Origin of the sequence: Pseudoalteromonas sp. NZS11_1, assembly GCF_015864275.1 — a bacterium.
GTDB classification, from domain to species: Bacteria; Pseudomonadota; Gammaproteobacteria; order Enterobacterales; family Alteromonadaceae; genus Pseudoalteromonas; species Pseudoalteromonas arctica.
Genome location: NZ_JADYXK010000006.1, coordinates 57,672 through 172,128, shown reverse-complemented (window position 1 = coordinate 172,128; position 114,457 = coordinate 57,672). Strand labels below are relative to the sequence as shown.

Below are 114,457 nucleotides of genomic sequence, written 5' to 3'. Positions count from 1 at the left end.
GAACGAGTGAAACGTTATATTCTTCCAGAAAAAAGAAAACGGCCCAAAAGTAGGACCGTTCGAATTTCAAAAACTCGGTACACCATTAAGTCAAAGCATGCTTAACTGAATGGTGTTAGCTAATTAGCGGCTCTTTTTGTATTTTAAATTAATCTGAACTCAAGTTAATTAGTAGCTTGCGCTGTTGGTTGCTGTTTATTTAGTTGTAAGTAACTTAGTAGCCACATACCCAAACCACCTAAAAATAATGCAGCTGCTACGTAACCTGTTTGATTAGGTGCAGCACCCTGTGCTATTGCAATTCCACCGACCCAAGGGCCTATAGCATTGGCAGTATTAAATGCGCACTGTACTAAGGCACCAATCATAGCGTGGCCTTCGGGTGCAACGTCCATTAAAAGCGTTTGAATCAGCGTAGCCAAGCCCACACTGCAACCAATAAAGAAGATCACTGCATAAAGAGCCCAAATATTATGGCTTGCCGTTACATAAGCAAAGGCAAATACAATGGTACATACAAGCGCAAGGCCAGTCGTTTTAATTGCTGATTTATCGGCAGCTTTACCCAGTACATAGTTACCGAGCGTACAACCAATACCAAACATTACCATTGCGATAGAAATAGTATATGGGGCTGTTTTTGTTACCACTAAGATGGTGTCGGCAATGTAAGTATAAATACAAAATACCCCGCCAAAGCCAATAATTACAATACCCAAAATAGACCAAACCAGTTTGTTTTTAAGTACGCCAAACTCGTTTAGTAAGTTAGAAGGCTTAGCGTTATCTATATTTGGAACTACTTTATAAACAAAAATAAAAGCAATAAATGCAAGCACTGCAGCGCCGGCTAAACAATACCGCCAACTAAGGTTTTGACCCACAAGTGTTACAACAGGCACACCAACAATAGTAGCCACAGTTAAACCCATAAACACCTTAGACATAAAGCTAGCACGCTTACCTTTTGGGGCAATATCCGATGCTAATAAAATAGCCGCGCCAAAATATGCACCATGAGGTAAACCACTTAAAAATCTAAATATTACAAGCTGCTCAAGCGACGTTGCCATCGCGCTTAATCCGTTTGAGACAAACATTAAGCTTATAAATATGAGCAATGCTTTGCGCTTTCTCATATTAGCAGTGGTAAGCATTAAAATAGGGGCGCCCACTACAACACCAATGGCGTAAGCACTAATTGCATAGCCACTTTGTGATGGCGTTGAGCCAAATGTTTCGCTAATTAGTGGCAGCATAGGCATCATCGAAAACTCAGATAATCCTAAAATAAATGTGCCTAGCGCTAATACGAGTAAAATAGCGGTTCTGTTAAGTTGACTAGATGCCGACGTTACATCTGATGTCATAGATGATCCCTTAAGGTTTAATTTTAAAAATGAAACTGCACAATAGATCTTGAATAGGACATATTATGTGTATGCTTAAATTTTGGTGTGAGAGGGTAGTCTGTGAGGGCGCTATTTTAAGTTAAAAAAAGTACAGAGTCATGCATAAATTAGTGGTTTTATTAGGTTTTTAAAATGTTAATTAGAAGAAAATACTACTTAACATTTATAAAATAAAAAAACTATTTATAAAGCATATATATATAAGATATTAAATATTAGCCGAAAGGTTATTTAAAGCTTATATTTACAGTACAGCTACATATTGATATCACATTAATTTGCTAATTTTTGTACTAATTTACTCCTTAAGGTTTTTATATGTTTGGTATTTCTAAAAGAAACGCAAAAATTGAAGAAATGGAGCTTCAATTAATTCAAAAACAATCTATTTTATCGGCAATTAATAAGCACGTTGCTTATATAGAGTTTACACCTGATGGAATAATATTAGACGCAAACCAGTTGTTTTTAAAAACGATTGGGTATAGCAAAGAGAAAATAATTGGTAAGCATCATCGTATGTTTTGCGAACCTGAATATGCAAAGTCAAGCGAATATAGTCAATTTTGGCAAGCATTAAAAACAGGGAATTCTAAAGCAGGCTCGTTTTTAAGGTACAAAGCTAATGGCGATAAGCTTTGGCTTGAGGCAACTTACTTTCCTGTAGAAGAGCGCGGCGTAGTCACCAAAGTTATTAAAATAGCCTCTGATATTACGACCAGTTACATACAAAGAAAAGCGCAAGAAGCTATTGCAAATGCACTCGACAAAGCCTTGGCTACAATAGAGTTTACCCCAGAGGGTAATATTTTAAAGGCGAACCAAAACTTTTTAGCAACAATAGGTTATAGCTTAAAAGACATTGTAGGCAAGCATCATAAAATGTTTTGTACTAAATTGTTTTATGAGAAAAACCCACGCTTTTGGAGTGAATTAGCGCAGGGGCAGTTTAAGTCAGGAAAATTTAAACGTATTGCCGCCGACGGTTCAGAAATTTGGTTAGAAGCAACTTATAACCCAATTTTAGATAGCAAAGGTAATGTAATTAAAATAATTAAGTTTGCATCAAATATTACCGATCGAATTAACAATAACAGTGCAGTGACAGAAGCCGCTGCAATAGCACATGAATCGGCGGTAGCTACTGCTACAACCGCTAAAAAAGGCTCTGAAATACTACAAAGCTCTATAGCGAACTCCGACGCCATTGTAAGCCAAGTACTTAAATCGGTAGATTTAATAAAAAATCTTAATGAACAGTCTGCGGTCATAGGCTCCATTGTTTCGACAATTAGCAGCATTGCGGATCAAACTAATTTACTGGCACTTAATGCCGCAATAGAAGCAGCGCGTGCTGGTGATTATGGTCGAGGTTTTGCTGTAGTAGCTGATGAAGTAAGGCAGCTTGCAGCCAGCACGAGTCGCTCTACTAATGAAATAGCAAGTGTTGTTAAAAATAACCAAGAGCTCACTAATGATATATCAAAGCAAATAACGTCAGTTTCAGACTCATCAAAACAAGGAAGAGAGCTTATTGCTAATGTGTCTGAGGTTATTAAAGAGATTGAACGTGGAGCCGATATTGTTTCTCAAACGGTAGCTAAGTTAAATGTTTAATTTATTATATGACCTTTTAGATTAAACACACCTAACAACATTCTAAATTGATAAAGTGCGACAATATGTCGCGCTTTTGCTTTTGCAACTCACACTATAATTACGCCAATTATTACAGTGGCATAAATTAACAATGGTTTATAAAAGCAAAACTCAAAAAACATATTTACTAACTCCTGTCGCACTTTTTATTAGCGGTGTGCTATCTCCTTTTGCATTTGCCGACGATACGCCTTTAGAAGTGATTGAAGTACACGGACATGCTCAAAATAAGCATTTAGCACTTGGTTCGTCAGAATCGTTATTAAGTGATTTAGGTGTCGATTTTTCAGCAGCGGGCGGCGTATCTAACTTACCTATTTTAAATGGTTTAATGGGCGACAGAGTTAAAGTGTTAGTTGATGGTGCAGATGTAACCGTTGCATGCGCTAATCATATGAACCCGCCACTTTCGTATATCTCGGCTAATCAAATTACGTCTTACAATGTGGTTGCAGGCGTGTCGCCAGTAAGCGCGGGCGGCGATAATATTGCCGGTGTAATAAGCGTTAATTCTATTTCACCACAATATAGCGATAGCAATGAATTAGGTTGGCACTCAGGTTATGTGTCAGCAAAGTACAGTAGCGTTGATAACGGACGTAAACTTGGCGTTGGTGCACGTTTAGCAAGTGACACGTTTAGCCTTAATTATCAGGGTTCGTTTAGTGACGCAGATAGTTATGAAGACGGTAACGGCGATGTAGTATTAGATACATTGTATCGAGCACAAAATCATAGTTTAACCGCAGCTATGCGCGATGATAAACAGCAATTAGTTATAAAGCTAACGCATCAAAAAATCCCGTATCAGGGATTTGCAAATCAGTATATGGATATGACCGATAATACCAGCTACGGTGCAATAGCTCAATACAAACGCTCCTTTGAAAACAGCGAGCTTGAAGGGCAAGTTAACTGGCATAGCGTAAAGCACGAAATGGGTTTTTTCAGTGAAGAAAAAACAGGCATGATGCGAATGAAAACCGATGCACAAGATATAAGTACGCAGCTTAAATGGCGTATTGCGCTTGATAAAAACAGCAGTATTTTACTCGGTCAAGAATATTACAATTACAGTATTGATGATTGGTGGCCAGGTATTGAAGGCTCAACCATGATGGGACCAGACGATTACGTAAATGTAAATAACGGTAAACGAGAGCGCATAGCGGCATTTGCAGAATTTGAGAGCCAAATAAATACAAAATTATGGTTAAACGCAGGCGTACGTATTGAAAGTATTAATACCCACGTTGGAGAGGTTCAATCTTACAACGATGACATGAGTATGATGGATATGGACGATATGAGCGACATGGGTAGTATGGAAAGTATGACCATGAGCGATACGTCTACAGATAATACCATCGCTGCACAGAACTTTAATGCTGGCGACAGAGATAACACCGACACCATAGTTGATGCTAACTTATTAATTAACTACCAAATAACAAATTATGATGAGCTGCAATTTGGTCTTGCCCGTAAAAACCGAGCGCCTAATTTATACGAGCGATACAGTTGGGGTGTAAGCACCATGGCAACCACCATGATTGGTTGGTATGGCGATGGTAATGGTTATATTGGTAACCCTGATTTAGACGTTGAAACAGCGCATACAATAAGTGCTACTTATATTAAGCAGGCTAAAGATGATGGTTGGCGGTTAAGCACCAATGTTTGGTATACAGATGTGAGTGACTATATTGATGCTGATATTGTAAGAAGCTTCAATAGTTATGACTTGGACAACACTGCGCGTAACATTTTTCAGTTTACTAATGTAGATGCTATTTTGTATGGTGCAAAAATAGATTTAACAGCCAACATTTATGAATCTAAGCAATTAGGTAATTGGCAGTTACACGCTAATGTTACTAATACGAGAGGTAAGCGCGACGATACTAACCAGCCGCTTTATCAAATTAAACCACTGCAAACCCAGCTAGGTATTAGCCAGCAAATAGGTCGATTTGAAAACGCGTTATCTTGGCAGTGGGTCGATACTAAAAGCCGTGTAGATAATAATCGTTTTGAAAACCAAACAGACAGCTACAGCCTGGTTAATTTAAGCTCTAAAGCCACATGGGATTCATTAACGCTAAGTGCTGAAGTGAGTAACGTGTTTGATGAGTACTACCAACTTCCGCTAGGGGGTGTAAGTATTGCGGCACTTAAACAAGATAGCAGCAACGGGTTTGAACAACTTGCTGGGCAGGGTCGTTCATTTAATGTAAGCGTTAGTTACGCGTTCTAACTAAACTAAATTATTAAAAATAAAGCAAAAGCCATAACTGTGTTATGGCTTTTTTTGCGTTTTAATATGTAAGCCGTAAACTTATTTTAATGAAATGTTTGTATGCAAAAAGCGTTCTATTAAGCACGCTTGTATTAATTTTACAGCGTTATTTTAAGGCAATGCAGTAAAAAGCAGTAACTTGTTCATCACCCAATGATTAGGAAATACAGTGTTTAAGCAATTTAAAAATAAAGTGATGGGTGCGCCAACAGCTATGGCCGGTTTAGCTTTGGGTATTGCTAGTATGGGATGGGCATGGGGAAACGTTTTTAATTTAAACTCCCAAGGGCAATTTTTGGGAGCTGTACTAGCTGGCGTATTAGTTTTACTTTTGGCTGCTAAGTTTTTACTACACCCTCATTTATTAAAAGCCGATTTAGCACACCCAGTTGCAGGAAGTGTGATCCCTACATTTGCAATGGCTAATCTTGTTATTTCAAACTCAGTTGGGCAATTTAATTCATTAGCTGGCGACATTATGTGGGTTTTAGCTTTTGTGCTGCATCTCACATTTTTGGTGAGTTTTTTATACCAGCGAGCAAAAAAGTTTAACTTTGAGGATATGGCGCCCAGCTGGTTTGTGCCGCCAGTGGGGATAATTATTGCAGATGTTACTTTTTCGGGAAATCCGACATTAGCGTGGTTAGCTTATAGCGCACTGGTGATTGGTATATCAACGTACAGTATTATGCTGCCAATTATGTTTTATCGCTTTTTATTAGCATTAAAAAGTGACTACGAAATACAGCCAACACTTGCCATTTTAGCAGCGCCTGCCAGTTTAACATTAGCGGGGTATTTTCATATTGTAGCTAATCCATCACTCTTTATAGTGGGGGCATTATTTATATTAGCGATAATAAAAACACTGATTGTTTATGTGTTATTTATAAAGTTATTACGCAGGCCTTTTACGCCGAGCTACGCTGCTTTTACATTTCCAATGGTTATTGGGGCAACTGCATTATTTAAAATGAAAGACTGGATGCAAAGTATAAACCTCGCAATGCCATATGTAGATACAGTTAATTACTTAGCTACGTTTGAACTTATAGTTGCCACGGCAGTAGTTGGTTATGTAAGTGCTCGGTACTTTTGCCACTTTAAATTATCAAAGCAACGGGTAGCGTAAAGTTACTCTTGGATTACCTCTGGCTCATTACTTTCTTGTTCAGCTAGTTTTTCGCGCTCAGCTTTTGACACATAACCAGGTTTGTTGCTTTTATGTAGTTTAGCGTTAGTGCGTTTATCTTTCTTTTGAAATTTAGTGACGATTTTTTTACGACGGTTCACAATTAAATACCCTGTTAATTTTAAGTCGCGCATTATACAGTCATCCTCATAAAAGCTGCTATATAAATATTCAGCTTAAGTTACCTGTGTGTTTAGTGTAAAGAGCTATAAGTAAGCGCTTCATAGCGTTATAATTAGCGCTCTTAGTTATTAATTAAATGGGAATTGTTTTGAAAAAGTTAGCTTTAGCCAGTATTGCTTTATTTGCGTTTGGTGCTCATGCACAGTTAAATAAAAATATTGATAGCGTTGCCGATTACGCAGTAAATACCTACCAAAATGCTCAAATACACACACTTACTAACTTAGTGGCTTTTCCGACCGTTAATAAGAGCGATATTGCCGCTCCTCAAAATCCCGATTTTATTGGCTTTAAAGCACTTTTAAAAATGAAAGCCGCAGAGCTTGGTTTTGACTATCAAGATTTAGGTTACACCGTATTAATAGGTATGGGCGAGCAAAGCGAAAAAGTAACGGTAGTAACCCACGGCGACGTGCAACCTGCTAATGCTAGTAAATGGAAACAAAGTCCTTTTATTATTGATACATCTGAACCGGGAAAATTAGTTGGTCGTGGTACGGAAGACGATAAAGGTGCAATAGCAACAGCGCTTTACGCCATGAAAGCAATTAAAGATAAAGGCATAACGCTTAATAACCGTATTGAGCTGATGATTTATCTTGCTGAGGAGTCTGATTGGGGTCCGCTTACTCAATTTATGAAAACGTATGAGCAACCAAAATATGCAGTAACGATTGATGCATCATACCCTGTAGTGGTTGCCGAGAAAGGCTGGAGCTTAATTGCACCTACTTTTAATGCAACATCACCACAGACGGGTTTATATGTAAAGGATGTAACTGGCGGTGCGTTTAGAAGCCAAATTCCAGAAGATGCAAGTTTAGTACTTCACAATGCAGACGCTGCACTTATTAATACATTAAAAGCAAAAGCTAAAACATTAAATAAAGTTGAATTTAACTTTAGTGAAAAAAGTAATGGCTTAGCAATAAGCGTTAAAGGTATGTCGGCGCATTCATCTGAGCCGGAGTCGGGTATAAATGCCATTGCTTATTTAGCTGAGTTATTTAAAGGCGTGGAGCTTGAAAATAACAGTGACGGCGAGCTAATCGACTTTGTGAATCAGTTAATTGGTTTAGACATTCACGGTAAACAGTTTGGCGGAATAGCTTATAAGCACGACTTTATGGGTCCGATGACAGTGGCACCAACCGTTATTGAGCGCGATGGTAATGCGCTAACACTTGCTGTAAATGCACGTCGCCCTATGGGTAAAGACGAAGCTGTATTACAAAAGCAAATTGATGATGCGCTAGCTAATTGGCAAGCCACTAACAATGTAACGCTTGCCAACATAGAAACAATTATTGGCACACCTATGCTGCTTGATAGCGCGCCGCATGCGCAAAAGCTGCTTGATATTTTTAAGCATTTTACGGGCGACGAAAAAGCTGACTTTGTATCAATAGGTGGTGGCACTAACGCCAAGCTGTTTGATAACGCGGTATCGTTTGGTCCTTCAATGCCAGGTAAACGCTACACAGGTCATTCAGAGCATGAATTTATGACCATTGAGCAACTTGAGCTTAATTTGCGTATGTACACAGCGATGATGATAGAGCTAGGTAATATGTAATTTATATTTAGATGCAATAGAACTAAAAATAGGTGTTGGTTATTAGTCAGCACCTATTATTTCAAAATTCACGTCTGGCAAGCTTTCAAAACTAGGTTTTGCAAATAAATACCCTTGCATAAGCTCAACACCTGCGTTTTTAAGCCATGTATATTCTTCTACTGTTTCAATCCCTTCAGCCAGTGCGATAATATTTAAATCGCGAAACATATTTAAGCAATGAGTTACTATTAATTGGCGTTTTTTGTCGTTGCTTATATCGCGTATTAGCGCCATATCCAGCTTGATAATATCTGTTTGAAAGTCAGCCAGTAGATTTAAACCAGAATAACCTGCACCAAAGTCATCAGTGGCGGTTTTAAATCCGAGAGACTGATAGTAATCAACAACGCGTTTAATGTGTGCGGTGTCTTCTATTTTTTCTACTTCAGTAAATTCAAACATAATATTTTGAATTGGGAAGTTATACTTTTTTGCAGCTTCTAGTGTGGTGCGTATACATCGCTCTGGTTTATAAATAGCATTAGGTAAAAAGTTAATGCTTAGCATTGATGTTATGCCCAGCTTTGAGGCAAGTTTAATGGCTTTAATACGACAAAGTTGATCAAATGTATAACGGTTGTCTTCATTCACCTTTGAAATAATAGAATAAGCAGACTCCTCATTTAAACCTCTAACCAGTGCCTCATAGCCATAAATAAGGTTAGTTTTACAGTTTATAATCGGTTGAAAAGCCATTGAAAAATCAAATTCGAGTTCGTTTGCGTCAGCACAGTTGTTACATGTCACTTTTTCGCAATTTTTTGATTTTTCGCTCATTTAGCTCATCCTGTTATGTTTATTTGTTTAGGTTAGTCGAGATTAGATTCTAACACAAATAGATTAAAGTATTGTTTTTTATGTTTTTATACATAATAAATAACTATGTAATTAAATGAAAAGTGATGACTAATGTCAGACCACTTAGTGACATTTAGCAGGTGTGTACGTTGCTTATTAAAACAATAATAGCGACATACATTACTTGGAGAATATAAATGAGCAATACAGTGACATTAGGCAAAAAAATTAAAGGATATTTACTTATTTTAACTTTGCTAAGCGTTATAAATTTACTAACTTCGCCTAGTTATATATGGGTAGTATGGCCAGCAATTGGGATGGGAATAGGGCTTGTAGTAAGTACTTTGAGTAGGAATAAACCTAAAAATAATTCTTTATAATAAGCAAGCCAAGTAATTACTTACTTGGCTTTTTTAGTAAGGAACTGTCTAAATAGTTAAAATGCTGATTGAAGTGTCGCATCTAGTGATATTTCGGTATTTAAGAGCTTGGAAATAGGGCAGTTCTTTTTGGTTTGTTCACATAATGCTTGAAACTGCTCATTTTGAATATCATCAATACGCGCTTTTACCTCCAGGGCAATATGCGTTACTGAAAAACCATCATCTACTTCATCAAGGCTTACAGTGGCTTTAGTATCAATTTTATCTGCGGTAAAGCCTGCATCACCTAATGCAAGCGAAAGTGCCATACTAAAACATGCACTGTGAGCTGCACCTACTAATTCTTCAGGATTTGAGCCTGCCTTATCTTCAAAGCGGGTATTAAAACCATAAGGTTGTTTGTTAAGCGCGCCACTTTGAGTTGATATGCTACCTTTGCCTGTTTTAATATCGCCAGACCATGTTGAACTTGCCGTTTTTTTAATCGTCATCATCTTCTCCTTGCTTGAGTGTAAGCTTTTCAGGTTAGCTAAGCGTTATTTACAAAATAAACTTATATAAAGCCTTAAAAGCATTAATTACTGATGATGTTGCAAAATAGACGCCAGTTAATTGTTATCCCTGTTTATTTCGCTTACAGCGCTCTGAACAATAAATAACGTTATCCCAGTCGCGCTGCCATTTTTTACGCCACGTAAAAGGTTTATTACAAATAGGGCATATTTTCTGAGGTAAGTTTAGTTTTTTGTGCGCCATGCTTACTTAACCTTGCTGTTACTTTTAGTATCCGTTTTACTTTTTGTTCGAGTAACTTTTTGAGTACCCCCAACGTGCTTTTTAAGAATCCTCCCTATGGCGCGTTTAACATCGGCTCGCTCACGGTATTGCCATAAGCGCTCGCGTGCTTCTTTTGAGGCTGCTGTTAAATCAAGCATCGGTTCGGGATAATCCTCCCCTAACTTAAAGTCGTTAAAGAGTGCCTCCATCGGAGTTTGCTCCCAAGGCTGATGTAAATATTCAATAGGGAGTTTTTCAAGCTCGGGGCACCACTTTTTAATAAACGAACCTGTTGGGTCTTGATCTTCTGATTGTTTAATTGGGTTGTAGTGCCTGATGGTGTTAATGCCTGTTACCGAGGCTTGCATTTGAATTTGCGGATAGTGAATTCCGGGCTCAAAATCTAAAAAGTAATTAGCGAGAGGAAAGCTTGCTTGCTGCCAGCTTATATTTAAATGATGCGTTACAAAGCTTACAAGCATGGCGCGCATTCTAAAGTTTATATAGCCGGTGGCTTTTAAGCAGCGCATGCAAGCGTCAATAATGGGAATACCTGTTTGACCTTGCGCCCAGCGTTCAATATCGTTTTTAACATGTTCATCATCGCGATACGGAAATACATGATAACCCGGATTAAGGGCTAAAAACTCCATAGAACATTCGCTCTCAAACTTTTGCATAAAGTGGCAGTGCCAATGCAAGCGCGATACAAACGCAGCAAGCGGGCGCTTCCAGCCTCTTTTGTCAGGGTGTTTTGAATGATATTCATCAATGGCCATTTGATACACTTGCCTAAGGCTAATATTCCCCCACGCTAAATACGGGGAAAGCCGAGAGCAATGAGTTTGGCTTAAACTTGGGCTCGATATTCCTTTTTGATAACCTTTACCGCGCTCGGCAAAAAAGCTCTGCATTACAGTTCGCGCATGCAACGGGCCACCTTGTTGAAAGCTGTCGTGATCTTGCGTGTAGGTAGTTGGTAATGTTGGTGCTTGGTAGTTATTGAGAGTAATTGTTTTTATACTCTTCCAATTAGGAACAGCAATAGGTGCTTGCATTGTTTGCTGCCAGCGTTCGTTCCAATTATTACGATTTTTTTTGCCGCGAATAACCGCGCCTGTTTGCGACTCTTGCCAGTTAATATAGTTATGCTGGCACCATGCTTTTATTGCTTTATCGCGCTCAAAGGTGTTGTTTAGGCCTATTTCTTGATGGCTAAAAATATTTACTATTTCAAACTGTGCCTTTAATGATTCAAGTAAATCGTTCATATTTAAATTAAAGATATAAACACAGGCATTAAAGCGCGCTAGTTGCTTGTTTAACTCAACGACAGATTGATATACAAAGCGCCAGTGCCGCTCATTGTAGTGTGCATCTTCGAGCAGCAATGGCTCAAAGTTATAAAGTAATAGGGTAGGTAAGCCATTACTGAATGCATTTTTTAATGGTTGATGATCGCTAAGACGCAAATCACGTTTAAACCACACGATGTTTATTTTCATATAATTTGTTTATTGCTTTAAATAGAGATAAAAATTAGCTTGTTATTTAACTGAGTCAGCCAAACCTATACGTAACTAACTTGAATTAAGATTTAGTTTTAATGTATTAAAAGGAAAAGTATGTTTTTAGATTTAACTGTAAATAAAGAGCTTAATGTTTATTCGTATTTAGTTGGCGGGATCAGCCCTCGTCCAATTGCATGGATAAGTACATTAAGTAGCGACGGTGTGGCTAATATTGCTCCTTACTCATTTTTTACAGTAGCGAGTTGTAACCCACCAGTATTGAGTGTGACGCAAGTAAATCCACGCGATAAACCAAGTAAAGATACATTAATTAACTTATTAGCGACTAAAGAATGTGTGATTAACATTGTGAGTCATGAGCAGGTTGAAAAAATGAATCAAAGCTGTGCTAATTACCCTAGTGATGTTAGTGAGTTTGATGCTGCAAATATAACTAAAATTGATAGCCAAATGGTCGCAGTGCCGAGTGTTGCTGATTCAAAAGTACGCTATGAGTGTAAGCTACGTGAAGTTATTACTATTTCAAGCGAGCCTGGCGGCGGACAAATGATGTTGTTAGACATAGTGGGTATTTGTATAGACGATGAAGTGATGAGTGGTGGCTATATTGACCCTGAATTATTAAATGCAGTGGGCAAAATGGGCGGCGATTACTTTAGTACAACCAAAGATAAGTTTTTGCTTAAAAGGCCACAGTTGTGAAATAATAGTTTACTTAGGAATATAATAATAATAAAAGGATTTACGAATGTTTAAGTTCATTTTCACTTTGTTAATTGCTTTGCAAAGTTTTGGCTCTTTTGCCACACAAGATAAAAAACTATCTATAGAAGTTTTTGCAGGCTTAAAAGATTTTAGCCAAGTTAAGCTATCTCCCAATGGTAAGAACCTCGCTTTTGTAAGAAACCATCAAGGGACTTTAATCTTAATGGTTAAAAACTTGGAGACAGGGGTTACTACACCAATTATAAACTCAAATAACCATACAGTGTTTTTTGATTGGTATAACTGGGCAAATGATGACGTATTATTGCTTGGTGCTCGTTATATAAAGTATCAGTTTGGCGGAGTTAAATATACATCAACTCTTATGTATGCGTATAACTTTAAAAATGATAAAGGTCTTAAATTAGCTTTTAAAGCCAACACAGTAAGAGATGAAATCCAGCCACAATATTCAGACCGAATTGTTAGTTTTTTACCTGAAAAAGAAAATAAAATTTTAGTTGAGGGGGATTTTAAAATAGCAAATACCCCAGCTGTTTATGAGTTGGATTTAACTACATTACGTAAGACTCAAATACAAAGGCCACGCAGTAATGTAGTTACTTGGTTTGCCGACCGGCAAGGTAAAGTTCGTATTGCAAAAAAAATGGACGATACGCAATTTACTTACGATTATTTTGATGAGAATAGACAGTCGTGGGATACTTTATTTGATTATGAGGTTTTTAGTGAGCAAAGTATTTCTATATTAGGGTTTGATAAAGACTCTAATTTTTTATACATCACTGCGTTACATGAAGGGCGCGATGCATTATTTAAACTCAATTTAACGACTAAAGCTCGCGAGCTAATTTACAGTAATACTAAATATGATTTTGATGGGTCTATTTTTTATTCACAACAAACCGGAGAAGTTGCTGGTTTTACTGATTCCCATTTAGATGATGGTATTAAATATTGGGATAAAGACTTAGACAAATTACATCGTTCTTTGCGTGTATCGCTCCCTAAAGATGAATATAAATTAAACATTGTAAGTACCAGTAAAGATCAGCAAAAATATATACTTTATATCAGTTCAGACAAAACGTCTGGCAGTTATCTATTTGGGGATAGAGTTAAAAAGCAGGTGAGTGCAATTGCTGATGTTTATCCGAAAATAGATGCCTCGGTATACAGAGGCAAAAAGCGCATTAGCTATAAGGCAAGAGATGGCTTGAAAATAGAAGGCTATTTAACTCTACCAGTAGAATATAAAGAAGGTGATAAGTTACCAACAATTATATTTCCACATGGCGGCCCTATGGCAAGAGATTATGCTAACTTTGATTACTGGACTGCTTTATTAGCCTATAACGGATATGCTGTTTTACAGCCTAACTTCCGTGGTTCAAGTGGCTATGGGTACGACTTTTTAATGCAGTCAATTCAAGGTTTCGGTTTAGCTATGCAAGATGACTTGCAAGACGGTGCAAACTGGTTAATTGATCAAGGAATAGCGCATGCTGATAACATTTGTATAGGTGGTGCTAGCTATGGTGGCTATGCAGCGTTAATGGCTGTAATTAAGCACCCAGAAACGTTTAAATGTGCGGCTAGTTTTGCTGGAGTAAGTGATTTAGAGTATTTAGTGAGTAAAGCACGATACTTTACAAACAAAAATATTGTTAGAAAGCAGTTTGGAACTGATGATGATTTGCTAGAAGCTAATTCTCCGGTGAATTTTGCTAAAAAAATAACTAGACCAATATTACTTGTACACGGAACTGATGACAGTGTTGTACCTGTTTACCATAGTAGAGAAATGCAGGATGAACTTGATGATGAAGGAAAAGATGTTACTTATATTGAGCTTGAAGATGGTGACCATTACTTATCTTATCAAGAGCACAGAGTTAAAACTCTTCAGGCATTTTTAGACTTTTTTGATAAACATTTGAAAAATAATAAATAGCCAGACTCCAGTTAAATAGCAAAAAGACAACTTGGGTTGTCTTTTTTGATCACAATCTTCCTTAGTTTGTGCACATTGTTTGCACTTTTACTTGTTAACATTGTTTTATTAAACGTTAAAGTAAAGGTTCAAACATTGAAAACACTTCTTAAAACAAAAGCCTCTAATGTAACTAAGTTATTCGCGTTAAGTGCGCTTTGTATCGCTTTAAGCGCATGTAATAGCGATTCTACAAGTACTACAACAGACGGCGAAACGGTCAGTAATAGTGCTCCAACTGTTGACGCCGGTATTGACCAAACTGTTAATGCGGGCGATACCGTTTATTTAATTTCAACAGTTGAAGATGATGGCGAAGTATCTGTTAGCTGGTCACAAACATCAGGCACTACCGTTAGCTTATCTTCAAGTACTGCAACGTCTACTGAGTTTGTTGCACCTGAGGTATTAACCGATGAAGCACTTGTATTTGAAATCAGTGCAGATGACGGCACAAACGATGTCGTTGTAGATACCGTTATAGTTAATGTTATTGCTTCATCCGACTCAGGCTCAGATACTGGTGCAGTTGATAATAGTGCAAAACTTACCAGCTGGTTAATTAACAACGATACAACCTCCACTTATATACAAAACAATGGCGCAGTGGTTGAAGATGTTCAATCAGTTGAGGTTGTTACTGTTTCTGAGGAAGATGCTGACGTTGAATACATGTACGTGCAAACAACTGACATTCCTAAATATGATGTAACGCTTACACAAGACCAAGTAGACGCGTTAAATAACCGCCCGCGTGCAGCTACCGATTTTTATAACGGTGTAACCTCAGCAGCAGTAGGGCAAACCATTTCGTTTGGTGAAGATATTGGCTATAACAGCAGCACTGAAAACTGTGATGACACAGGCGGTGCAGGCTATTGGCCTCCAGGACCAGGTTGCCCAACAGAACAAACAGTTGAGGCGTATTTTCCGATAACACCTACCGACTTATCTGACACTGAAACTTGTGAAACAGGTTTAGGTACAGTTGGCTTAATGGTTAATGGCACCAGTATATTTAACTGGGGCGATGGTATGAGCTACGGTAATAATATTTGGTATACATTAGCGCCCATTGCTGAGCAATACGATGTTGACGTGTGTGGCGGACATGCTGCTAACGGTGAATATCATCACCATTTTTACACTAGTTGCTTAGCTGATTTACTTGAAGATGATGGCGATGCGCATTCACCTATTTATGGGTTTGCAGCTGATGGCTATCCGCTTTATGGTCCTTATGAAAGTAACGGTCAACTTGCATTAAGCGGCTGGGAAATGCGTGATTATGGCGCGTCAGAAAGTGAAGGTGGTTGTGGTACTGAAGGTGAGCGAAGCTGTACCTTAGTTGATCAATACGATGTTAGCCAAGGCACACAAACAAGTGATGCAGGTCCTGCTATTGGCGCAGAAGTAACGACGCTCTCTGGTAATACATTAAATGCCGACGATGGTTATTATTTTGAAGATTTCTACTATGCACAAAAAACAGTAACCGGTGCTCAATTAGATGAGCATAACGGCCACGATACTAATGATGGCAAGGGTTATCACTACCATATAACACTAACGTTAGACAGCGATGGTAAATTACAGCCTTCTTTCCCTTATCAAATAGGGCCTCGTTTTAAAGGTCAATTAGCCGATAATTCAATTGGTCGCTGTGATACGGGCGAAACAATGGGTCCACCACCGGGAATGTAAGGAGTAACTATGCGTTATTTTAAATACGCATTGATCCTAACTACTGCTGCGCTATTGAGCTTTAAGCTCTTTGCGCAGCAGGAAATTATGGATCATAGCCATATGCCTATAGCAGTGCCAAGTGATACGCCAATCCCGGCATTAAGCCTTAAGTTATTAAAAGATAGTATATCGGGTTATAACTTAATTTTAGATACGCAGCGCTATGATTTATCTGTACCCCCTGAGGGCGCAATGAACATGCAGCAAATGATGAGCGTTACTACAAACGATGACACGGGCTTTTTACAAGGTCATGCTCATTTATATATAAATGGGGTTAAAATACAGCGAATTTACGGACATGCATTGCATTTACCTGCTAACTTATTTAAAAGTGGTATAAATACCGTATCGGTTACTTTAAATAATCATGGTCATATGTATTGGACCGCTCAGGGCAAAAAAATAGTTGCTACGCTGTATGTTAACGATCAAACCAAAGAGTTTATAACATACCGATTTGAAAGCTTTCCTAGCAAGGTTGAAAACACGCATTAATGAAAATTCATAATAAACTTTTTTTAATACTATTTAGTTTTACCTTTAGTGTTATTGCAGGGCTAGTAGTACTTATACAATGGAGTATAGGGCAAGGCGTAATTGATTTTGTTAATGCAAAAGAAGTAAAAGCGCTTGAACCACTTGTTGTGCAACTTGCAAAGCAATACGAACAAAACCCCTCATGGGAACGTGTTGTCGGCAATGGCGAAAATTTTAGAAAACTTGTTGAATCTCAGCTAGAAAATAGCCAGTTTTTACCTAGGCCACCAGAAGGTCCAGGCCCCAGAGGGGAAATGATGCGACGGCCGCCACCCGATCATATTCGTTTAGGGGGAGAGCGCCGCCTACCACCTGAAAATATTGCTCACTACGCTTTGCTTGACGAAAATAAGCAGCGAGTAGTGGGTAGATACCTCAGCGATTTAAAATATATAACAACCCCAATTACAGTGGGCGATAAAACAGTGGGTTACTTAGCTGTATCTAAAAGAGATAGCTTGGTTGATGGTTATGAGCTTGATTTTTTACAGCAGCAAACTAACTACTTATGGTTTATTGCTTTAGCCGCTGTATTGCTTACATTGCTAGTTACCTTTTTATTGTCTCGTCACTTAGTTAGCCCAGTAAAACAAATTGCTAATGGTATGCATCGCTTAACGCAAGGTAATTACGAGACCAAACTTACGCTTGAGCGAAAAGACGAATTAGGCCAATTAAGCGAAGATTTTAATATCCTTGCATTTACACTCGCTAAAGACGAGCAAGTGCGCAAACGCTGGCTTGCCAATATTTCTCACGAGCTTAGAACGCCAATGAGTATTTTGCTCGGTGAACTTGAAGCTATGCTACTTGGAATACGTGAGCCTAATGCAAAAAATATTAACTCGGCTAACGACGAGGCATTGCATTTAAAACGCTTAATAGATGATTTGCATATGCTCAATAGCGCAGAGTTAGGGGGTATGCATTACACTATGCAACCCACTAACATGGCGTTATTATTAAATACTATTGAGCAAAAATATCAGGTTATACTTGAGCAGCACAATATAAAAATTTACTTACTCAATAGCGCTAAACACATAACGGTACAAGCAGATAAAACACGCCTTTTGCAGCTGCTCGATAATATTTTAATGAACGCCGTGCACTATGCACAATGCACCACTATTTCATTAACAGCTAATAATATAAGCATTAAAGGGCAAACCTACTTAGAGCTTATAATTGAAGATAATGGCGTAGGTGTAGAGCAGTCGCATTTATCGCATTTGTTTGAGTATTTATATCGAGTAGATAGTTCGCGTAATCGCCAAGAGGGAGGTTCGGGCTTGGGCTTATCTATTTGCCAGCATATAGTTAAAGGCCATAATGGTGAAATAGCTGCTGAAAAAGCCACTCTAGGCGGTCTTGCTATTATTATTAGGCTACCAACTATTTAGCTTTAGTTGATTCATATAAAAAGTACGTAACTTGAACTTTGTTTGATATGGTATTTTTATCCTAAGTTTGGATTACTAATAACAGAGAACTCTATGAGCGAACAAATACTGATTGTGGAAGATGAGGTAAAGCTAGCTAACTTAATGAGTGACTTTTTAAGCAGCCATCACTTTATTACTCATCAAATACATCACGGGAATGAAGTATTACCTTGGCTTGAAATTAACAGGCCGAGCCTAATTTTGCTCGACATAATGCTACCTGGTCAAAGTGGTATAGAACTATGTAAAGCAATCAGGCGCTTTTCAAATGTGCCTATTATTATGGTATCGGCAAAAGTAGAAGAAATAGATAGGCTGCTTGGACTTGAGTTAGGTGCAGATGATTATATTTGTAAGCCGTTTAGTTATGCTGAGCTGGTGGCGCGAGTTAAAGCTATATTAAGGCGATTAATTAGCGCAAGTGATGTTACAGAGTCAACAATGAAGCTTGACGAGAGCACTTACAGCGTAAAATACAAATCAAGCAGCATAGAGCTAACGAACTTTGAATTTCAGCTATTTAAACCTTTGTTTAACAACCCAAATCGTATTTATTCGCGCGATAGTTTAATGGACACTATGTACGCCGATCAGCGTATTGTGAGCCATCGTACTATTGATAGCCATATTAAAAAGTTGCGTAAAAAACTAGATGAAGTGACACAAACTGAAAGTGTTATTCAGTCTGTTTATGGGGTTGGCTACCGATTTGTGCACCCGCAGTAAGAGGTATTAGTAAGCTATGACGATGAGCTACTCATCATCGTCAGCATTTTTAATTCGCTCTAAGCGGTCAAACTCTTCGTATTCGGCAGCTTGAATTTCATCAAGAATAGAATCTACATCGGCAAGTTCGTCACTGTCTTCAAATTCACCAGTAAGCGTTGAATTAGGCGTTAAATTTGCCTCTTCAAATAATGCCCACATTTCTTTAGCGTATTGAGTTTTTAGTATGCTTGGCGCAAATTCACCATAGTAGCGGCGTATGTTATTTACATCGCGTGCAAACATAGCTTGTGCACTGTTATTTGCTGAAGCGTTAACTGCTTGCGGTAAATCTATAATTACAGGGCCGTTATTATCTACAAGTACATTAAATTCAGATAAATCGCCGTGTATTATACCTGCGCAAAGCATAAGCTTAATGTAATGCATCATGAGTTTATGCTGCTCAATCGCTTGCTCTTCACTAAAAACGACATGTCCAAGTTGAGGGGCTACGTTACCATTCTCGTCCGACACGAGTTCCATAAGCAGCACGCCATCAATACAAAAGTAAGTATCAGGAACACGTACACCCACGCCAGCTAAACGAGATAACGCATCAACTTCGGCATTTTGCCAAATCTCTTCTTCTAATTGACGGCCATAGCTAGAACGTTTACCCATAGCACGCGCTTGGCGTCCACCACGTACTTTTCGGCCTTCTTGGTATTGTGCCGCTTTTTTAAAGCTACGTTTAACCGCGTCTTTATACACTTTCGCACAGCGAATGTGCTCACCACAGCGGACAATAAATACATCGGCTTCTTTACCGCTCATTAGTCGGCTTATAACTTCGTCAATAAGGCCATCATCAACAAGGGGTTGTAGGCGTTTAGGTATTTTCACAGATTGCCTGCTAAGTAGGGTTGGTTATTAATCATTATTTATGAAAGTGCTCTGTATTTGTTTGTTTAATTGGCTCAAGCAGTATATCAGCTTTGAGAATTAAGGGCAGTAACACTACTGCCTGAGAGTAATTAATCGTATTATTTTATTAGCTTATATATTGATTGCAAAGCAATCAACCAGAACTTTTTAAATAAGTATTTAGATTACTATTTTTTATTAAAATAATTTATTACTTCCTCATTATTTGCACATTGTTTGCGTTTTTAAAGCGTAAGCTTAGTTTAATTCTTAAATACGAGGTTATTACTATGAAGCATTTTTCAACTCTTGCCACTGTGGCAATATTATCTATTGCTTTTTCAGCTAATGTAGCTGCTCGAGGCGGTGACAATCCTCCTGAAAAACCTGACTTTTCAACTATTGATACTGATGGTGATGGCGTAATTAGCTTTGAAGAGTTTAGTGCTAAAAAACCGCCACACGGCGATGCACAAACAATTTTTGATTCTATAGATGCCGATGGTAATGGCGAAATTAGTGAACAAGAACTTAGCGATCATAAACCACCTCGTCGTGAACGCTGAAAGGATACTAAAATGATTAATAGTATTAACAGTAGTTCTGCGAGTTTTATGCCGCAACAAAGTAGTCAGGCTGCAAAACTAACAACAGAGCAAAGCGATTTTGTTAAAGAAACGCTTGCAGAGTTTGACGCTGAAAACTTAACCGAAGAAAACGCGCAAAGTATTCAAGCGGCATTTAAAGAACAAGGTATTGAACCAACAAAAGAGCTTGCTGATTTAATGAGCGAACTTGAGTTTGATGCTAAAAGCATTGGTGATGCAGGACGAGTGGAAGGCCAAAGACCGCCACCGCCGCCACAGAACTCATTAGAATCAGTAGATACAGACGAAGTAGTCAGCTACTTAGATGAGCTATTAACTGAGTATTCAAGCCAGTTGTCTGATGAAGATAAAGAATCAATCCTTGCATCAGTGCAAGAGAAGTTTGGTTTAAGTGAAGGCGATTCACTGCTAAATGTAACTGCTTAGGTGTTATAACTTAGAGTAAAGCTGACTGTTACTCGAAAGTCTTAAGTCCAAAGCCCAACGGTTAACTCTGTTGGGCTTTTTTATTGGCTTAATTTAACCGTGTTTCTATTTTGCTGGTGCCATCTTCTTCGGTAAATTTAAATACAAAATCTTTTTTACCGTCTTGGTTTATGTCTACCAGAAGAATATCTTTATTATTTTTAGGCAGCGTTAGTTTTAATTTTGTACGTTTATCATTTAGGAGTGAGTCTTGCTCTCCGTAATAAATATAGAGCGTTTTTTTACTGTATTTGTATACTGCGTCAATATAGCTGTCGCCGTTAATATCACCTAAATATAGGGCTGGCTCGGAATCATCGCCGTTCATTCCCACTTCCATTTCTAAATCAAGTTCTATACTCGATTTATTGGCAAATGAGCCGTCGGGTTGCTGCTTATAAATGTTCATTTCTACATCTACATCAGTACTGCCACCGCCCAATGCCATAGACGCAATAGTACCTAAGCCAATATCTAAATCCATTTTTTGTAAATCAATTAAGCCATCATTATTAAAATCAGTTTTGAGCAATAACTCACTAGGGCCTTGTGTTTCAAATAAGGTAATGGGCGTATTACTAAAGCCTTTAGCACTTCCTAAGTACAAAGTATGTGCTATTTTTATATCTAACGAATCCATACCTTGCGTTGGCTTAAACTGTCTAGTTGTAAAATCTAGAAATCCGTCGTTATTAATATCAATAATTTGCTTTATTTTGCGAGTTTCGCCATTGCTTAGCTCGCCTAATTCGATGTTAAAATCAATTGAGGTGAGCTTTTGCTCAAAGCCTTCTGGATTAGCAAGTAGTACATCTGCTCCAAAGTCATTTGAAAAAACCAAGTCGCTTAACCCGTCGTGGTTAAAATCAATAACGACGGGTTTATTGTTAATATTAACTTCTAGAGAAAGCCCTTTTCCTGAAAAGCTGCCTTCATACATAGGTGTTTGTTTAAATTTGTTAGGCTTAAAGCTGCCATCTTTATTTTGAATGTATAAAGTGCTGCTTGCTAACCCAGGGATAAAAATATCGCTTAGACCGTCGTTGTTGGCATCGAAGACAAAGTCTACTTTTTCAAATTTATCTATTTTTAATTGATTTAGAACCGACTCATAATTAAACAATAGTGTTGGTTTACCAGCATGGGCTTTGTATACGCCATCACTTGTTAGTACGAGTGCTTGTTTATCGGTAATGTTAGCAAGTGTAGCCACATCAAACCCGATGGCATTTTTTGGTAAAGCAAGTTCACTACTTAGTGATGTGAGTAAATTGATGGCTTCTAATTGTTTTGATTCTTTATTATATGCAAATAAAATCTCTGAATCGGTTGATACTAATTCATCCGTTGTTTTTATTGCCATTGTTTGAGCTATAGCGCTAATGGGGGTAAGTAAAGTGATGAGTGAATAGCAAAGTGGTTTTATCATGCAAATCCCTTTTTTATATTTAGTTGTATCGTTACATTTTTATTATTCACTTATATAAGCAACATCAGCGCATAACTTAACGTAGGGTCCAGCACTGGCGGTTTGCTAATTAGCGTAAATTTAAACGTAATACACTTATGTAAGTTGGTTTATATTTAGCCTACGCTAATAACTATGTACTGGGTGTAAGTAATTGTAAGATTATGTTTTAAGGAGGGCTTGTTGACCTTTCAGGATTGAACTTTGTTCAACCCAAGGAAGATTTAATCGCGGCGCGAGGTTTGTAACCTAGTAACAAAGAGTCAATCTCCCCTAGGCAGAACCCTTCGGGCAGCGAATGTTTGGTATTTATGCTGCGTTATCGCCTATTTATGGGGAATAACCACACTACATAGGCTCTGCATTGCCTAAATACCAAACAGTCTGCTGCAAATTTGACCTCGAAAGATAAACAAGCCCTAATAAAAAAGGTAGTGCAAAACTCATATGGCAGTTAAGCGCTTTTAGCGGGTTTTAGTTATCAACGGCACAGCTTATTTTGCTCATTTAAATAAGCATCTACAAAATCTACTTCCATCGGTTTTGAAAAGTAATAACCTTGCAGGTGAGATACACCAATATTAGTAAGCGTGTTTGCTTGTTCAATAGTTTCAACGCCTTCAGCAACAACAGTAAAATCTAAAGATGAGGCCATTTGTACAATTGCATGAATAATACTTAACCCTCTTTTATCCATATTTTGAATAAAACTTCTGTCTATTTTTACTATATCTACACCAATATCAAGCATGCTTGATAGTGATGAGTAGCCAGTTCCAAAATCATCAATTGAAATACAAAAGCCTTGTTTTTGTAGTGCTTTCACGGCTGTCAAAAATGTGAGTTTATCTTCGGCAAATACTGATTCGGTAATTTCTATATGCAGATCTTTAGGCTCTACTTGGTGATTGTTTACTATTTTTAATACCTTAGTTACAAAATTTGGATCTTGTAATTGTATTACCGATACGTTCACGCTTACTGCAATTTTTGTCGGTAAATGGTTGAATTTATTTGCTTGTATACTTGCTTGTTCTATGACCCAGAGGCCCATTTGGGTTATTAAACCGTATTGCTCGGCAATAGTTATAAACTCATCAGGGAAAATATTTTCACCGTCTAGTTGCCAGCGTAATAATGATTCGAAAGAGGTTACTTTTGATGTTTTGCTATCTACAATTGGCTGAAATACTAGTCTTAAACTGTTTTCTTCTATGGCACTGGCTAGGCGTTGACTCAACAGGTACTCTCTTTCTTGTTTTAATTTGAGTGAATCGTTATAAATATTGATATTACCTTTAGCCATGCGTTTTTGGTGATACATTGCAATATCAGCAGAGCGAATTAAGGTATTTAAATCACTCCCGTGCTCAGGGTACATGGCCATTCCAATAGTTGCTGATACCCATTTTTGATATTTATATGTTTCATGCTCGGCGCTAATGCTTTGAAGCACTTTATTAGCAAACTCGATAAGCTCAGTTTGGTTTTGATACGTTGCTAAAATTAAAAACTCATCCCCGCCCCAACGGCATTTATAGAGTTGTTGGTTGCATACATTACTAATTCTCAGTGCTATTTCTTTTAATACTTTATCGCCTACTTTGTGACCCAACGAATCGTTGATTTGCTTAAAGCCATCTAAATCTACAAATAATAAAGCAAAGGGTTCTTTAGGGTTATCTGCTAGTTGTTTGTTTGCATTTTTTAAAAATGCGGTGCGGTTTAATAGATTTGTGAGTGGATCGGTATTCGATAAGCGGTAAATTTCTTCAGTGCGTTGCTCGACCTTGTTTTCCATTTCATTAAGCAGCTCTCTGTTTTGGTTTTTGAGCTTGATTGCACTGTGTGTAAATGTGGCTGATTTGTACGATGAGGCAATCATGATTGTGGCAAAAGTTAAACCTAATAACCCCAATACGTGTTGGTAGTGATCGTTTGAAAGCGCTAGCAAAAAAGAGTAGGGCGCCAATAAAGTAAAGCTATATAAAACAGCGGTAAAACGACTTCCAGACAGCAAATTTGCAGAGCCACCGGCAAGCGCCGATAAAATAGCGATGGTCGTAGTAACTTCCACCGTAGATGAAGTGCTATGAAACCAAAGAGCATAACCACACCAAGACACGGCTGTTGATATACAGCCAATAGCAAAGCGATTTAGATAAGAATGTGTGTTGTAAGGTTGGCGAGAATTTTGAGCTTTCAAAAAAAGCCCTACATCAATAATACGTAAAGTAAGCACGCACATCATTATGCCTAACCAGACTACTTTATCGTGGTTAGTTTTCTCATTAGTTATATCAAAAGCAAATACTAAAGCAACGCTGACTAGTACAGAGACTGCAATTCCGGAAATAGCATTCGAGTATAAAATTTTGAGCGCTTCTTTTCGCTCATTATTACTTAAATTGTTATATGGCACTAATTAAAACCTTTTTCAAAAACAACCCCTAGGAAATTAAGTAAACCATTTAGCAAATTACACTAATGCAATACTGGTAATACAAAGAGCTTAATAAGCCTTTACGCAGCTAAATAAAACTTTAATGTAAAGTAAATATAGTTTACGGGAGGGATAAAAAAAGTTTAAAAAGTAAAAAGGCCCAAAATAAATATTTATTTTGAGCCTTAAAATTATCAAGCAGGTTAAAGTGTTAACGACTTTACTTGCTGTTCTATAGATTTAACCTTCGAAATCACTATCGTTATGGCGCTCTGCCATTTGCTCTTCTTCAGGACCCCATGTGCGATTTACGCGACGACCACGCTTTACTGCGGGGCGCTCTGATATTTGCGTAGCCCAGCGTACAAGATGGGTGTATGAGGCAACATCTAAAAACTCTGCTGCATCATATAAAGCTCCAAGCACTAACGATCCGTACCACGGCCAAATTGCAATATCGGCAATTGAGTATTCATCACCTGCCATGTATTCATTTTCGCTTAAATGGCGATTTAACACGTCAAGCTGGCGTTTAGTTTCCATGGTAAAACGGTCAATAGGGTATTGCATTTTACTTGGTGCGTAGCTATAAAAATGACCAAATCCGCCACCTAAGTAAGGCGCTGAGCCCATTTGCCAAAATAGCCAGTTACGACACTCAGTTTTAGCTTTTAAATCTTTAGGTATGAGTACATCAAATTTCTCAGCCAAATACTGTAAAATAGAACCAGATTCAAAGATGCGAGTAGGCGGCGTGGTTGAATGATCCATTAGCGCTGGGATTTTTGAGTTTGGATTAATATCAACAAAGTCAGATCCAAACTGATCGCCATCACCTATGTTTATTAAATATGCGTCATAGTCTGCATCGGTGCAACCAAGCTGTAAAAGCTCTTCAAACATGATTGTAGCTTTTTGGCCATTAGGTGTCGCAAGAGAATAAAGCTGAAATGCGTGCTCACCAATAGGTAGAGTTTTGTCATGAGTCGCGCCTGCGATTGGGCGGTTAATGCTGGCAAACTTACCGCCACTTTCACTTTCCCACGTCCATACTTTTGGTGGCGTGTATTCGTTTTTATCACTCATAAATAACCTCTGTTAGATGAAATACATATATGGTAAATGTGGCCATAAAAAATTAATTAAAGGCCCTAATACTTAATTTACCGACCTTTTAATTTATCGGCTTTTGCTAATCTATAACCTAAAAACAACCCGCTTAGCGCTCCAAATAAATGGCTTTCAAACGATACATGATAGCGCTGAGGTAAAACACCCCATATAAAACCGCTATAAAGTATAGCCACTACAACTGCAATTATAATTGATTTTAATGAGCGTCTTACTAAGCCGTAGCATAGAATAAAGCCCCATAAACCATATATAACACCGCTTAAACCAACATGTATGTTACTGCGCCCAAATGCCCAAACTAAGAGTCCACCGACTAGAGCGGTAAAAATAAATACGTTATAAAAACGTTTTACGCTGTACTGGCAAATTAGCCAGCTTAATACTACAAATGGGATCATATTACTGGCAAAGTGCCACCAGCTACCATGTAAAAAAGGTGCGCATAGTATGCCAATTAATCCTTGGATACTGCGTGGATATATGCCTAAACCATTAAGATTTATGCCAGGTAGACTATTGATCACCTGTAGTACGAAGCAAATAACAACAATACTAAATATTGCGAAACGGGTACTAGTTAGTAATGACAGTGTGGTTGGCTTGGTTGCCATATAATCGCCCTAATTGACTTTAAGAGTTGCCAGTATAGGAATTGTATTTGCTAATGAAAAGCAATTAAAAAAGCACAGCATAAAATGCTGTGCTTAATTTTAATTATTACTCACTATTAACCTAATTTAGTTAATAGTTTTTTTGCAGCTAGTTCAGAGCTTGCTGGGTTTTGGCCGGTAATTACTAAACCGTCTTCTAGTGCTAATACACCCCAGTCGTCAGTTTTTTGATAATCGCCACCTTTTTTAATTAGCTCGTCTTCAACTAAAAATGGCACGATATCGGTAAGTTGCACTGCAGCTTCTTCAGAGTTAGTAAAACCAGTTACTTTTTTACCCGCTACTAATGCATTGCCATCAGCATCTTTAACATTTAAAAATGCAGCACTTGCATGACATACCGCAGCAACAGGCTTTTGCTCTTTTACAAAGCTTTCGATAAGTGAGATTGAATCAGTGTTGTCAACCAAGTCCCATAATGGACCGTGACCGCCTGGGTAAAATACAGCGTCAAAATCGCTAGATTTTACTTCACTCAACACTTTAGTGTTTGCCATAAGTGTTTGTGCTGCGCTATCTGCGTCATAACGTTTAGTTGCATCAGTTTGAAAATCGATAAGCGTACTTGTCGGATCAATAGGTGGTTGACCGCCAGCTGGAGACGCTAATGTTACTTCAACGCCTGCATCAACAAATGCATAATAAGGGGCTGCAAATTCTTCTACCCAAAAACCTGTTTTTTCGCCAGTGTTACCAAGTTCTGCGTGAGATGTAAGAACCATAAGTATTTTTTTAGACATTGAATATATTCCTTCTGATGATTTGAATTAGTTTATCTTGCTTACCAATTACTATATGCACTAAAAGAGCTTTAAACAACGATGATAAATTTAACTTTATTGGTTTAATAATTGATACAATAGAGGGGTTGAATTTAAAACACGCTACGGAGCACATATGAAGGTGTCGTTTGAGCAGTTAAAGAGCATGGTCGTATTTGCGCAAATTGTAGAGCAGGGCAGCTTAACCGCTGCGGCTAAACAGTTAGGTCTTACGCGAGCAGTAGCAAGTTATCATTTAAAAAAGTTAGAAACCCAACTTGAAGTCACTTTATTAAATCGCTCAACTCGTACCATGGCGCTAACTGAGGCGGGCATTGCTTATTATGAGCGTTGTAGAATAATTACCGAACAAGCTAATGCAGCTAATCAGCAAATAGAAAATATAAAGAGTGAGCCACAAGGTTTACTTAAAATTAGCTGCCCTGTGAATGTGGGAATGCAGCTAATTGTGCCCGCAATAAATACGTTTAAGCGCCAATACCCTAAAATTAAAATAGACTTACAGCTTACTGACGATGTGGTTGATATTATTAAAAATGGGTTCGATTTTGCAATTAGGGGTGTGGCACTGAGTGACTCCAACTTGCAAGCAACCAAGCTGACTACAATGAGCACTTGTATTTGTGGCGCGCCGGATTACTTTACACATTTTGGTAAACCTAAAACACCTTTAGAATTGGCAGATCATCAATGGGTGGTTTATCAGCTAGGAAGTAAAACTTTAACACTTTCAAAAGATGGCAAAAAACACGACATTACAATGCAAGGCGCCTTAAGTACTAATAACGCAGCTGCACGTACTGCCTTTGTAGAAGCGGGGCATGGCATTGGGCGTATTCCGCTTTACGATGCGTGGCCTAAAGTACAAGCTGGGCTACTTGAAATAATATTAGATGATTATAAAAGCAAAGATATTGAACTGTACGGGGTATTTCCGCCAGGAGCTGCGGGATCTAAAAAACTACGATTATTTATTGATTACTTAAAAGCGTATTTTGTAAAACAGCATACCGCCTTGGGTATGCTGAAAAGTGTTTAATTATTTTCGCTTTTTAAATATTTATAAAGCATTTATAAAACACTTATAAAGTACGGCTAAATAATGCAACCGCTTGTTGATACATATTAATTGCAAGGGCTGCATCGTATCGCTCACCTTCATCACGCATAAAGGCATGTTGGGCATTAACTTCTTGCCATTGGTAATTAATGCCCGTGCTTACACATTGCTGGTATATTTTAGTACGGCCTTCCTTTGGCACATGCGGGTCTTGTTTACCCCATATAAAGTGAATTTCGCCTTGTATATCAGCCATGCGTTCAAATGAGTTATTACCTGGTTTTGCAGGTAATGTGTTGCTGTGAATATCAGTAGCGTATAAGCAAAAAGCCGCTTTAATTTCAGGGTTTAGTGCCGATCTGTAAGCTAAGTGACCGCCAATACATACGCCCATTGCGCCGACGGTGCCTGTGCAATAGCTTTGCAATCTAATGAAGTCGATCATAGTTTGTGTGTCGCTGTCGTGGTGCTCAAGTGGCTTTGCCCACTTATCGGCATTGCCTTTGTCTTTACCTGTATCATCATAAGCAAGCACAGTGCCTATAGGATTTAACTCATGAAACACTTCAGGCACTAACACTACAAAGCCATGGCTTGCTAAAATAGCTGCGCTGCGTGCAATAGGTGCAGTTTGCTGAAATATTTCAGAATAAAAAATAATAGCAGGGAACTGTCCTTGCGCCTGAGGGCGATATACTGTTGTTCGCATTAAACCTGTAGGTGTTGGCAAGTCTGCATTATGTTGTTGAATTATCATAAAAGCGCTCAGTTAAATAAAATTATATATAATGATATGGTAACTGAGCGCGATAAAATAAACGACTTTTGTTGTTGAGTATTTATACCAACCTGCATAAATCTTTGATCAATTTAACGAATTAAATTTCACTATAACGTCGTTAAAAATTTTTTATTTAGAACAACTAGATAAAAAAATTTTTGCCTAGTTCTAGCGTAATTTTCTTAACGTTAAATAGACCCCATATATAAGCAGATTGGTATTAAATACTTGCAGGCATTTTATTACAACTAGCGTAATAACTTACGGTAGCCGGCCAATCTGAAAATATAGCCATTACCCCCACGTCTTGTGCGAGCACATCAACGACTGTCATCATATCGCCATCGTTATCTATAACATCAGCAATTGATTGATAGTAATAACCACCACCTTCATTAAGCGGACCTGAGCGCTCAAGGCTCCATGCAATAAGCTCTAAACCTGCTGCTTTAGCATCAATTGCGTATTGTGATGGCACAATATTGCTTTCGTTATTTATTGTTAGCATCATCCAAATTGGAGGGGCTAAAATTTTAACGCCATCAGCCACTAACTCATCCATACCCGGTTGCCATGTTTGTGGGTTACTTGTATCAAATCCGGCTTCACTGTCGCGACCATCTAGGTATACGCTTTTATCTGCAAAGTCAGGGTTAGTGTTAATCCAGTATTTTACGTCATCAAGGTTAAACGATTGCGGATAAACTCTTGAGGCAGGTACACCCATTTGCGTGTACTCATCTAACATTTTTTGCGCATATTGCTCTTGCGTCATTCCATCAAACGGCATGCTTACTTGTGGCGATTTAAGTTCTGGGGTCATTTTTACCCCCATCTCATTAAACAGTGCAATGCTTTGCTTATGGGTCATTAATGTACCTTGGGTAGCATATAAATCAGTGCGCCAATTTGGAGTACCATCCATGTAATCGGCAACGGTAGTTGCATTAGTGTTTGCACCATCCATTTTACCTTCAAGGGTTAAAAATTCCGCTAAGCTTATATCACTGGTACAGCATTTAGCTGACGCAGCAATGCCATTAGTAGGGTCGGCTGGTGTAAATGGCACACTGCATTTAGCTGCAAGTTCAGGAATGGCTAAAATATTAGTTGTGGTGTGTAAGTCACATTGAGAGTGGCGACACACTAGTTCTTTGTCGTTTGTAAATGTAACATCGCATTCAACAATGCCTGCGCCCATTCTGGCTGCAGCTATGTAGGCTTCTTTAGTGTGCTCAGGGTATTGCATTGATGCACCGCGATGACCAATCGAAAAATCGGTACGGTAAAAAGGACCTTCACTGCACGACTCTAGTTGTGTTTTTAAAGCGCTGTCGCTCATGTCATTAACTAGATAATAAGGGCGAGTGCCTAGTTGAATATCTGGAGCGCTACCGTTTGGCACTTCTACAATAACAGGCGTAGGTACTTCAATAATCTCAACTTCGGTGTTGGTAACAACGACTTCTTTTTCTACTATTTCTACATCGTCATCGCAGCCTGCAAGTGTGGCTAACAATATACAGCTTGTAAGTAAGGTAATACGCTTCATTGTTTATCCTTAAAAAGTAAAATTTTTACTACCTTAATGATTGTTAATGACAATTTAGCTACAAGCTTATTAATTTACTTTTTTATTAATAATTTGATTCACCAATAATGCACCTAACATTATAGCTGCTCCAATACTTAACCTGACTATGTCAGCGTCGCGGTTCCAAATTAGTACGTTAACAATAATCCCTGCTGGGATAAGTAAGTTATTCATGACTGCCAGAGCTCCAACGTTGACGAGTGTTGCGCCTTTATTCCACATAAAGTAACCAAGGCCTGATGCAACAACCCCTAAATAAATCAGTATGCCCCACTGAGTAGAAGTGGTTGGTAATTTGTTTGAATTACCAAATAATGCATAACAAATTGTGGCAATAATAAGTGCGCCTATAAAAAACCATCCAAATACGGTTTTATCATCAAGCTGGTTGTTCATCATTAAGCGTTTATAGGTTACTTGGCCTACAGCAAAACTTATGTTCGCACCTTGAACTAATAATAAGCCAATTATGAAATTGCTATTTAGGTTTTCGTAACGAATGGTAATTGCACCAATTACAGCAATAAGTGCGACTATAAAAAAGCGTGGGTTAAAATGTTTGTTCAATGCATCATTTAGCAAGGTAATGTACAAAGGAGTCATTACTGTAAATAGCAGTACTTCGGGGACGCTTAAAAATAAAAAGGAGTGGTAGTAAAAGCTATACATAACACCAAGTTGTATAGCGCCAATCAGCATGAGCTTTAAGGCTAAAGGTTTAGGTGTTTGTTTAAACTTTAAAAATGGTAAAAATACGAGGGTTGCTAGTGCTATGCGAATTAACACACTAAACCATGCATCAACCTGACCTGCTAAATACACGCCAATTAAACTAAATGAAAATGCCCAAAGTAAAGTTACTGCAAATAAGTACCGCATAGCCGTCGTCTTTAAATAATTAATGGCAGCAGTTTATCTGTTATAAATTAATGTATAAACAATAAAAGCCCGCAAGCGGGCTTTTATAAAAGTGAGCTTAATAAATTAAGTTATTTATTCAACTAAACCACGGCGCTTAAGTAGTGCGTCGGTAGTTGGTTTTTGACCTCTAAACTCAATGTAGCTTTGCATTAAGTCGCGGCTGTTACCTTTTGATAGGATTTCTTTACGGAACTTATCACCATTTTTACGTGTTAAGCCGCCGTTGTTTTCCATATGTGCAAAGGCGTCTGCTGCAAACACTTCAGTCCATAGGTACGCGTAGTAACCCGCTGAATAACCACCTGCAAATGTGTGGCTAAAGAAGTTTGATTTGTAACGTGGTGGAACAGGGTAGTAAGCAATACCGTGTTTTTCTAGCGCGTCTTGCTCAAACTTTTGAACGTCAGCTACTTTTTTATCAGAACCAAATGAATGCCATTCCATATCAAGTAGTGCAGCGGCTAAATATTCAGTAGTGCCGTAACCTTGGTTGAATTTTTGCGATTCAAGTACTTTATCAAGTAAAGCTTGTGGAATTGGCTCACCTGTCTTGTAATGCTTAGCATAGTTTGCAAGTACTGTTGGTTCAATCATCCAATCTTCATTTGCTTGCGACGGAAACTCAACAAAGTCACGTGCCGTTGCAGTACCCGCTAGGCTTGGGTATTTAACATCTGAGAATAACCCATGTGCAGCATGACCAAATTCATGGAACATAGTAGACACTTCGTCAAACGTCATTAGCGTAGGCTCGCCTGCAGCAGGTTTTGGAATGTTCTGCGCATTGTAAATAACCGGTTTAGTGCCTTTTAAGCCACTTTCGCTAACGTATGCACTCATCCATGCGCCGCCACGTTTACCTTCACGTGCATATGGGTCTAGGTAAAATAAACCAATAGCGCTGCCATCAGCATTAAATACTTCGTATACGGTTACATCTTCATGATAAACAGGAAGATCTTTACGTTCTTTAAACGTAATACCGTATAGTTTGTTCATTGCAAAGAATAAGCCATCGTGAATAACCGATTGCATTTCAAAGTATGGTTTAACAAGTGCTGGATCTAAGTTGTACTTTTCTGCACGTACTTTTTCAGCATAAAAAGTCCAATCCCATGGTTTAAGCTCAAAGCTTTCGCCTGAATCGTTAATCACTTTTTGAATAGCGGCTGCTTCAATTTTTGCTTTTTCAACTGCTTTTGGTGCTAGGTCATCAAGGATGCCGTAAACGTTATCAGTTGTTTGTGCCATACGCGACGTCATTACATAAGAAGCCCAATCTTTGTAGCCTAAAAGCTCTGCTTTTTGAGCGCGTAGGTTGGTTTCTTTAATAATAATAGGGCCGTTAGTTTTTGCTGCACGGTTTGCAGAAGCTTTAAAAATTCGCTCACGTAGGTCGCGGTTTTCAAGGCTGCTTAAAATTGGTTGTTGCGTTGTATTTACCAAAGTGATCATGTAGCCGTCTTTGCCCGCTTTTTTAGCTGAAGCTGCAAGGCCTGCAATTTCGCCTTCAGAAAGACCCGCTAATTCACTTTTATCTGTAACTACAATAACGTCTTCTTTAAACGATTTTAAAATGTTTTGTGAAAACGCAGTAGATAGCTGAGCTAGCTCTGAGTTAATTTCACGCATTTTAGCTTTTTCAGCGTCATTTAATTTAGCACCTGCTTTTACAAACTGCTTGTAGTAAAAATCAACTAGGCGTTTATCTTCTGCGTTTAATTTATCTTGATTGTCGTAAATTGTTTGTACGCGCTTAAATAATTCACCGTTTAAGTAAATATCATCTGAGTGAGCAGATAATACAGGCGCCATTTTTTCATCAATACGCTGGTATTCAGCATCTGAAATTAAACCAGATAAGTTATAAAAAGCAGCCGATACGCGATTTAATAGCTCCCCTGACAATTCCATTTTAACTAAAGTATTTTTAAATGTTGCTGGAGCAGGGTTATTAGCAATGGCTTGTACTTGTGCCGTGTGCTGTGCGATACCTGCATCGAATGCAGCTTCGTAGTCTTTTGTACCAAATTTATCAAATTCTGGTGCCATATATTGCAATGGGCTTGGCTTAAATAAAACATTGTTTGCGTTCATGTCTTGCACTTGTGCTGCGCCTTCTTTTGCCATGTTTTGTGTATCGTTAGATGAACAGGCCGATAATATTAAGGCACTAGCAATAGTAGTGGCGATCAGGGTTTTACGCATAATAACTCCATAGAAAGATTAGCCGGAATAGGCTTTGCGAGTCGAAAAACCTAGTTAACTTATCAAATTTTGGCGTTTATACAATAAAGTTTATCGGTATTAAGGGGGATTTGAACGCAAATTAGCTAATATTTAGCTTTAAGGGAGGTAAAAGTAGCTCTAAAAGTAAACACCTGAGCTACTTAATAAGTCGTTGAGTCATAATTGCTTAGTTATATCCAAGTACAAATTTTCTCTCAGAGCCAAAGTTGCTAGGTTGTTGTTGGCCAAACTCTTTGTTGATAGATGCCAGTGTTTGCTCTTGTTCTGCAAGAAGGCACAAAATTTTATTTCGGTAATCTAGGCTGCTTTCAAATAAATGTAAGTCTACCTGCGGCTGCAAAGTAGCGAGTCTTTGATTTAAAGTAAGTTGTGTCATATGTGATCTCCAGTGCTTGTACACTATTTATATAGCACTCGGTGCAATAAAGAGTTAATAAATTGTTCATAAAAAGCATATTGAACTTATTAACTTGGCGTTTTAGTTATATTATGACTGCTAAACTTACCCAACACTGAACCGCTTTCACTTTATAGCGATTTTAATTTAAAGCGCTCCTTTGCTTGTTTTGGAAAATAAATGACCTTAGAACACATAAACCAAATTCTTGCCTTTGTTGTATTTAGTTACAGCGATGTACACATTACCGTAGCAAAAATTATTAAAGTGCCTTTAATACTTTTCGCTATTTGGTTTATTGTGACGCGTATTGGCAAGCTAATAACAAAAACATTATTGGCAAAAAAACTAAGCCAAGATGCCGTGCATTTATTTACACGTATCTACTTTATTTTAAGTATCGCAATTTTAATTTTTACATCTTTAGAAGTATTAAGCATACCGCTGACTGCGTTTGCTTTTGTGTCGGGTGCAATAGCCATTGGTGTAGGCTTTGGTGCGCAAAACATAATAAATAACTTTATTAGTGGCTGGATATTGATGTGGGAACGCCCAATACGTATTGGTGACTTTTTAGAGGTAGGGAATGCAAAAGGCGTAGTAGAAACAATTAACACTCGCTCAACGCGTATCCGTCGAAATGACGGCGTACATATGCTTATTCCTAATTCTCAATTGCTCGAAAATACAGTAACAAATTGGACGCTAATAGATGGCAATGCACGCTCATCGGTCAGTGTAGGTGTTGCATACGGTTCAGATGTGATACTGGTTAAAAAGCTTATTCAACAAGTGCTTGATGATCATGAAGCAATATTGGCTAATCCAAAGTCGTCGGTATTATTTGATGACTTTGCTGATAGCTCGCTCGTATTTAATGCTATTTTTTGGGTGTGCGCCGAGTCTGAAACCATGCTTAGAAAAGTGCGCAGTGATATTCGTTTTAGTATTTACGCTGTATTTGAAAAGCATGATGTAGTGATTGCCTTCCCTCAGCGCGACATTCATATCGACGGTGAAATTGCGTTTAAGCGCTCATAATCCAAATACAGTAGCTATTTAAAGTCATTTTTGGATGGCTTTATTTGTATATAAGTAGATGTTTCTATTTTAGGTTAACATGTAAAACAATCCATTCTTCCTACTCCAGTTTATTAAAACCAACAAAGGACATATGTCCGCACTATTAGGTTTTTGCATCTAAATAGTGATAAAAATGCGTAATCTTGTAGTTAAATGTTGCAAAAAAGTTTCTAATTATGTCAATATTTATGCAGTAAAATTATTACAAAATGATATAATCTTAATCGTTCGTTCAGCCTTATAGCATCGTTTTTGTACTCTCGATAATAAGGTCCGCGCGCATGACGCAAGTCGCGAAAAATTGAACGAGCCCGCAACTTACCTTCAAGGTATAAGTAGCGCAACACAAAAAACCGTTGAACAAGAGTGCACAAAAAAGGTTAAACCCAACATGAAAGCAATGAAAAGATCTACGTTAGCCACCCTAATCAATGCAACGTTGTTCTCTGCAGTAGCAGGTACTTCATTTTCTTCTTTAGCCGCTGAAGAAGCAGCTAAAAAAAGTAACCAACTAGAAGTTATTCAGGTAACAGCTCGTAAACGTGTAGAAAACGCTCAAGAAGTACCAGTAGCAGTATCTGCTCTACAAGGTGATAACCTTGATGCGTATAGCTCAGCTGGTATGGATATTCGTTTTTTAAATGCGAAAATTCCAAGTTTATCAATTGAATCTTCATTTGGTCGTTCATTCCCACGCTTTTACGTTCGTGGTTTAGGTAATACCGATTTCGATTTGAATGCATCACAACCAGTATCACTTGTTGTTGATGAAGTCGTTCAAGAAAATGCAATTTTAAAAGGCTTCCCAGTATTTGATGTTGAACGCGTAGAAGTATTACGTGGACCACAGGGAACTTTATTTGGACGTAACACGCCTGCTGGCCTTGTTAAGTTTGATACTGTTAAACCAAGCCAAGAATTTGATGGTTATGGCTCTGTTTCATACGGTAGCCGCGGTGCTGTAGACACAAGTGGCGCTGTAGGTGGTGCTCTTACTGACCGTTTATCTGCTCGTGTTTCATTATTATGGCAAGATAAAGACGATTACATTGATAACCAAGCGCCAGGCTTTGAAGCGAAAGATGAGCAAGGTGGTTACACTGAAAAAGCAGCGCGCGTTCAGTTTTTATATGAAGGCGATGATTTTACTGCTTTATTAAACTATCACACACGTGATTTAGACGGCTCTCCAATTGCCTTTCGTGCAAACGTAATTAAACCTGGCACAAATGAGCTTGTAGATAACTACGAAAGTGATGTTGTTTATCAAGATGCCGCATCACGTTCTACTCAACAAGTAGAATCTGAAGGTGCAAGCTTAAAGCTTGAGTGGGAACTTAAAAACCACACAATCACTTCAATTTCTGCATGGGAAAGCGCTGAAATATATTCTCGCGCTGACATCGATGGTGGTTACGGCGGTTTTGACGCTGCACCAGAAAGCGGTCCTGAAATTATTTTCTTTTCTTCAGAAAGTGCTGATGGCATTCCAGAACACGACCAATTAACGCAAGAGCTACGTTTATCGAGTAACTTTGATGGTGATTTAAATTATCAAGTAGGTGTATTTTACTTTGATGAAGAGCTAACTATTGAAAACTTTAGTTATGACACTGAGAAAGGCGGTGTTTTAAATGGATATGTTCGCCAGCAACAAGATACAACAGCTTGGGCTGTATTTGGTTCTGTAGATTATACTTTTTCAGATGATTTAAAAGTAACTGCAGGCCTTCGCTACTCTGACGATGATAAAGATTTTGTAGCAGACCGTACAATTAGCCCGATCGGCGGTGGTGCTTTACTTGTAGAACGTGATGTTAGTGACAACCATGTTAGCTGGGATTTATCTGCAAACTACAAAGTAAACGATGATGTTAACTGGTACGGCCGTGTAGCAAACAGCTTCCGAGCACCTAGTTTACAAGGTCGTATTTTGTTTGGTGATGATGTAACTACTGCTGAGTCAGAAACTGTAACATCGTACGAAACAGGTATTAAATCAGACGTGTTAGATGGCCAAGGTCGTGTTAACGCGACTGTATTTTACTACACAATGGATGACCAGCAACTTACTGCTGTAGGTGGTGGTGCTAACTTTAACCGTTTAGTTAATGCAGATAAAACGACTGGCTATGGTTTTGAGTTAGATACGCAGTGGGTATTAAGCGATGAGTTTAATGCAACATTTAACTTAAGCTACAACAAAACTGAAATCAAAGATAACGATTTAGCTGTGGCTGTTTGTGCTCAATGTACGGTTACAGACCCGACTTTCCAAGTAGCTGGTGCATTTGGTCCTGAAGATCGTGCAATACTTGATGGTAACAGCTTACCGCATGCGCCTGAGTGGATCTCTAACTTTACGCTTCGCTACACTAAAGAATTAGCTGATGGTAATTTCTTTGCTAGCGGTGATATTTCTTACCGTAGTAAAATCAATATGTTCCTTTACGAATCAGTAGAGTTTGAAGGTAAAGAGCTTATTGAAACAGGTCTTCGTACAGGTTACACATGGTCTGAAGGCGATTACGAATACGAAGTAGCTGCGTTTGTTCGTAACTTGTTCGACGAGCAACAAGTTATTGGTGCTGTAGACTTTAACAACAATACAGGTATTGTTAACGAAGAACGCTATGTTGGTGCTGAATTTAAAGTTAACTTTTTCTAACCGTTAACCTAAATAGTATTAATTTTAAAAGCCTGCCTTGTGCAGGCTTTTATGTTTTTATAAAGCTGGTAAAGTAGCGTTAATTAATTTAAAGAGATAAAAAGATGGCTGGATTTTGGAATTACCGTGTAATTTTTTGTGAAGCAACGAAAGACGAAGCAGCGCAATATCAAATACACGAAGTAGAATATAACCTAAATGGTAAAGTAACTAACTGGTCAGAAACTGGCGCAGCCCCTTTTGGTACAACACTTGATGAGTTGAAAGATGACTCAGATCGTTTAAAAACAGCATTTGAAAAGCCTGTACTTAAAGTTATGCGTAAAACGCGCGGCTACGAGCTTGTTGATATTGATACGGGTGAAGAAGCAACGGGTGAGCCGCCAGCAGGCTTAACGCAATAACTGTATTTATATAAAAGGTGCTTAAGGCGCCTTTTTTATTGTCAAAATTTAGCTCAAGTTAAATAAGGAATGAGGATGACATTAGAAGCAGTATTATTTGATATGGATGGCACATTAGTTGATTCAGAAAGCATGCACTTTGTATGTTGGAGTCAACTACTTAAGCCTTATGGTGTTAGTTATTTAGAAAGTGATTTTTGTCAGCGTTTTTCAGGACGGCCTACTTTAGAAGCTGCAATAGAAATTAAGCAAGAGCATAACTTATCAGTAACCGCACAATTTTTAGCGGATGAAAAATACCGTTTATTTGGTGAATATGTAATAACACATTTACCCCCCCTGATGCCGTTTACAGAGCAAACGTTGAAAGCTGTAAAGGCGAGTGGCTTAAAAATGGCATTAGTAACAGGCAGTGCTAAAAGTGAAGCCATGCCAATACTTAAAGGTTTAGGCTTTTATGAACTGTTTGACACGGTGGTAACAAAAGACGATGTAACTAATCCTAAACCTGCAGGAGACCCATATTTATTGGCGCTTAAGCAAATAAATATACAAGCTGGCAATGCAATTGCTGTTGAGGATACATTTACCGGCGTTACGGCTGCCAACAACGCCTTGTTACGTGTTGTAGCCATTGCTAATAGCCATACTCAAGATCACGATTTTAGCCAAGCTACCTATAAAATGAGTAACTTAGATGAGTTTTGGCAATGGGTGCAATCTCAACTATAGTTTAAGCCAACTTTTACTTGCTTGGATGCGCCAATGTTTACTATTAAACACCTGCTTTTAATTGTTGTACTTTTTACGCAATGTATAAGTGCAGCACAACCCTCTGTTTTACTGGCTAAAGTATATAACGAAACTAAACATTACGATGTAAGTAAGTATTTAGTTAGTGAAAAATATGATGGCGTAAGAGCTATATGGACCGGCACGCAGTTTGTTACTCGCAAGGGCAATATTATCAATGCGCCGAGTTGGTTTACAGCGCCATTGCCAAATGTATGGCTTGATGGTGAGCTATGGACCAAGCGTGAGCACTTTTCTGCGCTTAGTGGCATAGTAAGAACTAAAAAACCTAATAATCATGATTGGCAAACTACTACTTATAAAGTATTTGATATGCCAGATGAAAATCTGCCTTTTAGCACTCGCTATAAAAACTATAATGAGCTTATTACTAGCCTAAACTCGCCGCACATTAGTGTTGTAGTCCAATATAGCTTTACTAATAATGAGCAGCTCACAGAGTATTTTGAAAACATAACTAAGCAGGGCGGCGAGGGCGTAATGCTTCATTTGGCTAGTGCTAAGCACAGCAATGGTCGAAGCAATGCATTACTAAAACTAAAGCCTTATTTAGATGCAGAAGCGGTTGTGATTGCACATTTACCAGGTAAAGGAAAATACCAAGGTATGTTAGGGGCATTAAGGGTAAAAACAGCACAAGGGCAGGTGTTTTCTATTGGTACTGGGTTTAGTGATGCAGAGCGCTCCACGGCGCCTGAGATAGGTAGCACTGTAACGTACCGATTTCATGGATTAACAAAAAACGGTTTACCGCGTTTTGCTAGTTTTTTACGAGTAAGAGATAGTTTATAACATTTATAATTTTTACAAAGTGTGCTAAATTGCGCGGCCTTTTTGGTAATGTATGGTGAAGTATGTTTGTAGGTTTTGATTACGGTAGTTCTAATTGTGCTATGGGTGTAATGAGCGAGGGTAATGTTCAATTAGTACCGCTAGAGCAAGGAAAACATTACTTACCGTCTACACTTTACACTCATCACAGTGCCTTGGTTGTTGACTTTGTTGCTAAGCACTTACATGGCACAGCCCATGAGCATGACTTTTTAGCACAGCGCCAAGCATTATTAAATACCTTGCCTCGTATTAAGTCAGACCTTGATTTACAGCCTTCAGATGAAACCCTATTTATTGGTCGTGAAGCGATTAGCGAGTACGTGCAGTTCCCTGAAGAAGGCTACTTTGTTAAGTCCCCTAAATCATTTTTTGGCGCAACAGGTTTAAAGCAAGGTCAAATTAACTTTTTTGAAGATATTGCAACCGCGATGATCTTAAAAATTAAGCAACGCGCTGAGCTCTCTCTAGGTAAAACACTTACACAAACAGTGATTGGTCGCCCAGTAAACTTTCAAGCTGTGGGTGGTGAGCAGTCAAATCAGCAAGCCGTTGGTATTTTAGAACGCGCTGCTAAACGCGCTGGTTTTAAAGACGTAGAGTTTTTATATGAGCCACTTGCTGCGGGTATCGATTACGAGAGTGATTTAACTCAGGATCAAAAAGTACTCGTTATTGATATTGGTGGTGGTACGAGTGACTGCTCGTTTGTACAAATGGGTCCGAGTTTTAGAGGAAATAGCCAGCGCGATGGCGATTTTTTATCTCACAGTGGTAAACGTGTTGGCGGAAACGATTTAGATATTGCTTTGAGCTTTCATGGTTTAATGCCGTTATTGGGTTTAGGCAGTACGTTTAAATCAGGTCTACCTTTGCCTAATCAAGCGTTTTGGCAAGCGTGTAAAATTAACGATGTAAACTTACAAAGCCAATTTTATAGTGAAAGCCATACCCGAGAGCTAAATGCACAATTACGTGATGTAAGTGCGCCTGAGCTTTATAAGCGTTTAATACATTTACAGCAAAACAAGCAAGGTCATCAGTTAGTACAACAAGGTGAAGCGGCTAAAATAGCACTTTCATCAGCTAGTGCGTTTGATTGTGATTTAAGCTTTTTAGATAGTGGGCTGAATAAAAATGTATCGGTAAGCGATTTAGCTGTTGCCGTTGAGAGTAGTATTAGCCAAATAGTTACTTTAGCAAAACAAGCAATCAGCGACGCTGCGACCACGCCAGACATTATTTACTTAACAGGCGGTAGTGCACAATCACCATTGATTAAAGCGGCTTTAAGTGAGCACTTAGGCAATATAAAAATGGTTAACGGGGACCACTTTGGTAGTGTAACTGCTGGCCTGACTAAATGGGCCAGCATGCTTTATAAATAACCTAGATTACAATTGAGGTTTAAAGATCTATTTGTCGGGTTGCGAGGTATTTTTCGTAATCTGGCAATGTACGTTCAAGCTCTACATCCATAAGTGGTGAGCTTAATAACATATCTGCACTCACCTCATTACACGCCACCGGAATATTCCAAACAGCGGCTAAACGCAGCAGTGCTTTAACATCAGGGTCATGAGGCTGTGATGCTAATGGGTCCCAAAAAAATATCAAAACATGTATCTCATGTTCAGCTATTTTAGCGCCAAGTTGTTGATCGCCGCCCATAGGACCACTTAAAAGCTGAACTACATCAAGTCCCGTGGTTTTTTGAATTAAATGCCCTGTAGTACCTGTGCCATATAAAGTGTGCTTACTTAGTATTTCTTTGTGCTTTTCACACCATAATTTTAATGCTGCTTTTTTACCGTCGTGGGCAACTAAAGCAATATTTTTTTGTGCGGGAAGAGATTGTGTTTTTTGTTCCATGCTGATTCTTTTTTATTAGTTAGCTTAAACTCTGGGTAATAAATCTCTTAACCAAAGTGCAGGTTAGTTAAAATAATAGATTGATAGCAAGGGCTATAAATACAATGCCGGTGATCCTATCAATCCAAAGTTGGCTATTTGGGTTACGTCTAAAAAACTGTGCAATTTTGTCGCCAAAATAAATATACGTGCAGTCAATCGGAAAAGCAAAAATAGGGTAAAGCAAGCCAAAAAAAGCGAGTTGAAAAGTAGTAGATGAAAGCGTTGGATCTACAAATTGCGGAATAAATGCAATAAAAAACAGCGCCACTTTAGGGTTTAGCACTTCAGTCATCATGGCTTGAAACATGACATTACTTTTTTTACTGGTACTTATATGCGGTTTATCGGTTTGCTTGTCATCAGATATAGGCTCTGGCTGCTTTAGCGTGCCTTTAATCATCATAAACCCCAAATAACATAAATATGCTGCGCCTGCATATTGCACTGCGGCATAGGCACTTGGGGAAGCTTTTAGGACTGCGCTTAGGCCTACAACAGCAAATAGAGTATGAATAACCCCACCTAATGCAAAACCAAAAGCACTTTGCATACCGGCGCTTCGACCATTAGCAAATGTTTGTGCCATCAAAAATGCATTTGATGGCCCAGGTGCTACAGCCATTAAAAAGCTGGCTAATAAAAACGAGACTAAAAAATCAGGATTGATCATTGAGCGCTTTTAGTTGGGTGTAAAGTATGTGCTTTTTTGCTAATTAAAATAATCCAAAGCGGAACTAGTAATAATAAATGAAAAGCAATTAACCACGGTGTACTTAACCCCAAATATTGGGTTAAAACAACGAGTATACTCGCGCCACTCATTTGCATAGCACCAAGTAATGCCGAGGCTGTGCCTGCTTGTTTAGGAAAGCTCGACAGAGCCATACCTGCAGCCGACCCTAAACTTAAAGCAAAGCCTAATGCTGCAATTAAAATAGGTAACATAAGCGCAAATGCCGTCTCTATACCGCTAAGGGCTAGCATTAATAACCCTGAGAAAACCAGTATACTTACGCCTACACGCAAAGCGCGCTGGCTATTTCGTTTAATGTACGTTGGTAATATAAAACTTGCGACAATACTTATTACGGCATTTAGCGTAAACCAAAAAGTAAAGTCGGCTACTGTGCCGCCTAAATGTGTAATAAGCCAGCCTGGAGCTAGCGTCACATAAACTAATATTGCCGACATTGAGACCATGCAAATTAGGCTATTAAACAAAAATACCGGTGTTTTTATAATAGGTGTAAAGCGACGTAAATCTAAAATATGCCCCTGATAATGGCTATCAGCAGGACGAGTTTCTCTAAAAAAGAATAGCGTAACAACAAGCCCTACAATGGCAAACGCGGTTAAAAACATAAAGTTCATACGCCAGCCAAATTGTACGGTAAGCCAAGCTCCTAAAATAGGTGCCATTGCCGGAATAAAGCACACAATCCCGTTAAGGTAAGTGATCATTTGTCCACTTCGTTCACTACCATATTTGTCACGCACTATCGCAAATGCGACAACAAATGTGGCACAGGCTCCAAAACCTTGAAGAGCACGTGCAATCATCAATACTTCAAAAGAAGGCGAGTAATAGGCAAGTAATGCTGAGCCTGCATATAAACTTATACCCACTATAGCCACTGGCTTTCGGCCAAACCTATCGGCCAAAGGCCCCGCAATTAATTGGCCTAAACCTACTGTTAGCATAAAAATAGCAACGGTTTGCTGAACTTGTTGTTCTGTAACTGCAAATTGTTCTGCAATAGTAGGAAAAGCGGGTAAGTAAATATCGATTGCCATAGGGCAAAATATAACGAGTAACGCTAGGATAAGTAACAAAGTCATATTAGGTTTAGCGGGCTGTGTTTGCATTGAGTCTCCTTTTGCCGAGTATTTTAGGTGGGCACTCGTAAAAAAGAAAGGGCTTATGACCCCTGCATAGGTTGTCATTTTTATTTTTTGATTGGATTAAGCTAAAAAGGCAGTGTAAATGCACTTTTTAAAACTGGTCTGATGTGTTAATTTGAAAAAAGTAACTGTTGATGGAAAATAATAATGAGTAATAAATCCGCACTTGTACAAACATGGCACAAATTTAAGCGCTTACCTTTTGGGAACTGGCTTTTTACTAAAGCTGTTTGTTTTAAAGCGCCATATTTTGGTTCGATGAAACCTTACGTGCTCGATCTTCGAGAAGGGCATTGTAGTGCGGTGGTAAAAAATCGTCGCAGCGTCCATAACCATATTGGAACTATTCATGCTATTGCGCAGTGTAACTTAGCTGAGTTGTGTGCGGGTGTAATGGTAGATGCAACAGTGCCAGTTAAAACGCATCGTTGGATCCCAAAAGGGATGACAGTTAGGTATCTGGCTAAAGTAGATACAGATGTAAGAGCAGTCGCTGAAATTGATTTACCGCATAGGTGGATTGATAAAGAAGACTTAGTAGTACCGGTTAAACTGTATAATACCCGCAATGAGCTTGTTTTCACTGCAGATATTACTATGTACATTACTGAAAAAAGGTAACTTACGTTAAGCTGATTTGACTTAGCTTTTATCAGCGGCTTGTTTATTTACAAACGATAAGTCGCTGCCATCTTCCTTCAACAATGCTTTAACTTCTTTTGCGGGTTTAAGTTCTTTCGAAATTAGTTCAGGCTCTTCTTTTTCAAAGCGTTGCTTTAAACTGCCTTCAATTACTGCGCCTGCATCAATACTCAATGTATCGTGAAACACATCGCCATGAACATGAGCGCCACTTTGTACTTTTACTTCACTAGCATTAATTGAGCCAATAACTTTACCCTTAACAATGACGCTTTTAGCTTCAACAATACCTTCAACAACACCCGTTGAGCCAATAACTAAATGCTCCACTTTTATATCGCCATCAATACGGCCATCAAGCTGTACTTCACCTTGGCTAACTAAAGTGCCTGTAAGGCGTACGTCTTCAGAAATAATAGACGGTGTGTGATTTACTCTTTTTAAATTAGAGCTAACTGTTTTTTGTTTTTTTCTACCAAACACGAGAAAGCGCCTTTGTTATTTTTAGAGGATTGACTTGTTTACCATTAAGTAATACTTCGTAGTGTAAATGAGTACCTGTACTTCTGCCTGTGCTGCCCATTAAACCAATTACGTCATGTTTAGTGATTAACTGACCTTTTTTTACTTTAATTTTATTTAAGTGTCCAAATCGAGTCACTAAGCCATTTTTATGTTCAAGCTCAATAAAGTTACCATAACCACCATTGCGACCGGCACGAAGCACTACAGCGTCTGCTGGGGCGAATATTTCGGTTTTATGCCAACCGGCTAAATCAATTCCTTTATGAAAGGCATGATTACTATTCATTGGATCTTTTCTAAGACCAAAACTACTCGAAATATAATATTTAGCTTTAGCTAAGGGGAGGGTGTTTGGTAGTTCAGTTAAAAAGTTTTCTAAATTATTTAATGCTAATAACTTATCAACGATGGCTAAAAAGTGGCTTGGAATTTTTGTTTCGTTAAATGTATCAAGTGGGCCACCTTGTGCGGTTGTTTGGGCACTTAATATTAAGTGTTGCTCAAGCGCTGACTCAATTCCTGCGCCTTTAACCATAGCTAAAATAGCTTGGTGACGTTCGCTAATTTGGTTATCTAAAAAGTTAAAGCTTTGTTCATAATGATTATTCAAATTGGCAATTCTTGTTGCGAATGGAATTGGAGCTATTAACTGCGCCTGCTTACTTTTTGGATTTTCATCGACTAATGGTTCGTGAAATTCATTGCCATTTTCATTAATAGGTACATCAAGTTCTGTATCAAGCTTAATAACATCTTTGCTAATTGAAGCAGGAAGGGACTCTATCATGCTTTGCAGTAGCGCCTGCTTTTGCTCAAGTATCGCAAGTTGCTCTAACTGCGTTGCTTGAAGGGCTTGTTGCTCACTGACTTTTTGTTGCCAAAGTGTTTGCTTGTTTATTTGACTTTGTTCTATGTCAGATATTTTATTAGTTTGTGTGTAAACACGAAAGCTCGAAATACTCAGCCAAATAAAAGTGGCTAAAATAAGCGATGCTACAAAAAGTTGAAACCAAGAGGCTAAAACAACATGCTTAACTTCGCCATTTTGGCGAATAAGTAGCTGACGAGCTGGGAAAAATTTATGATAAAAAGACTTTATAAATACTGACATGGCATATAAACACTGGCTATTAACCGAATTAAGATAGCAATTTGAGTTAAAAAAGCTAGAAAAAAATTGTAACTGTTCAAAAATTAATAAAAAAGGGCTGCTTTTAGTAAGCAGCCCTTTTAATACTCGTATTACTTTGTAGGCAGTACTGTGCTCTCTACAGAGCCAAAACCTATGCGTGCATAGCCTTCTTTTTCACACCAGCCGCGCATAATAACGTTATCGCCATCGTCTAAAAAGCTACGTTGTTCGCCATTGCTTAGCGTAATTTTTTCTTTACCGCCACGAGATAGTTCAAGTAAAGAACCCGCTTCTTCGTGCGTTGGACCAGACTGAGTGCCCGAACCTAACATGTCACCTGGCATAAAGTTACAGCCATTTACTGTGTGGTGAGTAACCATTTGTGCCACAGTCCAGTAAGAGTGCTTAAAGCTAGATGTTGATACACGCGTTGGGTTATGGCCTTCGCTACGCATTTTTTGCGTTTGGATTTTAACATCCATTTGAATATCAAAAGCACCTTGGTCGCGATTCGCTTTTGACTCTAAATAGTCCATAGGCTGTGGATCGTTTTCATCACGCGTCCAGCTTGTTCTATAAGGCGCTAGCGCTTCGGTTGTAACAATCCAAGGCGATACAGTTGAGGCAAAGTTTTTAGCTAAAAAAGGACCAAGCGGTTGATATTCCCAAGCTTGTAAATCGCGAGCTGACCAATCGTTAAATACACAAAAGCCAAATACGTGGTTTTCTGCATTTTCAATCGCGATTGCATCACCCAGTGCATTGCCTTTACCTAAGTAAATACCCAGTTCTAGTTCGTAATCAAGACGTTTACAAGGACCGAATGACGGCACTTCTGCATCAGGCGCCTTAGTTTGGCCTTTAGGGCGATGAAATGTTTGACCCGATACGTCAATAGATGAAGAGCGACCATGATAACCAATAGGTACCCATTTATAGTTAGGTAATAACGGGTTGTCAGGGCGAAATAAACTGCCTACGGCTGTAGCATGATAAATAGAAGTGTAAAAGTCGGTGTAATCACCGATACGACAAGGCAAAGAAAACTCTATATCAGATTGTGCTACAAGCGTATCGCTAAGCGCTTGTTGGTGCTCAGAACCTGCTCGTAGTGCTTTTGAAAGCGCTAAACGAAGTGCTGACCAATACTGCCCCCCTAAACCCATAAATGTATTTAGAGTTGCTTCACTTGCTGCATCAGCGGCTGTTTTAGCGTCACCTGTTAAAACATTTAATTTACTCAGTTTTGCTAAATCAATTACTTGGTCACCAATTGCAACACCACCACGAAAGGCCTCATCAGACCCTTTACGGCGAAACTCTGCAAACGGTAAGTTTTGAATAGGGAAGTCGCAATTATCAACATTAGCTGACTCTACCCAGCTGGTTAAATTAATATCGTGGGTTTCGTTAATTAGGCTCATTACATTTCCTTTGGATTTTACTATATGGCGACAAGGTATAGTTTATTTAATCATACTTGTACTTGGCGCCATACTTTTTAAATATTAAAACGACAAAAAGCAGCGAAGTTCGCTGCTTTTAATTTACTCAAATATTTTATAAAACGCCGCGACGCTCTTGGTCGCGTTCGATTGATTCAAATAATGCTTGAAAGTTACCTTCACCAAAGCCACCATCATCAACGCGTTGGATCATTTCTATAAAGATTGGACCAAATAAGTTTTTAGAGAAAATTTGCAATAAATAACAATTTTCACTTTGGCTATCTACGAGTATCTGGTGCTGACGAATTTTTTCTTTGTCTTCAGCAACCCAAGGTACTCGGTCAAAAATAGTATCGTAGTACTCTGGGATAATATCGAGCGTTGCAATTGTTGATTTATCAAGCTTATCAAGAGAACTTACTAGGTCATCTGTTAAAAACGCTAAATGTTGAACGCCTGGGCCGTTGTACTCACCAAGGTATTCATCAATTTGGTTGTTATCGTTACCTTTACCTTCGTTTATTGGAATAGAGAAGGTGCCACATGGCGATTTAAGTGCATACGAAATAAGCGCTGTTTTTTGACCTTTAATGTCAAAGTAACGTACTTCTGTAAAACCAAATACGTCTTTATAAAAGTTAGCCCACTTTTCCATGGTGCCTTTATAAACGTTATTGGTTAAATGATCGATTCGGATAAAGCCTTTATCTTCTACAACATTTTGCGTTTCTAAATCTTCAAAATCGCTTTCGTAAATAGTGCCTTTGTCGCCAAAATTCTCAATAAAGTAAATTAGGCTGTCGCCAATGCCATAAATTGCAGGGTAAGGCATGTTTTTATGTGTTGAATCAGTGGCTGGTTTTGCACCACGCTCTACTGCAGTTTCAAATGCTTTTTGCGCATTCTCAACACGCCAACCCATTGAACAAATAGCAGGACCATGGCTTTTAGCAAATTCTGCAGAAAAACCTTCACGCTCGTTATTCAGTAAAAAATGAATATCGTTTTGGTTGTAATAAACAATGTCTTTACCTTTGAATTTTTTAAGCTTAGAAAAGCCAAAATCAGTAAATACTTTATCCATATAATCAGCATCAGGTGTTGCGTACTCGGTAAATTCAATACCGACTAAACCTAAATAGTTATTTACTTCACTCATTATTATTACTCCCGCAATTAAGCACTGCGATTATGTGTTGTTGTCATATTGCAGTAGATAATCAACCAGATTCTTGATTTGGGGAAGAGGGGGGCACTATTTAGTATGTAGTGCATGTGTAAATTTTATAGGACGGTTATTATAAAGTTACGTGTTTGTAATACAGTTAAATAAAATGAAGTTATATGGCATAGGATTGAATAGTGGTTTTTATTCTTAATGTGTTGTTTTTAAATAACAAAAAGGAGGGTTCACCTGCGTGAAGCCTCCTTTTAGAATGAACAAGCAAAAGCTTAGTTGTATTTAATTATTTACACTTTTAGAGTTGCTACCAAAGAACTTGTTACGTTGCTCAATCCATTGGTTTGTTTTTATCGCTGGCGCAGCTTGATAGTGACGTTCAATCGTTTGATTTAACACTCGCGTTGGTTGCTCAAAGGACAACTTTTGTTGTGCGCCGCCCATACTTTTAATTTCACCGCGAGTCATAGCACGACCAGCATAAAGCAGCGAGTTTAAGTACCCTGGTACTGTCTCGTAATTGTTATCTGTAAAAAGCAATACAGATTGATTGAGTGCCCAGCGACTATCGATTTCGCCATCCTCTTTTACGCCAGCAAGTTCTCCATCTATATAGACTTCAAACACCCCGTTGGTAGGTGCTGTATAAAATACAAAAGCTATACGATGCCAAGAGTCGGGTTGTGTATTGCCAAAATAGCCGCTATCGCTAGTTGCTTGTCCATAGCCGCCGCTTGGGTCAATAAACATATCGGCATCATCATTAAGATAATCAGTTGTGTTTGCTTGCATAATTGCACGGTAAATATCTTTACCTTCTGCGGGCCAGTATAAATCCATTACTAAGGTGTAGTCAGACACCATTCCTTCATTTGCAAAGTCACCATTTGCTGGTGTGTTTAAGTCAATCAGTAAACCTTCTGTTGGAGCGTGGCGAGAAAACGCCATTACACCAGAAGGACCATCAGTTAAATCCCCAATATTAAGATCAGTGGTTGTCTCATAGCGGGTGTCTTCGGGGCCCCAACCGTCATTTTCTGGGTCAAAGTAGTTTAAAACCGATGGACCAAAGTCTGGGGTCAGTGGGTTTGTTGGATCGTCAAAATTCCATACGGTTACATTTGCTAAGTTGTTGCATGAATAAAGTTCGGTGTCAGTGTTAAGGTGTAGGCACTGACTTGTTCTAGCACGTGCATATTTATCAAGTAGCCACCAAGCTTCGGCTATCGGTTCTACGTTTGAGAATGTAACACCATTAAAAAATAAATCAGGGTTTAAAGCTGCTCCTTTAAATAGTGCAACTTCGTAATTATTTGTGGGTTGTATATCTTCAGGTTTAAGTAAAAACCAATCTGGTTGACTTGCAAACATCGCTGTTAAGTCGCTTCCTGATACTGTGACTTTATAAATCGAGTTAAACCCAGACGTATTTGATGGCTGCCTTTCTACGTAAAAAGCTTTATGGAAGTCTTCTTGAGTAAGCGTGCCGGGTGTCCAGCGTTTTTGTACTAGTTCAGGATTAAGTAATGCTGCGCTAATTGTGCTTGAATGTTTTGCGGCTAAGGCGGTGATTTCGGCTAGCTGCGCATCAGTTGGATAGTTTTCAGAAATAGCGATTTCAGTTTCTGCATCGGGAGCATAACGCCCCATTATCTCATCTATTGCTAGTTTTGTTGTCTCATCGCGTTCATCAATTGTATCGGTTTCAATCGTTTTGTAATCAACAACTGGAGATGATTTATCAGCTAAATTAAAATTAAGCGTTAAGTCAGTAATACCTTTAGCGTAAAAGTCCGGTTGTAAAACAATAGCGCCGTTATCAAGGGTTGTGTAGCTTTCCCCACCGTGTGTATGGCCGCCAAGTACTAAGTCGATACCGGGTACGTTTGTTGCCATATCAGTATCTAGGCCTACACCTAAATGGCTCAACATAATTATGTAATCTACATCACCACTGTATTGGTTTACTATGCTTTGTGCGATTTGTTGCCATTGCCAGCTCATTTTAAATTGTTTAATAAAATCAGGGATCGGATCATCTTGAATTGGTTCATCTAGCTCATTCCACGGCACAGAAGTCATGCCAAACACACCAAGTGTAATACACCCTACTTGTACTTTTGCAAATCCTACGCCTGCAAAATCTTGTAGTTGCTCTCCTTCATAACGAGTATTACTAGCGAGTACGATTGCATTCTCGTCTTGGGAATAACTTAGTAATTTTTCTGGGCCCCAAGCATAATCATGATTTCCAACGACTCGTAGGTCAAACTGCATTGCTTTAATAGCTTTTTCTGTTGCAGTACCTTGTGATAATTGCTCAGCAACAGTGCCTTTTTCATAGTCGTCACCACCGTTTGTAAATAAGGTGTGCGGGGTTTGGCTTGCTACTTGATTGTAGTAGGCTTTTATACGACTGAAATATTGCTCTTCATAGCCAAAGCGAGCATGTAAGTCTGCAACGTGGACAAACCTTACTGACTGCTCTGTTGCGTTAGCATCGCAAGTTGGGCCGATATTTGCGAAAGCTTCATTGCGCTGCATTTGTATTGCATATGTGCCCAGTGTTGTTACTTGAGCGCTAACAAATCCATCTAAAACGATTGAATTTGTAACAGTGTCCCAATTAGCGCCCGATAGCTTTGCGATAAACAGTTGTCCGCCTAATGCATAGTCATCAGGGATTTTTATTGTAATGGTAATAGGTTTTTCAAGGGTAAGTGTGGAGGGCGTAAGTGCATGTAAATCAGAAATTATATTTTGTTGAATATTCGTCTCGTCTAATAATGTTTTCTCGTAGGTAAGCTCTACATCACTAGAAATAGCACTGGAAGGTGCATTAAATATAAAATTGCCTTCGTCTAATGTAACGTTTAAGCCATTAGCGCTTGATAGTGTTAATTTACTAGGTTCAGGCTCAACAGGATCGTTTGGATTAACCGTCACTTCATCGCCGCCACCGCAGGCAGTTAAAACAAAGCTAAGAAATATAAATATAATAACACGTGATATCGTTAACGATTGCATCTACGGATGTCCCTGAGTCTATTCAATAATCAATCAGGACATAATATCAGTTAACGAGAGTGGGGCAAAGTTGAATAAAAAATTCCCCCATAGACGCTATGGAGGAATGTATCGGTTATGTTGTTATATTAAAAATAAACAACAATTAAGAGACTTTCTCTTCTAACCCTTGTTTTTCCCATACTTTAGCTTTAAAAGTCATTAGTACTAAAACAACACCAACACCAATGCTAAATAATGCAATTTGTAAGTATAAGTTAGGAATTTCAGAAACATTATTCGGATCGAAATTACCAGCAAGTAAACCTGCAATAATATTACCGATTGAGTAAGTTAATACAAATACACCCATCATTTGACCTGTGTAACGTCTAGGCGATAACTTACTTACAGCACTTAACGCTACAGGGCTTAAACAAAGCTCACCCACTGTATGTAAAAAGTACGTAGTAACAAGCCAGTAAGGCGCTACTTTTAAACCTTCAGCTGCGTAATGAGCCGCCATAAACATAACTAAAAAGCCTGATGCCATGATAATTAAACCAATTGCACACTTAACGCTATAGCTAGGTGATACTAAGCTTTTAGATAAGTTAATCCAAAGCGCTGCAAAAAATGGCGATAAAGCAATAATAAACAGTGAGTTTAATGATTGAAACCACGTTGTAGGGATTTCAAAAGTACCAATAAGGCGGTCGGTGTAATCACGGGCAAATAGGTTTAATGAAGAACCGGCTTGTTCAAAGCCAGACCAAAAACATGCAGAAGCAATACAGACTAAAAATAGTGCCCACATTCTTTGTTTTTCGGCATCTGTTAATTTACCTGTAAAGTAAATAACACCAAAATAAACAAAAAAGATAATAGTAAATACAATCGCTGTGTAACCTGCAACCACTGTTGGATTGATTACAATTGCGCCGGTCATTGCAGCCGTAGTAACTGCAGCCGCTGCAATTACAAACGCAGCAATACCAACCCATGCGCGAGAAGTGCCTTTAGGACCTAATGGATTTGCTGGTAAAGCGCTATGCTCTGGTAAGTTATTAAGTGAGCGCTTATATTGCACCAAACCAATAGCCATACCAACAGCTGCTGCACCAAACGCCCAGTGCCAACCTACGTTTTCCATAAAGTAACCACAAACGTAGTAACCAATTAAAGAGCCTAAGTTAATACCCATGTAGTAAATAGCGTAACCGCCATCACGACGCTCATCAGCATCACTGTATAGTTGGCCGACCATTGCGCTGATATTTGGTTTTAGCAAACCAGTACCTGTCGCTACAAATATTAAGCCAATGAAGAAAGAATAATCATGTGGAATAGCCAAAATAATATGACCAATCATAATGATTATACCGCCATACCATACTGCTTTTTGACCACCAAACAATCTATCTGCTAGCCAGCCACCTGGTAAACCTAAAAAGTATACCGCACCTGTGTATAAACCATAAATTGCAGCAGCTGAGGCAACAGTAAAGGCTAAACCTTCTTCTTGTAAGCTTGCTGTCATGAATAATACGAGCATAGCTCGCATACCGTAATAACTCATTCGTTCCCACATTTCAGTGAAGAACAATGTTGAAAGTCCTTTAGGGTGGCCAAACCAGCCACTATCTGGAGCTGAACTCATATTTACTTCCTAACTTTAAGTATTGTTATGATGGCCTTATAATTTTTTGCTTTAGCTATTTTAGAATTTGTAACCACTAAAATGCTCGACCATCAGTATATTATTTGTAGCTAAGATAATGATTTGCTATATGGCAGTAACACCACAAGGTAAGAGACACACCCTTATCCTAGTTACAATTGCGCTCAAGTATACATATACCTTAGTGCTAGGGGAAGTGTTCGCGGTGTATCACCTTATGCCAAGTTAAAACTCAGCATAAGGAACAATAGGGGTGCCTGGAAACTCAAGTGTTCCGTACACAGGATTAAAGTAGTAACGTATATAAAGCTGACCAAAATTTGGTTCGTAAAAGTCAGAACGATCGATGGCTAAGTAACCACCAAAGAACCAATTCGGCGTTATTCTATACTCAAAACTACCTTCAAGATTATATGAAACACCAGAACTTGTTTCACCTTCAAATACAGGATCAACACCTGTTATTGACTCTCTATCATATGCAGCTATTTGCAAATCGCCATCATTAGGGAAGAAATCAATAGATTGAGTTTTTGTTTGCGAGTACGAAACACCGGTTTTTAATCGATAAACAAAATCATCGCCCCAACGCGCGTCATAAGTGAGTGGCACAGATAAACCTACATAGTTTTGTGGGCTGTAATAACCACCATGGCCCCATGTTTCTTCACTTAAATTATACTTGTATGCCCAATGTAATAAGCTAGCGCCTGCGGTAAATTCACGCTCTTGATTGCTAATTACACGGTAATAAGTACCGCCCATCATACGATAGCGTTGGTTGTCTTTTACATTTTTGCCTTTATATAGGGTAAAGTCGGCGCTTGACCAAAAACCCCATTTTCCGCCTAAGTCGTGTGATACATTAGCAGTTAGGCCTGTAGAGCGTACACCACCCCAAACTTCACCTGTTTTTACATCTTTAAGACCTGCATAAGAAAGTACTGAGCTCGTAACTGGGCGTTTTTCAAGTTCTAGGCTGTATCCAAAATCGCCAAAACTGTCTGCGTAATTTACACCCCATACAATATCTTCAATTAAAAAGCCAAGTGGAGTTGTACCTACATCTACACGCCAGTTTTCGTTTTGCCAACCAATACCTACATCTACACCACTTTCCTCAGGTGTCACTTCATCGATTGAACAAGTGAAAATACATAAAGCACCTTGTCCATAGCGGCTGCCAGCAAATTGCTCATCAAAGCGCGTTGTTTGTGCGCTAATAGTAGTCGGGTCTAGTTTAATAAACCCTTGGCCTTGCCAAAGCGGAAAGTAAGCTTCAATCGGGACTAAGCCCGCACCAAGTGTTGCTTCGCTTTCGGTACTTGTTTGCCCACTAAAGTTAACACCAATAGCAATGTATGCTTGGTTTTTGTTTTGCTCATTTATTAGCTCACGTTTAGCACCGTTTACATACCATTCATCGTTTTCATCTATTTTTGAAAGCGCTCTGTAAAGCTCTTTTTCATTTAATGTACGATTAGGAAATAGGGTTTGCGCGTACCAAGATTGTGCTTGTTCGGTTTCGTTGAATTTGCTGGCTACTTGAGCGCCTAAATAACGTAGTTCTTGATCGTTGGGTGATTTTTCAACAAGTTGCTTAGCTAAGTAAAGTGCATCCCCTGAGTAATTAAACTCATTGAGAGATGACATGATTAGGCGTTGCAAATAACCTTCTTGCGATGTGGTTTGCGTAATCGCTTTTTGCGTAACTTCTTTTGCTTGAAAGTCGTCCCCAAGTTCTATGTATGCATTAGCAATAGCGAGTAGTGCCTGAGGCTCTATGGTTTGTTTATTTTGTACTTTTTGCTGATACAAAATAACGGCCGCTTCGCGCTGTTCAAGTGCTAAATTTGCATTAATAAGGGCAGTAGTTGTTGCTGGAGTATTTTTATATTTTTGATCCAGCTGGTTAAGCTTAGCGATTAAATCACTGCCAGTGTAAAACTGGTTTAGGTAGTTATTTTGTAACTGAACATATTGAGTCGTTTCGTTTTTAGAAGCGCTTTCGGGTAACACGTAACCCTCAAACCAGCGTTTTATTTCAACTTGGTTACCTTGCTCTAGTATCCACTGGCCTTGTAAAAGGTGCCAATAAGGCGACAAAGATGAGTCAGATGAAAGGGCACTTGAAAGTAATTTAATAGCATGTCGTTTTTCATCAATTTTGTACCAACTATTAGAAAGCTCAGCTTGCATTTCAGGTGTTAGCTCTCTCGCTTCTAAGTTACTTAAATGGTAGATAGCGACAGATTTATTTTTTAAATCAAGATATTGCTGACTTTGCGTAAGAGACTCGTTAAGCAACAATTGCTGCTCTAAAGCAATAATATCTGTATCTCGATTTTTAAAAGGAATATATTTAAGTGTATCTAAAGCACCTTCATAATCATTTATAGAGCGCAAAAATAAAGCATGGCTATATCTAATTTGGGGGTTTAGCGGAAATTGCCACAATACATTATTAAATAAATTACGTGCTTGTTGAGTGAGGCCTTTTTGTTGGTATATAAAAGCTAAATCGTAATATAACCAAGGTTGCTCAGGTGAAAGCTCAATAGCTTGCTTAAGTAATTCTTCTGCTTTTTCTAGCTCTCCACCATTAGTATACTGACTTGCTTTATCTCTTAGAGTATTACTGGTAGCTAGTGCATATGAGGGGTAGATTAAATCTCGTTGCTTTGCATTTAATGAATTATAAAAGTTGCGAATTGATTTTTGGTTTTGATCTAGTTGCGCGATATTTAATAAGCCAAGTAAGGCATTTTCATATAAAGGGTTGGTTTTTAGGGCAGCTTGATAGGCGGTAGCAGCTTGTGTGTAATTTCCTTGAGCTACTAATAATAGGCCTTTGTTATAAAGAAAAGCTTCTTGGTCATGATTTAATTGCTCAGCTAGATTTAGTTTTAATTGTGCTGTTTTAAAATCAGATTGCTCTATAGCATCTTCCATTTCAGACATGTACAGCCAAAACTTCGCAACTGTTGCGAGTTCTTTAAGTCCTTCACGCTCATCAAAATTAGGTGTATATTTTTGCGCGGTAAAAAAATAGTAATAAGATTTTTTGTAGTCGCTTTTCGCTAAATACAAATACCCTAAGCTGCGCATAATTTCTTTATCGGTTGGCCGCCCTTTTAAAGCATTTAATAGTAGGGGCTCAGCTTCTTTTAATTTTTTATTATTGAGTAAACGATCACCTTTGAGCCAAAGCTGATACGCAGGATCGGAAAGTAATGCTTGCCTTGCTTTAAAATCTCGTTGGAAATCTTCGTATTGTAACTTACCTTTACTACTAAATGGGTACACAGAGAAGTATCGTTGGTATTGCTCAACTGTATTTTGAGTAAGATCCATGCTCTTAAGAGCTGCAAGCCAAATAAACTCAACTTCATTAATAAAAGAAGGGCTAGTTCCGTAATTACTTAAAATATCTAAAGCTTTATTATTTGCTGGGTTTTTCCTCAGTAAATGGCGAGCATAAGGTATTTCTACTTGAGCGATATTAGAATAGCTTTTTAATAACTTTTCATAGCCTTTTTTAACACTTTTCCATTGGTCGCTGTCTTGCCCATACCAGCTTAAATGCTCAAGCTCGTAATTAAGTGTAGGGTAGGTGTTTTTAAATATTTTATTGTATATTTCACGGGCTTGTTCATAACGTCCAGCTCGAGAAAGTAGCCTAGCTTCATGAATTAAAGATTTATCTTTACCCTCAATACGAGAGAGTATTTTAAGTTTTTCAACACAAGGGGCTTGCTTAGTGAGTCCATTATCTATTTTACTTAGTAATTGGTTGGCTTTCACTGATTCGCCATTGGCAAAATCATAACGCGCTACTGCGCACTGTGTTTCTATGCGGGCAGGGGCAATAGCGACTAGCTTTCGCAAGCTATCTTCAACTAGTTTTTTATTTTGCTGTGCTTCACCAATACCTATTTGGCTTAGTAACCAATCAACAGATTGCGTATCAATATCGTTGACTGTGTTAGCGCTTAATCCAGAGCTAAGCGCTAATGTGCAAGCGAGGGCAAACCTTAACGGCATTCAGTGCTCCATACCGGTTGTAGCGTCCCATCTGCTGTAATTGAAAAACGCTTATTTAAAGCACTTGTACCAAATAAGTTAAGTACGCTGTCGTAATAACGAGTCTGGGTAAATGATTTATCAATCATTAGTTTTTGCTGGATCGCCATTACTGTAGAATTATCGTTATTAGTCGCTAGTAAAGGTAATAGAGCTGAGTTAAAGCCTAGAGGGCCTCTTTTTTCAGATTTTCCTGATTTAGCAAAAGTATTTAAAGGCACGTAACCACGTTTAGTAATTGTTTCTATAAAAGGGTTAAATTGCGCTAATAGCTCTTTTTTATAAGGTGCGTTGTCTGCCATCATACTTGCCCATAAATACACTCTAATAGCGTTGTAACTGCCCAAGTCGCTCGTTTTTTTATCGTAGTAAAAACCGTTATTTGCATCAAACATTACCCAGTCAGGGCTAACACCTTGCTTTGCTGTATCTAAAATCAACGTTGCTGAGCCTTCGTGCAGTTGATGCCAAGGCGAGTGTGGATAAAGCTTTTTAAACTGCTGATAAATAAATAACGGTGAGTAGCTTGGGTTTAACTTAAAACGCTCATTATCAAATTCAAAACCAGTAGGGGCGGGTAGTAATGATAAACCTAGGCCCGATATATAGGCGGTTTCTTCACGCATTATTCGCTGTGCAAGTACGGCTGCTAATATGCTGTAGCGGCGGTCATCCCAAAGAATAGCAGCTTGCGATAAACTGTATGCTATCCATAAGTCAGAATCAGACGCAGGATTTGAATCTAAAATTCCGCCAACATTTTGATTGTTAACACCCCATTGCCATGCTGGTAAACGAGTGCTTAAATCACCTTCTGATAAATGTTCTTGCGTCCAATCCAGGACTAGGTCAAACATTGCTTTATCATTTGCTACGACAGCAAAAAACAAGGCATAAGACTGGCCTTCAGAGGTTGTGATTTTTTGCTCACTCCCCAAATCAATAACGCGACCATCTTGGCTTATAAAGTTACTTTTAAACGTTTGCCATGCATCCCATGGTTGGCATTGCTCTATTTGTGCATTGGCATTAAAGGTAAATAATGCAATCACGGTAAAAAATACATTAATGAGTGACTTCATTACTTATCTCCTTCAGCTAATCGTTTGTATGTTAATGCTTGCAGTAATCGCCATATTATAAATGAGATCAACAGTAGTGTTAAAATAGACAATAGCGCCAGTACAAATGGGTGATCCGATAAATGGAACCAAATTAGGGTATGCACAGGAATATGACCAACAAAATATTGCTCATCAGTTTTAATTGTCTTAATGCCTTGAGAATTTATGACCGCAGCACTGCCTTTAATTTGCGCAAGAGCTTCTGAACTCATTAACGCATCATCTAGTAGAGTAAAGGCTTTTTGTGATGTTGCACTAAGCGATACAATTGAACGCTCTGAATCAAACGGTGATTGAAAGCCAGTAATAACGGCCATATCACCACTACTTTTTATACTTACTTGGACTTTATCTGTTGTCTGCTCATCGTAAGCACCATTGTATATGGCTTGTTTTATAGCGCGCTGATTGTTATCAAGCAGGATATTGGTTTGCGCATCTTCATCTAAGTTATTAGCAATGCTATTAGGTTTTGCGATAACTAAGATATCTTTATCATCTAAGTTGGCATCTTCATTTAAATGAGCAACGCTTATCCTATGAGCTGGGTAGCCTGTAATAGCACCAAAGTGGCCTGTTAAATTAAACAATACAGATAGTGCTTTAGGTGATGGAACTTCATCTATCAATACTAAAGTTTGTTGTAAGTCTGCGTATTTTGTAAATGGGAATCCGCTGTTTGCAAATACATTTAAATCAGGTAAAGCCATGTAATGATCAAACCCACTTACATCAATGTTAGAGTTTCCATCAATTACCCCGTACTCGCCACCAGGTGGAGCAACGGCACATTCGCCTTTTTTAAGTACTGCAAATCTAAAGTCAAAATTTAACTCATTTCGGCTGGCAAGATTAATACCGTCTAATGAAAAGTCTTCAGCGCTTTGCGTTGTGTCTGTATTAGCAATTAAAGGCAGCAACGTTTTAGCGGTAGTTAACGATGTGTCTTTTTTATCAAGTAAAAAACCACTTATAAATTCTTGGTTTATTAGCATGTTTAAACGTGAATTTAAGGTTTCGCTCTCTGGCGTATTACGGTATTGCAAAGTAATAGGAATACCTTTTTCACGCCAAGTAAATAAATCAGGTGCAAAACGAACATTTAATTTTATAGGGCCGTTGTTAAGACCCTCAGCTTGTAACTGAGTTGGGTAGTCAATAAGCTCGTCGAAGTGCACGGGACGATCGTTTCTTAGCCATCTCGGCGCATCATAAGCTTTACGCAGTGGGAGTTTGTTAATAGCTTCGATGCTTGCACTTAGGCCAGTCATAATTTTATGACCAAATACAAGACCAGTGACCGCTGTTTTTAAGTCTTTTTCATCACGCCCCAAAATTAACAGCATTTTATTGTATCTGTGAATAGGGCTTGAAATTAGCTCGACGGTTGGCTTTTCAACATCTGGATAATCTTTTAAAAAATCAGGTTTTGAGTCATTAGTAATAAACACCACACTGTGCTGCTCTGGTGCATTATTTAAAACGACTGGAAAGTTAGCGCCACGCCAGTCAGCTTGTGCGCCAAACCAACTAGATAAAGTGGCTGCAGCTTCGATTGCTTGTGTATTAGGTGTGCTTGCAAATACAAAAGGTAAGTTTAATTTGTTGTAATCTTTAGCATCAAAAAATGGTTCTGGTAAATATTCAAGGCGGCTATCAATTGCTAACTGTTTTTGATCAAGCGTGATGTGGCTTGATTTGTTTATTTCAGTCCAAATTGAGCGGCTAAAGTAATCTTGGCATCGTAAGTCGTAGTAGCCAACTAGTTCAAAGCGAATTTGGTTGTAGTCTTGAATGTATTTAGCATTTAGGTCTAGGCTATGACTTACCGTATTTTTTACAATACTTAATTGCTCATTAATAGGTAAAACAGTAACTAAGTTATCGTTAAAATAAACTTTTAAATGCGATACATTAGCCAGCAATGAAGGTGAGTTGGTGTACGAAAAGTTAAGCTTTAGATTAGTGCTTAATTTATCAATTCTATTTGTGAAATCGACTCGAGAATTATTATTCACGCCGTCGAGTTTATAGTCGTTGAACCCTAACTTTTCAAAGCTAAGACGTAAACTAGAAACCTGAGCGCTCTCAGGGTAGCCATTTACAAACATAGTTTTGTCGTGCATAGGCTCGATAGCGAGCACTTGATATGCGCTACTAATAAGTAACAATGTTAGAAATGTATTAAGTAACTTTTTAATCATAATTATTATGCACTATCGGTTTTTTTGGAGTAAATGAATTTATGTAAATGACAGTATTAGTCATAAACTTAATTATTGGTTGTAACGCTCTTGGGGCATGAAATAATAAATTACTAAAGCCCCGTAAACTGGTTTTTTGCACTTCTTTGAAGCTATACGATGGACGGTCATGTCTAAAGTTATTTTGCCAATCTAGCCAAGCATCTGCTCTGGAGAAAGTACATTGTATAAAAGCTCTTTGCTTTTCGAGAGATAAATCTTTAAGTGTAAGGCCAATTTGTTTTTTACGGGTATTACATACATACGTTGTAAACGAAAATTGCTTGTTACCGCGACTCATCAATAATTCGATTTTATCGTTAACGCGGCATAAATGTGCGTGTTCAGTCTCTATACCTACACCGTTATCTGAATAATCCGTTATTTTTACTTTTAAAGTATGACCATTTGCTAAACGAACGCCGGCAGGAAAGTTTGCCTTTATACGATGCGAGTGCCTCACTTGGCGAGCCTCAGCAGCAACCGCAACCGCTGCACCCAAAATAATAATATTATAAAAAGCCCAACCCATACTTATTATAAGTACGCCAATCTGGCTTGAATCACCTAAAAACAGACGCAATACACCCACTATTATTCCAAGTAAGTTAATAAGTAAGAGAATTAAATACGGTTTAGAAATCCCCCAGTCGTAATGCTCTTCATCATTTAAACCGCCTTTTTCGGTTACGTTAAATTTACCTTTATTAGGATTAAATAAAGCAACGGTAGTTGGTTTTAGTATGTACCAAGCAAGTACTGACTCATACACTTCACCCCAGAAAGAGTAACGGTATTTACCTTGAATACGTGAGTTAGTCGCTTTTATTTGAATTAGTGTCGGTACCACATAGATAAAAATAGCAATAAAAGGAGCATAAATTATGTAGGCATTAAAATATATTAGCGCTAAAGGAGCTGTTAAAAATACAATACGAGGAATACCCGAAAGGAAATGCAACATTGCGTTTATATAGCATAATCGTTGAGGAATGCTTAAACCTTTACCCATCAATGGATTATCAAGCCTAAATATTTGTGCCATACCACGCGCCCAGCGAATACGTTGGCCTATATGCGCTGACAGGCTATCGGTTGCAAGGCCTGCGGCTTGTGGGATGTTTATATATGCAGTTTTATAACCTGCGCGCTGCATACGAAGGGCCGTGTGAGCATCCTCAGTTACTGTTTCAAATGCAAAACCACCAATATTATCAAGCGCTTCTCGTTTTAATACGGCGCAAGAACCACAAAAGAAGGTTGCATCCCACATGTCGTTACCGTCTTGAATTAGTCCATAAAACAACATGTTTTCGTTAGGGATTTGACTGTGGTTATTAAGATTTCGCTCAAATGGATCGGCAGAAAAAAAGTGATGCGGTGTTTGGACCAAACACACTTTACTGTCTTTTAAAAACTGTCCCATTGTCATTTGTAAGAACGAGCGAGCAGGAACGTGGTCACAATCAAAAATTGCGATATATTCGCCATCGGTATAACGCATAGCGCTATTCATATTACCGGCTTTAGCATGATTGTTATCCGAACGCGCTAAATAACCCACTCCAATCTCGGCTGCAAAATCCTTAAACTCTGAGCGCTTACCATCATCTAATATATAAACATTTAGCTTGTCTGCAGGCCAATCGATACTTAAAGCAGCGAGAGTAGTAGGTCTTACAACGCTTAACGGCTCGTTATAAGTTGGAATATATACATCAACAGTTGGCCATAGGTCAGTGTCTTTAGGTAAAGGCACTGGTTTTCGCTCAAGCGGATTAACTGTTTGAAAAAAACCTAAAATCAGTACAAGCCATGCATATGTTTCAGCAAGTAGTAAGCCGCCACCTAGTGCAAGTGCAAGCGGATCATCCCAGTTTAAAGTCTCAGTGTAACGCCACCATAAGTAACGAGAAGAGGTAGTTACTGACAAGGTGATCATGACAATGGTTGCCATTTGGCCTTTTACTCGTTTAAGTGCATACGCAACTAATAAAATAAAGCTTATAAATACGGCTTGAGCTTCCAAGCTAAAAGGAATTGTAATGAATATTGCTAATAAAAATAAAATAAACGCGAGGATGACGTATTTAACTAATTTATTTTGCCATACACGTGCATCAGCCATGGCTTTAAATGCACTTTTTTTAGGGCCTTTTTTGTTTTTTGATAGTAGGCGTTTTAATAATTTACCTAACTTTAAATCAAACCAACGTAATTGCCTTAAAAGATAGCTAACGCCATCGTAAAAATAATTAACTGCATCTTCTTTTACAGATCTCGGTTTAAGCTGGTTTTTAAAAAACACTAAAAAAATACTTTGTATAACAAAGCGTAATATATTTGAGTAAATATAAGTGCGGTAAGGCAACCTTAAATGAGGGTAGTAGTCATAAAGGGTAAACTCAAAGCTAATTTTATGCTGTTTAATATTTATAAATAGCGAGCTTAAAAGTGTAATAAAAGGCATTAAGAAAGCTTCAATTACATTTACTTTATGTTGATTAAAGTAGCTATGAAACTTAAATAAAATATACCGAACTAACTTATCAGTAAATAAAATGCTCAGCAGCAAGTATAAAGTGCTGTGAATAGGGCGCTGATAAAATAGTGTAATACTCATTTTATAAGGCCGCTTTACTAACTAGCCAACCAGCTAGCGTTTCAAAATCATCGTTTGCGACACTATAAGGCGCGCAGTTAAGTGCTACATTTCTGTATGCGGTTGACTCTTTGATTACTTCGTCACTGTTGATAAAAAACGGAGCCATAAGGGGAAGCGTTGATTGCCATAGGGAAAATAAGTCAAATTCTAGCGTTGATGCGGAGTTATAGCGGTTAACTAAAAAATAATGCTTCCAAGTTGTATCTGAATTCTTAAGGTTTTGCAGGCGTCTATAAATTAAGCTGTGACAAATGGCGTCACAATTCACTAGTTCAATAACAATATCGTTTTTTTCTAATGGGTAGTAAGAAAGATTAATATGTGAAGGGCAATCAAAAAGTATCCAAGCTTCATCGCTATAATTTAGATTTTTGCATTTATTGACTATTTTAGTGATGTTATCGGTGCTGGTGTCATCGCTATCACCAAATGGTAAAAATATAATGCCATCGTTATCTTGGTGAAAATGCGCAAGAGCATCTTCAAAGCTAGCTTCATTGCTCCAGCCTTTGGTGTATTTCCAAGGTAAACCAAAATGTAAACCTAAGTCACTTTTTGCATCTAAATCGATAGCAACAACGTCAACGTCAGACTTTTTTAGCACGCATGCAAGATTGGCAACTACAGAAGTACTGCCTAAACCGCCTTTGATACCTTTAATGAAAACTCTTTGCAACGGGGTTACCTATCCTTAGTTTAACTAGTGTATGTGTTTAGTTCGTTGTTTATCTCTTTAAGCAATGCATATTTATTAATTGTATTATTATTTTGCTGCTTGTTTACGATTTCTATGTAGTCATCACTCTTTCCACCAAAACGCAGTGTAAGGTTTTCTATATCACTCGATGTTAACGTTTGTGAGTTTTTAGATGTTAAGTTGTTCATCTTTACCTTTACAGTTACTTTAATTATTTTGATTAAAAGTGGACAATATTTGGCTATTATATATAGAATAACGGTTAAAACTAGTAAAAAAGTATTTTTTATAGGGCATTTTAAGTGCATAACTTTAACATAACGGGATTAGAGCCTGCTGCAAAAGAGTTAAAATCGGCTTCAAGTTATGCTGTTTTAGCGCCTTTAGACAATTTTGCAATCGAATTAGCGTTACATTCAATTAACCAAAGTTTGGCTAATGATATATATATAGTTTCTCAAGAGGCTGAATCATTTTTTGATTCTTCTTTTTCTGCATCGTTAAATTATGCTTATGAACATAATCGAGTACATCCTTTTTCGTTGGCCCCAGAAACACAACACTATTCAATTGAGCGAATCAATTCAGGTATTATAAAAGAGATAAGTGCTTATAAACGTCTAAACGAAGCGCTCATTTTTGTTCATTTTAATACAACACAGTTAAACAGTGTTGGCGAAAAAAGCTTAAAGCTGATGATGAATGAGTACAACGACTTTGTTCGTCGTACCGGAGCTACATTACTATTTTTAATATCTGGGCCTGATATTGCTAACTACCGTTTTTTAGTTAGACGATTAAATAATGTATTTGATGGGCTGGTTTTTGTTGATAATGATTCTGCAATGCGAGTTCTTGAATATGATTATTGGCGCCATAGCACGGGTGTTATTGCTGGTGAACATTACCCGTTATTATTAAGTAATAATCAGTTTGTTGTTCAAAAGGGAATAATAAGCGAGAGCAAAGCACCTAAAAGTTCAGACTTTTCCGATGAAGACGATGTTTGGCTTGTACAAAGTGCGGTGCCCGAAGGTACTAAATTACCAATGCACTATAAAAGTGTAAAAGATAATAATGACTTATTTAATAAAGGCCCAAAGGTAGAAGCAGCCACCTTAATTTTTGCAGTAACGCGTTACACTGATTTAGCGTTATTAGGTAAGCAGTGTTTTGAACTTAGAAAAAACTGTGGGCGCTGGTTAAAGCTTGTTATTCAAAATGTTGATGGTGTTATTCGCCATCAAGATGAATGTTTATTTTTAACATTGGGTGTAAACCTTATTCTATATAGTTTTTCAGAGCCTTCTCGGTTGCTCTCACAAATTCAATCTATTCAAGGTTTTCAGTTTTCTAGGCCTTTACCTCCCTCAGTTGAGGACGTATTGAAATACACCGAAAACACTTTTTCGAAAGGATATTTACCTTTCATTGAGTTTACAAAACAAGTAGAAATTCATAGTGACTCAGCCGTTAATTTAGGTGTGAGTGGTGTGCTAGTAAAGCTTGAATTACTGCCACGAATCGACCCAATACACCCTTTGCATTTATTTCATATTAAACGCGAAGGTGATGTATTTAGTATTGCAGATAATACAGTTTATTTATATTTGCATGCTTGTAGAGAGAATGACGTTGATAATGCGATTAAGCATTTGTTTAAATTAAAAACAAGCGATTTTTTTGTACAGCAAAATGTAATTTCTGATCACTTTTACATTCAACAAGAATGTAAACAATTAAGGCGTTTTTATAAAGGTAAGAGTGTTGTAGATTTCTCGCAAAAACTTGCCGAGAATGATAGCTATAAATTTGCACCTGATATAGCAAACAGCGTTACTGAAAATATTAACACACCTGAATTTTCTAGCAAAAGCCGCCCAGATGCTAAGCCTTTTATAATGAAATTAAGAGACAACTTATGAGTATGAATCAGCTTTTAATTACCGTGTTTCTTGCAATGGTGCTTGGTGCGGTGCTTTGTATGCTAGGCAAATACATTTTATCTCAAATAACAAAATATTATTATAAGCTTACTTTTAAACATGAAGTACTAGAGCCTTATACACCAAATACAGTAAAAAAGGATAAGAAGTGAAATTATCAGGTTTAGGGGTTTGGAACCTTTATTTTTTAGTTAAGTTTGCTCTGTTTTATTATGGTGCAATTGATTTTAACGTATTAACTAATGCGGCTTTTGCTGCGTTGCTTGCGATTAAATTTAAACAGCCATTAATAGAGAAGGCAAAACATATAGTAGGTGCTGTGTTTGCTGTGGTATTACTTTACCAAGACTCATGGTTGCCACCAATAAACAGGTTGACTAAACAAGCGGGTAACGTCCAAGATTTTAGTTTTGGTTATTTTATTGAGTTATTAACCCGTGTTATTAACATTGATATGTTATTGGCTTTGTTCGTAATTAGTGTGTGTTTTTGGTATACATCGCAATGGATACGCTTTACAACAGTCACTATCGTTGGGCTGTTAGTTGTAGGATGGCAAGGGGGTAACTCTCAATCACAATTTGTTAATAATGTGGCTAACCCTGAGCCGGTTACACAGAGTCAAAGTAATCCTCAAACACAAGTGATCACTCAGGCAGCACAATCTCCTGATCAAAAATTAGCTGATTTTTATCAACAACAAAGCTTATTAATGAGTCACTTTCCAAGCCAAGTAAATGGTGAACTGTTTGATGTAATTATTTTGAACATATGCTCAATGGCTGTTGCTGATTTAAATGCTATTGGTGTAAGTGTTACTGATATGTATAAAGACTTTGATGTGGTGTTTTCAGACTTTAACTCGGCTACATCATACAGCGGACCAGCTGCGGTAAGGCTACTGCGCGCTAGTTGTGGCCAAACTAGTCAAACGGCATTATTTAAAGAGGCACCTGAACAATGTCACTTGTTTAAAAACCTAGAAAAACTAGGTTATCAAAATAATGTTGTGATGAATCACGACGGACATTTTGATGAGTTTAAAGGTTTAATAAATAAGTACGGTGGCCTAGATAGCACGCCATTTAATATCGATTCAATGCCAGTGGCGCTTCGAGGTTTTGATAATAGCCCTATTTACTCAGATGAAGCTGTGCTGGATGGTTGGTTAGAGCAAGCTGATGATTGTAAGCCGTGTGCGATGTACTATAACACCACAAGTTTACATGACGGTAATCAGCTAGAGAATCAACCAAGGGTGAATAGTAAAGAGACATACCCAATCAGACATAAAAACTTGTTTGCTGATATTAACCAATTTGTAAAAAAATTAGAAAAGCGTGGTCGCAACGTTATGTTAATGATAGTGCCTGAACACGGCGCTAACTTAAAAGGTGATAAAGTACAATTTGCAGGATTACGTGAAATCCCTAGTCCTGCAATTGTGTCTGTACCTGTAGCGATTAAATTTATAGGCCCAGACGTACAAAACTACTCGCAAATTGTGGTTGATGATTCAACAAGTTACTTTGCGCTTTCAGAGCTGGTAAGTAAGACGCTGCAAACTGATGTGTTTGGTGGGAATAATAGTGTTGCTAATTTACTTGAAAACCTACCTAAAGCACCTAAAGTTGCTGAAAATGAAGGCACAATAATGATGTATGTTAACCAAAGACCATTCATACAATTAGATGGTGGTGATTGGTCAGCTTACCCACAAGGTAAGTAGTCTCATAATAAGATTTAATAAACAGCACTGGTATAGTTAAATATAAATATCAGTGCTGTTTTTCTTCGTTTAATTACATCCCACCCTTTGGCTCTAAAAGCTATTTTGTCCAAAAATGTTTACAATAAACTACCTTCTCAAAGCGACTTAGCGTATTATTCGGCTAATATAGTTTTTCCTTCTTTGAGGATGTATGCGTCTAGATATTCACTGTGCTGATCGAATTGGTATTGCTCAAGAAATCCTTAATATATTAGTTAACTACAGCGTTGATTTGAAAGGAATTGAAGTCGATTCTGTAAATTGTCGTATGTACGTTAGTTTTCCCGAAATTGAATTTGAACAATTCCAAAAAATTATGCCATCGATACGTTTAATCGACGGTGTACATGATGTGCGTACCACTGCATTTTTACCATCTGAGCGTGAACACAACGAATTAAATACTTTACTACGTGCATTGCCTGATGGGGTTATCTCTATTGATGCTAAAGGCTGGGTGCGTTTATGTAACGATGCAGCATGTAAAGACTTACAGCTAATTGAAAAAGACGTGATTGGTGCAAATATTAATAACCTGCTTAAAGGCTTTAACTTTACACGCTGGTTAGAAGGTAAAGAAGTACTCGGACAAACTACTCGCGTTGAAGTTGCTGGTGAGGATTTTATTGCAGACATTTTGCCAATTGCAGTGCCTCAAGGTAGTGAAGGTGATGTGCTTGCTGGTGCGGTTATTAACATTAAATCGCAAAGTCGGTTAGGGCAGCAAGTCAGTGCATTTAGACGTTACGGGCAAGAAAGCTTCGCTACTATTCATAACTTTAGTACGGCAATGCGCCGAGTTGTGCGCGAAGCACGCAAAATGGCGCAACTAGAAGCCCCTATTTTGATTACTGGTGAAACAGGAACAGGTAAAGAGTTATTAGCTAGAGCGTGCCATTACGCATCTAATCGTTCTGTTAAACCTTTTATTGCACTGTCGTGTGCTTCACTTCCTGATGATGTTGCTGAGTCTGAGTTATTTGGTTATGCCGGGTACGAAGAAAATGCAGCGCCAAAGCGCGGTGTATTAGAGCAAGCCGATGGTGGAACTGTATTTTTAGATGAAGTTGGCGAAATGTCGACTCAACTACAAACTAAGTTACTGCGTTTTTTACAAGATGGTACTTTTAGAAAAGTAGGCGATGAGAACGAAGTTAAAGTAAATGTACGTATTGTTGCCGCTACTCAAAAAGACTTACCTGCAATGGTACAAGAAGGGGTTTTTAGAGAAGACTTATATTACCGTATAAACGTGCTTACTTTAGAAATAGCGCCACTAAGAGATAGAAAAGCAGATGTAGGACCACTTGCAGAGCATTTTATTCAAAAATATGCGCAACAAAATGGTCATGCAATTCCTGTTTTATCACAAGAGTGTTTGAGCTTTTTACAAGAGTATCCGTGGCCAGGAAATGTTCGTCAGCTGGAAAATGCTATTTACCGCGCAGTGTCGTTACTAGATGATAGCGAGCTTCGCGTAGAGCATTTACAGTTACCAACTTTTACCCATGATTTAGGGTATTTAGAGTCTGATTTTGAAGGCTCACTAGATCAAGCTGTTAAACGTTTTGAAGCGACTTTACTTCGCAAACTCTACCCAGCTTATCCAAGCTCACGTCAGTTAGCTAAGCGATTGGGCCTAAGTCACACCGCGGTAGCTAATAAGTTACGTGATTACGGTATTAACCGAAAAACAGTAAAAGTGTAATTGGCCTAAATAAATTAAAATATGGGGACTAATTTTTAGTGCCCATATTTTTTGTTACCCCGTCAATTGCAATCGTCTCGATACCTTCTTCGTTAAAGTTCATTACAATGCTGGCGTTATTACGAGTGAAAAAATAGCTACGGCCATTAAGTTCAATAACATAATCGCCTTTTACGGGGTCGCTAAATTGCTGCTTTTTTAAAGTGATCTTATGTTCGCCAATTTGCCATTCAAACTCTTCAATAAATCCATTATTAAATTCTTGCACCCATATTTGGCTGTCATCTTTTGAAAGCGTGATAGCTACCGAGTAAGAGCTAGGGATCTGCTCCATATTGTAACTTTTAGAGCCAATAGTGAATTTTTCAGCTTTTTGCTGCCATTCAAAACCAAATTTAAATTCTTTAACTACACCAGTAGGGTAAGTAACAGAGCCTTTACCCGGTAATGAAAAATCGGCAAAAGCATTATAACTAGGCACTAATAGAGTTAGCGCAGTAATGATTTTTAGTTTTGACTTCATGAGTTATCTTTTTATTGTAATAGTGATTTAAGATTAAAGTAGAATATTCGTCTTCGCAAGGGGCTATGCTACACTCGAATAAATTTAACTGGTAAGACCTTTTTTGTGAACTTATATATTCGACTTTTATTATTGTTTTTTAAAATTAAACGTAACAAGCAATATCAAAATTTACTTGATACGGTAGATATTGATTACAAAGCTCTACCTACTGATTGTGACATTAATTTACATTTAACAAACTCACGTTACCTCGCGATGATGGATTTATCTCGAACTTGGATGACTGAGCGCGTTGGCTTGCTTAAACAAATAATGAAGCGTCGCTGGTTTCCGATTGTTAACGCAACTGCTATTACTTATATTCGTGATATTAAGCCTATGCAGCGATATACAATAAGTACTAAGTTAGTTGGATGGGATCATAAATACTTTTATATTGAGCAAAAGTTTCACTCAGAACGAGGCTTACATGCTATTGCTTATGTACGCGGTGTATTTAAAAGTAAAAAAGGTATTATAAGTATTGAAGAAATGCTTGAAGTGGCTGGTTTTGATGGCAAAACACCTATATTGCCAAGTGAAGTTATGCACTGGAAAGAAATGCTAGAGCAGAAAAAGTTAAGTAACCTGCCCTAATCTCTACAAATGAAAAAAAGGCCTTTCGGCCTTTTAACACACATTGTAATTGGGTAACTACGTACTACTTTATATATGCTTTAAAAGCTGTATCTAACACCGAACATAGCAACAACGGGGTCAAGCTCAACAGTTGATGTAAGTGCTTTTGCACCATTAGCATAAACAGTGGCATCGGTATCAATATCCATAATTGATACCATGGCGTGTAAACCCCAGTTTGCATCAATTTTATAGTTAGCACCTACCTGAGCCATAAAGCCAAACGAATCATCTAATTTTACTTCTACATCGTCTGTTCCTAGCGTCACTTTAAGTGCTTGAGAAGGTTGCTCATCAAAAAATGCAGTGTAGTTTATGCCTACGCCTATAAAAGGTCTTAGCGCATAACTTGTGTCTAAAAAGTGGTATTGCGCAACTAAAGAAGGAGGAAGCTGTTTTATATCTGCAATTTTGTTGCCTGCTAAGCCGCCTGCGCCATTTACATCGTGTGAAAAAGGTGTTGCTGCTATTAGTTCTAACACCCATTGATCGTTAAATGCATAATCTACAGTGATACCTAGTTGAGTATCTGAATCACCTTTAAGGCCCAGCGTAGGCGCTTCATTAATTGCTGAGCTACTGTTATCTGGGTTTACGTTAATAGCGCCAACATTTACGCTAAAGTTAGCGTGTGCAGCTGGAGAGAGTGCTAATAAAGAGGTTAATAATGCGATGCTAATTTGAGTTTTCATGTTGTTCTCCAAGAACTACTGTTTGATTGGCGCTATTATTACCGAGCAATAAAAATGAAAACCTGTTCTAGATCAAAGTTTAAAAAACATTTTAACCTTGTGGAATGCTTTATTGATTTAGATTAAATTTAGCGTCGTTCTGCTTTTGAAAAGATTGACATATTTATTTCATCAACAGTCATATGAATGTATTAAGGCTGACATCGCTTAGTCATAAACTCACGTTTTAATAAAGGCACATTAAATAATAAAGTGTGTTTAACATGTTTTTAGAAGCATTCGAAAAAAAATCAAAAACAACGGATATTCAAAAAGAAGTTGTAGAGCACTTACAAACACTAATTCGCTTTGAATCAGTAACCCCTAACCAAGCGGGTGCAATTGATTGGCTTGCAGTTAAATTGTTGGATTTAGGTTTAAGTTGCGAGCAATTTACTATAAATGGTGTAACCAATTTAATTGCCTGCATAAAATTCAAAGATGGCCCATGTGTTGCTTTCTCAGGGCACATTGATGTAGTACCAGCAACAAGTAGCGGTTGGTTAAGTCCTCCTTTTGAAGGGCGAGTGCGCAATGATGCAATATACGGTAGAGGGGCGGCCGATATGAAAGGGGGGGTTGCCGCCATGCTTAGCGCCACAAAAAAGTTAATTAATAGTGAATCCGCTAAAGCAGGGACACTTTACTGGCTTATCACGTCAGATGAAGAGGGAGAAGCTGAATTTGGTTCCCAAGAAATAGTTAATAAGCTTGCCAAGCAAGGTGTTGTATTAGATGGCTGTATTGTAGGGGAGCCATCAAGTGTGGCACAAGTTGGCGATACGGTTAAGAATGGCCGTCGTGGTGCGCTTTCAGCTCGGATTTTAGTTACTGGTAAGGCAGGTCATGTAGCTTATCCTCAAAACACACTCAATGCTGCTCATATTGCTGCAAAAATAGTAAATAGCTTGAGTGATCAGATCTGGTTACTCGATGTGGCTAGCTCAAAAACCACACTGCAAGTGACTGGAATTAACATAAATAATGTGGTCGATAATTTAGTGCCAAGTCATTGTGAGATTACATTTAATGTACGTTATAGCCACGGTTACAGTAGCGCAGCAGTTAAAACGCAATTAATGAATACCCTAAACAAGTTTGCTGAGCATTTTACAATTGAGTGGGAACGCCCATGCGAGCCTTATTATACAAGCCATAATACGGGTTGGAGTTTACTTACTCATATTGAGCAGGCTATTTACAAAAACACCTCAAGTTACCCATTACTAAGTACAAATGGAGGGACATCAGATGGACGATTTTTTGCCAGCCCCCATACTCAAGTTATTGAATGTGGTGTGCGAAACAATACGATTCATCAAGCTAATGAACACGTATCTATTAGTGATTTACTTAAAATTGAAGCTATTTATACAACTTTACTAGAGCAGATATTTATAAATAATTAAATATAAATCGAGTACTTTATAAATATAAAGCACTCTCTTATTATTGGTTATTCCAAATAACGTTTGGCTTTGTTTTCTTTTACATTTTCAAGATCGACCAATACCAACCCATCAACACAATTATTAAAATCGGGATCAATACTAAAGCTTAAAAATTGCACGCCACCTGGTTTACAAAGTTCAGTGTATTGTTTAAATAAAGTAGGGACTTGAGCCCCCATATTAGCTAACACATGCTTTAACTCTACAAAATCTTCTTTTACGTCATTGCCGCAAAAAAGAGTATTGCACTGGGTTAGCTGTTGCTCAGTTAATTTAAATTCATTATTAGGCGTAGCTAATTCAATACCACTTTTATAGTAATGCTGATAGTAATAAACGAGCATGGCTTTTGCTTGCTCGGGTAGAGCATTTGATACACTTACAGCACCAAACAAGTATCTGTACTGTGGATAGCTTTTTATAAAAGCGCCAATGCCATACCATAAATAGTCGAGGCTCTTACGTCCCCAATATTTAGGCTGTACAAAGCTTCTACCAAGCTCAATTCCTTGTTTTAGATAGGGCGTCATAGCGTCGGTATAAGAAAATAAGCTATCAGTATACAAACCTTCGCGGCCATGCTTTTGTATTATCTGTTGTGCACAGGCTAATCGATAAGCACCTACCAGCTCTAGCTGCATTGGGTCCCACAGTACAAGGTGTTGGTAATCCATATCGTATTTATCTATATCACGACGCTTACCACTACCTTCACCGACTGCTCTAAATGCAATTTCTCTCAGGCGCCCTAACTCTCTAAAAATAGGTGAGCTACCTGCATATTGGTATAGATGAATATGCATACCGTCTTGCGTTTTACCAAGAAGTTGGCATTGCTCAATTGCTCTTTTTAGCTCTTTTCTGCACTCGGGAACAGCGATAGGTGTTTGTGTTTTTAGCGGCAGTGCTTTTTTTGTTGTAAGCCTATAAAGCTGTTTACGGATGAGGTTTACAACTTCTTTATCTTTAAGATTTTCTATTAAGTAAGATTCAGGAGGGATAGAGGCGCCAATCTCAAACTCTAAAGATTTTTGGCGCTGCTTAAACATTTCGGCCACTAATAGTAAACTTGCCAAAGGTTTATAAATCATTGATGTGCCATAAAAAAGTGGACTGTTTTTGGCTTTAATATAAATAGGTAAAATAGGGCAGTTAGCTTTTTTTGCCATACGTAAAAAGCCACTATTCCATTTGCAGTCTTTAATACCTGTTAGCCCTAATCGCGATACTTCTCCTGCCGGAAATATAAGTAATGCGCCTTCATCCTTTAAATGGTTTTGTATATTACTAAGCTCTTGTTTTTTACTCATACCAGATAAGTTATCTACGGGGAGTAAAAGTGAGTGCATTGGAGTAACCGACATCAACATGCGGTTTGCCACTACTTTTAAATCCTGTCTTACAGTTGAAAGTAATTTGATAAGTGCTAAAGCATCTAATGAACCAATAGGGTGGTTAGCAACGATAACAAGTTTACCCTCATTAGGAATATGTTCTATCTGCTTAGGTTTATAGCGCGTATTAAAATTGAGTTCATCGAGCACTTGTTCAACAAATTCTAATCCTTGTAGGTGAGGGTAGGCATCACCAAAAGCAACAAACTCTTGTTCATGTAATAAGTAGCCTAGGCCTTTTTTTACTAAACCTTTTACTTTTGGTGAGTTCTTTAGTTGTGGTAAGTTTGCAGCAATTACTTTATCAACACTTATCATATTAACCTCATATTCCGTTTGGCCTATTCGCCATACATGTAAGATTAAAAAAAGGGTGTGACAGTTACTTTGCAGTAGTGTGACTTTTTAAAGTGCTAACTTATAAACTGTGTATTGTTAGGAGAATTTATGTCGGTATTGGTTGCTATAACTGGGCGTGACAACACAAAACTAATAACGAAGTTACAAGAGCGATTACCAAATACGCTGATAGAGCAATGGCCTGATTGCAAAAGCGCACATGATGTGGATTTTGTACTTGCGTGGAAAGCGCCAGAATCTATGTGGCCACAGCTACCTAACTTAAAGGCTGTGTCGTCATTCGGTGCTGGCGTAGACAGTATCGATTTAACATTACTCGACGAAAGTGTTGAAGTAGTACGTATTGTTGACATGCAACTAGCTGAAGATATGGCGGAATATGTACTGACACATGTGTTAGCTCAAAAGTTACGTTTAAAAGAGTATTACATTAAACAAACACAGCAAACATGGAAGCCAAAGCGGGCGCATAGTAATAAACATGTCGGCATACTTGGGTTTGGTGAATTAGGCAAAGCATGCGCGCAAAAGCTTATAAATAATGGCTTTAAGGTAAGTGCCTGGGCGCAAAGTAATAAAAACGCGACTAATGTCGAAATTTTTTATGGCGAGGAAGGCCTCAATAGTATGCTTTCTGATGTTGACTACCTTGTATGTCTATTACCCCTTACGCAAGCAACGACAGGCATTATTAATCACTCAATGCTCGCAAAGCTACCTAAACATGCTGTTGTTATTAATGTGGCACGCGGTGCTCATGTTGTTGAACAAGACTTACTAAGTGCATTAAATAACGATAGCTTACGCGCAGCTACACTCGACGTGTTTGATCAAGAACCTTTAGCGTCGAATCACCCTTACTGGGGAAACCCCAAAATAACGCTTACACCACATTGCGCGGCGATTTCTGATTTAAATAGTGTTATAGAGCAAATAGCCGATAATATTGAATGCTTGGATAAGGGGTTAGTACTTAATAATCCAATAGATAGAACTAAAGGTTATTAGCTGATAGCTAATTAGTTTAAAAAACAGCTTGTTAACATTTGTAATTTTCATTAGTGTAAAAGGTATTCTCACTAATAAAAAATACAAAGAGGGTGTTATGAAATCGAGTCAAAGTGGCGTTAAATTAAGCCTAGTTATTGTTTCAATTATTATACTTGGTGTTTCAGCTTGGTTTAATCAGGCTAATGCAGAGGATACTCCTTCTAAAATACAAACCCAAAGCGAGTTAACAATAGCGGACTAGCCTACTTACTATGTATTCCTCTTTTTAGCAGTACACAAGCATTATTTTCACAGTAGTGCTTGTGTGCCCCTGAAGCTCTAATTTTCATCTTGATTGAAAGTGCTTTTTAATATTTTTAAATTCTTAACAAAAAAGCCCAGCAATGCTGGGCTATTAAATATTCTAGGGAAAAGTTGTTAACTTTGGGTTACATTAAATTGCCCAAATGTATAAACTTTAAACAAGTAAAAAGTATTGATCAACACTAAACTCATATTTGAAATAACACTCGACGACATAAGATCTAAGCTAAATGATAAGAATAATAAACCACACGCACTAATGGCGGCAACGCGCAGCAGTGTTATCTGGTTAATAAAGAATGCACCTAAACCTAGTGCAAGTAGTGTAGTATTTAAAAGCCAATCTAGCTCGTTTAGCATGGTCGTTTCAATAGTTCAGTTGTTGAAAAAAGGAGCGCCATTATGTTGATCTTTTGCGCACCTTTCAACCAAGTAATTTTAAATTTTCAGATTAGTTTTTTTAATGCTAAAAGTAGCTACCGATTGCTGAAAATAAACCATTATCAGCAATTACTTGATACTTTTGGCAGCTCTGCGGTTTTTGTAAGTCACTGCATAAATAAAGGGACTCACGGCTAGAATCATAGGTGGGGTGTAGGTTTGAATCAATTAAAGTAGCCCCCTTGCCAAAGAATCCGGGCCAGTAAACACTCTCACTTACCATCCCTAATTTTTTATAGGTGAGTAAGGTAGGTTTTGGAAAAGCTAAAATTATTACAGCAACGACAGCGAGTGATATAAACAGTCCTTTTTTTTGCGTTGTTTTTTGGCTTATATCATTCTTTGCACTGGAATTTAACTCGCTAGGTGAAGGGCGCTGAGTAGAACGCTGAGGTTTTCTTTTTTGCGCTGTTTTTTTTCTTGCCGGTGCTTTACCTAGCAACGATTGTTTATTTGGGGTTTTAGACATAAAGCAAATCTGGCCTTTTTTCCGTAGGTCTCTATAATTAAATGAGTAAATTTATATACTAAGCTAATTATTATGATAACTTAAAGTTAGCTTATAGCCTACGAGGAATAAAGATGAATACGCAGCTATCAATTTTAATTGTAGATGACGTTAGCACAGTGCGTAGTTTTTTGAGCCAAACGCTCATGCACTTAGGGATAGATAACGTAAAGGAAGCATCTACTGCCTCACAATGTATTAGTGAGTGCCAAGCTGCAAATTATAATATCATTTTTTTAGACATTGAATTGCCAGACGGTGATGGTAAAGATTTGATTGCACAAATCAATGAATTAAGCCCAGAGACAAATGTGGTTATGGTGTCGGCACATTCAGGTATTGAGAATGTTAAGGATGCAATTGATAAAGGCGCTAAAGGGTTTGTAGTAAAGCCATTTACACCTAAAAAAATAGCGGCAATGCTTAAGAAGTTTTATCCAGATTTAGAAAATGTCTAATAAAGTAAGTACATTTAAAATTTAAACAAAAAAAAACCGGCAAAAGCCGGTTTTTTATATTCTATCAAAAACAAATTATAGAGCTTTAATCTTAGCTGCTATACGGCTCTTATGACGAGCTGCTTTGTTTTTGTGAATTAGACCCTTAGTTGCGTAACGGTCTAGGATAGGTGTAGCAACAGAAAAAGCTTGCTGTGCAGCTTCTTTATCGCCCGCTTCAATAGCAACAATTACTTTTTTGAAGTAAGTGCGCATCATTGAACGACGGCTTGCGTTGTGCTGACGGTTTTTTTCGCTTGTGATAGCGCGTTTTTTTGCAGACTTGATGTTAGCCAAGGTTTGCTCCTAACAATCTTAAAATAAAGCTTAAATTAAAGGCCGTGGAATATGCCTGTTTCTATCATGGATGTCAATTTAAATTTAACAATCCAAGAAAAACTGCACCATATAACGAGCATCAATTTGCCGCTTTAGCAGTTAATACCGACATTGTAACAAAGCACAGACCCCCAGCCTAGTGCTTTAAAGCGATTTATAAAAAAGACTGTGGCATAATCGCTTATCTTGAGGATTTTTGAGTAGGTTTAAGGTGTCAAAAGGTTTATTTCGCTCCGGTATGATTGTTAGTTGTATGACTATGATATCGCGTATTTTAGGGCTCGTTCGAGATGCTGTTGTTGCCAATTTATTAGGCGCAAGTGCGGCGGCTGATGTTTTTTTATTTGCTAACCGTATTCCTAATTTTTTACGTCGTTTATTTGCAGAAGGTGCCTTCGCACAAGCATTTGTACCTGTGCTGAGTGAAATTAAAGAAAAGCAAGGCGACGACAAGGTCAGACTTTTTGTTGCACAAGCAGCAGGCACATTAGGAACCATTTTACTGATTGTCACTATTATAGGTGTTGTTGCTTCACCCGTTATTGCAGCATTGTTTGGCACCGGTTGGTTTATAGATTGGTGGCAGGGCGGACCCAATGCCGAAAAGTTTGAACTTGCAAGTTCATTACTTAAATTTACATTCCCTTATTTGTTTTTTGTAAGCTTAGTTGCGCTTAGTGGTGCGGTAATGAACGTGTATAACCGTTTTGCTGTTGCTGCATTTACACCTGTTTTACTCAATGTTTCTATCATTACATGTGCAATTTTTTTACATGATAAATTTAGTGTTGGGGCTTATTCACTCGCAATTGGCGTATTTATTGGTGGCGTTGTGCAGTTATTGTTTCAACTTCCATTTTTATACCGTGCAAAAATGTTGGCGCGTCCACGCTGGGCATGGCAAGACGAAAACGTAAAAAAAGTACGTAAACTTATGCTTCCTGCTTTGTTTGGTGTATCTATTAGCCAAATTAATTTGTTGCTTGATACCATGATTGCTTCATTACTGATGACAGGCTCGATTGCATGGCTTTATTATTCAGACCGTTTAATTGAATTTCCATTGGGCTTATTTGGTATTGGTATTGCGACAGTTATTTTACCGGCGCTCTCTAGGTTACATAGCAGTAAAAAAAGTAGTGACTTTCAGCATACCCTCGACTGGGGGGTGCGTTTTGTTATATTTTTAGGCCTACCAGCAATGATAGGTCTAATGATCATCAGCCCGCTTATTATCACCGTATTGTTCGACCACGGTGCGTTTAAAGAAGACAGTGTTGATCATGTTAAAGCAGTAAGTTTAGGCGTAGTCGCATATTCAGTAGGGCTTGTAAGCTTTATGCTGATTAAAGTACTTGCTCCTGGCTTTTATGCTCGTCAAGACACAAAAACGCCGGTGCGTATTGGTATTATTACCTTGGTACTGAATATGGTATTTAATATTATGTTGGCTCCTTTCATTGGTTATTTAGGGTTAGCACTCGCTACTTCGCTATCGGCTAGTTGTAATGCATTTTTGCTGTATAGGCAGCTTAAAAAAGAAAATGTGTATCAGTTTTCATCAATGAGTATGCGCTTTACACTTAAATGTGTTGTTGCAAGTATGGTTATGGGAGCTGTTACATGGTTTGTGAGCAGTTACTATTACTGGGCTACATGGGCTTTTACACAGCAGGTAGTCTTATTAATAGCACTCGTGGCTTTGGCAGGTATTAGTTACTTTGCAATGCTATTTTTGATGGGCGTTAGACTAAATACGATAAAAAGTGTAGCAATTACTGAATCAAACTAAAAAAAAGATTATAATCGGCAACTCTGCGGCTTTAATTAATTTTTAGTCGTAATTAATAGCTCGCTAAACAAGGCATTAGGTGGCATGGAGTTAATTAGAGGTATACACAATATTCGCCCACACCACTTTGGTTGTGTGTTAACTATTGGTAATTTTGACGGTGTTCATTTAGGCCACGCAGAAGTACTAAAAGGCTTACTTACTGATGCTAAAGCGCATAGTTTGTCTAGCACTGTAATGCTATTTGAACCCCAGCCACAAGAATTTTTTGCTAAAAACAATGCCCCAGCACGGCTAACGCGCTTACGAGATAAGCTACGTTTGCTTAGTGATTTAGGTATTGAGCGAGTTATTTGCATTAGCTTTAATCAGCAATTTGCAAACATGCATGCTGAGCAATTTGTTAATGATATTTTGATTAAAAAGTTAGGTGTTAAAGCTCTCACTGTTGGCGATGATTTTAAGTTTGGAAAGCAGCGCCAAGGTAACTTTGACTTACTTGCTAGCATGGGCAAGCAAGCGGGCATGGACGTAAAAAGCACCGCGAGTTTTCGTCAATTAAATGCTAGAGTAAGCAGCACTTTAATACGAGATGCTTTGGCATCTGGTGACTTAGCAAGTGCTAAAACAATGCTTGGTCACGATTATGCTATTTCTGGGCGTGTTATACACGGCTGGAAAAGAGGACGTGAACTCGGTTTTAGAACGGCAAATATTGCCCTAAAACGCCAAGTGTGTCCTGTCAACGGGGTGTTTGCAGTGCAAGCAACGATTGCAGGAAAACAGATTTTTGGAGTTGCAAATGTAGGCAATAAGCCGACATTTAATGGAACTCGTGCATTATTAGAAGTTCATCTTTTTGATTTTGCACAGGATATTTACGGACAATTTATGCATGTGGAGTTAATAAAAAAACTTCGCAATGAAAAAAAATTCGAGACATTAACACAATTAACGGCGCAAATAGCAACTGATGTTGCTGCCGCTAAGCAGTGTTTTGGTTTAAATCAGGTAGCCGATAGAGACGGAATGTAGGATAAATGAGCGACTATAAACATACTTTGAACTTACCGGAAACACCGTTTCCAATGCGTGGCAATTTGGCACAACGTGAACCAAAAATGCTTAAAGCATGGTATGAAGACGACCTGTACGGTCAAATTCGCAGCGCTAAGAAAGGTAAAAAGACCTTTATTTTGCATGACGGCCCTCCGTATGCAAATGGCGATATCCATTTAGGCCACTCAGTTAATAAAATATTAAAAGACATTATTGTTAAGTCTAAAACATTATCTGACTTTGATTCACCATTAGTCCCAGGTTGGGATTGTCATGGTTTACCAATCGAGTTAATGGTTGAGAAAAAAGTAGGCAAGCCGGGCGTAAAAGTAACCGCGAGCGAGTTTCGTGAAAAATGCCGTGCATACGCTAAAAAACAAGTTGAAGGTCAAAAAGTTGATTTTAAACGTTTAGGCGTATTTGCAGATTGGGATAAGCCTTACTTAACAATGAACTTTGACTTTGAAGCGAATGCAATTCGTGTACTTGGTCGTATTATTGAAAAAGGTCATTTGCATAAAGGTGCTAAGCCTGTGCATTGGTGTACAGATTGTGGTTCTGCATTAGCAGAAGCAGAAGTTGAATACCAAGATAAGCAATCACCAGCGATTGATGTACGTTTTACATTTGTTGATCAAGATGCTGTTGTGAGTGCATTTGATTTGGCTGATGGTCATAAAGGTGAAGGCAGTGTTGGTACTGTTATTTGGACAACAACACCGTGGACGCTTCCAGCAAACCGCGCAGTAGCTGTGCATGCCGATTTAGAATATGCATTGGTGCAGGTTGAAGATGAAGGCGTACAACAACGTCTAATTTTAGGCTCTGAGCTTGTTAAAGATGCAATGGACCGCTTTGGTTTTAATCACTTTCACGTATTAGGTTATGTAAAAGGTGCTGCACTTGAAAACTTACAAGTAGCCCATCCTTTTTATGATTTTAATGTACCAGTGATTGTTGCAGAACACGTAACGACTGACTCAGGTACCGGTGTTGTACATACAGCACCAGGGCATGGTCAAGAAGATTTCGTGGCTGGTTTAAATTACAACCTTGAAGTAGCTAACCCTGTTGGCGCTAATGGCGTTTATTTACCAGATACTGAACTTTTTGCAGGTCAGCATGTATTTAAAGCAAATGCGAACGTAATTGAAGTATTAAAAGAGCACGGTGCATTAATGCATCATCATGCTATAACTCATAGTTACCCACATTGTTGGCGCCATAAAACACCCATTATTTTCCGTGCTACACCACAATGGTTTGTAAGTATGGATCAGGCTAACTTACGTGAAGATTCTTTAAAAGAAATTAAAAACACGCAGTGGTTGCCAGAGTGGGGCGAAAGCCGTATTTCGAACATGGTTGAAAGCCGCCCAGATTGGTGTATATCTCGCCAACGTACTTGGGGTGTGCCAATTGCATTGTTTGCAGATAAAGATACCGGTGCACTTCATCCAAATACTCAAGAACTCATTGAGCAAGCTGCACAGCTAGTTGAAAAGTCTGGTATTCAGGCATGGTACGATTTAGATCCAGCTACATTACTTGGTGAAGAAGATGCCAAGCAATACATGAAAGTGCAAGATACGCTAGATGTATGGTTTGACTCAGGTGTTTCACACGCATGTGTTGTAGACGCACGCGAAGACTTGGTTGGTCCAGCTGATTTATACCTTGAAGGTTCTGATCAACACCGTGGTTGGTTTATGTCATCAATGATGACATCAGTGGCTATTAATGGTCATGCGCCATACCGCCAAGTATTGACTCATGGTTTTACTGTTGATGAAAACGGCCGCAAGATGTCTAAGTCACTAGGTAATGTTATTTCACCACAAAATGTGATGAATAAACTAGGTGCCGACATTCTACGTTTATGGGTTGCCTCTACCGATTACACGGCAGAAATGACTGTGTCGGATGAAATATTTAAACGCTCTGCCGATCGCTACCGCCGTATTCGTAACACTAGCCGTTACTTGCTTGCTAACCTAAATGGTTTTGATCCAAAAACAGATCAAGTTGCTGTTGATGATATGGTTGAGCTTGATAAGTGGATTGTTGGTCGTGCTGCTCAGTTGCAAGATGAAATTTTAGCCGCATACGATAGCTACCAAATGCTATTAGTAACGCAAAAGCTAATGAACTTCTGTACGGGTGAGCTTGGTTCGTTCTATTTAGACGTCATTAAAGATCGTCAGTACACAGCTAAGAGTGACAGCCATGCACGTCGTTCTTGTCAAACAGCGCTTTATCATATTGCAGAAGCAATGACGCGTTGGATGGCACCTATTATGAGCTTTACCGCACAAGAAATTTGGGAAGCTTTACCGGGTGAGCGTAGTGACTACGTATTTACATCTGTTTGGTACGATGGTTTACAAGCGCCAACAAATAGCCAATTTAGTAACGATGACTGGTTAGAGATTTTAACAGTACGCGACGAAGTAAACCGCTTATTAGAAGCTGCGCGTAAAGAAGAAGTCATTGGTGCAACGCTTCAAGCAACGGTTAATTTATTTACTGGTAAAGAGCTTGCCGCTAAATTAAATGCGCTTGGTGATGAACTGCGTTTTGTATTATTAACATCTGCCGTAAATGTTTCTGAAGTTGATAGTCAGCCAGCTGATACACAAGCTACCGAAATTGAAGGTTTGTTCATTAGTGTTGCTGCAACAGATGCTGCTAAATGTGAGCGTTGTTGGCATTACAGTGAAGATGTAGGTGTTAATCCTGCTCATCCTGAAATTTGTGGTCGTTGTGTAAGTAATGTTGACGGCGAAGGCGAAAAGCGTCAATTCGCTTAGGAGTTATTCTTAGTGAGCAAACTAGCCCAAAAAAGTGGTTTAGTGTGGCTTTGGTTGAGTCTATTACTATTAGTAATAGACTTTGCCAGTAAAACACTTGTTGTAGGGACTATGGCTTATCAAGAGTCGATAAACTTACTCCCTGTTTTTAGTATTACTTATGTGCATAACTATGGTGCTGCTTATAGCTTTTTAAGTGAAGCGGGTGGTTGGCAGCGTTGGTTTTTAAGTGCGATTGCCATTGCTATTAGTGCTTTACTTGTGTGGTGGCTAAAACGCTTACCTGCAACAAACAAAGTACTATGCGGTGCTTATGCACTGGTACTTGCAGGCGCTATTGGTAATTTATACGATCGTATTGCGTATGGTTATGTAATCGACTTTATTCACGTATTTTATAAAGACTCACATTTTCCGGTATTCAATATTGCTGATTGCGCTATTTGTATTGGCGCAGCGTTATTGTTATTTGACGCCTTTACCGGCGAGAGTCCGAAGGAGCATAAAGCATGAGCCAAGCTGTAATTGGTGAAAACTCGCAAGTTATTTTCCATTTTTCTATTAAATTAGAAGATGGCTCTGCCGCTGATTCTACCAAGGTGCACAACAAACCTGCTAAATTAACAATGGGCGATGGCAGCTTAACGGCAAACTTCGAAAAGTGTTTATTAGGTTTAACTGCAGGCGAAAGTAAAACGTTTGAATTAGAACCTGAAGATGCTTTTGGTCAGCCAAATCCAGATAATATTTACTACGTTGACCGTAGTAAATTTGGCCCAGAAACACCAGCTAAGGTAGGTGCAATTATTGCGTTTACTCAACCAGACGGTACTGAGCTTCCTGGATTAGTTCGCGAAGTGCAAGGTGAGTCGGTAACGATTGATTTTAATCACCCTTTATCTGGCCAACGTTTAACGTTTGAAGTTGATATTATTGAGGTGGAAGGTTAATGGAAATATTACTAGCTAATCCACGCGGCTTTTGCGCTGGTGTTGACCGTGCTATTAGTATTGTTGAGCGCGCCCTAGATATTTTTGAAAAGCCAATTTATGTGCGCCACGAAGTAGTACATAACCGTTATGTGGTTGATGGATTAAAAAGTCGTGGTGCGGTATTTGTTGAAGAGCTTGATCAAGTACCTGACGACAGCATTGTTATTTTTAGTGCACATGGTGTTTCGCAAGCTGTTCGCTCAGAGGCTAAACGTCGTGATTTAAAAGTATTTGATGCAACGTGTCCGCTTGTAACTAAAGTACATATGGAAGTTACACGTGCGAGTCGTAAAGGTATTGAGTGTATTTTAATTGGACACCATGGCCACCCTGAAGTAGAGGGAACAATGGGACAATATGATAACTCAGCCGGTGGCATTTATCTTGTTGAAACCGTTGATGATGTTGTTGCGCTTAATGTAAAAAATGCTGAAAATCTTTTTTATTGCAGCCAAACAACACTCTCAGTTGATGACACAGCAGATGTTATTGATGCACTGCGCAATAAGTTTCCATCAATTGACGGACCTCGTAAAGATGACATTTGTTATGCAACGCAAAATCGTCAAGACGCTGTTCGTGACTTAGCTGATAAAGTTGATGTGCTATTAGTTGTTGGCGCTAAAAATAGCTCTAACTCTAATCGCTTACGTGAACTTGCAGATAAAATGGGCACAGTTGCTTATTTAATTGATGACGCAACTGATGTACAAGAGCAGTGGGTTTCAGGCTCTAAATCAGTTGGTGTAACTGCGGGTGCATCTGCGCCAGAAGTACTTGTACAACAAGTAATAAGCCGATTAAAAGAGCTAGGTGGCACACAGGTTGTTGAGAACCCAGGTGAAGTAGAAAATATAGTATTTGCTGTTCCTGTAGAGCTACGTTAATTTAAATATATTAAACATTTAGATTAAAGGAGAGTCGTTATGAGCAAGTCACTTCAAAATGATGGTTTGCTTTTTTCGGCTCTTTTTAATGAGCGAGGCGTATTAGCCACGCTTATTGTTTCTCAAGTTATTGCTATTGTTTTAGCTTTTGCACCTAATGTAGAAGGAGATATTTGGCTACGACTTGGGATCATTAGTTTGTTTATGCATTTAATTGTTTTAGTCGGTACCTCTTCTTTATACTTCTGTAGATTTTTCTTACAAAAACGTACTCAAACTTTTCAATTAAGTCTATTTTTTGCCTTTTTTTTATTATCTACCTGTATTTTTAGTATTTTATTTTCTCATTTTGCTTTTGATATAGATGATACAAATAACTTAATTTATTTCACACTTCGCAATTGCATTATAGTGGCTTTGCTGGCTGCTTTATTCGTCCAGTTTTTATTAATTCATTTTGAAAAAGAGCAGCAAACTAAAGCACTTTCTCGTGCAGAGCTTGATGCCCTACAAGCTAGAATACGTCCTCATTTTTTATATAATAGTTTAAACACTGCTGCAGAGCTTACTCATCATGATGCCGATGCGGCAGAACAGGCTATTTTAGCATTAGCCGCCTTATCGCAGGCTGCAATGCACTCGGGGAAGAATGTATCTCTTGAAGATGAAATAACGTTGAGTAAGCAATATATCGCACTTGAAACATGGCGTTTTGGTAATCGCTTAAGAGTTGATTGGCAAATACCTAATGAACTACCCGCATTGAGCATTCCTTGCTTAACCCTGCAGCCATTAATTGAAAATGCGGTATGCCACGGCGTTGAAACAAGTGAGCATGGTGCAGAAATAAAAGTAGAGCTACATATCACTACCGGCTATATAACCATGATTGTTTCTAACCCTATAACAATTTCTAATGCTCAAACTAGGCCTAATAACGGAATGGCGCTTGAAAATATTCGCCAGCGATTAAATATTTATTATAAAAATAAAGCACAGCTAACAATTACTAATAAAAATGATGTGTTTAGGGTCAAGGTCGTTATCCCTAAGCTAATTGAGGGCAGTGTATGAATGTACTCATTGTTGATGATGAACCTCTGGCGAGATCTCGCTTAATCCGTTTGTTAGCACATGATAAAAGTATAGTTGTGCAAGGTGAGGCAAGTAATGGTAATGAAGCCTTAGCACTTGCTAAAAAGCAAACGCCAGATTTGATTTTTTTAGATGTTGATATGCCCGGTATGAATGGTTTGCAAGTTGCTAATGAGCTCAATAGTTTAACCCTACCTCCTGCTGTTGTTTTTATAACTGCCCACCCTGAACATGCCTTCGATGCTTTACAGTTAAGTGCTGCAGGTTATTTAGTTAAACCTATTACAGAGCAATCACTGCAAAAGGTGCTTAAGCAAGTAGGCCGTTTAAATAAAGTACATATTCAAAAACAACAAAATGTAAAAGTATCTTATCAATTAGCGGGTACTCTACGTAGTGTTGATATAAATGATGTTTTGTATTTTAGTGCCGAAGAAAAATATACCAAAATGATATTCTCAGGTGGAGAGGCTTTACTTGAACAAAGCCTAAAGCAATTAGAGCTGCAATATCCCGCATATGTTTTACGAATTCACCGCAATGCTTTAGTGAATAAACAAAAAGTAATAGCCTTGCATTCAAAAGGGAATGGCAATCATATGATTGAGCTACAAGGGTGCAGTGAGTTATTGCCAGTGAGCCGCCGCGAGCTTAAATTAGTTAAAAATACGCTTTAGACTTATTTCGCAATTAAGTTGCCTCTGACTTAAATACATTTACGCTTAATTACTACTTTTTTGTTGAATGAGCCGATTTAATTAACCGTTTATCAACAAATATAACCGCTTGTCTTAGCCCTCATTGATTCCTCAAATAAATAGCATAAACTTATAATCAGATAATTTTTATTTGGTTCTACTATGCAGTCATCTCAAACAAAAGTGCAAAGAGGCTTCACTCTAATTGAAGTGTTAATTGCATTTATTATTCTTAGTTTTGGCCTTTTAGGCGCAGTTGCCCTGCAAGCAAAAGCAAAGCAAGCAAGCTTTGATTCTATGCAACGTGCTGCTGCAGTTGCACTTGGTAATGATATTGTGCAGCGTATCCGAGCCAACGATACCATTGCATCTATTGAAAAATATGGAAAGGCGAAAATAGATAGTAGCGGTGCACTTGCTACAACTAAGGCTTGTTTTGGAAGTCCCTGTAATTCATCAGCAATAGCGGATATGGATATAGTGCAATGGAAACGTGCCATTCAAGCTCGTGAAAATACAGGATCTTTAGATGATGCGACAATATGTATAAATCCAACATCAGTGGCAGATACTGGAGGGAAAGGGTTCAACATTGAAGTAATTATATCATGGCAAGGGCGACAAGAATTTACAGCAAATGCAGCTACGGGAGCTGTAGATTGCGGCACCGCTGATAAAAAACGCCGGGTCGTTGTTTTAACCAGTTATATATATGTGAGGAGCTAACATGAAGCAAAATGGGTTTACTCTTGTAGAAGTTATGATTTCACTATTTATTGGTGGTTTAATTCTTGGTGGCGTTATGTTTACTTTTATTAGTATGAAAGTAACCACAAAAGACACGATGGCCATCGGTGAACTCCAAGAGTCAGGGCGTTTAGCTATAAATATTATGCAGCGTGATATTGAGCAAGTTGGTTTTTGGGGAACTTATTACGATGATTCGTTCACAGCTGTGAATACTACTGTCAGCTCTTTAGTCCCCACTGAGGATGGTGAATCTATAGATTGCTTTGAGGGGGTTAATAACGGCAGCTTTCCAGATTTAACCAGTAGTAGTAATTTTCGTACTATTTATGCGAAAACGACTATCAGTAAAGATAACCTGAATTGCATAAACGATGGCATCATTCCTCCGAATAATAAAGAGACTGATATTCTTCAGCTCAAGTTTTTACAAGGTAACTTACAATACGTGCCTACCTATAATAATGACACAATTACTTATGAAAACAAAACAACGGAAAATGATAACCGTACAGCCTATTTCTTTGTTGCTGAACAAGAGCAAGCAAAATTTGTGACTGGGGCATACTTACCAACAAACGATAATGTAACTATATGGCCATACACTCATCATGTTTATTATATTAAAGAAGAAAAATATTTAGTAAATAATAAAGAAATAAAAGTCCCCGCATTAAGAAGAAAACGATTAGTAAATGGAAAAATGACCTCTGAAACGATAATGGAAGGTGTCGAAAATATGCGTTTTTTGTTTGGATTAGACACGAATAACGATAGTCGAGTTGATACTTATAAAAGCGCCAGTACAATTACTGCTGCTGAATGGGAAAACCGTAAAGGTATGCTAACGGTGCAAGTTTTTCTATTAATCCGTGCACTTCAACCAGATCCAGGGATTAAACTTAAAAACCAAAAATATATTTTAGGTGAGGGATCTGTAAAGCGAGAGTTAAATTTTAATGATAACTATAGAAGAACTGTTTTTACAACAACTATTCGTTTAAGTAATGTTGGGGGTAATCTATGGAGAATCTAAAGTTGTTACCAAGTAAGCAACAAGGTGTGGTGCTTTTAACAGCATTAATTATGGTGATAGCTGTTACCGGCATTGCAGTTACTCTTATGAGTAGTAGTACAATTGATATTAAAATTACTAATGCAGCACAAGAGCGAGAAGTTGCAGAAAATCAATTGATTGGCGAAGTGCAAAGAGTGATTGCGTCAGAAGCTAAAAAAGGGGCTGATAGTGACTTTTTTCTTACTCCAGATGAGACCACTACAGATTCGGGCAAGCTTGATAGTGATAGTAATAAAATAATGATACCAGAGAAAGACATTACAGAGCCTGGACACGAAATGAAAAGCATAATGACGAATTTAAATCGCGGTTCGCTAGAGCTTAATTGCCCTCGTAGTTATAGTTTTACAGCGGGTGTTTCATGCAACATGGTTCAAGTATCCACTACGATAGAATATGGCTCTAAAAGCAAGCACCAGTTAACTATAGTAACAGGTATAGCTCAAGAGATGGCCAGTACGGGTAAGGGGATTTAAGATGAAATTTAAACTTTATGTAGCACTCGTTTTATTATTTACATCAGCAATTAATATGCAGGCATACGCAGAGGATATTGAGCTGTACGTAAATAAAGATACTAACTCAGATGAAAAACCGCGCGTACTATTAATTTTTGATACCTCCGGGAGTATGGCTTTTTCATCAAGCACTGGTAATGAGTGTAAAGATAGGTCAGGTAATAGAATATTATGCTCTGATAGTAGGCTTGAGGCTGCTCAGTCAGCTATGAGTCAACTGGTTGAAGTTAATAAAGATTCTATCGATTTTGGCTTAATGCGTTTTAATGGTACGGATGGTGGCTATGTTTTAAATAGAATAGGGGGTTCTCCTGAATCAATAAAATCATCAATCAATAATCTTCCAGCTGACGGTGGAACACCGTTAGCGGAAACACTTTGGGAGGCTTATTTATATATAACAGGACAAAGTTTGTACTATGGCGAGCAAGTTAGTGAATCAGATAGGGATACTATTATTGAAAATAAAGATATTATTGGTACGCAGTGCATAGAACGGAAGGGAAACGGGCGTTGTAAGAAGTTGGAAAATGTATATAACTACACTTATATCTCCCCTTTTGCTGATAGCGTAGCTGAAGCTAAACGTTGTGATAATTCCATCAATATTATTTATATGACTGACGGCGATCCCTCACCTAAATATGTATATAGCCGTAATTGGTGGGGGCAGTATTATCTAAGCTTAAGTTCTTCTAGTGATAATGACAGCGACGAATCAATAAGTGCAGAGCATAATAAATTCTTTGGCCGGGAGCTAACGGAACAGGATTATATTGGTAGGGAGCTTGATGAAAATGACTTTCTCCATGATAACTACTTACACCAATTGGCTAAAATTATTCATGGATCAGACGACACTGTTGTCGATTTGTACCCATCTAGCCCCGAGATAAATGAAACGGGTCGTTTATATACCATTGGATTTGGTTCAGGAATGAGCGCCGAAGGGCAATATCTGTTAAAACGGGCTGCTGAATTAGGCGGGGGGAAAAACATACCTGCAACAACCCCTGAAAAATTGACAGAAGCCTTAAATCAAGCTGTTTCGGATATTAGGAGTGAAAATAGTACATTTACCTCCCCATCTGTTGCAAGTAATAATGTTGATCAAACACGAAGCGGAGATGCTATTTATTTAGCTATGTTTTATCCCGATAAATCCACTCGTTGGCGTGGCAATTTAAAAAAGTTAAAAGTATCTGGTAATACTATTATAGATGCTAAAAATAATATTGCACTTGATGATGATGGGTTAATAAATACAGATGCGGCTACATTCTGGGATGAAGATAAGTCAGCAGATGGAAACTCAGTAAAAGACGGGGGTGTAAATGCTATGTTATCAGAATTGGCGGTGGGAGATATTAAGAAGCGTCAAATAATTACTGATATAGGAGATTTTACTTTTTGTGTCGATTGCGACGAAAGCGTAAGCAGCTATCTGGGGCTTAAATACATGGAAGAAAGCGATAATGTACCTTACTTTTCCGATAACGTCAGTAAAGTTAAAGTCAGAGAGGTTGAAGATCTTATAAATTGGGCTCGTGGTGAAGATGTCGATGACAAAAATTCGTCGTCATCAGTTCGCAATGATATTTTTGGTGACCCATTACATTCAAAACCCGTGGCTATTGATTATGGTGACAATGATATTCGTATTCTAATTGGCACTAATGCTGGTTTTTTGCATATGTTTAAAGATGATGATGCTAATAATAAAGTTAGTGAAAGTTGGGCGTTTATACCTTCTGCACTCTTTAACATTCTTAAACCACTTAGAGATGAGGAGTCAGGAAAAAAATATGGTATTGATGGGCCTATTGGCGTTTATTTCAATAATAAGAGCCTAAATGATAAAGATGTAAATGATGGTATTGTTGATGCGGGTAGAGGTCATGAAGTCTGGGCTGCTGTAGGTATGCGCAGAGGCGGTCGTAATTATTATGGTTTGGATATTACAAAGCCAGACTCTCCAAGTTTAATGTGGACTATTAAAGGCGGTGAAGGGGAATTTAAAAACCTTGGCCAAACGTGGTCTAAACCTCAAGTTGCTTATATAAAATCAAAAGAGAATACACCCCTTTTAATATTTGGGGCTGGCTATGATACCAATAAAGATTCGAATGATCCCGATAAAGCTAATATAAAAACTGAGGACGAAGTTGGCCGCGGCATTTATATCGTTAATGCAAAAACAGGTAAAAAAGTTTGGGCTTTAACACCTAGTGAAAACGCCTTTAAAGGAAAATATAGTATTGCTGGCGATGTAACGTTATTGGATTCTAATTATGATGGCTATACAGACCGGATATATGCGGCAGATACTGGTGGAGGTATTTGGCGTATTGATATATCAGATGAAGGCAAATTTAGTCATTTTCAGTTAGCAGATCTTGGTATTAATGCAGATAGACGTTTTTTTTACAAGCCTGTGGTGGCGAGAACTATGTTTAGTAAAGTAACTATTAAAGATGGTGTAGTCACTCGATTAGATACACCTTATGATGCTATTGTGATTGGTAGTGGAAATCGTTCAAATCCGAACGGAGCGGGCACAGCTGACGAATTATTTATGATTAGAGATGAAAATACGGTTACTAAATTATTCGAATCTGCGCCTAAAGCTATAACGCATAGTATGTTAATGGAGATGAATGATGATGAATTTGGCAGCGCTTTAAATAGTGTAACTGAGTTTGTAAAATTAGAAGACAAACTTGCGAATGATTTTGTTGGGTGGCGTTATAAACTCGCTAATGGTGAAAAGTCGTTAGCTGCGGCAACCGTTGTTGGTGGTGTTGCTTATTTTACATCTTTTACTCCGACGTTGGATTCATCAATTAAAAATCAATGTTCATTAAGTGGAGGAGGGGGCTCTCTTTACGCATTTCATTTGCACTACGGTACTAAAGTTTATGACGATCTGAAATTTGCTACAAGTACAGAGGTGCCAGATACGCCCCAACTTTATTTTGGTTCTTCATGTGCAGATAGTGATGATAACGGAAAATGCGATGATGATCCTGATGAGGAAGTAAAAAGTCAGTTTTATTTAATTGGTCCGGGCATCAAAGGTGAAAATGCTGAAAACCCGCTCCAACCACTTGAAATTACAGGCCCAGGATTAAAAGTTGTAGATGATAAAATACAACTTGTTAATGACAAAGCATTAGGGTTTGGTTTTAAAACTCAGCAAACTTATATATATAAGCATGAAGAGAATGATGAAAATATACAGAATGAAGACGATTAAGGAGGCTTAAATGATAAAAAAACAACGTGGTTTTACCTTAATTGAGCTGATGATAGCCGTTGCTATTGTCGGCATTTTAGCTACAATAGCGCTTCCTAATTATACAGAATATGTAAAGCGTGCTTCGCGCGCTGAAGCTGCTGCAGCATTGTTAGATGCTGCAAACAAGGAAGAGCAATATTTTGTCGATAATAGGGAATATACAGAGACATTTACTGATTTAGGATTGCAAAGTAAAACCGAAAATGGCCATTTTGAGCTATCCATAAAGGTAGTCGATAGCAATACCTTCACTATTACAGCTAAACCTATAGACGGTGCTGTAAAAGGCGATAATGATTGTAAAGAGCTTACAATTACTGACACAGGCCTCAAAGGTGCAAAAGGGTCTAAAGGAGACTCAGATGTTGACTATTGCTGGGGTCGATAGCCTAGATTACTTCTTCTGACACTTATCAGTTGATTTGATGCGAATTCTACCCGTTTGACTTACAGATAAAGCCAATCCTTCGAGATTGGCTTTATCGCTATTGGGGCAATATATAAAAGTCCCATTTTGAAAACCATTTAAAGAACCATCTGGACGAAATGTAATGGCGTTGCGCGGATACTCTAAAGTATCAGCATCATGAACATCCTCGAAAGTGCTTAAGAGTAACTCATCATCATCTAGAGTCGTTGATTTATCTTTGTCGATAAATAGTGACACTTGACCATCCCACTCGTCCTTTGTGCATTGACTGCCTTTTAGTGCGCAAAGCGTGACGTAAGTACCATTTTCAATTGCGTAAAGACGGCCATAATTTATATTTCGGTGTAGTAGATTCACATGGTTATCTAATCGGTTTTTAGCCAAGAAGTCTGGATAAAACCACATCGATAATTGACTGATTACACTGACAACAGCAATTGAAACCATTAATTCAAGAAGTGTCACTCCCTTGTTTTTTGATATTGATAATCTCATCCTTGAAGACCTGAGTTAATAAATGATTAACTCAGTCTAGTAAATGATACAAATATGACAAGATTAATTTGTATGTTTTTTAACCGCAAGTCTGAGCTGTATCACCAGTATAAAAAGAAGTACCAGATTGAGATACTGTTAAAGCTTTGTTATTTTCATTATCACTATTAGGGCAATAGATAAAGTCTCCCGGATTTGTTGTAATACGACCACTGGTATTAAAACGAAGACTTGTCTCGTTACCACTATAACTAAGGCTATCAGTTGCAGGAATATCCTCTATAACTCTCAACAAGGCATCGTTAGCTACGTTATAACTTCCATTGTTATCAGCATCAACAAAAACAACAATGATTTTATTCGTGTCCCATTCTGGTTCACATTCAAACTCATCTTTAGCTTGTTTAATAGCGCCTTCTTGTGCGGGACATAAAATAACTATTTCATCCGTACTTGCCGCTTGAGAGCGTGCATAAGTAATGCTTCTTTTTAATTCCAACAAAAAATTCTCAGCTCTATTTTCTTCTAGCATATCGCTGCTATTCCAGATCGCAATGGATGCAATGATCCCAACGATAGCAACGGTTACCATGAGTTCTAAAAGAGTGAATCCGTTTTGTTTATTTTTCATATTAATCTCATTTACTGCTAGTCATTTAAGTATCGCTATTTTTATACAATAAATTATACCATGATCGGTTGTTTTATCACCGTAATTCAATCGCTTTGTTTGCTATGAGCATCATGATTGTCTAAAATCGAGGCAACTGGAGCTTTCAAAAGTAATTAATATGAAAAAAATAGAAGCAATTATCAAACCTTTTAAGTTAGACGATGTGCGTGAAGCGTTGTCGGATGTAGGTATTACAGGTATGACGGTAAGCGAAGTTAAAGGCTTTGGACGTCAAAAAGGTCACACTGAGTTATATCGTGGCGCAGAGTATATGGTTGATTTTTTACCTAAAGTAAAACTTGATATTGTATTGACTGATGAAGATGTAGACCGTGCAATTGAAGTTATTGTAAAAACGGCACAAACAGGAAAAATCGGTGACGGTAAAATATTTGTCACTGATGTTGAGCGTGTAATACGTATTCGTACTGCTGAGGAAGATGAAGAAGCTATTTAAGATTTTCTTCTATGCAGTAAAAAGGCGCTTACTAAGCGCCTTTTTGTTTATTTAGTTCTTTTATTTAGTCTTCGTGTTTGCTTTGCGTGCTCACTAAGCTCAGTCAAACCTAATTGGTCGTAACTTTTTTCCATCATTTCAAGCGCGGGATCTAAGTAACTGCTTTGTGAGTAGTGCTCAACAACAAACTTACCTCTATTAGCAGCAGCTAAATAAGCTTCACGCTCATAATAGTAAGTGGCTACTTTTAATTCATAACGTGCCATACGATTTAAAAGCCATACTAAACGACGCTTAGCTTCAGGCGCGTAATCACTTTTCGGAAAGCGTTTTACTAGTGTCGATAAATCGGTAAATGCAACACGTGTACGGTTAGCATCTCTATCAGCTCTATCTACACCAAAGTACTCTTGGAACGCATTTTTATCTGCTTTAATGTTTACTAAACCACGCATGTAATACATGTAATCTAGGTCTTTATGGTTTGGATTTAAGCGAATAAAGCGGTCAATGGTTGCAAGTGCTTGTTCAGTATTACCTGATTGGTAATGTGCATACACTAAGTCCATTTGTACTTGTTTAGAGAATGGGCCAAACGGGTAGCGAGAATCTATTGCACTCAAAAGTTCAATTGCGCGAGCATATAAACCAGAATCTAGTGTTTCTTTTGCGTCTTCATATAAAGCGTGTGCAGACTTATTCGGTACACGTTGAATGTCTTCTTGGTCTGGAGCAGACGAACAAGCGCCTAAACTAAGTACAGAAACTGAAAAAACAATGGCAAATGCACGTTTCCCTATTTTATTTATCATTTTATTTGTTACCTTCGATGTCTTCGGCTAGGCCAAGTCGGTAAAACCGAGTAAACTATGCGTATTATATTATGCTTTTATTAAAAGCGATTCTAACCCAGTCGAGCAAAGCTTGCACTGGTAAATTGGGTAAAGTTACTAATGTCAGAGCAAATTTCTCTTCAAGCCGACGTTCCAACCGAATTAGGTGGTAAACGTCTAGACCAAGTATTAGCACAATTGTTCCCTGATTATTCACGTTCTCGTATAAAAACGTGGATATTGGATGATAAAATCACCGTAGACGGTGAAATTTTCAACACTCCACGCGAAAAGCTACTAGGTGGTGAAGTTGTAAGTGTTGAAACAACAATTGAAGCACCACGCGAATACGAAGCACAAGATATCAAATTAAACATTGTTTATGAAGACGATGATATTTTGGTAATTAATAAACCAATGGGCCTAGTGGTTCACCCTGGTGCGGGTAATCCTAATGGAACAGTGCTAAACGCATTACTACATTACTACCCTGAAATAATTAACGTACCACGCGCGGGTATTGTGCATCGTTTAGATAAAGACACGACCGGTTTAATGGTTGTAGCTAAAACGATTCCAGCACAAACGCATTTAGTAACAGCGCTACAAAAGCGTGAAAACTTCACGCGTGAATATGAAGCACTGTGTAATGGTACTATGACCGCAGGTGGTATGGTTGAAAAAGCAATTGGCCGCCATCCGACTCAGCGTACGCATATGGCAGTACATGAACTGGGTAAACCGGCAATTACACATTACCGTGTTGCTGAGAAATTCCGTGCTCATACTCGTTTACGTCTGCGCTTAGAAACAGGTCGTACGCATCAAATTCGCGTGCACATGGCACATTTAAATCACCCGCTAATTGGCGATCAATCTTATGGCGGCCGTCCGCGTCCACCTAAAGGTGCAACACCTGAGTTATTTGAGTTACTTCGTAGCTTTAGACGCCAAGCACTTCATGCTGTAAAATTGAGTATTGCGCATCCAATCACGGGTGAAATGATGACATGGCAAGCACCTATCCCAGACGATATGGTTGCTATGACACTCGCATTACGTGAAGATACTAAAGCTAATCCTGATATCGATAGATAATGCACTTATTGTCAGCGACATGGCAAAACCTTCATAAAGTAGGAACGTTAAGTACTACTTGTGGAGGTGGTGTTTCAAAAATCCCATTTAAAAGTTTTAATTTGGGATTCCATGTTGGTGATAATCAAAATCATGTATCAAAAAACCGCTCATTATTAACAAATCTCCTACCTAAACCTGCCGTGTGGCTAAATCAAATTCATAGCTCTAATGTTGTTATTGTTGATGAACATTTTGATTTTGATGAGTTACACGATGCTGATGCGCTTTATACTCAGTTATTAAATCAGCCTTTGGCTATAATGACCGCCGATTGTTTACCTATTTTATTAGTCAGTGATGATGAAAAAGAAGTTGCAGCTATACATGGCGGCTGGCGAGGACTTGAGCAGGGAATTATTAAAAATACTTTGGAATGTTTTAGCTCAAAGTGTGAAAATATAAATGCGTGGTTAGGGCCTGCAATTGGGCCAACTCGATTTGAGGTTGGGGCTGAAGTGTTTGAGTTATTTCAAAAAAGGTCCCCTTTATTTATTCAAGCATTTACACTACAAACTAATGGTAAATATCTTGCTGATATCTATGGTATTGCGCGTACTTTACTTACCCAGAAAGGCGTTAAAAATATTACGGGTGGCGACTACTGCACAGTCTCTCAAAGTGACTTATTTTTTTCTTATCGACGAGATGGACAAACTGGACGTATGGCTAGTTTGATCTGGCGCAAGTAATTCACATCTTTAATCATTATATTTCCCCCTACACCTTGAACAAACACCTAAACATACCCATTAATTAAGCAATTAGATTATTTAATAGGTAACACCATGCGTTTAGATAGATTTACAAGTAAATTTCAATCTGCGCTTTCTGATGCGCAATCGCTAGCCCTTGGTCGCGATCATCAATTTATTGAACCCGTACATTTAATGTATTCATTGCTAAAGCAAAGTGGCTCTAGTGTACGTGCATTATTTGCACAAACGGGTGTCAGCGCTGACGAACTCAACACCAAGCTTTCACAAGAAATAGAAAAATTATTTAAAGTAGAAGGTGTAGGTGGCGACGTCCAGCTATCAAACAATATGGCATCACTTATTAATCTATGTGATAAGTACGCGCAAAAACGCAAAGACAAATATATTTCAAGTGAATTATTTGTACTGGCGGCATGCGATGATAAAGGTCCACTTGGCGATATATTTAGGTCGTTAAATATTACCTCGACTAAAATTGAAACTGCAATTAAAGCGATTCGCGGCGGTCAAAAAGTTGATGACCCAAATGCCGAAGAAACACGTCAAGCGCTTGAAAAATTCACGATTGATCTAACTGAGCGAGCAGAGCAAGGTAAGCTTGACCCCGTTATTGGTCGCGATGACGAAATTCGCCGCACGATTCAGGTACTACAACGCCGCACTAAAAATAACCCTGTATTAATCGGTGAACCAGGTGTTGGTAAAACAGCAATTGCCGAGGGGTTAGCACAGCGTATTATTAATGGTGAAGTACCTGAAGGATTAAAAAATAAACGCGTACTATCACTTGATTTAGGGGCGTTAGTTGCGGGTGCTAAATACCGTGGCGAATTTGAAGAACGTTTAAAATCAGTATTAAACGAATTGGCTAAAGAAGAAGGCCAAGTCATTTTATTTATTGATGAAATACATACTATTGTAGGTGCAGGAAAAAGTGACGGTGCCATGGATGCAGGCAATATGTTAAAGCCAGCATTAGCACGCGGTGAATTACACTGTGTTGGCGCAACCACGCTTGATGAATACCGTAAATATATAGAAAAAGACGCAGCTCTTGAGCGTCGATTCCAAAAGGTACTTATTGAAGAGCCATCTGTTGAAGATACCATTGCAATATTACGTGGCTTAAAAGAGCGATATGAGTTACATCATTCAGTAGAAATTACTGACCCCGCGATTGTTGCTGCGGCGCAGTTATCTCATCGTTACATTAGTGACCGTCAGTTACCCGATAAAGCGATTGATTTAATAGATGAAGCGGGTTCTTCAATTCGATTACAAATTGACTCCAAACCAGAATCGTTAGACAAGCTTGAACGCCGTATCATCCAGCTAAAGTTAGAAGATAATGCGCTAGCGAAAGAAAAAGACGAAGCAAGTCAAAAACGCCGAGCTGAAATGCAAGAGTTGATCACCGACCTTGATGGGCAATATCGTGAGCTAGACGAGATATGGAATGCTGAAAAAGCATCACTTCAAGGCACGCAAGTAATTAAAGCCGAGCTTGAACAAGCAAGATTAGATTTAGATGTAGCGCGAAGAGCAAGTGATTTACAGCGTATGTCAGAGCTGCAATATGGGCGAATTCCAGAACTTGAACGAAAACTTGATTTAGCCTCACAAGCCGAAATGCAAGAAATGACTCTGCTTAAAAACCAAGTAGGTGAGGATGAAATTGCTGAAATACTGTCTCGCTGGACAGGAATTCCTGTTGCAAGAATGCTACAAGGTGAGCGTGAAAAGCTGCTGCAAATGGAAGATAAGTTACACAGTAAAGTAATAGGGCAAGATGAAGCGGTTGTTGCTGTTTCTAACGCAATACGACGCTCACGTGCCGGGCTTGCAGATCCTAATCGTCCTATTGGTTCTTTCTTATTTTTAGGTCCAACTGGTGTGGGTAAAACCGAGCTGACAAAAGCACTGGCTGGTTTTATGTTTGATACCGAAGATGCCATGGTGCGTATCGACATGTCTGAGTTTATGGAAAAACATTCAGTCGCACGTCTAGTAGGGGCTCCTCCAGGTTACGTGGGTTACGAAGAGGGCGGTTATTTAACAGAAGCTGTTCGTCGTAAACCTTACTCAGTGATATTGCTTGATGAAATAGAAAAGGCGCATCCTGATGTGTTTAATATTTTACTGCAAGTATTAGATGATGGCCGATTAACTGACGGGCAGGGTAGAACCGTTGATTTTAAAAATACCGTTATTATCATGACCTCAAATCTAGGCTCAGATATTATCCAAGAGCAAGCGGGTAATAATGATTACACGACCCTTAAAGCTAAAGTAATGGAAGTATTAATTAATGAGTTTAGGCCTGAATTTATTAACCGTATAGACGAGACTGTCGTGTTCCACCCGTTAGCAAACGAGCATATAAAAGAAATAGCTGATATTCAGTTAATGAAATTACGTGAGCGTTTAACTGAGATGGGATATCTGCTTGAAATAAGCGATGCTGCTCTTGAGCGAATTGCAGAAAGTGGGTTTGATCCTGTCTACGGTGCACGTCCGCTTAAGCGTGCTATTCAACAAACGATTGAAAACCCGCTGGCACAAAAGTTACTCAATGGAGACTACTTACCAGGTTGCGTGATCGTTATTGATGCAAATGACGACTCTCTGGTATTTTCCAAGCGTTAATTGTAAATAATTAAACTCAAAAGCCGCTAAAATAGCGGCTTTTTTATGTTTGTTAAACTTTAAAAGTTAGTAATAAATCGTTCACCCTACGTGAACCTTCAACAAGTTCAGCTGCTCCTTTTGCCACATTAAAGCTTAAGCTTAAGTTGTTATCTCCAAAGTCTTTAATTTGCGAAACATTATTACTAATATCATTACTAACCATTTGTTGCTCTTCTGCAGCAGATGATATTTGTATTGCTAAATGAGATATTTCACTGATTTGGATAAAAATCCCCTCTAATTCAACTTGAGTTTTATCGGTTGTCAGCACACAATTATCGGCTTGTGCTTTAGTGCTTTGCATTACTTTAGACCAGCTAAATAAAGTATCTTGTATTTCTTTAATAGAACTGTGGATTTGTGTTGTAGCATTTTGAGTACGTGACGAAAGGGTCCTTACCTCGTCGGCTACTACAGCAAAGCCTCGACCATGCTCTCCCGCTCTAGCTGCTTCAATCGCTGCATTAAGGGCAAGTAAGTTAGTTTGATCGGCAATTCCCTCTATTTCACTCATTACTTTACCAATCTTATCTGCTTCAGAGGCTAAGCTGGTGGCTGTGGTTGCAGCCTTTTCTACTTGAAAAGCTAAATCAGATACCATTTTACTATTATCTGCAATATGGTCTTTTATTTCAGAGCAACTTTGATGGGTGTTATTCACTTTATCAGCTGTTTGAGCGGTATTTACTGATATTTCACCAATGGTAGAGCTCATTTGAGTCATCGCTGATGCAATTTGTTCTAAACGCTCACCTTGCGAAGCAATACCTTTTTCAGTAAGCGTAGATTGTTTATCTAGATCAGTTGCGATGCCATTAAAGCTTAATGTGGAGTCTTTCATACGGCCAAGAACCGTGCGCAATTTTGCGCTTAGCATTTGCTCTCTATAATCACTTACGCTATGCGGTGTATGGCCGCTGTAAATATAGCGAGAGATTGAATCGGCTTTTGCTTTTTGTTCGCGTAATATTTTAGGGGTAACAATCAGTTCGTCATAATTTAGCGCAATAACTAAGGCGCACATCAATAGGCTAATTACAGCTAAAGAGATTGATCCCGTAACAGCAATAAAAATCAGCCAAAGTAATAGGCATATAAAAGTAATGCCTTGTCTTATTGTGGTGTGTTCTCGTAGTTTAAATGATGACTTATTGGCATTTATTTTGTTGTAAAGAGCGTGTGCACGTTGCTTAAGTTGAGAGCTTGCTTTAGTTCTTACTGATTGATAACCAACAAGTCGGCTATGCTCAAAAATAGGGGTTACAAAGGCATCTACCCAATAATAACGGCCATCTTTACAGCGGTTTTTAACCATGCCGCGCCACGAGTGCTCTTGTTTTAATGTTGCCCACATTTCTTTAAAGGCCGCTTTTGGCATATCAGGGTGACGAACAATATTATGATGCTGACCGATAAGCTCTTGTGCGCTATAACCTGCTACAGAGCAAAACTCTTGATTGACGTATGTTATTACACCCTTGAGGTCGGTAGTAGAAACAAGCTCTTGTGACTCATCAAAGTATACTTCTTCATTTTTTAAGCTTTTATCATTGTGCATTATGTTTATTATCATCCTTTATTGTTGCTGTCATTATATTGGTTACACACTACAAAGCAAAAAATAGCGTCTTTCCTTTTATGCTCATAAGACAAATAATTGTTTTTATTGATCTAGATCAAATTTAAATATCGAGTAGCTAAATTGAACTCATTTTAAATAAGTTCCGGTCTATTATTTTGGGCTTATATTTTGCGTATTTAATTTATACTTAAATACGCATTTAAAGCATTTGTATAATGCCCAGAGCAATGGCAATATTACGACTTAATATAATGATGTTGGTCATATTAAGCGCATGTATAGAGTGGGTAAATAATTATTAACTTAGAGAAATTATATTGTTCTTAGCAATTTATACCAGTTGCATTAAATAAGTGATCTATTATAGCGCTAAGAAAATAGCACAATAACAAGGCAAAAATTATGACATGTAGTTGTTCTATATGAATAATTTTTAACGCAGTGAGTGCGCTATTTAATGCGATAGAATGATCATATTTTCAATAAAATTGGTATTAATCTTGAGTCTAAGTAATTAGCCCCCATAACCTTATGATTAAGCCACGTGGCCCGAGGAAAGATTTTTTGACAACACATGATTTAGCTAACGCACTTGAAGCGTTATCAGTAAATGAGCACCAACATGCAGTTAAAGGCATTAAACGTGGCATAGAGCGAGAGTCGCTAAGAATACAAGATAATGGTGTTATATCACCTCAAGGTCACCCAAAAGGTGTGGGCAGTGCGTTAACTAACGGCCATATTACAACTGATTTTTCTGAGTCTTTACTTGAATTTATTACTCCAGTTAGTGAATCGTCAACGCAAACGCTTAAGCAATTAAAAGACCTTCAAAAGTTCACTCTAGAAAAAGTGGGCGATGAACTACTTTGGCCCATTAGTATGCCGTGTTTTATTGAGCACCAAGACGATATAGTGCTAGCTCAATTTGGTAGTTCAAATACTGGTCAAATGAAAACACTATACCGTGAAGGATTAAAAAATCGCTACGGTAGTATGATGCAAGCAATTGCGGGTGTTCACTTTAATATTTCATTCCCAGATACGCTTTGGCAGTCACTTCATTCGTTACAACAAAGTAATGCAAGCCTTCAAGATTTTATTTCAGAAGGTTACTTATCCCTTATTCGTAACTTTAAACGCGAACTATGGCTAATAAGTTACATGTTTGGCGCATCGCCAGCATTGTGTAACTCATTTTTGCAAGGTCGAAAAACCGACTTACCATTTAAAAAACTAGGTAAAGGCACGCTTTACTTAGAAGTTGGTACAGCACTGCGTTTAGGTAATTTAGGTTATACAAATAGCGCTCAGTCGTCACTACGCGTAATGTATAACTCGTTAGATGAATATGTAGCGGGCCTTAAAAAAGCAATCAACACACCATCAGAAATTTATGGTGATCTTGATGACTACAAGAGTGAAAACCCTAAGCAGTTAAATAAAAATATTCTGCAGATTGAAAACGAATTTTACTCGCCAATTCGTCCTAAGCGTAATGCGAAAAGTGGCGAAACGCCAACGGATGCATTGCTTCGAGCAGGTATTGAATACGTAGAAATTCGCGCATTAGACGTTAACCCGTTTAGCGAAGTTGGTATTGATATTGAGCAAATTCACTTTTTAGATGTGTTTTTAACGTATTGTTTATTAAAAGATTCAGCTCCAATGGATTGGAAAGAACAAGCACGTAGTACTGAAAATCTCGACACAGTAGTAAACCAAGGTCGAGAAGAAGGGCTAATGCTTAACTTTAATAACACACAGCGTAGCCTTCAGTCGTGGGGCGATGAAATATTTACCCAGCTTACTGATGTCGCTAAATGGATGGATAATGCTTATGGTGTTAACTATTACTCAGATACTATAAAGCGCATGGCAACGTGGATACATAATCCAGAGCTTACTTACTCTGGACGTTACGTGTCACAATTGAAAGAGTCTGGTTTAGACAACGGCCACTTTGCACTAGCATTGGCTAGTAAATATAAGCAAAGCCACGCAGACACTGACTACAGCGAGTTTTTAAAGCCTTGGCTGGAACAACAAGTTGTAGAGTCTAACGAAGCACAAGCTGCAATTGAGCAAGCAGATACCCAGTCATTTACCGCGTTTTTAGATGCGTATTTTGACGGTAAATAACCTTGGTATTTAGCAAAATTTAAGCAAAAAAACGCAGCCTAAGTTGGCTGCGTAAATATATTCAGGGATGAATTAATGCTGTACTGCTGCATTCATTGAGTCAGACCCACACTTTTTAAAAAAGTTCTGTGAGATCTTAGAAAAATGAAAAAAAATGCAATTATCCTATCTCTCGCCATTACTTTAGCCGGTTGTGCTACAGCGCCTCCAAAGCAACCTAACGATTTATGTAAAATTTTTGAAGAAAAGCCAGATTGGTATTTCGACGCAAAAGATGCACAAGAAAAATGGGGTTCTCCCAAGCATGTACTCATGAGTATGATGTACCAAGAAAGCTCATTTAAGCATGATGCCGCTCCGCCTATGGAGTACTTCTTATGGATAATTCCTACCGGTCGCGCAAGTGATGCCTATGGTTACTCGCAAGCTAAAACACCAACATGGTCTGATTATATTCGTGAAACAGGCAACAACGGTGCTGATAGAGACGACTTTGACGATGCAATCGACTTTATGGCGTGGTTTGTTTATAAAACCCATAAAGTAAATAAAATATCTAAATGGGATGCTTACGCACAATACCTTAATTATCATGAAGGCTGGGGTGGTTATAAGCGTGGCACGTACAAAAAGAAAAAGTGGCTAATGGGTGTTGCGAACAAAGTTAAGCACAGAGCGAGCCGCTATGGCGCTCAATTAAAACACTGCGAAGAAGAGCTTGATAAAGGTTGGTTTGAACGTCTTATATTTGGCTAGATAGTTATTAATGGATATAAAAAAGGAGCCAATTGGCTCCTTTTTTATTTAGCGAGAACGCTTATTCGGCAGTATCTTCACTTGTTTTATCATATTTTCTTTTACTTCGAGTACTTCAATAGGATATCCCGCGATACGCAAACTAATATTTGCATCAGGAATATTCTCCAAGTATTCAACAATTAAACCACTCAAAGTTTTAGGTCCATCGAGCGGGAAATCCCAACCCATTTCTTTATTTAAATCGCGTACGTTAGCGCCGCCATCCACAATACATGAGCCATCAGTTTGTGTTTCTACTTCTTCGCTCGGCGTACGAGTTTGCGTAGTTGTAAAATCGCCAACAACTTCTTCTAAAATATCTTCTAGGGTCACTAGGCCTTGGATGTCGCCATACTCATCTACCACTAAGCCTATGCGTTCTTTAGATTGCTGAAACTTTAATAGCTGAGTATTTAGTGATGTTCCTTCAGGGATAAAGTAAATTTCACGTACAGCTCGTAGCAAAGATGGTTTATCAAATTGCTCTTTTGTAAGTAAACGAAGCGCATCACGTGAGTGAATAAAACCTACTGCATCATCTATATTATCGCGATACAACAACACACGAGTATGTTGTGCATGGGTAAGCTGGCGACTAATTAGTTTCCAATCGTCATTTATATCAATGGCCACAATTTCGTTTCGTGGGATCATAATATCTTCAACGGTTACTTGTTCTAAATCTAAAATTGAAGTCAGCATACTTTGATGACGAGCAGGAATAAGTGCGCCTGACTCATTGAGTACTGTTTTTAATTCTTCTTTACTCATGCTGTGTTCGTCGATTTGAGCAGCACTAATACCAAATAACCGCAGTATACCGTTTGTCATCCAGTTAATAACCACGACAAAAGGAAACATTATTTTAAGTAGCCCTTTTAAAATAATAGAGCTTGGAAAGGCAACTTTTTCAGGATAAAGAGCAGCAAGGGTTTTAGGGGTTACTTCAGCAAATATAAGCACGACTAAAGTTAACACACCTGTAGCTATTGCAATACCGAGGTCACCATAAAGACGAATACCTATAATGGTTGCAACTTGGGCTGCTGCAATATTAACAAGGTTATTACCGATTAAGATTAAACCGATGAGCCTATCTGGACGGCTAAGTAATTTACTGACTCGTTTAGCTGCACGATGATCCTCTTTAGCGAGGTGTCGCAGGCGTATACGATTGATTGACATAATTCCGGTTTCTGAACCAGAAAAATAAGCAGAAAAAAGCACCAAAAAACCTAAAATGATAAATAGGGTACTTGTCGATATGTCGTCCAACGATGGATCCTTTTCTTATAAATCAATGCGTATTAAGCTAGAGTGAGCAAGCAGAGTCAAGTTAAAACTTATTTAGTATCACTTCTTGTATGAAACGGCTGCCAAAATAAGCGAGTGTGAGGACAAATGCAGCGACCATGATTGTAATAACCACCGGTTTACCGCGCCAACCCTTTTTCATATGCCCGATAGCTACAACGGTAAAAATAGCCCACGCAACTAACGATAATATTGTTTTATGAATGAACTCTTTAGCGAACATTCCATCAAGAAATACAAACCCTGAAAGTAATGCAAATGTGAGTAATATAGTGCCTAAATTAAGAAGTTGGTAAAGCTGGCGCTCCACAACCATTAAAGGCGGAAGATGGCTATGCACAATTGCTAAATCTTTACGTTTTAAACGTTTATCAATAAAGTAAAACTGTACACCATATAAAGTGGCGATAATTAAAATACAGTAGGCTAACAAAGATAAAGAGATGTGCGTTACTAAACCCACCTCAATATTAATACTTTGCAATAAAATATGATGAGGAATAAATAAACTGGCAATGGTTAGTAAGGCACCAAAACCATAAACAACGGGCAACAATAAAGTTGCAGGGAATTTTAGCGAGACAGCCGTCACCGAGACCACAATCACCCAGCACGTCAAAAGAGCGACGTTTACGATACTTAAATCTTGACCGTCGGCTCTAAAAACAGAGTTAACTAATAGCAGCATGTGCGCCACTATAGCAACCGTGCTTAAAATAACGGTTACTTTTTGGCTAGGGCCTTGTTGATGAAACAGCCGTGAAAGCACGTGAGACGTTGCTAACACATAAAATAAACTGGCAATAATAGTTAAACTAATAATCAGCATTGTGCTTGGGCCACTTAATTTGAGACAAAATAATCCTTGTTGTTATACAGCCATTGTATTTTATAGCAAAGCAAATGCATAGACCTTAAAAAAAGAAACTCATCAAGGTGCACTTGAACACTATATTGTAAGACGCCATATACGGTATACTACTTTTAATTGAAACTTAATAAGTCAATCTAGGTTAATTGAAAAATCAAATTAATCATAAATATAAATGGATTGATATAAACGTCTTATCGGAACCGTTACATGTTTGAGAACCTCCAAGAACGATTAGGTAAAACCTTAAAAAATATCAGTGGCCGTGGCCGTCTGACGGAAGACAACATAAAAGACACACTTCGCGAAGTGCGTATGGCATTTTTAGAAGCCGATGTGGCATTGCCTGTTGTTCGCGACTTTGTAAAACAAGTTAAAGAACGCGCAGTTGGGGTTGAAGTTACAAAAAGCTTAAGCCCAGGCCAAGTATTTATAAAAATAGTGCGTGAAGAACTAGAAAAAGCAATGGGCGAGGCTAATGAAGAGCTAAGTCTAAATGCGCAACCGCCAGCCGTTGTAATGGTAGCGGGTCTACAAGGTGCGGGTAAAACCACCAGTGTAGCTAAGCTTGCTAAGTTTTTAAAAGAGCGAAAAAAGAAATCAGTACTTGTAGTAAGTGCCGATGTTTATCGCCCTGCGGCTATTAAACAGCTAGAAACGCTTGCAGCAGAAGTTGATGTTGATTTCTTCCCAAGTGATATTTCGCAAAAGCCAGTTGATATTGCAACCGCTGCAATTTCTCATGCTAAAAAGAAATTTATAGATGTAGTACTTGTTGATACTGCAGGTCGTCTACATGTTGATAGCAACATGATGGATGAAATTAAAGATCTTCACAAAGCAATCAATCCAATTGAAACCTTGTTCGTTGTTGATGCAATGACAGGTCAAGATGCGGCGAATACAGCTAAAGCATTCGACGAAGCATTACCACTTACCGGTGTTATATTGACAAAAACCGATGGTGATGCGCGTGGTGGTGCTGCTTTATCTATTCGTCACATCACTGGCAAGCCTATTAAGTTTATGGGTGTGGGTGAGCGCACTGACGCACTTGAACCTTTCCACCCAGACCGTATAGCGTCGCGTATTTTAGGTATGGGTGACGTACTTTCATTAATCGAAGAAGTCGAGATGAAAGTAGATAAAGAGCAAGCTGCTAGAGTTGCTGAAAAAGTATTTAAAGGCGCAGGTTTTACTCTTGATGATTTTGCTGACCAATTAAAGCAAATGAAGAGCATGGGTGGCATGATGTCAATGCTTGATAAGCTCCCTGGTATGTCTAACTTACCAGATGCTGTTAAAGGTCAAATGGGTGATAAAACATTTATCCAAATGGAAGCTATTATTAGCTCTATGACTAAAAAAGAGCGTGCACGCCCAGAAATCATTAAAGGTTCGCGTAAAAAACGCATAGCAGCTGGCTCTGGTACACAAGTACAAGAGATTAATAAGTTGCTTAAGCAGTTTACGCAAATGCAAAAAATGATGAAAAAAATGAAAGGTAAAGGCGGCATGACTAAAATGATGCGCGGTATGAAAGGCATGTTACCACCTGGAATGATGGGCGGCGGCGGTCCTAAATTTTAAAAAGTACCATTAAGTTACTTTTTTAAAATAATAGCGAATCATATTTAAAGGAGCAAATAGCTCCTTTTTTGTTGAATAAATTATGCATGTAATACACCTTTAACTCTTATTTGTCGTTGAGATCACGGTTTAACCTACTAAACTGCCTTTTTGGTTCACTTCTTACTTGCGTTATTGCCAAAAACTCGTACAATTCCCCAGCTCCCCATTCTGGGGAGTAAATCTTATTAATGAAAACAGTCAATCTTTATAGAGGACGGTATGGTAACTATTCGTTTGCAACGTGGTGGCGCTAAAAAACGCCCTTTCTATCAAATTGTGGTTGCGGATAGCCGTTTCTCGCGTGACGGTCGCTTCATCGAGAAAGTAGGCTTTTTTAACCCAATTGCTTCAGGTCAAGAAGAAAAAATTCGTTTAGATTTACCACGTGTTGAACACTGGGTAGGTCAGGGCGCATCTCTTTCAGATCGCGTAGCTAAGTTAGTAAAAGACGCTCGTAAAGCGGCTTAATAGGCGTAAGTGTAACCATGAGTCAAGAGAACACCTCATCAATAATTGTCGTAGGAAAGCTCGGTGCCCCATATGGTATAAAGGGCTGGCTTAAGGTACATTCATTTACTGATGATCCCGTAGGGATCTTCGATTTCAGCCCGTGGTTGATAGGGCAGCAAGGTAAATGGCAGTCCTTAGAAGTGGTCGACTGGCGTCGCCACAACAAAGGCTTTATCGCTAAATTTGCGCAGATAAACGACCGAGACGAAGCAATGGCTTATACCCATGCTGAAATCTCAATGGATGCAGCGCATTTACCAGAACTCCCGCAAGGTGAGTTTTATTGGCGAGATCTCATTGGCATGTCTGTTGTAACCGATAAAGGTTATAGCTTAGGCATTGTTGATGACCTGATGGAGACAGGATCAAATGACGTACTGGTTGTTAAAGCAAACAGTAAAGACGCATTTGGTCAAGCTGAGCGTTTGATTCCTTTTTTAACTGATTCAGTTATTAAAGAAGTTAAATACGACGCAAGAGAAATTACCGTAGACTGGGATCCTGGTTTTTAATGACGCAAACTAGTTCATTATGGGTAGGGGTGATAAGCCTTTTTCCAGACATGTTTGACGCTATTACAGACCAAGGTGTTACCGGTCGCGCAGTAAAAAATGGCTTAATTGATTTTAACTGCTGGAATCCGCGAGACTACGCTTTAGATAAGCATAGAACCGTAGATGACCGTCCTTACGGGGGCGGACCTGGTATGTTAATGATGGTTGAGCCATTAAAAAAAGCGATTGCCGAAGCTAAAAAAGCAGCTGGTGATGGTGCTAAAGTAATTTATATGTCCCCGCAAGGGCGCAAACTTGATCAGCAAGGTGCTAGCGAACTCGCTAACTCTAAAAAACTGATTTTGATTGCCGGTCGCTATGAAGGTATAGATGAGAGAATAATAGAATCATATGTTGACGAAGAATGGTCAATTGGTGATTTTATTTTGAGTGGTGGTGAACTGCCTGCCATGACATTAATTGACGCAGTAGCGCGATTAGTGCCAGGTGTGTTAGGTCATAATCAGTCAGCAGAACAAGATTCGTTTTCGGATGGCTTGTTAGATTGTCCACACTATACACGACCAGAAACATTGGACGACAAACAGGTTCCTGCTGTATTACTCAGTGGTAACCACCAAGAGATAGCAAAATGGCGGCTTATGCAGTCATTAGGCAGAACTTGGTTACGACGTCCTGACTTGTTGCATAACCTAGCTCTGACTGAGGAGCAAGCGGTATTACTCGCGAAATTTCAGCAAGAGTACCAAAAAGCTTGTGGCTAGAAGACAGTTACACCTAGGAAAGTGAGAAACATAATGGCAAAAGTAAACCAAAATATTATTAAAGCGCTTGAAGATGAGCAGCTTAAAACAGACGTACCTGCATTTGGCCCTGGTGATACAGTGGTTGTACAGGTAAAAGTAAAAGAAGGTGCTAAAGAGCGTCTACAGGCCTTTGAAGGTGTTGTAATCGCTAAGCGTAATCGTGGTCTTCACTCAGCATTCACAGTTCGTAAAATCTCGAACGGTGAAGGCGTTGAGCGTGTATTCCAAACGCACAGCCCTCTTATTGATAGCGTAACAGTTAAGCGTCGCGGTGCAGTTCGCCGTGCTAAGCTTTACTATCTACGTGAGCGTTCTGGTAAATCTGCACGTATTAGAGAAAAACTTAACTAATACGCGCTGTTTATCAACGCAAAAAAACGGGTTGCATCCTTCGGGTTGCAACCCGTTTTGGTTTTAGAATATTATTTTCTCAATTCTCAATTCTCAATTCTCAATTCTCAATTCTCAATTCTCAATTCTCAATTCTCAATTCTCAATTCTCAATTCTCAATTCTCAATTCTCAATTCTCAATTCTCAATTCTCAATTCTCAATTCTCAATTCTCAATTCTCAATTCTCAATTCTCAATTCTCAATTCTCAATTCTCAATTCTCAATTCTCAATTCTCAATTCTCAATTCCTCATTAGTAAAATTTCCTCTTTAGCCTTTTCTCAGTTAGCTGATCCTGTTAGTATTTATCGTATTGATTAGTTTACTTTTATGTAAATTTATATTTACGTTATTTGGTTTTTTAAGGTGGGACGAACGTGGCTGACATAAGTGATTTAGCACAGCTAAGAGAAGGTATAGATGAATGCGATGCACAACTTGTTGCCTTACTCGCTAAACGTAATGGTATTACGCAAAAAATTGGTGAGATAAAACAACAAACAGGCGCACCTTTACATGCACCTTCCCGTGAAGCAGAGCTATTAGCGGCAAGACGACAAGAAGCAATAAATCAAAATGTAAGCCCAGATCTCGTTGAAGATATACTAAGACGCATGATGCGAGAAGCCTATCAAAACCAACAAGCAAAACTTGCATGCGCAGCGCCAGAGCTTTCGCCAATTGTTATTGTGGGTGGTCAAGGTGCCATGGGCCAGTTATTTGCACAGCAGTTTATTCGCTCAGGTTACGAAGTTAAAATTTTAGATAAAGATCAGCAAAACGATGCGAAAAGTATTTTAAAAGGTGCCAAGCTGGTAATGATTAGCGTACCTATTAATGCATTAGACGCTGTCGTTGCTAAGTTACCTAAACTAGATGAAGACTGTTTACTAGTTGATATTACATCGGTAAAGCAATCGCCTATTAAAGCACTAAAAGCTGCGCACAGTGGCCCTGTGGTTGGTTTACATCCTATGTTTGGGCCTGATATATCACACTGGGTAAAACAAACAGTTGTTGTATGTGAAGGACGAGAACACCAAGCGGCAAAAGGTTTGTTACAGCAGTTACAAGTATGGGGTTGTCAGCTTGTTGAGCTTGATGCTAAAAAGCATGATGAAGCAATGCAAATTATTCAGGTAATGCGCCATTTAACGACATTTGTGTACGGACAATTTTTAGCAAAACAAAGTCATACACTAGAAGAATTACGTAGCTGCTCGTCACCTATATATCAATTAGAACTGATGATGGTAGGGCGTTTATTTGCGCAGTCGCCTGAGCTTTACTCAGATATTATGCTAGCACAATTCGATGATGTCGAAACCTTACTTGCACAGTACCAAGATACCTTCGCAAGTACATTAGCAAAATTAAAAGCGGGAGATAAAGCAGCGCTTATTGATTCTTTTGCTGAGGCTAAAGTTTACTTTTCTGACTCGACAGAACACTTTTTAACGCAAAGCAGAAGCTTATTAAATAAAGCGAATGATTCAAAAGTTTTAGATTAATATTTGTTATACCGTTTGCTTAAGTATGGGGATTTAATTCGTTAAATTGCTAAAATATTTATGCAGACTGGTACTAGTTAACGAAAAAGGGCCGATATCGGCCCTTTTTGATTTGTAAAATTGCTTATTAAGTATTAACGCTTACTGCTTGTAGTGACTCGCTTTGGTAGCATCCTAAAATACGTACATATTGGGTGTGCTCTTTAAGTTCTTCTAGCGCTTCTTTTACTTGGCTTTCAGCTAAGTTTGCTTCTAGGTCAACATAAAAAACTTCTTCCCACGGATTGCCCGGAGTAGGGCGAGATTCAAGTTTTACTAAATTAATCTTATGCTGCTTAAAAATCATTAACGCATCGGCTAGTGAGCCCGCTTGTTGTTTTGTCGACATGATCAAACTCGTTTTAGTTGGAATTTGGTTAGACACTTGTAGAGGCTTACGTGCAACAACAATAAAGCGACTATGGTTTTCGCTTTGATTAGCTAGGTTTGATTTAATAACCTCAAGCCCGACATTTTTCCCCGCTTGTGCAGAGCCAATTGCAGCACTGTATGGTGTGTTCAGAGCTGATTGTAGCGCGCTTGATGTTGAGTCACATGTTTCGTGTTGTAAATCACCTAAGCCCTGTAAAAAACGGCTGCACTGCGCAAATGGTTGTGGGTGTGCAAATATTTTTGTTAGTTGACTAAGTTCAGTATCAGGGTTGGCGAGTAAGCAATGCTCTACACTGTGAGTTACTTCTCCAACAATAGACACTTGCGCGTGCTGTAATAAGTCAAACACCTCGTTAATACTGCCAGAGCTTGTGTTTTCAATGGGTAATAAACCAAAATCAGCTTGTCCGTTCTCTACTTTACCTGTTATTTCGTCAAACGATGTACAGCCAATTTCAACTAATTTACCCGGGCGGCGGCTAAAATATTTATGGCATGCTAGTTGGCTATAAGAACCCTGACCACCTAAGTAAGTTACACGGTGTGTTTCACTAAGGGCATCTGGATTCAGGTTTTTTTGTAGCATTGCTTGTTGGTGTAAAACAGAGTCTTCCAAAATAGTTTGAAAAACATTATTCACGTAGTAAGCATCCAAACCTAGTGATTTACCATAACCAATCAGTTTCTCTAAAAGTGCGAGTTCACGTGCTTCATCGCGAATTGGTTTGTTGTTAGCTATTTTGTACTCAACCACACCGTGGCTAATGCGACGACGTTTAGCTAATAACACGAGTAAGTCGGAGTCTATTTCATTTATATCGTGTCTTAGTGCATTTAATACATCATTTGTCATTTTGGTATCCTCATTCCAAAAGTAGGCTGTTATTACACAGCAAAAACAAAAAAGCCTCCCGGTTGGGAGGCTTTACTATTCGATTGATTTTATCTCACAAACAGGGAAGCCTCTTCTATATAAAGAAGCTAAAAAACGAAAAAAAAGTGCGAGAGATAAATATGTTCATGCAGTTAATGTATGGATAGTTGCTACCAATGTCAATAAAGATCTAAATAAGCTTAGAGTACTATTTATTTCCCTATATTAGTTTTTATAGAAAGTTTACAAATAATTTATAAATATGAATGCGGATCTGGTATATTTCGTTAACTGGTTCAAATAATAACAATTATTAATAATTAAGGTTGACCCGTGGTTTACAGACGCCCTCCATCGCGTTTTGGATTGAATTCTTTAAGTGTAAAACTATCGCTACTCATATCCGCTATTTGCTTAATAGCTGGGGTATGTGCGGCTGCCTTAATGCTTAAATCT

At 38.4% G+C, this 114,457-nt stretch carries 100 protein-coding genes and 1 other annotated feature (1 of these 101 running past the window's edge); of the genes, 55 read left to right on the top strand and 45 right to left on the bottom strand.

The window, feature by feature from the left end; all coding sequences use genetic code 11:
- Positions 1-164: 164 nt before the first annotated feature.
- Positions 165-1,370, bottom strand: coding sequence for an MFS transporter (locus I6F44_RS07295; RefSeq protein WP_007581242.1), 1,206 nt, complete (start codon positions 1,368-1,370; stop codon positions 165-167).
- 360 nt (positions 1,371-1,730) lie between these two features.
- Here I6F44_RS07295 and I6F44_RS07290 point away from each other — a divergent pair, with 360 nt between their 5' ends.
- The 3 genes from I6F44_RS07290 (at position 1,731) to I6F44_RS07280 (ending at position 6,502) form a co-directional block, all read left to right on the top strand.
- A complete protein-coding gene (locus tag I6F44_RS07290) occupies positions 1,731-3,029 on the top strand; it encodes a methyl-accepting chemotaxis protein (protein WP_197173536.1) in 1,299 nt (432 codons plus the stop codon).
- Positions 3,030-3,162: 133 nt separating this feature from the next.
- On the top strand, positions 3,163-5,328 hold the full coding sequence (locus I6F44_RS07285) for a TonB-dependent receptor (protein WP_197173535.1): 2,166 nt from the start codon (positions 3,163-3,165) through the stop codon (positions 5,326-5,328).
- A 211-nt stretch (positions 5,329-5,539) separates the two neighbouring features.
- A complete protein-coding gene (locus I6F44_RS07280) occupies positions 5,540-6,502 on the top strand; it encodes a TDT family transporter (RefSeq protein ID WP_197173534.1) in 963 nt (320 codons plus the stop codon).
- 2 nt (positions 6,503-6,504) lie between these two features.
- Here I6F44_RS07280 and I6F44_RS07275 read toward each other — a convergent pair whose 3' ends face one another.
- Positions 6,505-6,696, bottom strand: coding sequence for a DUF2986 domain-containing protein (locus tag I6F44_RS07275; RefSeq protein WP_008169531.1), 192 nt, complete (start codon positions 6,694-6,696; stop codon positions 6,505-6,507).
- Positions 6,697-6,833: 137 nt separating this feature from the next.
- Between I6F44_RS07275 and I6F44_RS07270 the strand changes: the two genes are divergently transcribed.
- A complete protein-coding gene (locus I6F44_RS07270; protein WP_197173533.1) occupies positions 6,834-8,321 on the top strand; it encodes a dipeptidase in 1,488 nt (495 codons plus the stop codon).
- Positions 8,322-8,363: 42 nt separating this feature from the next.
- Here the strand turns inward: I6F44_RS07270 and I6F44_RS07265 are convergent, their stop codons facing one another.
- Positions 8,364-9,140, bottom strand: a complete 777-nt coding sequence (locus I6F44_RS07265; RefSeq protein ID WP_197173532.1) for an EAL domain-containing protein — start codon at positions 9,138-9,140, stop codon at positions 8,364-8,366.
- Positions 9,141-9,358: 218 nt separating this feature from the next.
- Between I6F44_RS07265 and I6F44_RS07260 the strand changes: the two genes are divergently transcribed.
- The gene (locus I6F44_RS07260) at positions 9,359-9,544 is read left to right on the top strand and encodes a 2TM domain-containing protein (RefSeq protein ID WP_008136990.1); all 186 of its coding nucleotides are present in this window, start codon (positions 9,359-9,361) and stop codon (positions 9,542-9,544) included.
- Positions 9,545-9,600: 56 nt separating this feature from the next.
- Here I6F44_RS07260 and I6F44_RS07255 read toward each other — a convergent pair whose 3' ends face one another.
- From I6F44_RS07255 to I6F44_RS07245, 3 genes are all read right to left on the bottom strand, one after another.
- Positions 9,601-10,038: an OsmC family protein gene (locus tag I6F44_RS07255; RefSeq protein WP_008136991.1), complete on the bottom strand. Its 438-nt coding sequence runs from the start codon at positions 10,036-10,038 to the stop codon at positions 9,601-9,603.
- Between the two features lie 124 nt (positions 10,039-10,162).
- Positions 10,163-10,303, bottom strand: coding sequence for a DUF2256 domain-containing protein (locus tag I6F44_RS07250; protein ID WP_002958154.1), 141 nt, complete (start codon positions 10,301-10,303; stop codon positions 10,163-10,165).
- A gap of 2 nt (positions 10,304-10,305) precedes the next feature.
- Positions 10,306-11,829, bottom strand: a complete 1,524-nt coding sequence (locus I6F44_RS07245; protein ID WP_197173531.1) for a cryptochrome/deoxyribodipyrimidine photo-lyase family protein — start codon at positions 11,827-11,829, stop codon at positions 10,306-10,308.
- 120 nt (positions 11,830-11,949) lie between these two features.
- Between I6F44_RS07245 and I6F44_RS07240 the strand changes: the two genes are divergently transcribed.
- From I6F44_RS07240 to I6F44_RS07215, 6 genes are all read left to right on the top strand, one after another.
- On the top strand, positions 11,950-12,558 hold the full coding sequence (locus I6F44_RS07240; protein WP_101217772.1) for a flavin reductase family protein: 609 nt from the start codon (positions 11,950-11,952) through the stop codon (positions 12,556-12,558).
- Between the two features lie 46 nt (positions 12,559-12,604).
- Complete coding sequence (locus tag I6F44_RS07235; RefSeq protein WP_197173530.1) at positions 12,605-14,536, top strand: alpha/beta hydrolase family protein; 1,932 nt, start codon at positions 12,605-12,607, stop codon at positions 14,534-14,536.
- 75 nt (positions 14,537-14,611) lie between these two features.
- On the top strand, positions 14,612-16,279 hold the full coding sequence (locus I6F44_RS07230) for a YHYH protein (protein ID WP_197173537.1): 1,668 nt from the start codon (positions 14,612-14,614) through the stop codon (positions 16,277-16,279).
- Positions 16,280-16,288: 9 nt separating this feature from the next.
- On the top strand, positions 16,289-16,819 hold the full coding sequence (locus tag I6F44_RS07225) for a hypothetical protein (RefSeq protein ID WP_197173529.1): 531 nt from the start codon (positions 16,289-16,291) through the stop codon (positions 16,817-16,819).
- The gene (locus I6F44_RS07220) at positions 16,819-18,264 is read left to right on the top strand and encodes an ATP-binding protein (protein ID WP_197173528.1); all 1,446 of its coding nucleotides are present in this window, start codon (positions 16,819-16,821) and stop codon (positions 18,262-18,264) included. Before I6F44_RS07225 ends, I6F44_RS07220 begins: the two co-directional genes overlap by 1 nt.
- Positions 18,265-18,357: 93 nt before the next feature.
- Positions 18,358-19,032, top strand: a complete 675-nt coding sequence (locus I6F44_RS07215) for a response regulator (protein WP_197173527.1) — start codon at positions 18,358-18,360, stop codon at positions 19,030-19,032.
- A gap of 27 nt (positions 19,033-19,059) precedes the next feature.
- Here the strand turns inward: I6F44_RS07215 and I6F44_RS07210 are convergent, their stop codons facing one another.
- Complete coding sequence (locus I6F44_RS07210) at positions 19,060-19,917, bottom strand: PA4780 family RIO1-like protein kinase (RefSeq protein ID WP_010555357.1); 858 nt, start codon at positions 19,915-19,917, stop codon at positions 19,060-19,062.
- A gap of 311 nt (positions 19,918-20,228) precedes the next feature.
- On the opposite strand from I6F44_RS07210, the gene I6F44_RS07205 reads away from it, so the two are divergent.
- Positions 20,229-20,504 (top strand): EF-hand domain-containing protein, encoded by a 276-nt coding sequence (locus I6F44_RS07205; RefSeq protein ID WP_007581281.1) that lies wholly within the window; start codon positions 20,229-20,231, stop codon positions 20,502-20,504.
- A gap of 12 nt (positions 20,505-20,516) precedes the next feature.
- On the top strand, positions 20,517-20,972 hold the full coding sequence (locus I6F44_RS07200; protein ID WP_197173526.1) for a hypothetical protein: 456 nt from the start codon (positions 20,517-20,519) through the stop codon (positions 20,970-20,972).
- Between the two features lie 88 nt (positions 20,973-21,060).
- On the opposite strand, the gene I6F44_RS07195 is transcribed toward I6F44_RS07200, so the two are convergent.
- The 5 genes from I6F44_RS07195 to I6F44_RS07175 form a co-directional block, all read right to left on the bottom strand.
- A complete protein-coding gene (locus I6F44_RS07195; RefSeq protein ID WP_197173525.1) occupies positions 21,061-22,440 on the bottom strand; it encodes an FG-GAP repeat domain-containing protein in 1,380 nt (459 codons plus the stop codon).
- Between the two features lie 520 nt (positions 22,441-22,960).
- Positions 22,961-24,901 carry a putative bifunctional diguanylate cyclase/phosphodiesterase gene (locus I6F44_RS07190; RefSeq protein WP_197173524.1) on the bottom strand — a complete coding sequence of 647 codons (1,941 nt, stop codon included), beginning with the start codon at positions 24,899-24,901 and terminating at the stop codon, positions 22,961-22,963.
- Between the two features lie 261 nt (positions 24,902-25,162).
- The gene (gene yghU / locus I6F44_RS07185) at positions 25,163-26,008 is read right to left on the bottom strand and encodes a glutathione-dependent disulfide-bond oxidoreductase (protein WP_197173523.1); all 846 of its coding nucleotides are present in this window, start codon (positions 26,006-26,008) and stop codon (positions 25,163-25,165) included.
- A gap of 77 nt (positions 26,009-26,085) precedes the next feature.
- On the bottom strand, positions 26,086-26,667 hold the full coding sequence (locus I6F44_RS07180) for a rhomboid family intramembrane serine protease (protein WP_010555361.1): 582 nt from the start codon (positions 26,665-26,667) through the stop codon (positions 26,086-26,088).
- A gap of 116 nt (positions 26,668-26,783) precedes the next feature.
- A complete protein-coding gene (locus tag I6F44_RS07175; RefSeq protein ID WP_197173522.1) occupies positions 26,784-27,467 on the bottom strand; it encodes a type 1 glutamine amidotransferase domain-containing protein in 684 nt (227 codons plus the stop codon).
- Positions 27,468-27,624: 157 nt separating this feature from the next.
- Between I6F44_RS07175 and I6F44_RS07170 the strand changes: the two genes are divergently transcribed.
- Positions 27,625-28,548: a LysR family transcriptional regulator gene (locus I6F44_RS07170; RefSeq protein ID WP_101164168.1), complete on the top strand. Its 924-nt coding sequence runs from the start codon at positions 27,625-27,627 to the stop codon at positions 28,546-28,548.
- A 43-nt stretch (positions 28,549-28,591) separates the two neighbouring features.
- Here the strand turns inward: I6F44_RS07170 and I6F44_RS07165 are convergent, their stop codons facing one another.
- The 5 genes from I6F44_RS07165 to I6F44_RS07145 form a co-directional block, all read right to left on the bottom strand.
- Positions 28,592-29,326, bottom strand: coding sequence for a dienelactone hydrolase family protein (locus tag I6F44_RS07165; RefSeq protein WP_197173521.1), 735 nt, complete (start codon positions 29,324-29,326; stop codon positions 28,592-28,594).
- Between the two features lie 244 nt (positions 29,327-29,570).
- Positions 29,571-30,902 (bottom strand): glycerophosphodiester phosphodiesterase family protein, encoded by a 1,332-nt coding sequence (locus tag I6F44_RS07160; protein ID WP_197173520.1) that lies wholly within the window; start codon positions 30,900-30,902, stop codon positions 29,571-29,573.
- A 69-nt stretch (positions 30,903-30,971) separates the two neighbouring features.
- Complete coding sequence (locus I6F44_RS07155; RefSeq protein ID WP_197173519.1) at positions 30,972-31,823, bottom strand: carboxylate/amino acid/amine transporter; 852 nt, start codon at positions 31,821-31,823, stop codon at positions 30,972-30,974.
- A 114-nt stretch (positions 31,824-31,937) separates the two neighbouring features.
- Positions 31,938-34,073: a M3 family metallopeptidase gene (locus tag I6F44_RS07150; protein ID WP_197173518.1), complete on the bottom strand. Its 2,136-nt coding sequence runs from the start codon at positions 34,071-34,073 to the stop codon at positions 31,938-31,940.
- A gap of 208 nt (positions 34,074-34,281) precedes the next feature.
- Positions 34,282-34,491 carry a hypothetical protein gene (locus I6F44_RS07145; protein WP_024590275.1) on the bottom strand — a complete coding sequence of 70 codons (210 nt, stop codon included), beginning with the start codon at positions 34,489-34,491 and terminating at the stop codon, positions 34,282-34,284.
- Between the two features lie 201 nt (positions 34,492-34,692).
- On the opposite strand from I6F44_RS07145, the gene I6F44_RS07140 reads away from it, so the two are divergent.
- The 6 genes from I6F44_RS07140 (at position 34,693) to yegD (ending at position 41,699) form a co-directional block, all read left to right on the top strand.
- Entirely contained in the window at positions 34,693-35,553 is an 861-nt protein-coding gene (locus I6F44_RS07140) for a mechanosensitive ion channel family protein (protein ID WP_007581304.1), read from the top strand.
- A 433-nt stretch (positions 35,554-35,986) separates the two neighbouring features.
- Complete coding sequence (locus I6F44_RS07135; RefSeq protein ID WP_121954877.1) at positions 35,987-38,263, top strand: TonB-dependent receptor; 2,277 nt, start codon at positions 35,987-35,989, stop codon at positions 38,261-38,263.
- Positions 38,264-38,367: 104 nt separating this feature from the next.
- Positions 38,368-38,667, top strand: a complete 300-nt coding sequence (locus I6F44_RS07130) for a hypothetical protein (protein WP_121954876.1) — start codon at positions 38,368-38,370, stop codon at positions 38,665-38,667.
- 75 nt (positions 38,668-38,742) lie between these two features.
- Positions 38,743-39,399 (top strand): HAD family hydrolase, encoded by a 657-nt coding sequence (locus tag I6F44_RS07125; RefSeq protein ID WP_121954875.1) that lies wholly within the window; start codon positions 38,743-38,745, stop codon positions 39,397-39,399.
- 33 nt (positions 39,400-39,432) lie between these two features.
- On the top strand, positions 39,433-40,272 hold the full coding sequence (locus I6F44_RS07120) for a DNA ligase (protein WP_197173517.1): 840 nt from the start codon (positions 39,433-39,435) through the stop codon (positions 40,270-40,272).
- Positions 40,273-40,334: 62 nt separating this feature from the next.
- Positions 40,335-41,699: a molecular chaperone gene (yegD, locus tag I6F44_RS07115; protein ID WP_024607177.1), complete on the top strand. Its 1,365-nt coding sequence runs from the start codon at positions 40,335-40,337 to the stop codon at positions 41,697-41,699.
- A gap of 19 nt (positions 41,700-41,718) precedes the next feature.
- Here the strand turns inward: yegD and I6F44_RS07110 are convergent, their stop codons facing one another.
- The 3 genes from I6F44_RS07110 to I6F44_RS07100 all read right to left on the bottom strand — a co-directional run bounded on the left by I6F44_RS07110 (position 41,719) and on the right by I6F44_RS07100 (position 44,091).
- Positions 41,719-42,183, bottom strand: a complete 465-nt coding sequence (locus I6F44_RS07110) for a methylglyoxal synthase (protein ID WP_002958191.1) — start codon at positions 42,181-42,183, stop codon at positions 41,719-41,721.
- Positions 42,184-42,250: 67 nt separating this feature from the next.
- Positions 42,251-42,895: a LysE family translocator gene (locus I6F44_RS07105; protein WP_024607176.1), complete on the bottom strand. Its 645-nt coding sequence runs from the start codon at positions 42,893-42,895 to the stop codon at positions 42,251-42,253.
- Positions 42,892-44,091 carry a multidrug effflux MFS transporter gene (locus I6F44_RS07100; protein WP_197173516.1) on the bottom strand — a complete coding sequence of 400 codons (1,200 nt, stop codon included), beginning with the start codon at positions 44,089-44,091 and terminating at the stop codon, positions 42,892-42,894. Before I6F44_RS07100 ends, I6F44_RS07105 begins: the two co-directional genes overlap by 4 nt.
- A 183-nt stretch (positions 44,092-44,274) precedes the next feature.
- On the opposite strand from I6F44_RS07100, the gene I6F44_RS07095 reads away from it, so the two are divergent.
- On the top strand, positions 44,275-44,748 hold the full coding sequence (locus I6F44_RS07095) for a hotdog fold domain-containing protein (protein WP_024607174.1): 474 nt from the start codon (positions 44,275-44,277) through the stop codon (positions 44,746-44,748).
- A gap of 21 nt (positions 44,749-44,769) precedes the next feature.
- On the opposite strand, the gene I6F44_RS07090 is transcribed toward I6F44_RS07095, so the two are convergent.
- The 12 genes from I6F44_RS07090 to bcsR all read right to left on the bottom strand — a co-directional run bounded on the left by I6F44_RS07090 (position 44,770) and on the right by bcsR (position 64,741).
- Positions 44,770-45,252 (bottom strand): bactofilin family protein, encoded by a 483-nt coding sequence (locus I6F44_RS07090; protein WP_024607173.1) that lies wholly within the window; start codon positions 45,250-45,252, stop codon positions 44,770-44,772.
- Entirely contained in the window at positions 45,242-46,405 is a 1,164-nt protein-coding gene (locus I6F44_RS07085) for a M23 family metallopeptidase (protein ID WP_197173515.1), read from the bottom strand. Before I6F44_RS07085 ends, I6F44_RS07090 begins: the two co-directional genes overlap by 11 nt.
- 131 nt (positions 46,406-46,536) lie before the next feature.
- On the bottom strand, positions 46,537-47,850 hold the full coding sequence (gene fahA / locus I6F44_RS07080; RefSeq protein ID WP_197173514.1) for a fumarylacetoacetase: 1,314 nt from the start codon (positions 47,848-47,850) through the stop codon (positions 46,537-46,539).
- 136 nt (positions 47,851-47,986) lie between these two features.
- Positions 47,987-49,033 carry a 4-hydroxyphenylpyruvate dioxygenase gene (gene hppD, locus I6F44_RS07075; RefSeq protein WP_024589439.1) on the bottom strand — a complete coding sequence of 349 codons (1,047 nt, stop codon included), beginning with the start codon at positions 49,031-49,033 and terminating at the stop codon, positions 47,987-47,989.
- Between the two features lie 303 nt (positions 49,034-49,336).
- Complete coding sequence (locus I6F44_RS07070) at positions 49,337-52,081, bottom strand: metallophosphoesterase (protein ID WP_197173513.1); 2,745 nt, start codon at positions 52,079-52,081, stop codon at positions 49,337-49,339.
- Between the two features lie 145 nt (positions 52,082-52,226).
- Positions 52,227-53,720: a peptide MFS transporter gene (locus I6F44_RS07065; RefSeq protein ID WP_197173512.1), complete on the bottom strand. Its 1,494-nt coding sequence runs from the start codon at positions 53,718-53,720 to the stop codon at positions 52,227-52,229.
- 246 nt (positions 53,721-53,966) lie between these two features.
- A complete protein-coding gene (locus I6F44_RS07060) occupies positions 53,967-57,785 on the bottom strand; it encodes a cellulose synthase subunit BcsC-related outer membrane protein (protein WP_197173511.1) in 3,819 nt (1,272 codons plus the stop codon).
- Positions 57,776-58,906 carry a cellulose synthase complex periplasmic endoglucanase BcsZ gene (gene bcsZ / locus I6F44_RS07055; protein ID WP_197173510.1) on the bottom strand — a complete coding sequence of 377 codons (1,131 nt, stop codon included), beginning with the start codon at positions 58,904-58,906 and terminating at the stop codon, positions 57,776-57,778. Before bcsZ ends, I6F44_RS07060 begins: the two co-directional genes overlap by 10 nt.
- Complete coding sequence (bcsB, locus tag I6F44_RS07050) at positions 58,906-61,152, bottom strand: cellulose biosynthesis cyclic di-GMP-binding regulatory protein BcsB (protein ID WP_197173509.1); 2,247 nt, start codon at positions 61,150-61,152, stop codon at positions 58,906-58,908. The genes bcsZ and bcsB overlap by 1 nt, the downstream gene beginning before the upstream one ends.
- Positions 61,145-63,814, bottom strand: a complete 2,670-nt coding sequence (bcsA, locus tag I6F44_RS07045) for a UDP-forming cellulose synthase catalytic subunit (RefSeq protein WP_197173508.1) — start codon at positions 63,812-63,814, stop codon at positions 61,145-61,147. The genes bcsB and bcsA overlap by 8 nt, the downstream gene beginning before the upstream one ends.
- Before the next feature lies 1 nt (position 63,815).
- Positions 63,816-64,532, bottom strand: a complete 717-nt coding sequence (gene bcsQ, locus I6F44_RS07040; RefSeq protein ID WP_121954446.1) for a cellulose biosynthesis protein BcsQ — start codon at positions 64,530-64,532, stop codon at positions 63,816-63,818.
- Between the two features lie 20 nt (positions 64,533-64,552).
- Entirely contained in the window at positions 64,553-64,741 is a 189-nt protein-coding gene (gene bcsR / locus I6F44_RS07035; RefSeq protein ID WP_007581346.1) for a BcsR/BcsP family cellulose biosynthesis protein, read from the bottom strand.
- Between the two features lie 114 nt (positions 64,742-64,855).
- Here bcsR and bcsE point away from each other — a divergent pair, with 114 nt between their 5' ends.
- The 3 genes from bcsE to tyrR all read left to right on the top strand — a co-directional run bounded on the left by bcsE (position 64,856) and on the right by tyrR (position 69,978).
- Positions 64,856-66,478 (top strand): cellulose biosynthesis protein BcsE, encoded by a 1,623-nt coding sequence (gene bcsE / locus I6F44_RS07030; RefSeq protein ID WP_121954445.1) that lies wholly within the window; start codon positions 64,856-64,858, stop codon positions 66,476-66,478.
- A gap of 169 nt (positions 66,479-66,647) precedes the next feature.
- Entirely contained in the window at positions 66,648-68,228 is a 1,581-nt protein-coding gene (gene bcsG / locus I6F44_RS07025) for a cellulose biosynthesis protein BcsG (protein ID WP_121954444.1), read from the top strand.
- 193 nt (positions 68,229-68,421) lie between these two features.
- Positions 68,422-69,978 carry a transcriptional regulator TyrR gene (gene tyrR / locus I6F44_RS07020; protein ID WP_010555118.1) on the top strand — a complete coding sequence of 519 codons (1,557 nt, stop codon included), beginning with the start codon at positions 68,422-68,424 and terminating at the stop codon, positions 69,976-69,978.
- A 28-nt stretch (positions 69,979-70,006) separates the two neighbouring features.
- Here the strand turns inward: tyrR and I6F44_RS07015 are convergent, their stop codons facing one another.
- A complete protein-coding gene (locus tag I6F44_RS07015) occupies positions 70,007-70,501 on the bottom strand; it encodes a hypothetical protein (RefSeq protein WP_010555117.1) in 495 nt (164 codons plus the stop codon).
- Between the two features lie 105 nt (positions 70,502-70,606).
- On the opposite strand from I6F44_RS07015, the gene I6F44_RS07010 reads away from it, so the two are divergent.
- On the top strand, positions 70,607-71,140 hold the full coding sequence (locus I6F44_RS07010; RefSeq protein WP_121954443.1) for a thioesterase family protein: 534 nt from the start codon (positions 70,607-70,609) through the stop codon (positions 71,138-71,140).
- 80 nt (positions 71,141-71,220) lie between these two features.
- Here the strand turns inward: I6F44_RS07010 and I6F44_RS07005 are convergent, their stop codons facing one another.
- Positions 71,221-71,874, bottom strand: a complete 654-nt coding sequence (locus tag I6F44_RS07005; protein WP_197173507.1) for an OmpW/AlkL family protein — start codon at positions 71,872-71,874, stop codon at positions 71,221-71,223.
- Between the two features lie 263 nt (positions 71,875-72,137).
- Between I6F44_RS07005 and dapE the strand changes: the two genes are divergently transcribed.
- A complete protein-coding gene (dapE, locus tag I6F44_RS07000) occupies positions 72,138-73,322 on the top strand; it encodes a succinyl-diaminopimelate desuccinylase (protein WP_121954442.1) in 1,185 nt (394 codons plus the stop codon).
- Positions 73,323-73,369: 47 nt separating this feature from the next.
- Here the strand turns inward: dapE and I6F44_RS06995 are convergent, their stop codons facing one another.
- Entirely contained in the window at positions 73,370-75,076 is a 1,707-nt protein-coding gene (locus I6F44_RS06995) for a lysophospholipid acyltransferase family protein (RefSeq protein ID WP_197173506.1), read from the bottom strand.
- A 129-nt stretch (positions 75,077-75,205) separates the two neighbouring features.
- On the opposite strand from I6F44_RS06995, the gene I6F44_RS06990 reads away from it, so the two are divergent.
- Both I6F44_RS06990 and I6F44_RS06985 read left to right on the top strand, forming a co-directional pair.
- Positions 75,206-76,126 carry a 2-hydroxyacid dehydrogenase gene (locus I6F44_RS06990; protein ID WP_197173505.1) on the top strand — a complete coding sequence of 307 codons (921 nt, stop codon included), beginning with the start codon at positions 75,206-75,208 and terminating at the stop codon, positions 76,124-76,126.
- 97 nt (positions 76,127-76,223) lie between these two features.
- A complete protein-coding gene (locus I6F44_RS06985) occupies positions 76,224-76,370 on the top strand; it encodes a hypothetical protein (protein WP_007581365.1) in 147 nt (48 codons plus the stop codon).
- A gap of 176 nt (positions 76,371-76,546) precedes the next feature.
- On the opposite strand, the gene I6F44_RS06980 is transcribed toward I6F44_RS06985, so the two are convergent.
- Both I6F44_RS06980 and I6F44_RS06975 read right to left on the bottom strand, forming a co-directional pair.
- A complete protein-coding gene (locus tag I6F44_RS06980; RefSeq protein ID WP_002958222.1) occupies positions 76,547-76,792 on the bottom strand; it encodes a hypothetical protein in 246 nt (81 codons plus the stop codon).
- Positions 76,793-76,898: 106 nt separating this feature from the next.
- Complete coding sequence (locus I6F44_RS06975; protein WP_121954439.1) at positions 76,899-77,342, bottom strand: hypothetical protein; 444 nt, start codon at positions 77,340-77,342, stop codon at positions 76,899-76,901.
- 113 nt (positions 77,343-77,455) lie between these two features.
- Here I6F44_RS06975 and I6F44_RS06970 point away from each other — a divergent pair, with 113 nt between their 5' ends.
- Positions 77,456-77,839 (top strand): response regulator, encoded by a 384-nt coding sequence (locus I6F44_RS06970; protein ID WP_002958224.1) that lies wholly within the window; start codon positions 77,456-77,458, stop codon positions 77,837-77,839.
- Between the two features lie 75 nt (positions 77,840-77,914).
- Here the strand turns inward: I6F44_RS06970 and rpsT are convergent, their stop codons facing one another.
- Positions 77,915-78,175, bottom strand: a complete 261-nt coding sequence (gene rpsT, locus I6F44_RS06965; protein ID WP_002958225.1) for a 30S ribosomal protein S20 — start codon at positions 78,173-78,175, stop codon at positions 77,915-77,917.
- A 295-nt stretch (positions 78,176-78,470) separates the two neighbouring features.
- On the opposite strand from rpsT, the gene murJ reads away from it, so the two are divergent.
- The 13 genes from murJ to I6F44_RS06900 all read left to right on the top strand — a co-directional run bounded on the left by murJ (position 78,471) and on the right by I6F44_RS06900 (position 93,579).
- The gene (gene murJ, locus I6F44_RS06960; RefSeq protein ID WP_374703123.1) at positions 78,471-80,009 is read left to right on the top strand and encodes a murein biosynthesis integral membrane protein MurJ; all 1,539 of its coding nucleotides are present in this window, start codon (positions 78,471-78,473) and stop codon (positions 80,007-80,009) included.
- 84 nt (positions 80,010-80,093) lie between these two features.
- Positions 80,094-81,044, top strand: a complete 951-nt coding sequence (gene ribF, locus I6F44_RS06955) for a bifunctional riboflavin kinase/FAD synthetase (RefSeq protein ID WP_024607280.1) — start codon at positions 80,094-80,096, stop codon at positions 81,042-81,044.
- Between the two features lie 5 nt (positions 81,045-81,049).
- The gene (gene ileS, locus I6F44_RS06950) at positions 81,050-83,878 is read left to right on the top strand and encodes an isoleucine--tRNA ligase (protein WP_121954437.1); all 2,829 of its coding nucleotides are present in this window, start codon (positions 81,050-81,052) and stop codon (positions 83,876-83,878) included.
- A gap of 12 nt (positions 83,879-83,890) precedes the next feature.
- Positions 83,891-84,391 (top strand): signal peptidase II, encoded by a 501-nt coding sequence (lspA, locus tag I6F44_RS06945; protein WP_007376920.1) that lies wholly within the window; start codon positions 83,891-83,893, stop codon positions 84,389-84,391.
- Positions 84,388-84,828, top strand: a complete 441-nt coding sequence (fkpB, locus tag I6F44_RS06940; protein WP_002958231.1) for an FKBP-type peptidyl-prolyl cis-trans isomerase — start codon at positions 84,388-84,390, stop codon at positions 84,826-84,828. Before lspA ends, fkpB begins: the two co-directional genes overlap by 4 nt.
- Entirely contained in the window at positions 84,828-85,757 is a 930-nt protein-coding gene (ispH, locus tag I6F44_RS06935; protein WP_007581370.1) for a 4-hydroxy-3-methylbut-2-enyl diphosphate reductase, read from the top strand. Before fkpB ends, ispH begins: the two co-directional genes overlap by 1 nt.
- Before the next feature lie 39 nt (positions 85,758-85,796).
- Positions 85,797-86,831: a sensor histidine kinase gene (locus I6F44_RS06930; protein WP_010555108.1), complete on the top strand. Its 1,035-nt coding sequence runs from the start codon at positions 85,797-85,799 to the stop codon at positions 86,829-86,831.
- The gene (locus I6F44_RS06925; RefSeq protein ID WP_121954436.1) at positions 86,828-87,529 is read left to right on the top strand and encodes a LytR/AlgR family response regulator transcription factor; all 702 of its coding nucleotides are present in this window, start codon (positions 86,828-86,830) and stop codon (positions 87,527-87,529) included. Before I6F44_RS06930 ends, I6F44_RS06925 begins: the two co-directional genes overlap by 4 nt.
- Before the next feature lie 183 nt (positions 87,530-87,712).
- Complete coding sequence (gene pilV / locus I6F44_RS06920; protein WP_121954435.1) at positions 87,713-88,276, top strand: type IV pilus modification protein PilV; 564 nt, start codon at positions 87,713-87,715, stop codon at positions 88,274-88,276.
- Between the two features lies 1 nt (position 88,277).
- Positions 88,278-89,333, top strand: coding sequence for a PilW family protein (locus I6F44_RS06915; RefSeq protein WP_165734750.1), 1,056 nt, complete (start codon positions 88,278-88,280; stop codon positions 89,331-89,333).
- The gene (locus tag I6F44_RS06910) at positions 89,321-89,851 is read left to right on the top strand and encodes a pilus assembly PilX family protein (protein WP_121954433.1); all 531 of its coding nucleotides are present in this window, start codon (positions 89,321-89,323) and stop codon (positions 89,849-89,851) included. Before I6F44_RS06915 ends, I6F44_RS06910 begins: the two co-directional genes overlap by 13 nt.
- A gap of 1 nt (position 89,852) precedes the next feature.
- Positions 89,853-93,149: a PilC/PilY family type IV pilus protein gene (locus tag I6F44_RS06905; protein ID WP_121954432.1), complete on the top strand. Its 3,297-nt coding sequence runs from the start codon at positions 89,853-89,855 to the stop codon at positions 93,147-93,149.
- Between the two features lie 10 nt (positions 93,150-93,159).
- Positions 93,160-93,579 carry a type IV pilin protein gene (locus tag I6F44_RS06900; protein WP_121954431.1) on the top strand — a complete coding sequence of 140 codons (420 nt, stop codon included), beginning with the start codon at positions 93,160-93,162 and terminating at the stop codon, positions 93,577-93,579.
- Between the two features lie 6 nt (positions 93,580-93,585).
- On the opposite strand, the gene I6F44_RS06895 is transcribed toward I6F44_RS06900, so the two are convergent.
- Together I6F44_RS06895 and I6F44_RS06890 are read right to left on the bottom strand one after the other, a co-directional pair.
- A complete protein-coding gene (locus tag I6F44_RS06895) occupies positions 93,586-94,116 on the bottom strand; it encodes a GspH/FimT family pseudopilin (RefSeq protein ID WP_121954430.1) in 531 nt (176 codons plus the stop codon).
- A gap of 79 nt (positions 94,117-94,195) precedes the next feature.
- Positions 94,196-94,747, bottom strand: a complete 552-nt coding sequence (locus tag I6F44_RS06890) for a GspH/FimT family pseudopilin (protein WP_121954429.1) — start codon at positions 94,745-94,747, stop codon at positions 94,196-94,198.
- Between the two features lie 160 nt (positions 94,748-94,907).
- On the opposite strand from I6F44_RS06890, the gene glnB reads away from it, so the two are divergent.
- Positions 94,908-95,246, top strand: a complete 339-nt coding sequence (gene glnB, locus I6F44_RS06885; RefSeq protein WP_002962211.1) for a nitrogen regulatory protein P-II — start codon at positions 94,908-94,910, stop codon at positions 95,244-95,246.
- Positions 95,247-95,293: 47 nt separating this feature from the next.
- Here the strand turns inward: glnB and I6F44_RS06880 are convergent, their stop codons facing one another.
- Entirely contained in the window at positions 95,294-96,058 is a 765-nt protein-coding gene (locus I6F44_RS06880; protein WP_007581382.1) for an outer membrane protein assembly factor BamD, read from the bottom strand.
- A gap of 141 nt (positions 96,059-96,199) precedes the next feature.
- On the opposite strand from I6F44_RS06880, the gene rluD reads away from it, so the two are divergent.
- The 3 genes from rluD (at position 96,200) to clpB (ending at position 100,581) form a co-directional block, all read left to right on the top strand.
- The gene (rluD, locus tag I6F44_RS06875; protein WP_007581384.1) at positions 96,200-97,177 is read left to right on the top strand and encodes a 23S rRNA pseudouridine(1911/1915/1917) synthase RluD; all 978 of its coding nucleotides are present in this window, start codon (positions 96,200-96,202) and stop codon (positions 97,175-97,177) included.
- On the top strand, positions 97,177-97,908 hold the full coding sequence (pgeF, locus tag I6F44_RS06870) for a peptidoglycan editing factor PgeF (protein WP_121955374.1): 732 nt from the start codon (positions 97,177-97,179) through the stop codon (positions 97,906-97,908). The genes rluD and pgeF overlap by 1 nt, the downstream gene beginning before the upstream one ends.
- A gap of 96 nt (positions 97,909-98,004) precedes the next feature.
- The gene (clpB, locus tag I6F44_RS06865) at positions 98,005-100,581 is read left to right on the top strand and encodes an ATP-dependent chaperone ClpB (RefSeq protein ID WP_007581388.1); all 2,577 of its coding nucleotides are present in this window, start codon (positions 98,005-98,007) and stop codon (positions 100,579-100,581) included.
- A 52-nt stretch (positions 100,582-100,633) separates the two neighbouring features.
- Here clpB and I6F44_RS06860 read toward each other — a convergent pair whose 3' ends face one another.
- Entirely contained in the window at positions 100,634-102,181 is a 1,548-nt protein-coding gene (locus I6F44_RS06860) for a methyl-accepting chemotaxis protein (RefSeq protein WP_024608933.1), read from the bottom strand.
- 588 nt (positions 102,182-102,769) lie between these two features.
- Here I6F44_RS06860 and gshA point away from each other — a divergent pair.
- Together gshA and I6F44_RS06850 are read left to right on the top strand one after the other, a co-directional pair.
- A complete protein-coding gene (gene gshA / locus I6F44_RS06855; protein WP_197173504.1) occupies positions 102,770-104,347 on the top strand; it encodes a glutamate--cysteine ligase in 1,578 nt (525 codons plus the stop codon).
- 144 nt (positions 104,348-104,491) lie between these two features.
- Positions 104,492-105,103: a transglycosylase SLT domain-containing protein gene (locus tag I6F44_RS06850; RefSeq protein WP_010554629.1), complete on the top strand. Its 612-nt coding sequence runs from the start codon at positions 104,492-104,494 to the stop codon at positions 105,101-105,103.
- Between the two features lie 48 nt (positions 105,104-105,151).
- Here the strand turns inward: I6F44_RS06850 and I6F44_RS06845 are convergent, their stop codons facing one another.
- Both I6F44_RS06845 and I6F44_RS06840 read right to left on the bottom strand, forming a co-directional pair.
- Positions 105,152-106,420, bottom strand: a complete 1,269-nt coding sequence (locus tag I6F44_RS06845; RefSeq protein WP_007581396.1) for an HlyC/CorC family transporter — start codon at positions 106,418-106,420, stop codon at positions 105,152-105,154.
- Between the two features lie 61 nt (positions 106,421-106,481).
- Positions 106,482-107,288 carry a cytochrome C assembly family protein gene (locus tag I6F44_RS06840; protein ID WP_024589411.1) on the bottom strand — a complete coding sequence of 269 codons (807 nt, stop codon included), beginning with the start codon at positions 107,286-107,288 and terminating at the stop codon, positions 106,482-106,484.
- 252 nt (positions 107,289-107,540) lie between these two features.
- Here I6F44_RS06840 and ffh point away from each other — a divergent pair, with 252 nt between their 5' ends.
- From ffh to tyrA, 6 genes are all read left to right on the top strand, one after another.
- Positions 107,541-108,920 carry a signal recognition particle protein gene (gene ffh, locus I6F44_RS06835; RefSeq protein ID WP_007581399.1) on the top strand — a complete coding sequence of 460 codons (1,380 nt, stop codon included), beginning with the start codon at positions 107,541-107,543 and terminating at the stop codon, positions 108,918-108,920.
- A gap of 261 nt (positions 108,921-109,181) precedes the next feature.
- On the top strand, positions 109,182-109,430 hold the full coding sequence (gene rpsP, locus I6F44_RS06830; RefSeq protein ID WP_002962192.1) for a 30S ribosomal protein S16: 249 nt from the start codon (positions 109,182-109,184) through the stop codon (positions 109,428-109,430).
- A gap of 17 nt (positions 109,431-109,447) precedes the next feature.
- The gene (rimM, locus tag I6F44_RS06825; protein WP_024596584.1) at positions 109,448-109,984 is read left to right on the top strand and encodes a ribosome maturation factor RimM; all 537 of its coding nucleotides are present in this window, start codon (positions 109,448-109,450) and stop codon (positions 109,982-109,984) included.
- Entirely contained in the window at positions 109,984-110,751 is a 768-nt protein-coding gene (gene trmD / locus I6F44_RS06820; protein ID WP_007581405.1) for a tRNA (guanosine(37)-N1)-methyltransferase TrmD, read from the top strand. The genes rimM and trmD overlap by 1 nt, the downstream gene beginning before the upstream one ends.
- 33 nt (positions 110,752-110,784) lie before the next feature.
- Positions 110,785-111,144: a 50S ribosomal protein L19 gene (gene rplS, locus I6F44_RS06815; protein ID WP_007581406.1), complete on the top strand. Its 360-nt coding sequence runs from the start codon at positions 110,785-110,787 to the stop codon at positions 111,142-111,144.
- A 417-nt stretch (positions 111,145-111,561) separates the two neighbouring features.
- Positions 111,562-112,695 (top strand): bifunctional chorismate mutase/prephenate dehydrogenase, encoded by a 1,134-nt coding sequence (tyrA, locus tag I6F44_RS06810; RefSeq protein ID WP_197173503.1) that lies wholly within the window; start codon positions 111,562-111,564, stop codon positions 112,693-112,695.
- A 127-nt stretch (positions 112,696-112,822) separates the two neighbouring features.
- On the opposite strand, the gene I6F44_RS06805 is transcribed toward tyrA, so the two are convergent.
- Positions 112,823-113,980: a chorismate mutase gene (locus tag I6F44_RS06805; protein WP_007581410.1), complete on the bottom strand. Its 1,158-nt coding sequence runs from the start codon at positions 113,978-113,980 to the stop codon at positions 112,823-112,825.
- A gap of 44 nt (positions 113,981-114,024) precedes the next feature.
- Positions 114,025-114,142, bottom strand: a sequence feature (Phe leader region).
- A gap of 192 nt (positions 114,143-114,334) precedes the next feature.
- Between I6F44_RS06805 and I6F44_RS06800 the strand changes: the two genes are divergently transcribed.
- On the top strand, positions 114,335-114,457 hold the start of the coding sequence (locus I6F44_RS06800; RefSeq protein ID WP_024589409.1) for a bifunctional diguanylate cyclase/phosphodiesterase. The gene runs 2,892 nt beyond the window's last position; the window shows 123 of its 3,015 coding nt (coding positions 1-123); its start codon is at positions 114,335-114,337; its stop codon lies beyond the right edge, outside the window.

What these genes read in the sequence shown, in the direction of transcription:
- I6F44_RS07140 (WP_007581304.1), top strand. Translation starts at nt 34,693, where the DNA reads ATGACCTTAGAACACATAAACCAAATTCTTGCCTTTGTTGTATTTAGT.
- I6F44_RS07205 (WP_007581281.1), top strand. Translation starts at nt 20,229, where the DNA reads ATGAAGCATTTTTCAACTCTTGCCACTGTGGCAATATTATCTATTGCT.
- I6F44_RS07155 (WP_197173519.1), bottom strand. Translation starts at nt 31,823, where the DNA reads ATGCGGTACTTATTTGCAGTAACTTTACTTTGGGCATTTTCATTTAGT.
- clpB (WP_007581388.1), top strand. Translation starts at nt 98,005, where the DNA reads ATGCGTTTAGATAGATTTACAAGTAAATTTCAATCTGCGCTTTCTGAT.
- ffh (WP_007581399.1), top strand. Translation starts at nt 107,541, where the DNA reads ATGTTTGAGAACCTCCAAGAACGATTAGGTAAAACCTTAAAAAATATC.
- I6F44_RS07240 (WP_101217772.1), top strand. Translation starts at nt 11,950, where the DNA reads ATGTTTTTAGATTTAACTGTAAATAAAGAGCTTAATGTTTATTCGTAT.
- ileS (WP_121954437.1), top strand. Translation starts at nt 81,050, where the DNA reads ATGAGCGACTATAAACATACTTTGAACTTACCGGAAACACCGTTTCCA.
- I6F44_RS06995 (WP_197173506.1), bottom strand. Translation starts at nt 75,076, where the DNA reads ATGATAAGTGTTGATAAAGTAATTGCTGCAAACTTACCACAACTAAAG.
- I6F44_RS06860 (WP_024608933.1), bottom strand. Translation starts at nt 102,181, where the DNA reads ATGCACAATGATAAAAGCTTAAAAAATGAAGAAGTATACTTTGATGAG.
- I6F44_RS07235 (WP_197173530.1), top strand. Translation starts at nt 12,605, where the DNA reads ATGTTTAAGTTCATTTTCACTTTGTTAATTGCTTTGCAAAGTTTTGGC.
- yghU (WP_197173523.1), bottom strand. Translation starts at nt 26,008, where the DNA reads ATGAGTGATAAAAACGAATACACGCCACCAAAAGTATGGACGTGGGAA.
- I6F44_RS06850 (WP_010554629.1), top strand. Translation starts at nt 104,492, where the DNA reads ATGAAAAAAAATGCAATTATCCTATCTCTCGCCATTACTTTAGCCGGT.
- I6F44_RS07100 (WP_197173516.1), bottom strand. Translation starts at nt 44,091, where the DNA reads ATGCAAACACAGCCCGCTAAACCTAATATGACTTTGTTACTTATCCTA.
- yegD (WP_024607177.1), top strand. Translation starts at nt 40,335, where the DNA reads ATGTTTGTAGGTTTTGATTACGGTAGTTCTAATTGTGCTATGGGTGTA.
- I6F44_RS07165 (WP_197173521.1), bottom strand. Translation starts at nt 29,326, where the DNA reads ATGATAATTCAACAACATAATGCAGACTTGCCAACACCTACAGGTTTA.
- I6F44_RS06840 (WP_024589411.1), bottom strand. Translation starts at nt 107,288, where the DNA reads ATGCTGATTATTAGTTTAACTATTATTGCCAGTTTATTTTATGTGTTA.
- I6F44_RS07260 (WP_008136990.1), top strand. Translation starts at nt 9,359, where the DNA reads ATGAGCAATACAGTGACATTAGGCAAAAAAATTAAAGGATATTTACTT.
- bcsR (WP_007581346.1), bottom strand. Translation starts at nt 64,741, where the DNA reads ATGAACAACTTAACATCTAAAAACTCACAAACGTTAACATCGAGTGAT.
- I6F44_RS07005 (WP_197173507.1), bottom strand. Translation starts at nt 71,874, where the DNA reads ATGAAAACTCAAATTAGCATCGCATTATTAACCTCTTTATTAGCACTC.
- I6F44_RS06905 (WP_121954432.1), top strand. Translation starts at nt 89,853, where the DNA reads ATGAAATTTAAACTTTATGTAGCACTCGTTTTATTATTTACATCAGCA.
- I6F44_RS07065 (WP_197173512.1), bottom strand. Translation starts at nt 53,720, where the DNA reads ATGAGTTCAGCTCCAGATAGTGGCTGGTTTGGCCACCCTAAAGGACTT.
- rimM (WP_024596584.1), top strand. Translation starts at nt 109,448, where the DNA reads ATGAGTCAAGAGAACACCTCATCAATAATTGTCGTAGGAAAGCTCGGT.
- I6F44_RS07060 (WP_197173511.1), bottom strand. Translation starts at nt 57,785, where the DNA reads ATGCCGTTAAGGTTTGCCCTCGCTTGCACATTAGCGCTTAGCTCTGGA.
- trmD (WP_007581405.1), top strand. Translation starts at nt 109,984, where the DNA reads ATGACGCAAACTAGTTCATTATGGGTAGGGGTGATAAGCCTTTTTCCA.
- I6F44_RS06930 (WP_010555108.1), top strand. Translation starts at nt 85,797, where the DNA reads ATGAGCAAGTCACTTCAAAATGATGGTTTGCTTTTTTCGGCTCTTTTT.
- tyrR (WP_010555118.1), top strand. Translation starts at nt 68,422, where the DNA reads ATGCGTCTAGATATTCACTGTGCTGATCGAATTGGTATTGCTCAAGAA.
- I6F44_RS07125 (WP_121954875.1), top strand. Translation starts at nt 38,743, where the DNA reads ATGACATTAGAAGCAGTATTATTTGATATGGATGGCACATTAGTTGAT.
- I6F44_RS06975 (WP_121954439.1), bottom strand. Translation starts at nt 77,342, where the DNA reads ATGTCTAAAACCCCAAATAAACAATCGTTGCTAGGTAAAGCACCGGCA.
- pilV (WP_121954435.1), top strand. Translation starts at nt 87,713, where the DNA reads ATGCAGTCATCTCAAACAAAAGTGCAAAGAGGCTTCACTCTAATTGAA.
- rplS (WP_007581406.1), top strand. Translation starts at nt 110,785, where the DNA reads ATGGCAAAAGTAAACCAAAATATTATTAAAGCGCTTGAAGATGAGCAG.
- pgeF (WP_121955374.1), top strand. Translation starts at nt 97,177, where the DNA reads ATGCACTTATTGTCAGCGACATGGCAAAACCTTCATAAAGTAGGAACG.
- I6F44_RS07220 (WP_197173528.1), top strand. Translation starts at nt 16,819, where the DNA reads ATGAAAATTCATAATAAACTTTTTTTAATACTATTTAGTTTTACCTTT.
- murJ (WP_374703123.1), top strand. Translation starts at nt 78,471, where the DNA reads ATGACTATGATATCGCGTATTTTAGGGCTCGTTCGAGATGCTGTTGTT.
- I6F44_RS06900 (WP_121954431.1), top strand. Translation starts at nt 93,160, where the DNA reads ATGATAAAAAAACAACGTGGTTTTACCTTAATTGAGCTGATGATAGCC.
- I6F44_RS07085 (WP_197173515.1), bottom strand. Translation starts at nt 46,405, where the DNA reads ATGTCAGTATTTATAAAGTCTTTTTATCATAAATTTTTCCCAGCTCGT.
- I6F44_RS07225 (WP_197173529.1), top strand. Translation starts at nt 16,289, where the DNA reads ATGCGTTATTTTAAATACGCATTGATCCTAACTACTGCTGCGCTATTG.
- I6F44_RS07275 (WP_008169531.1), bottom strand. Translation starts at nt 6,696, where the DNA reads ATGCGCGACTTAAAATTAACAGGGTATTTAATTGTGAACCGTCGTAAA.
- I6F44_RS06985 (WP_007581365.1), top strand. Translation starts at nt 76,224, where the DNA reads ATGAAATCGAGTCAAAGTGGCGTTAAATTAAGCCTAGTTATTGTTTCA.
- I6F44_RS07170 (WP_101164168.1), top strand. Translation starts at nt 27,625, where the DNA reads ATGAAGGTGTCGTTTGAGCAGTTAAAGAGCATGGTCGTATTTGCGCAA.
- I6F44_RS06990 (WP_197173505.1), top strand. Translation starts at nt 75,206, where the DNA reads ATGTCGGTATTGGTTGCTATAACTGGGCGTGACAACACAAAACTAATA.
- I6F44_RS06915 (WP_165734750.1), top strand. Translation starts at nt 88,278, where the DNA reads ATGAAGCAAAATGGGTTTACTCTTGTAGAAGTTATGATTTCACTATTT.
- I6F44_RS07145 (WP_024590275.1), bottom strand. Translation starts at nt 34,491, where the DNA reads ATGACACAACTTACTTTAAATCAAAGACTCGCTACTTTGCAGCCGCAG.
- I6F44_RS07285 (WP_197173535.1), top strand. Translation starts at nt 3,163, where the DNA reads ATGGTTTATAAAAGCAAAACTCAAAAAACATATTTACTAACTCCTGTC.
- I6F44_RS07195 (WP_197173525.1), bottom strand. Translation starts at nt 22,440, where the DNA reads ATGATAAAACCACTTTGCTATTCACTCATCACTTTACTTACCCCCATT.
- I6F44_RS07130 (WP_121954876.1), top strand. Translation starts at nt 38,368, where the DNA reads ATGGCTGGATTTTGGAATTACCGTGTAATTTTTTGTGAAGCAACGAAA.
- I6F44_RS07175 (WP_197173522.1), bottom strand. Translation starts at nt 27,467, where the DNA reads ATGTCTAAAAAAATACTTATGGTTCTTACATCTCACGCAGAACTTGGT.
- bcsB (WP_197173509.1), bottom strand. Translation starts at nt 61,152, where the DNA reads ATGATTAAAAAGTTACTTAATACATTTCTAACATTGTTACTTATTAGT.
- I6F44_RS07295 (WP_007581242.1), bottom strand. Translation starts at nt 1,370, where the DNA reads ATGACATCAGATGTAACGTCGGCATCTAGTCAACTTAACAGAACCGCT.
- fkpB (WP_002958231.1), top strand. Translation starts at nt 84,388, where the DNA reads ATGAGCCAAGCTGTAATTGGTGAAAACTCGCAAGTTATTTTCCATTTT.
- fahA (WP_197173514.1), bottom strand. Translation starts at nt 47,850, where the DNA reads ATGAGCCTAATTAACGAAACCCACGATATTAATTTAACCAGCTGGGTA.
- I6F44_RS07255 (WP_008136991.1), bottom strand. Translation starts at nt 10,038, where the DNA reads ATGACGATTAAAAAAACGGCAAGTTCAACATGGTCTGGCGATATTAAA.
- ispH (WP_007581370.1), top strand. Translation starts at nt 84,828, where the DNA reads ATGGAAATATTACTAGCTAATCCACGCGGCTTTTGCGCTGGTGTTGAC.
- I6F44_RS07265 (WP_197173532.1), bottom strand. Translation starts at nt 9,140, where the DNA reads ATGAGCGAAAAATCAAAAAATTGCGAAAAAGTGACATGTAACAACTGT.
- I6F44_RS07105 (WP_024607176.1), bottom strand. Translation starts at nt 42,895, where the DNA reads ATGATCAATCCTGATTTTTTAGTCTCGTTTTTATTAGCCAGCTTTTTA.
- I6F44_RS07290 (WP_197173536.1), top strand. Translation starts at nt 1,731, where the DNA reads ATGTTTGGTATTTCTAAAAGAAACGCAAAAATTGAAGAAATGGAGCTT.
- I6F44_RS07015 (WP_010555117.1), bottom strand. Translation starts at nt 70,501, where the DNA reads ATGAAGTCAAAACTAAAAATCATTACTGCGCTAACTCTATTAGTGCCT.
- I6F44_RS06890 (WP_121954429.1), bottom strand. Translation starts at nt 94,747, where the DNA reads ATGAAAAATAAACAAAACGGATTCACTCTTTTAGAACTCATGGTAACC.
- rpsP (WP_002962192.1), top strand. Translation starts at nt 109,182, where the DNA reads ATGGTAACTATTCGTTTGCAACGTGGTGGCGCTAAAAAACGCCCTTTC.
- bcsA (WP_197173508.1), bottom strand. Translation starts at nt 63,814, where the DNA reads ATGAGTATTACACTATTTTATCAGCGCCCTATTCACAGCACTTTATAC.
- I6F44_RS06980 (WP_002958222.1), bottom strand. Translation starts at nt 76,792, where the DNA reads ATGCTAAACGAGCTAGATTGGCTTTTAAATACTACACTACTTGCACTA.
- I6F44_RS07120 (WP_197173517.1), top strand. Translation starts at nt 39,433, where the DNA reads ATGTTTACTATTAAACACCTGCTTTTAATTGTTGTACTTTTTACGCAA.
- I6F44_RS07200 (WP_197173526.1), top strand. Translation starts at nt 20,517, where the DNA reads ATGATTAATAGTATTAACAGTAGTTCTGCGAGTTTTATGCCGCAACAA.
- I6F44_RS06910 (WP_121954433.1), top strand. Translation starts at nt 89,321, where the DNA reads ATGGAGAATCTAAAGTTGTTACCAAGTAAGCAACAAGGTGTGGTGCTT.
- bcsZ (WP_197173510.1), bottom strand. Translation starts at nt 58,906, where the DNA reads ATGAAGTCACTCATTAATGTATTTTTTACCGTGATTGCATTATTTACC.
- I6F44_RS07150 (WP_197173518.1), bottom strand. Translation starts at nt 34,073, where the DNA reads ATGCGTAAAACCCTGATCGCCACTACTATTGCTAGTGCCTTAATATTA.
- rluD (WP_007581384.1), top strand. Translation starts at nt 96,200, where the DNA reads ATGTCAGAGCAAATTTCTCTTCAAGCCGACGTTCCAACCGAATTAGGT.
- glnB (WP_002962211.1), top strand. Translation starts at nt 94,908, where the DNA reads ATGAAAAAAATAGAAGCAATTATCAAACCTTTTAAGTTAGACGATGTG.
- I6F44_RS07110 (WP_002958191.1), bottom strand. Translation starts at nt 42,183, where the DNA reads ATGGAACAAAAAACACAATCTCTTCCCGCACAAAAAAATATTGCTTTA.
- I6F44_RS06895 (WP_121954430.1), bottom strand. Translation starts at nt 94,116, where the DNA reads ATGAGATTATCAATATCAAAAAACAAGGGAGTGACACTTCTTGAATTA.
- ribF (WP_024607280.1), top strand. Translation starts at nt 80,094, where the DNA reads ATGGAGTTAATTAGAGGTATACACAATATTCGCCCACACCACTTTGGT.
- I6F44_RS07250 (WP_002958154.1), bottom strand. Translation starts at nt 10,303, where the DNA reads ATGGCGCACAAAAAACTAAACTTACCTCAGAAAATATGCCCTATTTGT.
- I6F44_RS06805 (WP_007581410.1), bottom strand. Translation starts at nt 113,980, where the DNA reads ATGACAAATGATGTATTAAATGCACTAAGACACGATATAAATGAAATA.
- dapE (WP_121954442.1), top strand. Translation starts at nt 72,138, where the DNA reads ATGTTTTTAGAAGCATTCGAAAAAAAATCAAAAACAACGGATATTCAA.
- I6F44_RS07070 (WP_197173513.1), bottom strand. Translation starts at nt 52,081, where the DNA reads ATGCAATCGTTAACGATATCACGTGTTATTATATTTATATTTCTTAGC.
- I6F44_RS06925 (WP_121954436.1), top strand. Translation starts at nt 86,828, where the DNA reads ATGAATGTACTCATTGTTGATGATGAACCTCTGGCGAGATCTCGCTTA.
- I6F44_RS07095 (WP_024607174.1), top strand. Translation starts at nt 44,275, where the DNA reads ATGAGTAATAAATCCGCACTTGTACAAACATGGCACAAATTTAAGCGC.
- hppD (WP_024589439.1), bottom strand. Translation starts at nt 49,033, where the DNA reads ATGAGTGAAGTAAATAACTATTTAGGTTTAGTCGGTATTGAATTTACC.
- I6F44_RS07215 (WP_197173527.1), top strand. Translation starts at nt 18,358, where the DNA reads ATGAGCGAACAAATACTGATTGTGGAAGATGAGGTAAAGCTAGCTAAC.
- I6F44_RS07180 (WP_010555361.1), bottom strand. Translation starts at nt 26,667, where the DNA reads ATGGCAACCAAGCCAACCACACTGTCATTACTAACTAGTACCCGTTTC.
- I6F44_RS07160 (WP_197173520.1), bottom strand. Translation starts at nt 30,902, where the DNA reads ATGAAGCGTATTACCTTACTTACAAGCTGTATATTGTTAGCCACACTT.
- I6F44_RS07135 (WP_121954877.1), top strand. Translation starts at nt 35,987, where the DNA reads ATGAAAGCAATGAAAAGATCTACGTTAGCCACCCTAATCAATGCAACG.
- I6F44_RS06970 (WP_002958224.1), top strand. Translation starts at nt 77,456, where the DNA reads ATGAATACGCAGCTATCAATTTTAATTGTAGATGACGTTAGCACAGTG.
- I6F44_RS06880 (WP_007581382.1), bottom strand. Translation starts at nt 96,058, where the DNA reads ATGATAAATAAAATAGGGAAACGTGCATTTGCCATTGTTTTTTCAGTT.
- I6F44_RS07245 (WP_197173531.1), bottom strand. Translation starts at nt 11,829, where the DNA reads ATGAAAATAAACATCGTGTGGTTTAAACGTGATTTGCGTCTTAGCGAT.